Source organism: Pseudomonas sp. UBA3153 (assembly GCF_002364635.1).
Lineage (GTDB): Bacteria > Pseudomonadota > Gammaproteobacteria > Pseudomonadales > Pseudomonadaceae > Pseudomonas_O > Pseudomonas_O kuykendallii.
This window is the reverse complement of record NZ_DEYR01000032.1, coordinates 9,338-120,612: the sequence shown is the minus strand read 5'-3', so window position 1 is coordinate 120,612 and position 111,275 is coordinate 9,338. Positions and strand designations below refer to the sequence as shown.

Genomic DNA, 111,275 nt, shown 5'->3' with positions numbered 1-111,275 from the left:
CAAGGCCATCACGCTCTAGCTGCGCTCTCGTAGCTCGATTGCAATTCCCTCCGCGCTACGAGATTTCCCCGTCGGCGATTCGATAGCGCGTGCTGCGCCCGCCGCCGGGCAGGCGTTGCAGATATCCCTTCTCCAGCAGATCGCCCAGATGGCGCGTGGCGGTGGCCTTGGAGACCTTGGCGACGCTCTGGTACTGCGCGGCGCTGATGCCGTTCTCGAAGCCGCGCTCGCCGCCATCCAGCAGGCGATTGAGCACCTTGAGCTGTTCTGCGCCCAGCGCGTGCTGGCGATGGCGCTGCCAGTAGCGCGACTTCGCCAGTACCCGGTCGATACGTGCCAGCGCCTGCCGCAGGCTGGCGAGCAAAGTGCGCAGGAACCATTCGAGCCAGGCGCTGATATCCAGGTCGGCCTTCTGGCTGCTCTCCAGTGCGCGGTAGTAACCGGCGCGATCCTCGAGGATGCTGGCGGACATCGCGTGGAAGCGGATGGCCTGGTTTTCCGCCTGCGCAAGCGCCAGGTCGGTGAGGGCGCGGGTCAGGCGGCCATTGCCGTCGTCGAACGGATGCAAGGTGACGAACCACAGGTGGGCGATGCCGGCGCGCAGCAGCGGATCGAGGCCCGCATCCTGCCGGCTACTGGCGAACCAGGCGAGGAATTCGCCCAGCTGCCGTTCCAGACCGTCGCGCGGCGGCGCCTCGAAGTGCACGGTGGGGCGGTCGATACGCCCCGATACCACCTGCATCGGCTCGTCCCCGCGCAGCACCCCGACACGGATACGCGGCGAGGCGCTCTGCTCGCTGAACAGCAACCCGTGCCAGCGCAACAGGCGGGCCTCGTCGAGGGGCTGTTCGGCGTGCTGGGTGGCGTCCAGCATCAGTTCGGCGAGGCCTTCGCTACGCGGGCTGACGCGGCCGTCCTGGTCCGTCTCCAGGCCCAGTCGGCGGGCCAGCGACGAGCGAACCGAGCCCACGTTGAGCTGTTCGCCCTCGATCGCCGAGGAGGTGACGATGTTCTGCAGCAGCACATCCAGTTCGTTCTCGGCACCGAGGGAACTGGCCGTCGCGCCCGCCATGCCGAGCAGCCGGCCCTGAGCCTGGGCGCATTCGCGCAGCAGCGGCGCCAATCGCTCCGCCTGCCAGCGAAAATGCGGCCAATCGGGCTGTTGCCAGATCCAGCGTGGGAAGTTCATGGCTGTTCCGCCTGATTCGCTGAGCCGAATGGGAGGGGTTAATCGGCTCATATGGCGAGCCGATTGTCGTCGCTATTCGGCTCATCGTCCAGCGCAGCGGGCGGGCTAGTGAGTGGCGATCCAGATCAGCAGGCCGGCCTGGAAGACCACGAACACTGCCAGGCAGGAAACGGTGAACCGCAGGGTGCCGTCCTCGCGCTTCATCGCATTGATGTTCTCTTCCTGCTTGCGCAGCTTCACATCCTGCTCGCGAAGGTTCTGGTCGGCCTGCTGCAGCATCGCCGCGGCGTCGAGCAGCTCGATGATCTGGACCTTTTCCTGATTCCAGTCACCGAGCAGATCGCCAACCTGGGCGGCGGCGTAGCCTGCCTTGAGCTGCAGCGCGTCCGGATACTGCACGTCGACACCCTGGCTGCGCAGGAAATGGTCGCGGCGCTGGCGCAGCTCGTCGTTGAGCACGTCCTTGAGCGGCAGCGTGCCGGCGGCGATCTGATAGTGGCCCCAGCGCTGCTTTGCCCAACCGATCGCCTGGGCGAGCAGGAAACGACCGAGGCCGCGATTCTGCGGTTTGACCTGCAGGTCGTCGCTGCCCAGGTAAACCACCTTGCGCTGATGGTCGGCCCAGACTTCCAGCACGTTCTGATCGCTGTGCACGATCTGGTTCGGCAACTGCAGCGTCAGCCGCAGCAGGCTCTGTTCGCGGCTATGGCGTTCCAGTCGGCCGAGCTGGACGAAGCGCAGCGGGCGCGGGCCGCTGAGGCGGTCGGTCGGCAAGGGCGCCAGGCGCAGCAGACGGAACTGGTCAGCCGCAAGGCCCGCCCAGGGCAGCGCCCTGGTGGTTTCGTTCTCTGGCGGCTGGGAGGGGGTGTCGTTCATCGCGGCGTCCGTGGCTGCTGTCAGCGATTCTGGCCTGCGAGGGTTATCGGCCGCTCTGCGCGTTGCTTAAGGCGAGCGTGCGCTTGATGAACTCGACGATGCCATTGCCCAGGGCATTCGCCAGCGGCAGCTGCGGGTCGTTGTACGAGCCCAGTTGCTGCTCGCGAGCCGCCGGGACGATGCGCAGCACATGGTTCATTCCCGGCACCAGCAGCAGTTCGGCGTCCGGTTTGGCCGCGTGCAGCCGTTCGGCGTCCTCCACGGCGACCTGAATATCGTGCGTACCCTGCACGATCAGCGCCGGCACTTTCACGCTGGCGAAAGCGTTCGCCGGGTCCTGGCGGAACATCGAGATCAGGTACGGCTGCACGCTGGGGCGGAACAGTACCAGCAGCGGCTGGGGCACATCGTCGTGCTCGCGACCCTCCTTGAGTTCGGCGATCAGCCATTGGCTATAGGCGAGCAACGGGGGCGGCAGCTTGCCTTGCAGCTGTTCGAGCAGCAGCGCATCCAGCGGTCGGCCGCTGCCCGAGATCGACACCAGCGCATCGGCGCCAGCGTTCTGCGCGGCGAGGCTGGCGATCAGCGCGCCTTCGCTGTGGCCGATCAGGATCAGCGCGCCGAAACGCGGGTCGGCCTTCAACTGCCGGCTCCAGGCGACGGCGTCCTCGGCGTAGCGCTCGACGCTCAGGCTGCGCTCGTCCGGCCCCGCGGGCTGGCTGGCGGCGATCCCGCGCTTGTCGTAGCGCAGGCTGGCAATGCCGTTCCTGGCCAGCACCTGCGCCAGGCGTTTGAGGCTGTCGTTGCGCATCTGCGGATTGTTGCCGTTGCGGTCGGTCGGCCCGGAACCGGCGATCAGCAGCGCAACGGGCAGGCGCTGGTCGCTCTTGGGCAGCATCAGGCTGCCGTGCAGCGTGCCGCTCGGGGTGTCCAGTTCGACGCTGTGGTTGAGGATGGTCTGGGCGAAGGCGAGAGGCGTGAGCATGGTCAGCAACAGGCAGAGGAATGAGCGCATCGGGGTCCGTTCCGCGAGAGTGGTCAGGGCGTGGCGGGGCAGTATGCGCGAGCCGGGTGGGCGGCGAAACCGCCGCAGGCTCGGTTATACTGCCGGCCCTTTTTCGTTTCAGGCCATCGCGGAGCCCTGCATGTCCGGCAATACCTTCGGCAAGCTGTTCACCGTCACCACCGCCGGCGAAAGCCACGGCCCGGCGCTGGTCGCCATCGTCGACGGCTGCCCGCCGGGGCTGGAACTGAGGCTGGAAGACCTGCAGCGCGACCTCGACCGGCGCAAGCCCGGCACCAGCCGGCACACGACCCAGCGCCAGGAAGCCGACGAGGTGGAAATCCTTTCCGGCGTGTTCGAGGGCAAGACCACCGGGCACTCCATCGGCCTGCTGATCCGCAATACCGACCAGAAGTCCAAGGACTACTCGGCGATCAAGGACCTGTTCCGCCCGGCCCACGCCGACTACACCTACCACCACAAGTACGGCATCCGCGACTACCGGGGCGGCGGTCGCAGCTCGGCGCGCGAGACGGCGATGCGCGTCGCCGCGGGCGCCATCGCCAAGAAGTACCTGGCGACGATGGGCATCTCGGTGCGCGGCTACATGAGCCAGCTCGGTCCCATCGAGATTCCCTTCAAGGGCTGGGAAAGCGTCGAGCAGAACGCCTTCTTCAGTCCGGATCCGGACAAGGTGCCGGAGCTGGAGGCCTACATGGACCAACTGCGCCGCGACCAGGATTCCGTCGGCGCGAAGATCACCGTGGTCGCCGAAGGCGTGCCGCCGGGGCTCGGCGAGCCGATTTTCGATCGCCTCGACGCGGAGCTGGCGCATGCGCTGATGAGTATCAACGCGGTGAAGGGCGTGGAAATCGGCGCCGGTTTCGCCTGCGTCGCCCAGCGCGGCACCGAGCACCGCGACGGGCTGACGCCGGAGGGCTTCCTCTCCAACAACGCCGGCGGCGTGCTCGGCGGCGTGTCCTCGGGGCAACCCATAGTCGCGCACCTGGCGCTCAAGCCGACCTCCAGCATCACCACGCCGGGCCGTTCGATCGATGTCGACGGCAATCCGGTCGAGGTCATCACCAAGGGCCGCCACGACCCCTGCGTCGGCATTCGCGCCACGCCGATCGCCGAGGCGATGATGGCCATCGTGCTGCTCGATCACCTGCTCCGTCATCGTGGGCAGAACGCCGACGTCCGGGTAGCCACGCCGGTACTCGGCCAGCTGTGACCGCCGCCGTATTGCCTTACTGGCGGCTGTCGGGCTTCTACTTCTTCTATTTCTGCCTGCTCGGCGGTACGGCGCCGTTCCTCGGCCTGTACTTCGCCCATCTCGGCTTTTCACCGGCGAGGATCGGCGAGCTGGTGGCGATTCCCATGCTGATGCGCTGCATCGCCCCGAACCTGTGGGGCTGGCTGGGCGACGTGACCGGTCGGCGCCTGGCCATCGTGCGGTTCGGCGCAGTGTGCACGCTGGCTGGCTTCGCGCTGATCCTGTTCGACAAGCGCTACGCCTGGCTGGCGCTGGTGATGGCGCTGCATGCGTTCTTCTGGCATGCGGTGCTGCCGCAGTTCGAGGTGATCACCCTGGCGCACCTGCGCGAGCAGGCGGCGCGCTACAGCCAGATCCGCCTGTGGGGCAGCATCGGCTTCATCTGCACGGTGGTCGGGTTGGGCGAGCTGTTCGACCGCTTCAGTCTGGACGCTTATCCCTGGGCGCTGATCGTGATCATGCTCGGCATTCTCGCCAGCAGCCTCTGGGTGCCGGACGCGCGCCCCGAGTTTCGCGGGCCAGGTCTGGCCGAGGGTGGCTTCATCGCCCAGCTGCGGCGTCCCGGCGTGGCGGCGTTCTACCTCTGCGTCGGGCTGATGCAACTGTCCCACGGCCCTTACTACACCTTCCTCAGCATCCACCTGGAAACGCTCGGCTACAGCCGCGCCACCATTGGCCAGCTGTGGGCGCTGGGCGTGGTGGCGGAGGTCATCCTGTTCATCGGCATGGCGCGGATACTCGGGCGTTTCTCGCTGCGCCAGGTGCTGCTCGCCTGCTTCCTGCTGGCTGCGCTGCGCTGGCTGCTCCTGGGCGGGCTGGCCGGACACCTGTGGGTGCTGTTGCTGGCGCAGCTGATGCACGCGGCGACCTTCGGCGCCTTCCACGCCGCGGCGATCCACTTCGTCCAGCGCAGCTTCGGGCCGCGTCAGCAGGGCCAGGGCCAGGCGCTGTACGCCGCCCTTGCCGGCATCGGCGGCGCGCTTGGCGCGGTGTATTCCGGCTACACCTGGAGCACGCTGGGCGCGTTCTGGACCTTCGCCATCGCCAGCCTGGCGGCGCTGGGCGCGGCGGCGATCATCGCGCTGCCGGCCAGATCGACGCCGGCTGAGGCCGGCCCTCCGTCTACCTGATCCGCCGCTCCGGCCGTTACACTGGCCGCCCCGCGCGCTGCCGCGCCGAGCCGCTCCCCGATGCTGGAGAACCGCATGAGCCGCCTGTCCGTCTACCACCTGTCGAACCCCCAGTCGCCGAACAAGGTGCTCAGCCACTTCGAGGACATCGCCTCGACCCTCGATGCGGTCGGCGTGCGCTTCGAGCGCTGGGAGGCCGCGCAGCCGGTTCGCCCCGGCGCCGAAACGGACGCGGTGATCGCCGCCTACCGGGCGCAGATCGACCGCTTGATGAGCGAGCGCGGTTACCTCGCTGTGGACGTGGTCAGCGTCAACCGTGACCACCCGCAGAAGGCCGAGCTGCGTGCCCGGTTTCTCGAGGAACACCGGCATGCCGAGGACGAGGTGCGCTTCTTCGTTGCCGGTCGCGGTCTGTTCAACCTGCATATCGACGACTACGTCTATGCCGTGCTCTGCGAGAAGAACGACCTGATCTCGGTGCCGGCCGGCTCCCGACACTGGTTCGACATGGGCGAGGAGCCGGATTTCATCGCCATTCGCCTGTTCAACGACCCGCAGGGCTGGCAGGCGTCCTTCACCGGCGACTCGATCGCCAGCCAGTTCCCGCTGCTGGAGTACTGACGGTGGGCGGCCACTGCCGGTGGGTGAGGGCGTCTGCTTCGTGGATTGCGCTGAACCTCTGACCGCCTGTCGCGATCCTAATGAGACCGATCATTAGGAGAAATCTCATGGATGCGTTTGGTGGTGTGCTTGGCCTGATCATCTTTGCCCTGGATATCTGGGCGATCATCAACGTGCTGCGTAGCGGTACGGATACCGGCAAGAAGATCCTCTGGATTCTGCTGATCGTGATCCTGCCGGTGCTGGGGCTGATCATCTGGGCCGTCGCCGGCCCGCGCGGCAGCGGTGCCGCGCGACTCTGAGGGACCCGACATGGGAATGACCTACGGCGCCCTCGGTGCGCTGCTCCTGGCGCTGCACCTGTGGGCCATCTACCAGGTGCTGAGCAGCGACTCCGCGCGACGGGTCAAGGTGATATGGGTCGCGCTGATCGCCCTGTTTCCCGTCCTGGGGTTGTTCAACTGGTTCGTGATGGGGCCGCGGGCGCGCCGCCTCGCGCGCTGACCTCAGAACGCCAGTCTGGCCTGCGCCGGCAGGCTGGCGCCTTCCAGCTCCAGCAACAGCGCCTTGCGCGCCAGCCCGCCGGCGTACCCGGTGAGGCTTCCGTCGCTGCCTATCACCCGATGACAGGGAACGATCACGGCGAGCGGATTGGCTCCGTTGGCGGTGCCGACCGCGCGAACGGCGGTGGGCCGGCCGATGCGTTCGGCCTGCTGGCGATAATTGCGGGTTTCGCCGAAGGGAATTTCCAGCAGCGCCTGCCACACCGTCCGCTGAAACGCAGTGCCCTGCGGCGCCAGCGGCAGGTCGAAACGGCGCCGCCGGCTGCCGAAATACTCGTCCAGTTGCCGACACGCCTCATCCAGCTGACGTTCCGCCCGCGTCCAGCTCGTCTGCGGCGGCAGATGCGTCTGCTCGTCCATGTGCACCAGGTTCAGGCCGGCGTCGCTGCCGACCAGCAGCAGGCGACCGAGTAGGCTGTCCAGATAGCGGTAGTGCATGGTCAGGCTCCCGAATAGTTGTGCCAGAGGTGCAGCGCTGCATAGGCGCGCCAGGGGCGCCAGGCCTCGGCGCGGGCCTGGAGTTGGCGGGCGCTGATGCCGGACTCGCCCCACAGCGGTGCCTTCAGCAGGCCGAGATCGGCCGCGGGGAAGGCGTCCGCCGCGCCGAAGCCGCGCATGGCGATGTACTCGGCGGTCCAGGGGCCGATGCCGGGCAATTCGCGCAGGCGCCTCACCAGGTCCTCCGGGCCGTCTTCCACATGCAGTCGCAGCGCACCCTCGGCAACCTCGGCGGCGAAGCGTTGCAGCGTCTGCACCCGTTTGCCGGGCATGCCGATGAGCGCGAGGTCGGCACCGGCGATCGCGGCGGGCGTAGGAAAGAGTCGCTGTGGCTGATCAGCCGGCGCGTCGGGCAGCGTTTCGCCGAGACGTTCCACCAGTCGCCGGGTGATGGTCACTGCCGCCTTGACGGTGACCTGCTGGCCGACGATGGCACGCACCGCCTGCTCGAACGGATCGAACGCGGCGGGCAGGCGCAGCGGCGGGTGACGCGCCAGCAGCGGGCCGAGCAGCGCATCGCTGCTCAGGTGCGCAGCGATCCTGTCGAGGTCGGCGTCCAGGTCGAACATCCGGCGCACCTTGAGCACCAGTGCCTGGGTCAGCTCGCGGGCTTCGGCGCCGACGGTCAGCGCCAGGGCGTGCTCGTCGGGCAGCGGGCTGACGGCGAACCAGCTGCGCACCTCGCCTATGCGAAAGCTGCGGGCGTAGCGTTGCTCGTCCAGTAGCTCGACGCCCGGCAGCAGGCGCTGGGCGAAGAAACGCTGGAAATGCTGCCAGTCCCATGGGGGCAGATAGGGCAGGCGCAGCGTTTGGTGGTTGTTGGAGAGGTCATTCATGGGCCGACTGTAGCAGCGTGGCGCGGCGGGTCTGCAGCGAAACGCGCTTTCATACTCGAGCCTCGGTGGCGTGTCCGACAAAAGGCGAGGACGCCGGCGTCGCCGCAAGGTCCATTGAAATGAAGGGAGCGACAGGGTTCGCAGGATGACGCTAACCTGCAGGAACGAGCCTCGGCATTCGCCCCACGGAATGCCACCCGGGGACCGGTCGCTCCGCGCTTCATCCCCGCTTGATCCCGTACGGCATCGCCGCGTGCCGAGAGGCGTTCGCCTTACGACGAGAGGGTCAATCGAGCCATCGCCTGAGAGGAGTTCATTGCATGAGCACAACCTTCCAAGATGATGTCAGCACCTCCGTACTGCGCCGCATGAAAGAAGGCGGTTTCGACTTTGCCCGCGTCCATCCGATCGAGTTCTACGCCTTGTTTCCCGACGAGGACGGCGCCCGTTCGGCCGCCACGAATTTTCGTGGCGAATCCCTGAATACGCAGATTTCCCCGCTGGATGACGGTATCTGGCACTTGCAGGTCAGCAAGGTGATGTACGCCACCCACGAGGGCATCGACGACTTCGAGCAGGGGCTCGAATCTGTCGTCGAGCCTCTGGGGGGCGTACTCGATGGCTGGGGCGTGACTCAGGAGCTTTCCGCGCCCGGCGTCTGATGCACGCACGCGGGCGCCGGCCTCGGTCGGCGCCCGCGCTCGACCTGTCGCGACCCTTCCGCCAGACTGGCGACAAACTGGAGGGGCCATGAGCGATATCCTGATTCTTACCCACGCCGATTTCTGTTCACCCGGCCACCTGGCCGAAACGCTCAATGCCCAGGGCCTGGCGTTCGACGTATTGCGCGTCGACCAGGGCGATCTGGACGGCTACGACCTTGACCGTCCACGCGCTGTCGCGGTGATGGGCGGCCCGATGAGCGTCAACGACCCCTTGCCCTGGCTGGCCACCGAAGACGCCGCGTTGCGGCATTTCATCGCGCGCGACGTCCCGCTGATCGGCCATTGCCTGGGCGGGCAGCTGCTGGCGAAAACCCTCGGGGCGCGCGTCACGCGGATGCCCTACAGCGAAATCGGCTGGCAGACCCTGCGCCGCTGCGACGGCGAGCATGCCAGCCCATGGCTCGACGGGCTGGCCGACTCCGTGGAGGTATTTCAGTGGCATGGCGACACCTTCGAGTTGCCGGCCGGTGCGCAACGCCTGTTCGCCAGCGACTGGTGTGGCAACCAGGGGTTCGCCTGGGGTGACAAGGTGTTGGGCCTGCAGGGACACCCGGAGATGACCGAGGACCTGGTGCGCCTGTGGGTGAACGACTGGGGTCACCTGCTCGACAGCCGTCAACCCAGCCAGCAAAGCGGCGCGCAGATGCTGGAAGACCTTTCGGCCCGCGTGGGCGCCCTCAATCGAGTGGCCGACGTTTTCTATCGTCACTGGTTGAAACTGGCTCTGCGGGAAACCGTCTGATGGGGAGGAAATAGGTCGGCAAGGTGGGGGTGAACAGGGCTGCCCCGTCCGCCGCAGACGCTTTTAAATGGGGCGTCGTGCTGATCAGGTATTGCCGTGCGTGCGCAGGTTTGGTGCAAGGATATTTGGGTTGTTCTTCAACTCATTGAATTGATTGGTTTTTACCGCTGGCATGAGGCTTGCGATGCTCTTGCTGACCGGACAAGGAGTACGGCATGTCCCGCAATTTTTTTGACGAGATGCACGATGCGAACGGCGACTGCCGGGCGCACTACCGGGAGTTCGCCCGCTGGCTGGCGGAAACGCCTGAAGAGCAACTGGCGCAGCGCCGCCGCGAAGCCGATCTGCTGTTCCACCGTGCCGGTATCACCTTCACCCTTTACGGTGACGAGCAGGGTACCGAGCGACTGATTCCCTTCGACATCATTCCCCGCAGCATTCCCGCGAGCGAATGGCGCATCGTCGAGAAGGGCTGCATCCAGCGCGTCCAGGCGCTGAACATGTTCCTCGCCGACCTCTACCACGAGCAGCGCATCATCAAGGCCGGGATCATTCCCGCCGAGCAGGTGCTGGCGAACGAGGGCTACCAGCTGGCGATGCGGGGGCTGAACCTGCACCGCGACATCTACGCGCACATCGCCGGGGTCGACCTGGTGCGCGACGGCGACGGCAGCTACTACGTGCTGGAGGACAACCTGCGCACGCCGAGTGGCGTCAGCTACATGCTCGAAGACCGCAAGATGATGATGCGGCTGTTCCCCGAGCTGTTCTCGGCGCAGCGCATCGCACCGATCGGCCATTACCCCAACCTGCTGCTGGACACCCTCAAGTGCTCCAGCCCGCTGGACAACCCGAGCGTCGTGGTGCTGACGCCGGGGCGCTTCAACAGCGCCTACTTCGAGCACGCGTTCCTCGCCCGCGAGATGGGCGTGGAGCTGGTGGAAGGCGCGGACCTGTTCGTCCGTGACGAGAAGGTGTTCATGCGCACCACCGCCGGCGCGCGCCCGGTGGACGTGATCTACCGCCGCCTCGACGATGCCTTCCTCGACCCGCTGGCATTCAACCCGGACTCCATGCTCGGCGTCCCCGGGCTGCTGTCGGCCTATCGCTCGGGCAACGTGGTGCTGGCCAACGCGATCGGCACTGGCGTGGCGGACGACAAGTCGGTCTACCCGTTCGTCACCGACATGATCCGCTTCTACCTCAGCGAGGAGCCGATCCTGAAGAACGTGCCGACCTGGCAATGCCGCAAGCCGGCCGAGTTGTCCCACGTACTGGCCAACCTGCCTGAGCTGGTGGTCAAGGAAACCCAGGGTTCCGGCGGTTACGGCATGCTCGTCGGCCCGGCCGCGACCAGCGCGGAGATCGAGGATTTCCGCCAGCGCATCATCGCCCGGCCAGAGGCTTACATCGCGCAGCCGACGCTGAGCCTGTCGACCTGCCCGACCTTCGTCGAGAAGGGCATCGCGCCGCGCCACATCGACCTGCGCCCCTTTGTCCTGACCGGCCGCGAAACGCAGCTGGTTCCCGGCGGTCTTACCCGAGTGGCCTTGCGCGAGGGATCGCTGGTGGTCAACTCGTCGCAGGGCGGCGGAACCAAGGACACCTGGGTAGTGGAGGATTAAGGGAATGCTTTCGAGAACGGCCTCTGACCTGTACTGGATGTCACGTTACCTGGAGCGCGCCGAGAACCTCGCGCGCATGCTCGACGTCAGCTACTCGCTGTCGCTGATGCCGCACGACGGACGCGGCGACGGCCTCGACGAACTGGCGATGCCGCTGCTGATCACCGGCACCTTCGACGATTACCTCGAGCTGCATGGCCAGCTCAACGCCGAGCGCATGCTGCACTTCTTCGCCTTCGACGCGAACAACCCGGCGAGCATCTACAGCTGCCTGGGCGCCGCTCGCACCAACGCGCATGCCGTACGCGGGCGCATCACCGCGGACATGTGGGAAAACATCAACGCCACCTGGCTGGAAATGCGCGGCATCGCCCAGCAGGGCCTTGGCGGCTACGGCATCAGCCGGTTCTGTGAATGGGTCAAGGAGCGTTCGCACCTGTTCCGTGGCGCCACCTTCGGCACCATCATGCGCAGCGATTCCTACCGCTTCATCCGCCTGGGAACCTTCATCGAGCGCGCCGACAACACCCTGCGCCTGCTCGATGCGCGCTATGAGCTGCTCGGCGAGGAAGACGATATCGACGACCGCTCGGCGCGCGCCTACTACCAGTGGAGCGCCTTGCTGCGCGCGCTGTCCTCGTTCGAGGCCTTCGCCGAGATCTACCGCGGCTCGCCGCACGCGCGGAAGGTAGCCGAGCTGCTCCTGCTGCGTCCGGACGTGCCACGCTCGCTACGTGCCTGTCTGGAGGAACTGAATCTGATTCTTTCCAGCCTGCCCGGCGACAACGGCCGGCCCGCACAACGACTGGCCGCGGAAATGGACGCCCGCCTGCGTTACAGCAGCATCGAAGAAGTGCTCAACGGCGAGGAAGGCCTGCACGGCTGGATCACCGAGTTCATCCAACTGGTGGGCCAGCTCGGAAGCGCCATCCACATTTCCTACCTGGAGGCGGCATGAGACTGTCCATCAGCCACGACACCACCTATCACTACGATGATCAGGTGCGCACCAGCATCCAGTACCTGCGCCTGACGCCGCACGACAGCGAGCGCCAGCACGTACTCAACTGGCAGCTCAGCCTGCCGCGCCCGGTGCGCGCGCAGCTCGACCCCTTCGGCAACATCCTGCACGTGCTGACCATGGACGAACCGCACGACGACCTGATCATCAGCGCCAGCGGTGAAGTCGACATCGACGAGCACTGCGAAGCAGAGCACGACGACCAGTCGGCGTATCCGTACCTGCGCTTCACCCGACTGACCCAGCCGGACGAGGCGCTGCGCGAGTTCGCCCACCAGCAGTGCAACAGCCACCGCGATCGCGATGCGCTGATCCGCCTGATGAATGCACTGAGCGAACGGATCGTCTACACCCCCGGCTCCACCAAGGTCGACAGCAGCGCCGCCGAAGCCTTTGCCGGCAAGAGCGGCGTCTGCCAGGACCACACCCACGCGTTCCTCGCCTGCGCGCGCAGCCTGGGCATCCCGGCGCGCTACGTCTCCGGCTACATCTACACCGAGGACGCCGGCCACCTGGCCAGTCATGCCTGGGCGGAAGCCTGGCTGAACGACGCCTGGTACAGCTTCGACGTGACCAACGGCCTGTCGCGCCCGGAGCGCCACCTGAAACTCGCCGTAGGGCTGGATTACCTCGATGCCTGCCCGGTCCGTGGCATGCGCCGTGGCGGCGGCGTCGAGCAGATGCACGCCAAGGTGCTGGTGTCGCCGACCCTGTCGCAATCGCAATCCCAGGGTCAGACCCAGCAGTGAGGGCCCGCCGCGCGCAATCGGCGACGATGCGCGCTGCTCAAGTTGTAAAATGAGTGCTCCAGGCTGTCGGTGCAAAACCGACAACCCGGCGCTCAATCAACTCGAGATCACTCATTCATGACTTACTGCGTCGCCATGAACCTCGCCGATGGCCTGGTTTTCGTCTCCGACTCGCGCACCAATGCCGGCGTCGACCACATCGCCACCTTCCGCAAGCTCTACGTGTTCGGCGTGCCGGGCGAGCGGTTGATCGTGCTGCAGACCGCCGGCAACCTGGCGACCTCGCAATCGGTGATCAACCTGCTGCGTCAGCGGCTCAATGGCGATTGCCCGCACCTGTACAACGTGACGACGCTGTTCGACGCCGCGCGGCTGGTCGGCCAGACGATTCGCGAGATGAGCGAACATGATTCGCGCCAGGATGGCGGCGTCGACATGAGCTGTTCGTTCCTTCTCGGCGGGCAGATCAAAGGCCAGGAGCCGGGCCTTTTCAACCTCTATCCACAGGGCAATTTCATTGCCGCAACGCCTGATACCCCGTATTTCCAGATCGGTGAGAGCAAGTACGGCAAGCCAATCCTCGACCGCGCGCTGACGTTCCACTCACCGCTGGACGAAGCCCTGCGCTGCGCACTGATCTCCTTCGACTCGACCATCCGCAGTAACCTTTCGGTGGGCATGCCGCTGGACCTGCTGGTGTACCGGACGGATAGCCTGGTGGTGCCGAAGGGATATCGCGTGGAGGAGGGCGATGCCTATTTCGAGGGCGTGCGCGGACAGTGGGGCGAGGGCCTGCGCGAGTTGCTCGGGCAGTTGCCGGAAACCCCGGACGACTACCGCGAGTGAATGAAAAAGGGCCGCGCCGCGGCCCTTTTCGTGGGTGAGCACCGCCGCGGCGGCCTCACTCGTCGCGACCTTCCATCATCGTGCGCTTGAGCAGCAGGTAGATCGCGCCCGTTCCTCCATGCCGCGGCGTGCACGAGGCGAAGCCGAGCACCTGCGGATGCTGGCGCAGCCAGGTATTGACGTGGCTCTTGATCATCGGCCGCTTGCCATCGACGCGCGCCGCCTTGCCGTGAGTGACGCGGGCGCAACGTACTTCGTGCTTGGCGGCTTCGGCGAGGAATTCCCAAAGGATTTCCCGTGCCTGTTCCACGCGCATGCCGTGCAGGTCCAGGCTGCCCTCGAACTCGATCTGTCCGGCCTTGAGCTTGCGCATCTGGCTTTCCTGGACGCCGTCGCGCGCCCAGTAGAGTTCGTCCTCGGCGCCCACATCGATGACGAACTGGTCGGACAGCCCGTCCACCTTGACCCGGTCGTTGGGCTGGATCGCGTTGTGCCGCCGGCTGGCCACTTGCAGGCGATCGGCCCGCGGTTTGCCGGTATCGGCGATGTCCACCTGAATGCGCCTGACGCCGCGCATCTGCGCGGCGAACAGGTCGGTTTCGTCGTCTTGCATGTCGTCCTCCTCGGGACGGCGCAGTCTATCAGCGGCCCTTCGCCCAGTCGCTCGTCGCGCGGGCGAACGGGCGCCAGGGTTGGAAACGCTTGCGGAGATCGGAAGGCGCCCGCGATCTCACGCCTGGCGTGACCGACGTCAGCCGCGCTTCTTCAGGAGGTGCGGGGCGATGCTCAGGTCGTTGCCGGCCTGCAGACTGCGACGGCACTTGCGCCAGAGCAGGATCGCCAGCAACAGGAGAAAAAGACCGCCGCCGAGCAGCACGCCGGCTTCGCTCGCGGTGTCGTTGAATTCGCCCAGTACCATGGGATGGCCGAGCAGGGTGGCCGCGCCGGTGAACCCCATCAGCAGGCCAACGATGCCGAACAGCAACGCGAGCAAGGCCGCGAAGCGCCACAGCCAGCGGCTGGGCTTGCGTGGCCGCAGAGTGCGGGCGTAGCTATCGGTTAACTTCATTCAGAACCCTTTCCTTTCGAATATCGGCCTATGACTCGCCTGGGGCGGTCGGGTTCCTCGGCGCGCCGCAGCGCGTCCGATTCAGACCAGGGCCTTGGCGTCGGCAACCACTGTGGCGAAGTTGTCGGCGAGGGCGGCGACTTCGACCTTGTGCAGGTCGGCGGCGGAGAGGCAGGACGCGCCCATGGGCACGTCGCGGGTTGCGCAGGCGGCGTCCACCAGGGTGCAGCGGTAACCGTAATCCTTGGCGGCACGCACCGTGGTGCTGACGCTGGAATGGGTCATGAACCCGCAGACGATCAGGTCCAGATGACCGATGGCGAGCAGGCGGTCATGCAGGTCGGTGCCGGCGAATGCGTTAGGCAGGCGTTTCTCGACCACGGTTTCACCGGCCTGCGGGGCCAGCCCGGGCAGGAAGTCGCCGCGCGGCCCCTGCGGGTCGAACAGGCCGCCGGGAATGCCTAGGTGGCGCACGTGGACGACCGGACGACCGAGCTGGCGCGCGGCGGCGAGCAGGCTGGCGATCTCCTCGACCGCCGGTTGCAGGCCGGGCAGCACCATCGCACCGCTGCGATACTCTTCCTGCGCATCGATGATCAACAGCGTGGCGTTACTCAGGGTGGCCGGTGCATAACCACGGCCGCTGAGCTGGAACAGGGTTTGCGGCATGGACATGGCGGGAATCCTCTTAATGCAACATCTGCCAATTGTCACCTGCTGGCCCGCGGAAGTGAATCGTTAAAACCCGGGTCCCCGGCCCGCGCCGTTTCAGGGCTTTTCCGCACGGTGTGTCGGCGCCGACCTTGGGCTAAACTTGCGCTCTTTTGCCTTGGAGCTCCCCGTGACCGCTTCGTCTTCCCGCCTGCGCAGCCTGCGCGATCACATCCGCTGGGCCGTCAGCCGCTTCCATGCCGAGGAGCTGTTCTTCGGCCACGGCACCGACAACGCCTGGGACGAGGCGCGCGAACTGGTCCTCGGTGCGTTGCACCTGCCCTACGAAATCGCCGACAGCTACCTCGATTGCCGGCTGGAGGATGACGAGCGCGACGCCCTGCAGGAATTGCTGCGGCGGCGCATCGAGGAGCGCGTACCGACCGCCTACCTGCTTGGCGAAGCGTGGTTCTGCGGGTTGCCGTTCCTGGTCGACGAACGTGTCCTGGTGCCGCGCTCGCCCATCGCCGAACTGATCGACGGGCATTTCACGCCCTGGCTGGCGGATGAGCCGAAACGCATCCTCGACCTCTGTACCGGTTCCGGCTGCATCGGCATCGCCTGCGCCTATGCCTTTCCAGAGGCGGAAGTGCTGCTGGCGGACCTGTCCTTCGATGCCCTGGAAGTCGCCAACCAGAACATCGAGCGGCATGACCTCGAGGCGCGCGTGCATACGGTGCAGGGCGATGGCTTCGACGGCCTGCCGGGTCAGCGTTTCGACCTGATCGTCTCCAATCCGCCCTATGTCGATGCCGAGGATTTCGCCGACATGCCGGCCGAGTACCACCACGAGCCGGCGATGGGGCTGGCCTGCGGTGATGACGGCCTGGATCTGGTGCGGCGAATGCTCGCCGAGGCGGCGGATCATCTGACCGAGCGCGGTCTGCTGATCGTCGAGGTCGGCAACAGCCAGGTGCATGTCGAGGCGCTGTATCCGGAAGTGCGCTTCACCTGGCTGGAATTCGCCCGGGGCGGCCACGGCGTATTCCTTCTCGGCGCCGCCCAGTGCCGCGAACACCAGGCCCTGTTTCGCTCGCGGGTTTCTCGCTGACGGCGCAAATGCCATCGCCGGTGGCACAACTGGCTGATTGAAAACCAAGCAAGCGCTAGGTAAGGTCGTCGCTGATCCTATTGGAGCGATGCCATGTCTGCCTGCCAGGAATACTTCGAGCCGTCCCACCAACTGGTGCGCGATTCGGTGCGGCGCTTCGTCGAAAGGGAAATCCTCCCTCAGGTCGACGCCTGGGAAGAGCAGGGCAGCTTTCCCCTGGCGCTTTATCGCCAGGCGGGTGCGGCGGGAATCCTCGGCATCGGGTATCCGGAGGCATTCGGCGGCAGCCATGAAGGCGACCTGTTCGCCAAGGTCGTCGCCAGCGAGGAGCTGATGCGCTGCGGCTCTGGCGGCCTGGTGGCCGGTCTGGGCTCGCTCGACATCGGCTTGCCGCCGGTATTGCGCTGGGCGCTTCCGGCGCTGCGCGAGCGCGTGGTTCCGACCGTTCTGGCGGGAGAAAAGGTCATCGCCCTGGCGGTCACCGAGCCTTCTGGCGGCTCCGACGTGGCCAATCTGAAGACCCGCGCTGTGCGCGAGGGCGATTTCTATCGGGTCAGCGGCAGCAAGACCTTCATCACCAGCGGCGCGCGCGCGGACTACTACACCGTGGCGGTGCGTACCGGTGACGTGGGATTTGGCGGGATAAGCCTGCTGCTGATCGAGAAGGGCACACCCGGATTCCGGGTCGGGCAGCCGCTGAAGAAGATGGGCTGGTGGGCGTCGGATACCGCCGAGTTGTTCTTCGAGGATTGCCGGGTGCCCCGGGAAAACCTCATCGGCGTGGAAAATGCCGGCTTCGCCTGCATCATGGCGAATTTCCAGTCGGAACGACTGGCGTTGGCCATCATGGCCAACATGACGTCGCAGATGGCCCTGGAGGAGGCGATGCGCTGGGCGCGCGAGCGCAGTGCCTTCGGCAAGCCGATTGGCAAGTTCCAGGTACTCAAGCACCGCCTCGCGGAAATGGCCACGCAGCTGGAGGCCTCGCGCGAGTTCACCTATCGCCAGGCGGCGAAGATGGCCGCGGGCAAGTCGGTGATCAAGGAAATCTCCATGGCCAAGAACATCGCCACCGACGCCGCCGAGCGCATCACCCATGACGCGGTGCAGATTCTGGGCGGCATGGGCTACATGCGCGAGAGCCTGGTGGAGCGGCTGTACCGGGACGTGCGGATTCTTTCGATTGGCGGCGGCTCGCGGGAGATCATGAACGAGATCATCGCCAAGCAGATGGGGCTGTAGTCGGCAGGCGGGCAAATTGCAACCCCGTCCTGGGGCATTCATGCAGTTTGAAACTCGACAATGCCGGCAGCTCGATGCAAGTCATTGTTTCGTAAGGGGGCCTCGGGTTTTATAAGGTGGCCCGGGGCTTGCTGTTGTCATGCAATTCCAGCGATCCGGATAGCCATGATGTTCAGCGCCAGCCCGCACTCCCAGGATCGGACGGCCTTCGTGCCGAACGACTCGACGATGATCCGCGACAGACTTGCGGAGATGGTTCAGGCCGAGTTGCCGAATTTCCCCGCGCCGGTGATTTCCGCCTGTATTCCCTTCGCCGCCGGCGATAACAGCTGGCCTCCGTTACCGGGCAGTGAAATGGCCACGGTGGTTGCCCGGCTGGAAGGGGTGTTCAATGCGCCAGTGGCGCAGTGGAACCGTATCCAATGGCGGAGCGAGGCCCTGCGGCCATCGGCTTTCGTGTTCTCCGAGGAAACCGTCAACGGCCTGCTCGATCTGGTGAGGACCCACGCCGGAAACGAGGAGACCTTCCTCAGTCGCTTCATTGGCGAGGACAGCCGCCAACGCTTCTGGCGCGAGGTCCGCTGCTTGCTTTCGACGGGCGATTTTTCCGGTCCCCCGGTCGTGGTCGGCGATCAGCGCAACGCCTATCTGGTGGACGGCAGCCATCGTCTGGCCGCCTATGCCTTCGTCCACGAATGCGCGGGCGTGCGGCAGGTCTTCGAGAGCGAGCACAAGGCCAGCGCGCCGTTGCTGGAGCGTCCGCTGTTCTGGATCGCCGCGCCGCTCTGAGCGACCGGCAAGGTCGGATAAATCCGTGACGCTGCCGATCTTGTCGCTCGTCCTGCTCGACCTGCGCGCGCCGATACGTGTCGCCGCCGTGACCAGACGCTGGTAGAGCGCCGGCAGCAGCCGCTGCATCCAATCCGCGGCACGGGCATCCGAACCGATGAGAATACGCCGGCGATCGCGCAGCACGCCGTCGAGGATCACCGCGGCGGCCTGCTCGGGTGTGGTTCGCAGCAACTGGTCGTGGAACTGCTGGCGCGCCTTCTCGCTGTCCTGGCCGGTGATCGCCGTCAGGCTGTCATTCATCCGCGCGGTTTTCGCGATGTTGGTGCGTATCCCGCCGGGGTGCACGCAACTGGCGGATACCCCGCAGGCCGCGAGGTCCAGCTCCTGGCGCAGGGATTCGGTGAAGCCGCGCACCGCGTACTTGCTGGCGTTGTAGGCGCTCATGCCTGGCTGGGCGAAGAGGCCGAAGACGCTGGAGACGTTGATGACATGTCCGTCCCCGGAGGCGCGCAGGTGAGGCAGGAACGCCTTGCTGCCGTGCACCACTCCCCAGAAGTTGATGCCCATGATCCATTCGTAATCGGACAGTTCGCTGCCTTCGACCGTGCCGCCGTGGGCGACCCCGGCGTTGTTGAAGATGAGGTTGATCCTGCCGTGTTCGGCCGCTACCTGGCCCGCCCAGCGCTGCATGGCGACGGCATCGCTGACGTCCACGCGGGATTCGCTCACCTGCACGCCAAGCGTGCGGGCCTGTTCGGCGGTGTGTCGCAACGAGTCCTCGTTCACGTCGCTGAGTGCCAGGTGGCAACCGCGACGTGCGAGGTCCAGGGCCAATGCCCGGCCGATGCCGGAGCCGGCGCCGGTGATGGCGGCGACCTTGTTGGCGAACGTCTTCATGCTTCGAGCTCCTATGGTTGAACGGCAGGCCGAGGCGTAAGGGCCGGCTGCGGTGTTGCGAAGCGGTAGGCGTCGGCGTCGAAGTGCCTGGTCAGTTGGCGGAAACGCCAGGTGAATCCGGGCCACACCGTGCAATTGCGACCGCTGATGGGGTGCAGATACCAGCTCTTGCAACCGCCGGCATTCCATACCGTATTGCCGAGGTTGCTCTGCAACGTTCCGTTGAATTGGCGCTGTGCCTCGGCCTTGACCTCCAGGCTCGACAGTCCGTCGCGCTGCAGGTGTTCCAGCGCGCCGAGCACGTAGCTGATCTGCGATTCGATCATGTAGACCATCGAGTTGTGGCCGAGCCCGGTGTTGGGGCCCATCAGGAAGAACAGGTTGGGAAAGCCCTCGGTGAGTGTGCCCTTGTAGGCCTCCGGGCCGAGCGGCCAGGTGTCGAGCAGGTCGACGCCGTCGCGACCGAAGATCACCCCGCGCGGCAGCGGATCGCTGGGCGTGAAACCGGTGCCGAAGATGATCGCGTCGACGGGCCGCTCCGTTCCGTCCAGGTCGACGATGCTGTTGGCGCGAATCTCGCGGATCCCGCTGGTGATCACGGCGACGTTGGGCCGGGTCAGCGCGGGGTAGTAGTCGTTGGAAATGAGCACGCGCTTGCAGCCCATCACGTAGTCCGGCGTGAGCGTGGCCCGCAGCGCCGGGTCCCGGACGTGCTTGTGAAGGTGTCGCTTGGCGATCTCCGCGGCGAACTTCATCAGCCGAGGGCTGAGGGAGAAGCCGATCACGCGGCTTTCCAGCATGCCGTAGAGCGCCCCGCGCCAGGCCTTCTGCAGCAGGGGAAAGCGTCTGAAACGCCACTGCTCGCGCGCACTGATCGCCCGATCCGGCTTGGGCATGATCCACGGCGGCGTGCGTTGGTAGAGGTCCAGGTGCGCGACCCGCGGCTGGATGTGCGGCACGAACTGGATCGCCGAGGCGCCAGTGCCGATCACCGCCACGCGCTTGCCGGCGAGATCGAAGTCGTGGTCCCACTGCTGCGAATGAAACCGGGCGCCGGAGAAGTTCTCCAGCCCGTTCAACGCCGGAATAGCGGGCGTCGACAAGCCGCCCATGCCGGAAACGACGAATTGCGCGCTGTATTGCCGGCCATGGCGATCTTCGATCCGCCAGCGCTGTTCGGGCTCGTCCCAGCTCAGGCGCGTGATTTCACACCCCAGCCGGGTTTTCTCCTGCAGGTCGTACTTCATCCAGCAGGCTTCCAGGTAGCTTCTGATTTCCGGCTGGCGGGCGAACATCCGCGTCCAGTTCGGATTCGGCTCGAAGGAAAACGAGTAGAGGTGGGATTGCACGTCGCAGGCGCAACCGGGGTAGTTGTTGACTCGCCAGGTCCCGCCGACGCCCTGGTCCTTTTCGAACAGCAGGAAGTCCTCTTCGCCGCGTTGTTTCAGGCGCATCGCCATGCCAAGGCCGGAAAACCCGGTGCCGATGATGGCGATCTTGCAGCGCGTGACGGGAGTTGTAGCCGAGGGGAGTGTCATGGCGAAAATCCTCTTGTAGTTCGCCGCGATTGAAAGCGACTCCCACGAAAGGTAGACAACTGTATACCTATCGCGCAACCTAACCTCCGTTGAGTGTGCGGCGCGAGGTAAACGATGGTTCGGCTTCAGCAGGAAAGGGCAGCGGGGAAGCAACAGTTGATGCAGGCGGCGTTACGCCTAGTGGCGGGGTCGCGCAGCCTGGGCAGCCTGAGTTTGCGGGAACTCGCGCGCGAAGCGGGGCTCAATCCAAATACCTTCTATCGGCATTTCGACAGTCTCGATGCACTGGGACTGGCGCTGGTCCAGGACCTCTCCGAGCAGTTGCGCCAGCCGCTGCGCGAATTGCGTCGGGAGGCGGCGCAGCGCGCGCAAGCGAACGGACCAATAGGGCCGATGGTGCTGGGAGTCGACCTGGGGCGCAGTCGCCTGGTATGCCGCGAAACGGTTCGCCTGTACTTCCGTTTCGTCGAGCAGAATCCCAGCGGTTTCATCGTGGGTGTCCGCGAGTTGCACGGTGCTTCCCCGGTCTTGCGCGCCGCGTTGCGCGAGGTGATGGAGGCGTTCGCCCGTGACATGGCCGAGGATATGCTGGAGCTCGGACTTCTCGGTGGGCTCGAGGGGGAAACGCTGCTGCGACTGTCCTCGCTGGTCAGTCGCCACCTGTTCCAGTCGTCACTGGACTATCTGGAGCAGGTGGATCGGCGCGCCTCGCTGAGTGCCCAGGCGGAAGAGATGATCATCGATCTGTTCATCGGCGCGAGCCTGCTCGATAGCCTGGAGCGGCGCGGCTGAACCGCGACTCAGCGTTCGTCGAGGGCGAAGGCGGTGAGGGTGAAGGTGGAAATACCGGTGTCGCTCAGCTTGGTCGAGCCGCCCAGTTCCGGAAGGTCGATGATCGCGGCGGCTTCGTAGACGCTGGCGCCCATGCGCTTGACCAGGTTGGCGGCGGCGATCAGCGTCCCGCCGGTGGCGATCAAGTCATCCATCAGCAACACGGAGTCGCCCTCGCACAGGCTGTCGCGCTGCACTTCGATGACCGAATCGCCGTACTCGGTGGAATAGGTTTCCACCAGCAGATCGGCCGGCAACTTGCCCTTCTTGCGGAACAGGATCAGCGGCTTGTTCAGCTCGTAGGCGATGATGGGACCGAGCAGGAAGCCGCGGGCATCGAGGGCGCCGACGTGACTGAATTCTGCTTCCACATAGCGCTGGATGAAGCTGTCCACAACCATCCGCAATGCGCGCGGCGACTGGAACAGCGGCGTGATATCACGAAACACCACGCCCGGCTTGGGGAAGTCCACGACCGGACGGATAACGGATTTGATGGCGAATTCGTCGAAGATCATCGAGGAACCTGTGGCTTGAGTGGGAACTGGCGCCATGGCGCGCCAAGATAAACGCGCCTGGGCAAGGAGCCGCAGGCGCGTCGTTTGAATCAGATCGGAGGGGAGAATCAGCCCTCCAGATTGCCTCCGGCCAGGGCACACAGCTCGATCGGGTCGAGGATGTGAACTTCCTTGCCCTCAGCCGCCAGCAGACCGTTCTGCTGGAAGCGGGTGAACACGCGGGAGACGGTTTCGACCGCGAGGCCAAGGTAGTTGCCGATCTCGTTGCGCGACATCGACAGACGGAACTGGCTGGCGGAAAAGCCGCGGGCGCGGAAGCGCGCGGACAGGTTGACCAGGAAGGTGGCGATGCGCTCGTCGGCCGTCTTCTTCGACAGCAACAGCATCATCTGCTGGTCGTCGCGGATCTCGCGGCTCATCACGCGCATCAACTGGCGACGCAACTGCGGCAGCTGTACCGCCAGCTCGTCAAGGCGCTCGAAGGGGATCTCGCAGACCGAGGTGGTTTCCAGCGCCTGCGCGGAGACCGGATAGAGCTCCGTATCCATGCCGGAAAGGCCGACCAGCTCGCTGGGCAGGTGGAAGCCGGTAATCTGTTCTTCGCCGTCGTCGGTCACGCTGAAGGTTTTCAACGCCCCGGAGCGCACCGCGAACACGGAGCCGAAGACATCTCCCTGGCGGAACAGGAATTCCCCCTTCTTGAGCGGACGGCCACGCTTGACGATTTCGTCGAGCGCGTCCATGTCTTCCATATTCAGCGATAGCGGCAAGCACAGCGGAGCCAGGCTGCAATCCTTGCAGTGAGCCTGATGTTGTCCACGAACCTTGATCGACTCGGACATGAGGGGGTACCTGGTCTGACGAATTCAGCGGCAAGGTTACTCCAGCCGGGGAACAAGGGCCAGTCGACAGATGTCCGCCCCGGTTACAAGGGCGGCGGAGCAAGGGGAGCAGTGAGGTGTGGCGTGCCGAACGAGCCTCTGCGATGCCGCAGAGGCATGCGCCTTCAGATGACCCGCGAGTAGCGCTGGGTGTTCTGCTGTGCGAGGTAATGATCGAACAGCATACAGACGGAACGTACCAGCAGGCGGCCCGAGGGACGAACCTCGATGCGTTCCTCCGTCAGGTCGATCAGCCCGTCGCGTGCCATCTGCTGCAGCTGCGGCCAGACTTCGGAAAAGTAGTTGCGGAAATCGATCGAGTAGGCCCGTTCGATGTCGGCGAAATCCAGCTGGAACTCGCAGATCAGTTGCTGGATGACCGCCCGGCGGACCCGGTCATCCTCGTTGCACTGCAGCCCGCGTAGTGTCGCCAGCTGGTTGCTGTCCAGGCTCTGCTGGTAGTTGTTCAGATCGCTGCTGTTTTGGCTGTAAAGATCGCCGATCTGGCTGATGGCCGAGACGCCAAGGCCGATCAGATCGCAGTGACCATGAGTGGTGTAGCCCTGGAAGTTGCGCTGCAGAGTGCCATCTTCCTGGGCGATGGCCAGCTCGTCGTCCGGCAGGGCGAAGTGGTCCATGCCGATGTAGCGATAACCTGCCGCGGTCAACTGGTCGATGCTGGTCTGCAGCATTTCCAGTTTTTTCGCCGGGCTCGGCAGCTCGGCAGCGTTGATCCGCCGCTGCGGCATGAAGCGTTCCGGCAGGTGTGCGTAGTTGAACACCGACAGGCGATCCGGCTGCAGGGCGATGACTTCCTCGACTGTACGGGCGAAGCGTTCCGGGTCCTGCTTGGGCAGGCCGTAGATCAGGTCGATGTTTACCGAGCGGAACTGCAGGGTATGTGCGGCATCGACGATGGCGCGCGTTTCTTCGAGGCTCTGCAGACGGTTCACCGCGCGCTGTACGTCGGGATCGAGATCCTGAACACCCAGGCTCACGCGGTTGAAGCCGAGCTCGCGGAGCAGACCCATGGTCGACCAGTCGGCTTCGCGCGGGTCGATCTCGATACCGTAGTCGCCTGAGTCGTCATCCAGCAGATTGAAGTGTTTGCGCAGATGGCCCATGAGCCGACGCAGTTCGTCGTGGCTAAGGAACGTCGGGGTACCACCGCCGAAGTGCAGTTGCTCCACGGTCTGGTGCGGGTCGAGATGGCAGGCGATCAGTTCGATCTCTTTTTCCAGCCGCTCGAGATAAGGCAGGGCGCGACCGCGGTCTTTGGTGACCACCTTGTTGCAGGCGCAGTAGTAGCAAATGTTGGCGCAGAACGGCACGTGGATGTAAAGCGACAGCGGGCGCATGGCTTTGCGGCTGTCGCGAAGCGCATGAAGCAGATCGAACGAACCGACGCCGTTGTTGAACTGCACTGCCGTTGGGTAGGAGGTGTAGCGTGGTCCGGCCATATCGTAGCGGCGGATCAGATTGGTGTCCCAGCAGATGGAGTTGTGCATTGCGGCGGTACCGTAGCATTCAGGTCGGGCAAGTCTAGGAGGCGCGGCCGTGGGCCTCCTTGACCTGCATCAACCAGCTCTGGCAGAGGGCTTTTCGTACGTCCCGAGCGGTCGGTGACGAGGTCTTTCGGTCCGGATTCGCTATCGATACAGGGATGAGCTGCCTCGCATTCAGGGCGCGCGGTGGTGCCGCTGCCACGGCTGACACATGGTGCCCAAAGCTGCGTCAATGCTGGCTTGAAGTGTGCCCAGCGTGCCCCATCAGCAGGGCCTGGTGTGGGCCGGGCAGAGTCCAGATACCGAAGAGGATGACCAAGAGCCCTCCGGCGATGCGCACGCCGCGCTTTCGCAGCAGGGCGGTCAGGCGCTCGGCTGCGAGGCCGGTGGCGAGCAGCACGGGCCAGGTGCCAAGTCCGAAGACCAGCATCAACAGCGCGCTATGCAGCGCGTTGCCCTGGCTGGCCGACCACAGCAGTGTGCTATAGACGAGCCCGCAGGGCAGCCAGCCCCACAACGCGCCGAACAGTAGCGCGCGTGGCAGGCTGTTGACGGGCAAAAGGCGTTTGCTCAGCGGCTGGAGGTAGCGCCAGAGCCGGCCGCCAAGCCCCTCGATGCGGACGAGGCCGCTCCACCAGCCGGCCAGATACAGCCCCATGACGATCAGCAACAGGCCCGCCGCGATGCGCATGCCCAGGGCCACCGGACTTTTCGCGACTGCCCAGCCGGCGCTGCCGATCAGCAGTCCGGCGCTGGCGTAGCTGAGTATCCGTCCGAGGTTGTAGCCAATCAGCAGCTGTAGCCGGCGTCCACGCTGCTCGGGTGGGGTGGCCATGGTCAGCGCTCCCATGAGTCCGCCGCACATGCCCAGGCAGTGACCGCCCCCCAGCAGGCCGAGGATGAACGCGGAGACCATCAGTGGCAGCAACTCAGTCAAGCGGGCGTTCCTTGGCAGGACGTCCTTCGGCTTCGTCGATGCCCGCCTGGTGGCGTGGGTCTTCGTCGTCAAAAAGAATGCTGTGGGCCGGGCTTTCCATATCGTCGTACTGGCCCGAATCGACGGCCCAGAAGAACAGCCAGATGGCGAGGCCGACGACTATCACGGCGATTGGGATCATTACATACAGCGCGGTCATGGATGCTCCATTTGGACGGTCTCAGGCCGGGCGGGCAGGGGCGCCATGGGTCGGACGTCGTCGCTCGCCAGGGACAGGCGCAACGCATTCAGTACCACCAGCAGCGAACTAAGCGACATGCCCAACGCCGCCCACAGCGGAGTCACCCAGCCAACCGCCGCGAAGGGCAGGACGCAGCCATTGTACAAGCACGCCCAACCGAGGTTTTCGATGATGATGCGTCGAGTGCGCCGGGCGATACGGAACGCCTGAACCAGGCTGTCGAGGCGATTGGAGAGAAGCACGGCGTCGGCGCTGGTCTTTGCCAGGTCAGTCGCCGAGCCCATGGCGACGCTGATGTCCGCGGCGGCGAGCACCGGTACGTCGTTGATCCCGTCACCGAGCATCAGTACATGCCTTCCGCTGTCGCGCAGCTCGCGAAGAACGGTCAACTTGGCTTCGGGGGTAAGTCCTCCGCGGGCGTCATCTATGCCGAGTTGTGCGGCGATCTCGCCCACCATCGGCGAGCTGTCGCCGGAAAGCAGCAGTACCTTCCAGTTGCGCGCGCGGCAGGCGTCGACGAGCGCGGGAGCATCCGCGCGCAGACGGTCGTTCAACACCAGCCAGGCGAGCGGCCCCAGGTTGTCACCCAACAACAACCATTGGCCCTGATCACCCGGTATCTCGGGAGCCGGCCCGGCCGCGAGCGAGGCGACGAAGGCGGGCTGACCGATGCGTAGCTGGCGGCCCTCGACCCAGCCTTCGAGCCCAAGCCCCGGGGCGCTTTCGACCCGTTCGGCGACCTGGGGGGTGCGGCCGAACGCCTTGGCGATCGGGTGTTCGGAGCGGTTCTCCAGCGCGGCGGCGAGGGCCAGGCAGGTGTCGGCATCGAGATCACGCAGCGGGTGAATCCCGCCGAGGGTCAGCCGACCTTCGGTGAGCGTTCCCGTCTTGTCGAAGATGACCGTATCGATGCGGTTCAGGCCTTCGAGGAAGTGCCCACGGGTTAGCAGCAGGCCGAGCTTGTGAAGGCTTCCGGTGGCCGTGGTCAGCGCAGTAGGCGTTGCCAGCGACAGAGCACAGGGGCAGGTGGCGACCAGCAGTGCGAGGACGATCCAGAAGGCACGTTGGTGATCGATCTGCCACCAGTAGAGGCCGACTGCGGCCGTGATGGCCAGCACTATCAGGAGGAACCACTGAGCCACACGATCGGCCAGTTCCGCGAGCCGTGGTTTATCCGCCTGGGCACGCTCCAGCAGGCGGACGATCGCCGAAAGACGGGTATCGTCGCCCAAGGCCTGAACCTCGACCTTCAGGGGGCCTTCGACGTTGAGCGTGCCTGCGGTAACGCTGTCGCCCTGGGCGCGTGCAAGGGGAAGGTACTCGCCTGTCAGCAGCGATTCGTCGATGCTCGACTGACCCTCGAGAATGCGCCCGTCGGCAGGCAGCAGCGAGCCGGGCGGCACCAGCACCCGATCGCCGATCATCAACTCGCTGAGCAGAATGCGCTCGCTCTGGCCCACCGAATCCAGTCGCAGGCAGGAGGCCGGCAGCAAGTTGACCAGTTGCGCGGTGGCGGCGGCGGTGCGTTCGCGGGCGCGGCGTTCGAGATAGCGGCCGGAGAGAAGGAACAGGGCGAACATGCCGACGGCATCGAAGTACAGCTCACCAACGCCTGTCACCGTCGACCAGATGCCGGCGAGGTAGGCGCCACCGATCGCCAGCGACACCGAGACGTCCATCGTCAGGTGACGGGTGCGCAGGTCGCGTAGTGCGCCGCGGAAAAACGAGCCGCAGCAGTAGAAGACGATCGGTGTGGTGAGGAACAGGCTGACCCAGCGCAGGATCGTGTCCAGCTCCGGCGATAGATCGAGGTTGAACTCGGGCCATGTAGCCATGGCCGCCATCATCACCTGCATCCACAGCAGCCCGGCCAGTCCCAGCTGCCGCAGCGCACGGCGGTTTTCCTGATTGAGCCGCTCGGCGGCTGCGTCGGCCTGATACGGGTAGCCGGCATAGCCAATCCGACGCAACTCGTGAAGCAACTGGCTCAGTGGAGTTCGGGCATCGTCCCAGCTCACTTGTAGCCGCTGGTTGGACAGATTGAGATGCACCTCGGCGATGCCATCGACACCGCGCAGATGCTTTTCGATCAGCCAGCCGCAGGCCGCGCAACTTATCCCTTCGATCATCAGGCTGGTGCTGGCGAGATCATTCTCGTGGCGCACGAACGGCTGCTGTATGTCGCTGCGGTCGTACAGCGCGAGTTCATCGGTGAGGGCGCGGGGCAGGGCTTCCGGGTTCGCCGAGGTTTCGCTTCGGTGCTTGTAGTAGCTCTCCAGTCCGCCAGCGATGATCGCTTCGGCGACCGCCTGGCAACCTGGACAGCACAAGGCCCGCGTCTCGCCCAGCACGCGGGCCTGGAAGCGGTCGCCGGTGGTGACCGGCAGGCCGCAGTGATAGCAGGATACGGGCGTACTGCTCATGCGGCGGCTCAGTCGCCGAGCAGGATTTGCCGACCGGGAGCGACTTCCTCTTCTTCGAACAGGCGCCAGTCCTTGCCGCCCTCCGTGCCAAGCAGCTCAACGAAGCGACGGCCTTCGATCGGCTCCTGGGTTTGCCCCTGATAGACACCGTCGCCCTGCGGTTGCAGCACTATTCGCCGATCTTTTTCCGGCTGGGTGGGCGAGATCAGGTTGAGCACGATCTGCTGCGGCTGGCTGATGCCGTTAAGATGGATTTCAGCGACGCCGGTGTTTTCGTCCATCACCAGCTCTGCACTCATCTTCAACTGGCGCGCGAGCACCTCACGGTCCAGCGATGTATTGATGCCTTTGCCTGCGTCGTAATAGTTGTCCACCACGAGACTGTCGGAGTTGCGGATTGCGATCGTCAGCAGGGACAGCCCAAGAACCACGGAAAATGCCAGCAACGCGATGACGAACCACGCCCAAGGTTGCTTGTACCAACTGCTTACTACTTCGGCTTGCATAAGAATCCTTGGTTAGCGAATGCTTGGGCCGATGAATCGGCTGTCGGCTTCGTTTTCGAGGGTGGAGTCATCGGCGGATCTGATGCGGAACATGACCTTGTTGGTGCTCGATGGCAGTTTCTCTGGGTCGACGGAAAGTTCGACGGGGATCGAGAGGACCTCGCCTGCCGCGACTCGGACCTCCGCCTTGCCCTGATACTGCAGGCCTTCGATACCGTCCGCTTCGATCACCAGGGTCACGTCATGCTGGGCCTTGTTCATCAGTTTCAGCGTGTAGACGTTCTCGATCCTGCCTTCCTCGTTCTCGCGGTACAACACACGATCCTTGAGCACATCGATCTGAACCAGCGGGCGCGCCGAGATCGCATAGGCGAACAAAACGATCATCGCCACCAGCGCGACCGCATAGCCGACAAGGCGAGGGCGCAGCAGGTTGGTCTTCTGTCCGGAAAGGTTGTGCTCGGTGGTATAGCTGATCAGCCCGCGCGGGTAGTTCATCTTGTCCATGATGGTGTCGCAGGCATCGATGCAGGCGGCGCAGCCGATGCATTCGATCTGCAAACCGTCACGGATGTCGATGCCGGTGGGGCACACCTGGACGCACATGGTGCAGTCGATGCAATCGCCCAGGCCCTGGGCCTTGTAGTCGACGCTTTTCTTGCGCGGCCCACGTGTTTCGCCGCGGCGTGGGTCGTAGGACACGATCAGGGTGTCCTTGTCGAACATCACGCTCTGGAAGCGCGCATAGGGGCACATGTAGACGCAGACCTGCTCACGCAGATAGCCGGCATTCCCATAAGTCGCCAGGGTAAAGAAGCCAACCCAGAACAGCGCCCAGCCATCTATGTTGAATGCGAGCAGGTCAGGCACGAGGTCGCGTATCGGTGTGAAGTAACCGACGAAGGTGATGGCGGTGATCAGCGAGACACCAATCCAAATGCTGTGCTTGGCCAGCTTGCGGAAGAACTTGTTGGCACTCATCGGCGCCTTATCCAGTTTCATGCGCTGGTTGCGGTCGCCTTCACTGACCTTTTCCGCCCACATGAATATCCAGGTCCAAACGCTCTGTGGGCAGGTGTACCCGCACCATACGCGCCCGGCGAACACCGTGATAAAGAACAGGCCGAAGGCGCAGATGATCAGCAGCCAGGAGAGTAGAACGAAGTCCTGTGGCCAGAAAGTGGCGCCGAAGATGTAGAACTTGCGCTCCGGCAGGTTCCACCAGACCGCCTGATGGCCGCCCCAGTTGATCCACGCAGTACCGAAGTAGAGAAGGAAGAGCAGTGCGCCGCCTACACGGCGAAGGTTGCGAAACAACCCGGTGAAGGCTCGGGTGTAGATTTTTTCACGCTTGGCGTAAAGGTCGACGTTGTCGACGGCTTTGACCGGTGGGGTGACATCTCGAACGGGGATCTGCTCAGTCATACTCATACCACGGCTTTAAGGATGCCCAGACCGGTACATGCCGGTCTGGGTCAGTTTTCCTGCCGCGTATGTCATGCGTGGCCCTGTCGATGTCCGGCAGGATCGCGCCTGAGCGTTACTTCTCCGCGCCAGCAGGTTGTTGCGAAAGGCTGTAAACGTAGGCGGCCAGAAGGTGCACTTTGTCGTTGCCGAGGTGCTCTTCCTGAGCGGGCATGCGGCCGTTACGGCCATAGCGCAGAGTCTGTTGAACCTGATTGAAGCTTGAGCCGTACAGCCAAATCTTGTCACTGAGATTCGGGGCGCCCAAGGCTTGGGTGCCTTTCCCTTCAGGTCCATGACAGGCTACACAGTTGGCTTTGAATATCTCTTGACCTGCGGCAAGGTCGATTCCGTCCGGATTTTTTAACCCGGAAAGACTACGCACGTAACCCGCCACGTTCTTGATTCCGTCCTCACCGATGACTGCCAGCCACGCCGGCATGGCGCCCTGGCGACCCTTGAGAATGGTGGTCTTGATCGTGGCCGCTTCGCCGCCATATAGCCAGTCGTTATCGGTCAGATTCGGGAAGCCATAAGCTCCCTTCGCATCAGAACCATGGCAGACCGAGCAGTTGGAGGCAAACAGGCGCCCGCCCATTTTCAATGCCTGAGGGTCCTTGGCGACTTCCTCTACCGGCATCGCCGCGTACTTCGCATACAACGGGCCGTACTGTTGATCGGCGCGGTCCATCTCCTTTTCCCACTGATGCACGCCCGTCCAACCGGCTTGGCCATTTTCAAACGGCTTGCCTTCCTTTACCTCGCTATAACCCGGCAGAAGGCCTTTCCAGTTGCCCATCCCGGGATAAAGCACCAGGTAGCCGATGGCGAAAATGATCGTGCCGAGGAACAGCATGAACCACCATTTGGGCAGCGGGTTGTCATATTCCTCGATTCCATCGAACGCGTGGCCCACGGTGTCTTCTGTCGCCTCGGGGCGTTGGCCCTTGCGCGTCGCGAAGATCAGCCACAGCAGGGCCAGTATCGTCCCACTGGTCAGCAGAGTGATGTACCAACTCCAGAAAGTGGTCATTCGCTTTTACTCCTAGAAGCTTGCTCGTCGCGCTCTGCGGACGGGATCTGTTCATCGGCGAAAGGCAGGTTGGCAGCTTCGTCGAAGCTTCTTTTGCGTTTGCTGCTGTAGGCCCAGATCACCAGACCGACAAAGGCGACGAACACCAGCAGGGTGCCCAGCCCACGAATAGTCCCTATGTCCATCATGCGTTACCGTTTGTTCTTGATTGAGGTGCCCAAGGACTGCAGGAACGCGACGAGCGCGTCCATTTCAGTCTTGCCTTTAACGGCATCCCTGGCTCCAGCGATATCTTCGTTGGTGTAGGGTACGCCCAGGGTGCGCATGGCCTCCAGCTTGCGGGCAGTGTCCTTTCCATCCAGGCGATTTTCGACCAGCCACGGATAAGCCGGCATCTTCGACTCGGGAACGACGTTGCGGGGGTTGTAGAGGTGCGCACGTTGCCAGTCGTCCGAGTATCGTCCGCCTACCCGCGCGAGATCCGGGCCAGTACGCTTGGAGCCCCAGAGGAAGGGGTGATCCCATACGCTTTCGCCTGCTACCGAATAGTGACCGTAGCGCTCCGTTTCGGCGCGGAATGGGCGAACCATCTGCGAGTGGCAGCCCACGCAGCCTTCGCGTATGTAGATATCGCGGCCTTCAAGCTGGAGGGCGGTACGTGGCTGCATGCCCTCGACGGGCGTGTTGGTCTCGGCCTGGAAAAACAGCGGAACGATCTGAACGAGACCGCCGATACTCACCGCCAAGACCATGAACAGCGCCAGCAAACCGACGTTCTTCTCGACTATTTCGTGTTGCTTCATTTTACGTCGGCTCCTTAGGCGATCTGAGCGGCAGCTTCATATTCGGCCGGCTTGGCTGAGCGCACAGTGCGCCATGTGTTGTATGCCATCAGCAACATGCCGCTGAGGAAGAACGCGCCACCAATCATGCGAACCAGATAACCTGGATGGCTGGCTTCCAGTGCCTCGACGAAGGAGTAGGTGAGAGTGCCGTCTTCGTTGATTGCACGCCACATCAAGCCTTGGGTGATGCCGTTAACCCACATCGATGCGATATAGAGCACTGTGCCGATCGTAGCGAGCCAGAAGTGCGCATTGATCAATCCCACGCTGTGCATTTGCTGACGAGCAAAGACCTTAGGGATCAGGTGGTACAGCGAGCCGATTGAGATCATCGCCACCCAGCCGAGCGCGCCGGCGTGCACGTGGCCAATTGTCCAATCGGTGTAGTGGGAGAGAGCGTTGACGGTCTTGATCGCCATCATCGGGCCTTCGAAGGTCGACATGCCGTAGAAGGCAAGCGATACGACCAGGAAGCGCAGGATCGGGTCGGTACGCAGTTTGTGCCAGGCACCAGACAGCGTCATCATTCCGTTGATCATGCCGCCCCAGCTCGGCGCCAGGAGAATGATCGACATCGCCATGCCCAGGCTCTGTGCCCAGTCCGGCAGCGCGGTGTAGTGCAAGTGGTGAGGACCTGCCCAAATATAGACAGAGATCAATGCCCAGAAGTGCACGATTGAGAGACGATAGGAATAGATAGGGCGCTCGGCTTGTTTGGGAACAAAGTAATACATCATTCCCAAAAAGCCCGCAGTCAGAAAGAAACCGACCGCGTTATGGCCATACCACCATTGGATCATTGCATCGGTGGCACCCGAGTAAAGGGAGTAAGACTTGAAGGCACCTACAGGCAGTTCCATGTTGTTCACGACGTGGAGCAGCGCGACCGTTAAAATGAATCCGCCGTAAAACCAGTTTCCAACATAAATATGTTTGGTCTTACGTTTGACTATCGTGCCGAAAAAAGTAATCGCGTAACTGACCCATACAATGGTGATCAGTATGTCGATGGGCCATTCAAGCTCGGCGTACTCCTTCGAAGAAGTGTAACCCAGCGGCAGGGTTATCACTGCTAGTACTATTACCGCCTGCCATCCCCAAAATGTGAACGCAGCCAGGCCGTCAGAGATAAGGCGCGTTTGCGATGTCCGCTGCACGACATAATATGACGTAGCAAAGAGCGCACATCCTCCGAAAGCGAAAATTACCGCGTTCGTATGAAGCGGTCGCAGGCGGCCAAAACTGGCCCATGGCGTGTCGAAATTAAGCTCCGGCCACACTAGCTGCGCAGCAATCAAGACACCAAGTCCCATTCCAACGACCCCCCAGATCACCGTCATAATGGCGAACTGGCGGACCACCTTGTAGTTATAAGCAGTTTGATGGATTGCTGTGCTCATGCTAAGGGTTCCACGGTTAATGGAGGAATCAAAGGGGCAAAAAAGCGGCGGCAGTATGTAGAAAGCCCCTAGCCAATGCAATGATGTTGCCGGCAACCTGATCTATCGCTAGGCGTTGTGTTAGCCGACTATCTGCTCTTTAGTAAGGGTAGGCTCGTGGGTATAGCCCATGAGTTCCGGGCGCAGCCGGCGCCGCAAGAGCCTTAGCTTAGCGGATGGCTTTGGGGGAGGAGGGGCGAGAGTAGATGGGTAGTGCGACGCTTGGTCGCATATTGGTTTTGTGAAAGAAAAATGGCGGCGCTTCCGCGCCGCCATCAGCCCGGGCTTATTTACCTGCTACGTGTTCAGGCTGCTGTTGCGAAAGGCTGTACACGTAAGCGGCAAGCAGATGAACCTTATCGTTACCAAGGTGATCTGATTGGGCCGGCATTTGGCCGTTACGGCCGTAGCGCACTGTCTGCTGTATTTGAGCGAGGCTGGAGCCATAGATCCAACCAGCAGGGTGTGTCAGGTCAGGTGCGCCCATCATAGGTGTCCCCTGGCCCATTGCCCCGTGGCAAGCTGCACAGTTCCCATTGAAAACCTGCTGGCCTGCCGCTATGTCAACCTGGACGCCTTCCGGCAGCTTTTGTCCGGCAAGCTCTTGCCGAACGTAGGCCGCCACGTTCTTCACGCCATCTTCGCCGAGGATCTCGCCCCATGCTGGCATGGCGGCGATGCGACCTTGCAGGATGCTGGTCTTGATGGTGTCGGGATCTCCGCCCCAGCGCCAGTTGCTATCGGTGAGATTGGGAAAGCCAACCGCGCCTTTGGCATCCGATCCGTGGCAAACCGAACAGTAGGTTGCAAAGAGACGTCCACCCATTTTCAGAGCATGCTCATCCTTAGCAACATCGGCGATGCTCATCGATGCGTACTTGGCAAAGATTGGGCCGTACTCGGCATTCGCTCTGTCAACTTCACGCTGCCATTGCTTGTCTTGAGTCCAGCCGCCTTCATAACCCGGGAGTACACCTTTCCAGTTGCCAAGGCCCGGATAAAGTGCCAAGTAAACAATTGCAAAGACGATGGTCCCAACGAAAAGCAGGAACCACCATTTCGGCAGCGGATTGTCATACTCCTCGATGCCATCGAAGGAGTGCCCCAGCGTCTGATCGGTACTGCCTTTTTGTTCGCCCTTGCGAGTGGCGAAAACCAACCAGAGCAGCGCCACTAACGTGCCGATGGTCAGGAGGGTTATGTACCAACTCCAGAAAGAAGTCATTCGTTGTTACTCCTAGAATCTTGCTGGTCGTACGCTTTGGTTTTGGGCTCATCAGCGAAAGGCAAATTGGCGGCTTCATCGAAGCTTTGCTTACGCCGACTGCTGTAGGCCCAAAGCACGACGCCGACGATAGCTACAAACACCAACACCGTGCCCAGCCCGCGTAGAGTCCCGATATCCATAGCGTTACCGTTTATTCTTCAGTGAGGTTCCCAGAACCTGCAGATAGGCGACCAACGCGTCCATCTCGGTTTTTCCTTTGACGGAATCGGCAGCGGCGCCGATGTCGTCATCGGTGTAAGGAACACCCAGGGTTTTCATGGCCTTTAGTTTCGCTGCGGTATCTTTGCCGTCGAGACGGTTTTCGACCAGCCAGGGATATGCAGGCATCTTCGATTCGGGGACGACGTTGCGCGGGTTGTACAGGTGCGCACGGTGCCAATCGTCAGAGTAGCGAGCGCCGACACGAGCCAGGTCCGGGCCGGTACGCTTGGAGCCCCAGAGGAAGGGGTGATCCCATACGCTTTCACCGGCGACCGAGTAGTGGCCGTAGCGCTCAGTTTCGGCGCGGAACGGACGGACCATCTGCGAATGGCAACCTACGCAGCCTTCACGAATATAGATGTCGCGGCCTTCCAGCTGCAGTGCGGTATATGGCTTGAGGCCCTCGACCGGCTGCGTAGTTTCCTGCTGAAAGAACAGTGGCACGATCTGAACCAGGCCGCCGATGCTTACTGCCAGAACCATGAACAGGGCGAGCAAGCCGACGTTTTTCTCAAGAATTTCATGCTTTTTCATCGCGAGCTCTCCTTAGGCCATCTTCGCCGAAGCTTCGATCTGCGCCGGCTCGGCGTCACGCACGGTGCGCCAGGTGTTGTAGGCCATCAGCAGCATGCCGCTGAAGAAGATCGCGCCACCGATAACGCGGACTACGAAGCCTGGGTGGCTCGCTACCAGCGTTTCAGCAAAGGAGTAGGTCAGAGTTCCGTCTTCGTTTACTGCGCGCCACATCAGGCCCTGGGCGATACCGTTTACCCACATGGAGGCGATGTAGAGTACGGTGCCGATGGTTGCGAGCCAGAAGTGACCGTTGATCAAGCCGACGCTGTGCATCTGCTCGCGGCCAAAGATCTTCGGAATCATGTGGTAGAGCGAACCGATGGAGACCATCGCTACCCAGCCAAGAGCGCCAGCGTGTACGTGACCGATCGTCCAGTCGGTGTAGTGAGAGAGCGCGTTGACGGTCTTGATTGCCATCATCGGGCCTTCGAAGGTCGACATGCCGTAGAAGGCAAGCGATACGACCAGGAAGCGCAGGATCGGGTCGGTACGCAGTTTGTGCCAGGCACCAGAGAGCGTCATCATCCCGTTGATCATGCCGCCCCAGCTCGGAGCCAGAAGAATCAGCGACATAACCATGCCCAGGCTTTGGGCCCAGTCCGGAAGCGCGGTGTAGTGCAGGTGGTGAGGACCTGCCCAGATGTAAACGGCGATCAGTGCCCAGAAGTGCACGATCGAGAGGCGGTAGGAGTAAACCGGGCGACCGGCTTGCTTCGGTACGAAGTAGTACATCATCCCGAGGAAGCCTGCAGTGAGGAAGAAGCCTACTGCGTTGTGGCCATACCACCACTGGATCATTGCATCGGTCGCACCCGAGTAAAGCGAGTAGGACTTGGTGAAGGTAACCGGGATTTCCAGGTTGTTCACCACATGCAGCAGGGCGACGGTCAGGATGAACGCCCCAAAGAACCAGTTACCCACGTAGATGTGGGTGGTTTTTCGGGTGATCAGGGTGCCAAAGAAGACGATTGCGTAGCTTACCCACACCACCGTAATCAACAGGTCGATGGGCCATTCCAGCTCGGCGTATTCTTTTGAGGTCGTGTAACCCAGCGGCAGAGTTACCGCTGCGAGCACGATCACCAATTGCCAGCCCCAGAATGTGAAAGCCGCCAGCTTCGGTGCGAAGAGGCGCGTCTGGCAGGTGCGTTGCACTGCGTAGTAGGTGGTGGAAAACAATGCGCAACCGCCGAAAGCGAAGATCACCGCATTGGTATGCAGTGGTCGCAAACGACCGAAGCTGGTCCAGGGAAGATTAAGGTTAAGTTCCGGCCAGGCCAATTGGGCGGCGATGAATACGCCGAGCCCCATCCCGACGATTCCCCAAACCACCGTCATAATGGCGAATTGGCGGACCACCTTGTAGTTGTAGGCGGTACTGGTTGCTGTGTTCATGTATGGGCTTCCATCCACGGTTTTGGGCAGATTTCTAGTAAAGCGGGGCAAGGATGGTGAAAGGGGGCGGGAGGGGTATTGATACGGATCAACGTCTTCAGGACGGTGCTTCTGAGCCTTGGATTTGGACGCTTCCGAGCGCCTCGTCGCATGCGACGTTGCTGCTCGCCCATGGGGCGGGAGCGCCGATGGACAGCCCGTTCATGGAGTCGATGGCGCAGCACTTAGCGGTGCGGGGTGTGGCGGTTGTGCGGTTCGAGTTTCCGTACATGGCTGCACGACGCCAGGACGGGATCAGGCGTCCCCCCAATCCACAGGCACAGCTGCTTGATTCGTGGCGCCAGGTCTATGCCAGTGTGCGACGCCAGGTCACAGGTGTGTTGGCAATAGGTGGCAAGTCCATGGGGGGACGCATGGCGAGCATGCTGGCGGACGAGCTGGGCGCGGACGCGCTGATCTGTCTGGGCTATCCATTCCATGCGCCAGGCAAGCAGGACAAACCGCGTGTTGCGCATCTGGAGGAGCTTCGAACGCCGGCCCTGATCGTGCAGGGGACGCGCGATCGCATGGGCGCGGTGGCGGAGGTCGAAGGCTATGCGTTGGCGCCGGGTGTCGAGGTGCTCTGGCTGGAGTCCGGTGATCACGATCTCAAGCCAATGAAGGTGTCGGGGTTCACCCACGCTGACTATCTGGAGAGGACGGCTGTCGCAGTTGCCGCTTTTCTGGAGCGCGTCGCTGCGACAACCGCTGATTGACGGCTGCCCAACCGCCGGCCACTCGATGCTGCCGGCGGGCGTTGGGCCCTACTTGGCGATCAGCTCGCGCAGAACGTAGTGCAGGATTCCGCCGGCCTTGAAGTACTTCACCTCGTTGAGCGTATCGATGCGGCACAGCACGTCGAACTCGAACGAGGTGCCATCGCTTCGGGTAACTCCCACGGACAGCATCTGATGCGGCTTGATGTCGGCCGACAGGCCGTTGATGGACAACACCTCCGAACCGGTCAGCCCCAGGCTCGTGCGGGTCTGGCCGTTGACGAACTGCAACGCGAGCACGCCCATGCCGATGAGGTTGGAGCGGTGGATGCGTTCGAAGCTTTCGGCGATCACGGCCTTGATCCCCAACAGGGTGGTGCCTTTCGCCGCCCAGTCACGGCTCGAGCCCGTACCGTATTCCTTGCCCGCCAGGACCACCAGGGGCGTGCCCTGGGCCTGGTAGCGCATGGCTGCGTCATAGATCGACATCTTGCTGCCTTCGGGCTGGAACAGCGTGTTGCCGCCTTCCTCGCCGCCGAGCATTTCGTTGCGGATGCGGATATTGGCGAAGGTGCCGCGCATCATCACCTCGTGGTTGCCGCGTCGGGCGCCGTAGGAATTGAAGTTCTCCGGCGCCACGCCAAGGCCCTGCAGGTAGAGTCCGGCCGGCGAGCTGGCCTTGATGTTCCCCGCGGGCGAGATGTGGTCGGTGGTGATCGAGTCCCCGAACAACGCCAGTATTCGCGCTCCGGCGATGTCCTCGGGGGCTTTCGGCGGCTGGCCGATGCCCTCGAAGAACGGCGGGTTCTGCACGTAGCTCGAGCTGGAGTCCCACTCGTAGGTGTCGCCGGCGCTGGTTTCGATCGCCTGCCAGTTCGCGTCGCCGCTGAACACGTCGGCGTATTGCTTGCGGAACATGGCGCCATCCACCGCGCTGACGGCTGCCGCCACTTCAGCATTGCTGGGCCAAACGTCCTTCAGGTAGATCGGCTTGCCTTCGCCGTTCACGCCCAACGGGTCCTTGCCCATGTCGATCCGCGTGGTGCCGGCGAGTGCGAACGCAACCACCAGCGGCGGCGAGGCCAGCCAGTTCGCTTTCACCATGGGGTGAACGCGACCCTCGAAGTTGCGGTTGCCCGAAAGCACCGACGAGACGATCAGGTCGTTGTCGACGATGGCTTCGCCAATCGCCTCGGGTAGCGGCCCCGAGTTGCCGATGCAGGTGGTGCACCCATAGCCGACCAGGTTGAAGCCGAGTTCGTCCAGGTATCGGGTGAGCCCGGCGTTCGCCAGGTAGTCGGTCACCACCTTGGAGCCAGGAGCGAGCGAGGTCTTCACCCACGGCTGGCAACGCAGGCCAAGCTCGACGGCCTTCTTCGCCACCAGGCCGGCAGCCATCAGCACGCTGGGGTTGGAGGTATTGGTACAGGACGTGATCGCGGCGATCACTACGGCGCCATGCCTGAGGCTGAATGACTCGCCCTGCACGGGCACGGCGATATCGGCTTGCTGCAGGCGGCCGCTTGTTTCCAGCAGCAGATCGAAGCTGGCACCGATGTCCGGCAGGTCGACGCGATCCTGCGGACGTTTCGGTCCGGCCAGGGACGGCCGCACGCTGTCCAGTTCGAGCTCCAGGCTGGCGGTGAACACAGGCTCAGGGCTGTTCGCATCGCGCCACAGGCCCTGTGCCTTGCTGTACGCCTCCACCAGCGCGATGCGTTGCTCGTCGCGGCCCGAGAGGCGCAGGTAGTCGATGGTGACCTGGTCCACGGGGAAGAAGCCGCAGGTGGCGCCGTATTCGGGCGCCATGTTGCCGATGGTGGCGCGATCGGCGAGGGGCAGGCTGTCCAGGCCGGGACCGTAGAACTCGACGAATTTGCCGACCACGCCCTGCTTGCGCAGCATCTGCGTGACTGTGAGCACCAGGTCGGTGGCGGTAACGCCCTCGCGCATCTTACCGACCAGGCGGAAGCCGACGACTTCCGGGATCAGCATCGACACCGGCTGTCCCAACATGGCCGCTTCGGCCTCGATCCCGCCTACGCCCCAGCCCAGCACGCCCAGGCCATTGACCATGGTGGTGTGCGAGTCGGTGCCCACTAGGGTGTCCGGGTACGCGTAGGTGTCGCCGTTCTCCTCGCGGGTCCAGACCACCTGGGCCAGGTATTCCAGATTGACCTGATGGCAAATGCCGGTACCCGGCGGCACCACGCGGAAATTGTCGAAGGCCTGCTGTCCCCAGCGCAGGAAGGCATAGCGCTCGCCGTTGCGCTGCATCTCGATCTTTACGTTGTCGCCGAAGGCCTGGTCGTCGCCGAAACGGTCGACCATCACCGAGTGGTCGATCACCAGATCGACCGGCGACAGCGGGTTGATCTTCTGCGGGTCGGCGCCGGCCTTGGACACCGCGTCGCGCATCGCCGCAAGGTCGACCACGCCCGGCACACCGGTGAAATCCTGCATCAGCACGCGCGCCGGGCGGTACTGGATTTCGCGGTCGGAGCTGCGTGTCTTCAGCCAGTCGACCAGGGCGTGGAGGTCTTCGCCACGTACGGTCTGGTTGTCTTCCCAGCGCAGCAGGTTTTCCAGCAGGACCTTGAGCGACGCCGGCAGGCGGCTGATGTCGCCGAGACGCTTGGCTGCCTCCGGGAGGCTGAAGTAATGGTAGGTACGGCCGCCCACATCGAGGCTGCGGCGGCAGTTGAGGCTATCCAGGGAGGGCATTTGCGTATCTCCTTGCGGCCCATGGTCGAGGGCGTTGCGGTGGTGCCGGATCGAGCCGGCGCCTTGAGTACGGTAGCGGGTGCGGCGAATACTGGCCTGTCGATGCCGCGTGCGGCCGACTGTGGAAGGCGGGCCGGCTTTACTCGCGCCGCCATTCACTGGACAGACCGATACGCCCCCGGTTCCCGCGTCGGCTATCATGCGCGCCCCGCCCGGGGGCCGCATCACGCGGTTGCCCGCTTCTGGAGAGTGTCACGTGGATACCCTGTTGCTGCATTGCCGCCCCGGTTTCGAGAACGAAGTCTGCGCCGAGATCGCCGAACATGCGGCGCGTCTGCAGATGGCGGGCTATTCGAAGGCGAAACCGAACAGCGCCTATGCCGAGTTCGTTTGCAGCGAGGCCGGCGGCAACGCCAGGCTGATGCACAAGCTGGCGTTTTCCGAGCTGATCTTTCCTCGCCAGTGGGCGCGCGGTGAGTACCTGCAACTGCCCGAGGCCAAGCGTATCGAGGTGCTGCTCGAGAAACTGCAAGGCTACCCGGTGTGCGGCAGCCTGTGGCTGGAAGTGTTCGATACCAACGAAGGCAAGGAGCTGTCGACTTTCTGCAGGAAGTTCGAGGCACCGCTGCGCAAGGCGCTGCTGCAGGCCGGTCGGCTGGTCGAGGATGCGAGCAAGCCGCGCCTGCTGCTGACGTTCCGGAGCGGACGGGAGGTGTTTCTCGGGATCGCCGACGCTGGCAACAGCGCGCTCTGGCCGATGGGCATCCCGCGGCTGAAGTTCCCCCGCGAGGCGCCGAGTCGCTCGACACTGAAGCTGGAGGAGGCCTGGCACACCTTCATTCCGCGCGAGCAGTGGGATGAGCGGCTGGCGGACGACATGACCGGCGTCGACCTCGGTGCCGCGCCCGGTGGCTGGACCTACCAACTGGTGCGTCGCGGCATGCTGGTGACCGCCATCGACAACGGTCCGATGGCGCAGAGTTTGATGGATACCGGGCTGGTCCAGCACCTGATGGTCGACGGCTTCACCTGGAAACCCAAGCGGCCGGTCGACTGGATGGTCTGCGACATCGTCGAGAAGCCGGCACGCAATGCGGCGCTACTGGAAACCTGGATCGGCGAGGGCTTGTGCCGCGAGGCGGTGGTCAACCTCAAACTGCCGATGAAGCAGCGCTACGCCGAGGTCAAGCGCCTGCTGCTACGCCTGGAAGAGGCTTTCGCCGCCCGGCGGATCAAGGTCTCGATCGCCTGCAAACAGCTCTATCACGACCGCGAGGAAGTGACCTGCCATCTGCGCCGCCTGTCCTGAGCACGGCGCATCGGCGACAATGACCGCCAGCCTATCTGGAGTACCTCGATGTCTCTGCAACACGATGCCGTTCTGGACGCCACCGGTCTCAACTGCCCCGAGCCGGTGATGATGCTGCACAACCAGGTGCGTGACCTGCCCGCTGGCGGGCTGCTGAAGGTGATCGCCACCGATCCGTCGACGCGGCGCGACATCCCCAAGTTCTGCGTCTTTCTCGGCCACGATCTGGTCGAACAGCAGGAGGAGGGCGGCACCTACCTCTACTGGATACGCAAGAAGGCCGACTAGGCCCTCGCGCGTCGCGCCGCCTTGTGGATCCTCTTGCGAGAGCTGCGTGCCAGGCGTGTGGCCAGCAATACCGCCGCACAACTCAGGCCGACCACCAGGCCCTGCCAGAGCCCGCGTGGCCCGGACGGCTCGCCCAGCCAGTCGGTCAGGCCGAGCGCGTAACCCACCGGCAGCCCGACGCCCCAGTAGGCCAGCAGCGTGAAGATCATCGTCGCACGGGTGTCCTGGTAGCCGCGCAGCGCGCCGGCGGCGGTGACCTGGATGGCGTCGGAGAACTGGAACAGCGCGACGTAGAACAGCAGGCTGCCGGCCACCGCGATCACCGCCAAATCCTCGGTGTAGATATGTGCGATGTGCTCGCTGAGCAGCATCACCAGCGTCGCCGAGCAACAGGCATAGCAGAGCGCCGAGAACATCCCGACACCGGCGCAGAAGCGCGCCTCGCGGGGCTCGCCGCGGCCCAGCGCCTGGCCGACCCGGACGGTGACGGCGATCCCCAGCGACAGCGGCAGCATGAAGATCATCGAAGAGAAATTGAGCGCGATCTGGTGGCCGGCCATCACCGTCGCACCCAGCCCGCCGATCAGCAGCGCGATCACGGCGAAGATGCTCGACTCGGCGAAGATCGCGATGCCGATGGGCAGGCCGATCGTCAGCAGCCCCCGTATCGGCGGCCACGACGGGGGCTCGAAGTGGGCGAACAGCTGGCTGGGGCGATAGCGCGGCGCCAGCTTGATCCAGCCCAGCAGGCCGAGCAGCATGCAGTTCATCACCAGCGCCGTGCCCCAGCCGCAGCCCACGCCGCCCATCGCCGGCAGGCCCAGCTTGCCGAAGACGAACACATAGGTTGCCGGGATGTTGATCAGCAGCCCGAAGATGCCGAGGAACATGCTCGGCCGGGAATAGCCGATACCGTCGCTGAAGCAGCGCAGCGCCTGGTACATCGCCACAGCCGGAAAACCGAATGCCATGGCGCGCAGGTAGCCCATGCTGGGCTCCATCAGGCTGGTCTCGACCCGCATGCTGCGCAGGACCACGTCCGCATGCCATAGAAGCGTGGCGGCGCTGCATCCGAGGAACAGCGCGAGCCACAACGCCTGGCGTACCAGCGGGCCGATCTCCTGCGGCTGGCCTGCACCGAAACGCTGGGCCACCTTGGGCGTGGTCGCCAGGATCACGCCGGTCATGAACAGGTACAGCGGCACCCAGATCGAGTTGCCCAGCGCCACCGCGGCGAGGTCGCGTGGGCTCACCCGTCCGGCCATCAGCGCATCGGTGAAGCCCATGGCGGTATGGGTGAACTGGGCGATGATGATCGGCGTGGCGAGGCGGAACAGCGCGCCAAGCTCCTGGCGCACCCGGCCCCAGCGGGATTTCAACGACATGGTGATCCTGAGCGGGTGCGGAAAAGGCCGCGTAGTGTACGCAGCGACGAAGGGGCGGAAAACCCGGATGTCGTCGCATGGCTTAGAATGGCCGCCTCGAACTGGAGCCCGTGCATGCAAATCCTCGCCGACGAAAACATTCCCCTGGTCGATGCCTTCTTCGGCGCCTTCGGCCCTATTCGCCGTCAGCCCGGCCGCGGCATCGATCGCGCGGCGCTGGGCGACAGCGAGGTTCTGCTGGTGCGCTCGGTGACCGACGTCAACCGCGAGTTGTTGCAGGGTAGCGCCGTGCGTTTCGTCGGCACCTGCACCATCGGCACCGACCATCTCGATCTCGACTACTTCAATGAAGCCGGCATCGCCTGGGCCAGTGCGCCGGGGTGCAACGCACGCGGCGTGGTGGACTACGTGCTCGGCAGCCTGCTCGCCCTGGCGGAGCACCACGGCGTCTCGCTGCGCGAGCGTTGCTACGGGGTGGTCGGTGCCGGCCAAGTCGGTGGGCGCCTGCTCGACGTGCTGCGCGGGCTGGGATGGCGCGTGCTGGTGTGCGATCCGCCCAGGCAGGCGCTGGAAGGCGGCGATTACGTCGACCTGCCGACCATCCTGCGCGAGTGCGATGCGATCAGCCTCCACACGCCGCTGACCCGCGAGGGCGCCTGGCCAACCCATCATTTGATGGGGCGCGAGCAGCTTGCGGCGCTCAGGTCGGGGACGTGGCTGATCAACGCGGCGCGGGGCGCGGTGGTCGACAACGCTGCATTGAGCGACATCCTGCGGCGGCGAGCGGATCTCGATGCGGTGCTCGACGTCTGGGAAGGCGAGCCGCTGGCCGACCCGCAGCTGGCGGCGCTGTGCCGCCTCGCTACGCCGCACATCGCCGGCTACAGCCTGGACGGTAAGCTGCGTGGCACGGCGCAGATCCATGGCGCCTTTTGCGAGTGGCTGGGTGTTGCCGCCGAAGTGAGCCTGGATGCCCTGCTACCCACGCCCTGGCTGACGCAACTCGCGTTGCAGGCCGACGCCGATCCCGAATGGGCACTGGCTACGCTTTGTCGCGCCGTGTACGACCCTCGGCGGGACGACGCGGATTTCCGCCGCAGCCTGCACGGGGATCCCTCGTTGCGTCGTGGCGCCTTCGATGCGCTGCGCAAGCATTACCCGCTGCGCCGCGAGATCGATGGCCTGCGGGTTACCCTGGGCGGGGAGGCCGACGAGCTGGCGCGCTGGGTTCGGGCCTTGGGTTGCACGCTGGATTGATCCGGCATCAATGAAAAAGCCCGGCTCGTGCCGGGCTTTTTCATCGCGTGCGGAGGCTCAGTTCTTCGCGGGCGCCAAGAACCATTCGTCATCCAGCTCTTCGCAGGCGTGCTGGATCATCTTCTCGGTGATCGGTACTTCCTGGCCGTGCGCATCGATGATGGCGCCGCTGACCGGCTGTTGCGGGTCGACATGGACCACGCGGGGTTCATTGTCGTCATGGGGTTGATTCATCGCTGTCTCCTCATCGGTTCGCGCGCAGTCTAGGCAACCCAGATGAACGCACCGTGACATTGGGCACCTGTCGAGGCGCCAGAAAACGAAGGCCGGCCTGTCCGCAACCGCGTCCGCCCGGCTCTCGTGGTTGACCTTGCTTGTCGGCGCAGAGTTCGCGAAATGAAGCGCGCACCGGAGGTTCTCGACCTGTGGTCGCCGCGCCAGGCCGGCACTCACGCCTGAGCACGGTGCTTTTCGTCGACCATGTTGCCGATTTGCCGGATCACCTCACGGCTGGCGCCTTCGGCGTTGTTGAAGGCACTGACGATGCCATCATGCACCTGCTCGTCGCTCTCCCAGTCCTGAGCGGACAGGTCCATGGCCCTGGCCACGGCCTGATGCAGGTCCGACTGCGGGCGCTCCAGATCGCGATAGGCCCTGGTCTGGCCGAACAGGGCCTGGCCGGTGCCGTTGCGATACCAGTCCTGCGGGCTGCCCTCATCGATGCCGTGCTGGCCGTCGGTGCCTTCGACGCGCGCGTAGGCGTTCTGCATGAACATGATGTGGTCCATCTTCACCAGCGAGGCGAAGGAAAGGTCCTTGGCGCGGCTGAGCTGCTCGATGGTGGATTGCGAGCTGCTGGCGAATTCGCTGAAGCGACCGCGGAAGGCGTCCACCTGTGCGCTGACCTGAGCGCTCTGCTGGCCGGTGCTCCGCGTCTGTTCGACCATCACTCCCACGCGCTCGCGGAACCCGCCGATGATTCCGGAAATCTCGCCCGTGGCCTGCTTGGTGCGGTGTGCCAGGGCGCGCACCTCGTCGGCGACCACGGCGAAGCCGCGGCCGATGTCGCCCGCGCGGGCCGCTTCGATCGCCGCGTTGAGGGCCAGCAGGTTGGTCTGCTCGGCGATCTCCGCGATGATCCGCAGCGCCTGCCCGATGCTGCCGCTGGCGTTGCCCAGCGCATCGGCGGACTCCGCCATCGATTGCATGCGGTCGTTGATGTGGGCCAGCGAGTCGTTGAGCTGATCGACTTCCTGGCGGCTGTCATGGGCGTTGTCACGGTTGCGCTCCGCGATCGCCGCAACCGATTCGATCTCCGCGGCGACGACGTTCAGGTCGTTCTGGTTGCCGCGCAGGTTGGTCAGCAGGTTGGACGTGTTCAGCGCATGCAGGCTGGAGGACAACCGGTTGCGCATCACGTAGCGGGTGTTTTCCTCCATCGCTGTGATTGCCTGGTTGATATGGCTGAGCGAGGTGGCGAACTCGCCGGGAAGCCCGGCCGACAGGGCGCGGCGATAGAATTTGCGCTCGGCGACCATGCCGAAGCAGGTGTTGATTTCCTTGAAGTAGGTTTCCACCAGATCGAGGAACTCGTTGAGCTCCCAGGCGACCTTGCCGATCTCGCCGAGGCCGGCGGTGTGGGTGATGCGCTGGTGCAGATCGCCCTCGCGGCAGGAGAGGATTACCCGCGCCATCTGGTTGAGCGTCGCTATCGGCCGCTTGCTGTGGGCGACGGCGTACAGGCTGAAGGCGATCGAGATGCAGGGCACCAGGACCTGCGGCCAGCTGAAACCCAGGGTCAGCATCTGCCAGCCGGCCAGCAGCAGGTTGAGCGTGACGAAGACCGTGCAGCAGATGATGAATTTCTGATTGAGGAAGGGGCTGTGTCGGCTGGTCTGACTGCGCATGGCCTGGCTCATTGCCGTTCCCCTTGCTGGTAGAGGTTGAGGATGAACTGGTCGTAGCTGAGGCCTTCTTGCGCCGGCAGCTCCATCAGATAGGCAAGGGAGGCGAGGGGCGCCTCGTTCTTCGGTTCGCTGCGTTCGATCTCCAGCATCCGGCGGTACACCGGCTCAATGATGCGCACCGCCGAGGCCGGCGCCGGGCGCCTGACGGAGTAGTAGCCGGTGATGTTGCCCTTGAGGTCGCGATCCGGGGTGATGTTGGCGAAAACCCAGTAGAAGTCGCCGTCCGAGTTCATGTTCTTCACCAGGCCGAAGAACTCGCGGTTCTGCTGCAGGGTGTCCCAGAGCAGCCTAAACACGCCGCGCGGCATGTCCGGGTGGCGGATAAGGCTGTGCTGCTGACCGAGCACCTGGGTCTCGGAATAGTTGGCGACACGCATGAAGCAGCGGTTGGCGTACGTCACTCGCCCGCTGAGATCGCTCTTGGAGATGATCATCTCCCGATCATTGAAACGGACTTCTTTTCCCGTCGGCTTGATGCTGTTCTTCATCCGCGCACTCCCCTGGTGAGTGCTGTATTTTGCCGCACCCCAATACGCCGCCTAATGCTCGGGATCAATTCGGCATCGTAGAGACGGGCTCAGGGATAGGGGATAGAGCTGTTTTTTAAGCGCGGAGCCACAGGGCGGCGTTTCAGGATTCGATGAGCGCGGTGACGCGGGGAGGGAGGCGACCCCGCCGGTTACGGGGTCGAGGGCGGGTCAGTGGTATTCGCAGAGGTACGCGGTGTCCACGGACACCTTGAGCTGGAACTTGCTGTTCGCCGGTACGGTGAAGCGGGCGCCGGCGTCGAAGGTTTCCCAGGCATCGCTGCCTGGCAGTTTGACTGTCAGCGCACCGGCGATCACGTGCATGACTTCAAGTTGGCTGGTGCCGAACTCGTACTCGCCGGGCGCCATGACGCCGACGGTGGCCGGGGCCTGGTTCAGCTCGAAGGAAAGGGATTTTACGGTACCGTCGAAGTACTCGTTTACCTTGAACATGCGGGCTCCTCGAAGGGGGATTCAAATTGGGCGGCCAGTATGCCCAAGCCGCTGCGGTGCGTCATCCCGTTCGGCCGTCGAACGCCAGCGGCAGCAGGCGCGCGGTATTGCGGGCGTCGTCGAGGGCCCGATGCTGTTGGCCCTGGAAGCTCATGCCGGCGAGCGCCAGCGCGGCATGCAGGCCTACCGGACGTTTCAGTTGGCGGACCTTGGCGAAGTGGCGCTTGAGATCGGTATGGGCAAGGCTGGAGAGATGACTGCCCAGTCGCTGACGTTGCCACTCCAGGTGCAGCTGCTGGCGATCGTAATCGCCCCAGCTCGCCCAACCCTGCAGTCGTGGGTGGTGCGGCTCCAGCCAGCGCTCGAAGGCGGGCCAGACCTGGCTCAGTGGACGCGCGGCATCTATGTCGTTTTGCGTGACCTGGGTAAGTTCGCGGCAGAACGTGGTCAGCAATGGGCGGCGGAGCGGACGCACGAAGCGCTGGAAGTGGTCGATTTCACGTCCCTTCGCGTCCACCAGGCAGGCGCCGATTTCGATGATTTCCATTTCTTCGACCGGCCAGCCACCTTCTTCCGTGGTGGCTTCCAGGTCGAGTACCAGCCAATGTCCCATAGGCTTTCTCCAGTGATCGGGTGGGCGTGCTCATCGGGCGTTCAGAACGGCAGGGGTGCCGTGCTAGGCTTCGACACCGCAAATCCAGAGGTGTGTCATGGCGAAAGTTGCTTTTATCGGCCTGGGCGTCATGGGTTATCCCATGGCCGGGCATCTGGCAAGCAAGGGGCACGAGGTGCGTGTGTACAACCGCACGGCGGCCAAGGCAGAACAGTGGGTTGCCGAACATGGCGGCAGCAGCGGCGCCACCCCCCGTGAAGCGGCGGAAGGCGCTGAGCTGGTGATGGTGTGCGTCGGTAACGATGATGATCTGCGCGGCGTGGTCCTCGGTGACGAGGGGGCCTTCGCCGGAATGGCCGCGGGCAGCGTGCTGGTAGACCACACCACCGCGTCGGCAACGGTCGCGCGTGAACTGGCAGCCGCCGCCAACGAGCGCGGCCTGGGCTTTCTCGATGCGCCGGTTTCCGGCGGTCAGGCGGGCGCGGTCAACGGCGTACTGACGGTAATGGTCGGTGGCGCGGCAGAGACCTACGCGCGCGCCGAGCCGGTGATCCAGAGCTACGCAAGGATGTCGCGACTGATGGGCGAGGTGGGTAGCGGCCAGCTGACCAAGATGGTCAACCAGATCTGCATCGCGGGTGTCGTACAGGGGCTGGCGGAAGCCGTGCACTTCTCGCAGCAGGCCGGGTTGGACGGCCTGGCGGTGATGGAGGTGATCGGCAAGGGGGCCGCGCAGTCCTGGCAGATGGAAAACCGCCACAAGACCATGCTGTCCGGCGAGTTCGACTTCGGTTTCGCCGTCGACTGGATGCGCAAGGACCTTTCGATCCTGCTGGAAGAGGCCCGTCGCAATGGCGCGCAGCTGCCGATGACGGCACTGGTCGACCAGTTCTATGGCGAAGTCCAAGCCATGGGCGGCAACCGCTGGGATACCTCGAGCCTGCTGGCGCGGCTCAAACCGACCAAGTGATGGCGATGCGGGCGGCCGCCCGGCCGTCCGCCGACGTCACTGAGTCCTAGGCGCGGAAGATGAAGTACACCGCGCCCAGCAGGCAAAGGCCCGCCCACAGGTAGTCCAGTCTGAGCGGCTGCTGCATGTAGAACACGCTGAATGGCACGAAGATCGACAGCGTGATCACTTCCTGCATGATCTTCAGTTGGCCCACTGACATCGTCGTGTAACCGATCCGGTTAGCCGGCACCATGATCATGTACTCGAACAGCGCGATTCCCCAGCTGATCAGCGCGGCGATAAACCATGGTTTGCTGTGCAGCGTCTTCAGGTGGCCGTACCAGGCGAAGGTCATGAAGATGTTGGAAAGGCTCAACAAGGCAGCAGTCTGCAACCAGATCGGCATCGGCGAAGCTCCGGAATGTGCGGCCGCTGAGCCTACTGCCTGCCCGTCGCGCCGCCAAGTCTTGCCACCATCAATTGGATGGCTGCCATCCGTGTGGCGTACAGGTAATATCGCCGCCCGTAGAACCCTTGGTCCCGTTTTACGAGGTCGCCTGTCTCCATGCAATGCCGTCCCGGTTGCGGTGCCTGCTGCATCGCCCCTTCGATAAGTTCGTCCATTCCAGGCATGCCCCAGGGCAAGCCCGCGGGCGAACGTTGCATCCATCTTTCGGTCGACTACCTGTGCGCGCTGTTCGGCGCTCCGGGTAGGCCGCCCGTGTGCTCGCAGTTCCAGGCCGAACCCTCGGTTTGCGGGAGCAACCGTGAAGAGGCGATCAGCTTGCTCGGCTGGCTGGAGCAGGCGACCGCTTAGCGTGCGCTCGACGGATGAGCCGTCGAGTCGCTCGAGTCTTTGATAAGGAGAAAAATAAATGAGGCTTTTGCATCAACTGGCGCTGGTCTGCGGATTCACAGCCGTATTGCCTACGATCGTTCATGCCGATGACTGGAAGCTGGAGAAGGAAGAGGCGGGCATCAGTATCTACCTCAGCCCGGTAGCCGGCTCCAAGTACAAGGCTTATCGCGGCGTCACCACGGTCAAGGCGGACATCGCCACCATCCGTGCGCTGCAGGAGGATGTCAGCGGTTCCTGCGCGTGGATCTTCGAGTGCAAGGAGCAGAAGCTGCTCAAGCAGGAGGGCGACCAGGCCTGGACCCACACCTACTTCACGCCTCCGTGGCCGGTCACGGCGCGTGATTCGATCCTGCACATCACGACTACACAGGAAGCCGACGGTAGCCTGACTCGTACCTTGGAGGGCGTGGCCGATTACCTGCCCGAGGAAAAGGGCTATGTACGCGTAGCCAAGGTTGAAGGCCTGTGGAAGCTGACGCCCAAAGGCCCGGGCCAGACGGAAGTGACCTATCAGGTACAGACCGAGCCGGGTGGCAGCGTGCCATCGTGGCTGGCCAATAGCTTCGTGGTCGATGCGCCGTTCAATACCCTGAAAGGGCTACGCGAGCGCGCCGAGAAGAAGTAGGCCTTTCTTCCGGGCAAAGAAAAAGGCTGCCTCGGCAGCCTTTTTCGTGTTCGCCAGATGTCAGTCGCGCTTGTCCAGTCCGGTGAAGTCGCGCTGCGGATAGCCGGTATACAGCTGACGGGGACGACCGATCTTGTACGGGCTGGAAAGCATTTCCTTCCAGTGGGAAATCCAGCCCACGGTGCGTGCCAGGGCGAAGATCACCGTGAACATGCTGGTCGGAATGCCGATCGCCTTGAGGATGATCCCCGAGTAGAAGTCGACGTTCGGGTACAGATTGCGCTCCTTGAAGTAAGGGTCGTTGCGCGCGATCTCGTCCAGCTTCATCGCCAGTTCCAGCTGCGGATCGTGGATGCCCAGCTCAGCGAGGACCTCGTCGCAAGTCTTCTTCATGACATTGGCGCGCGGATCGAAGTTCTTGTAGACGCGGTGGCCGAAGCCCATCAGCTTGAACGGATCGTCCTTGTCCTTCGCCTTGGCGATGAACTTGTCGATGTTCGATACGTCACCGATTTCGTCCAGCATGGCCAGTACGGCTTCGTTGGCGCCGCCGTGTGCCGGGCCCCAGAGGGCGGCGATACCGGCAGCGATACAGGCGAACGGGTTGGCACCCGAAGAACCGGCCAGGCGAACGGTGGAGGTGGAAGCGTTCTGTTCGTGGTCGGCGTGGAGGATGAAAATCCGATCCATCGCGCGGGCCAGCACCGGGCTGATCGGTTTGATCTCGCACGGGGTGTTGAACATCATGTGCAGGAAGTTTTCCGCGTAGTTCAGATCGTTGCGCGGATACATCATCGGCTGGCCCATGGAGTACTTGTAAACCATGGCGGCGATGGTGGGCATCTTGGCAACCAAACGGATCGCGGAGATTTCACGATGCTTGGGATTATTGATGTCCAGAGAGTCGTGATAGAAGGCCGAAAGCGCGCCGACCACGCCGCACATGATCGCCATTGGGTGAGCGTCACGACGGAAACCGTTGAAGAACGATTTCAACTGCTCGTGAACCATCGTGTGGTTCTTCACGGTGCCGACGAACTGGGCCTTCTGCTCGGCATTCGGCAGTTCGCCGTTTAGCAGCAGGTAGCAGGTTTCCAGATAGTCGGACTTCTCGGCGAGCTGCTCGATCGGGTAGCCGCGATGAAGAAGGATGCCTTTGTCGCCGTCGATGTAGGTGATCTTCGACTCGCAAGAGGCGGTGGACATAAAGCCAGGATCAAAGGTGAAACGACCCGTGGCGGTGAGGCCCCGTACGTCAACTACATCGGGACCAACAGTGCCGGTCAGAACGGGCAGTTCTACAGGGTCAGAGCCTGCGATGATCAACTGCGCTTTTTTGTCAGCCATGAGGCCTCCTATTTTATGCTTGGTATCATCCTGCCCCATGCAGGGCCCGCATCACTATAGAGTGATAAATCCGAAAGTCAATTTGCGTGGAGGCTAGGCGGTAGACGGCTTTGAGGGTGATTAAGGGTCTTGAAAATCGGCTATTTACGCCTTTTGTGAGGTCAGCGCAATCCGCTCTTTGGGGCAGGTGATTGCGTTGTCATTAGTGTCCTAACTGTCTATACTCGATGCCCGACCGCCAGGGCTTTAAGGCCTGTATTCTGGGGTTGTCACTCCCTGGGTAGTGGGACCTGACCAGCGCACTTCCCTACAACTTGCCCTGATTGTTGGGGCCTCAGCGTGAAAAAAACAGCCGTGAATAGCCAACGACCTGTAAACCTAGATCTTAGGACCATAAAACTCCCTATCACCGCTTATACGTCCATTCTTCACCGCATCTCCGGTGTCATCCTTTTCGTAGGCCTTGCCGTCATGCTTTTCGTGCTCGACAAGTCGCTTTCGTCCGAGGAAGGCTTCGCCGACGTGAAGATGTACCTGACCAGTCCGCTGGCTAAGTTCGTGATTTGGGGCCTGCTGTCAGCCTTGTTGTATCACCTGGTGGCCGGCGTGCGCCACTTGGTCATGGATACCGGTGTTGGTGAGACACTGGAAGGCGGCAAGGCGGGCTCGAAGATTGTCATCGCCGTCTCGGTGGTGCTCATCGTTCTGGCGGGGGTGTGGATATGGTAACTAACGTTACGAACTTTTCGCGTTCGGGTCTCTATGACTGGATGGCGCAGCGCGTTTCTGCCGTTGTTCTGGCGGCGTATTTTCTTTTTCTGCTTGGTTACCTGCTTTTCCATTCCAATCTGAGCTATGCGGATTGGCACGGTCTGTTCTCCCATAACTGGATGCGCATTTTCAGCCTGCTGGCTCTGGTTGCGCTCGGGGTTCATGCGTGGGTTGGTATGTGGACGATTTCCACCGACTACCTGACCGCCATGGCCATCGGCAAATGGGCCACCAGCGTGCGTTTCCTGTTCCAGGCGGTTTGCGGCATTGCCATGTTCGCGTACTTCGTCTGGGGTGTGCAGATTCTTTGGGGTATCTGATTCATGGCTAACATTCGTACGCTTTCGTTCGACGCCATTATCGTGGGCGGCGGCGGTGCCGGCATGCGCGCTGCGCTGCAGCTCGCTCAGTCCGGTTTCAAGACAGCAGTAGTCACCAAGGTTTTTCCGACTCGCTCGCACACCGTTTCCGCCCAGGGCGGCATTACCTGTGCCATCGCCTCGGCCGACCCGAACGATGATTGGCGCTGGCACATGTACGACACCGTCAAGGGCTCCGACTACATCGGTGACCAGGACGCCATCGAGTACATGTGTTCCGTAGGGCCGGAAGCCGTGTTCGAGCTTGAGCACATGGGGCTGCCATTCTCCCGTACCGAGCAGGGCCGCATCTATCAGCGCCCGTTCGGTGGCCAGTCCAAGGACTTCGGCAAGGGCGGCCAGGCTGCTCGTACCTGCGCGGCTGCCGACCGTACCGGTCACGCGCTGCTCCACACGCTGTATCAAGCCAACCTGAAGAACAACACCACCTTCCTCAACGAGTGGTATGCCGTGGACCTGGTGAAAAACCAGGACGGCGTGATCGTCGGTGTGATCGCCATATGCATCGAAACCGGTGAAACCGCCTACATCCGCTCGAAGGCCACCGTGCTTGCCACCGGTGGCGCTGGACGTATCTATGCCTCCACCACCAACGCCCTGATCAATACCGGCGACGGTGTGGGTATGGCGCTGCGTGCTGGCGTGCCGGTGCAGGACATCGAGATGTGGCAGTTCCACCCAACCGGTATCGCCGGGGCCGGTGTACTGGTCACCGAGGGTTGCCGCGGTGAAGGCGGTTACCTGATCAACAAGCACGGCGAGCGCTTCATGGAGCGCTATGCGCCCAACGCCAAGGACCTCGCCGGTCGCGACGTCGTAGCGCGCTCGATGGTCAAGGAAATCATTGCCGGCAACGGCTGTGGTCCGGATGGCGATCACGTCATGCTCAAGCTCGATCACCTCGGCGAGGAAGTGCTGCACAGCCGCCTGCCTGGTATCTGCGAACTGTCCAAGACCTTCGCGCATGTCGATCCGGTCGTCGCTCCGGTTCCGGTCGTTCCGACCTGCCACTATATGATGGGCGGCGTTGCCACCAACATTCATGGTCAGGCGATCACTCAGGACGCCAATGGCGTCGATACGGTTATTCCGGGTCTGTTCGCCGTGGGCGAGGTCGCTTGCGTGTCGGTGCACGGTGCCAACCGTCTGGGTGGCAACTCGCTGCTCGACCTGGTCGTCTTCGGCCGCGCCGCGGGTCTGCACCTGGAGAAAGCGCTCAAGGAAGGCATCGATTATCGCAACGCCAGCGAAACCGATCTCGAATCCTCGCTTTCCCGCCTCAACAGCCTCAACGAACGCACCTCGGGTGAAGACGTTGCGCCGTTGCGCAAGGAACTGCAGAACTGCATGCAGAACTACTTCGGTGTGTTCCGCACCGGCGAGTACATGCAGAAGGGCATTACCCAGCTGGCCGACCTGCGTGAGCGTATCTCCACCGTGAAGATCGCCGACAAGAGCCAGGCGTTCAACACCGCGCGTATCGAGGCGCTGGAGCTACAGAACCTGCTGGAAGTGGCTGAAGCTACCGCCATCGCCGCCGAAGAGCGCAAAGAATCCCGCGGTGCTCATGCCCGCGAGGACTTCGAAGATCGTGACGATCAGAACTGGCTGTGCCACTCGCTGTATTTCCCGGGTGACAAGCGTGTCACCAAGCGCGCGGTGAACTTCGCGCCGAAGACCGTTCCGCCATTCGAACCCAAGGTTCGGACTTACTAAGGGTGGCTGCCATGTTGAAAGTCAGTGTGTATCGCTACAACCCCGAGCAGGACGCCTCTCCGCACATGCAGGAGTTCCAGGTCGACACCGACGGCAAGGACATCATGGTCCTCGACGTTCTGGCGCTGATCAAGGAACAGGACGTGACCTTTTCCTATCGCCGCTCCTGCCGTGAAGGCGTTTGCGGCTCCGACGGGATGAACATCAACGGCAAGAACGGCCTGGCGTGCATCACCCCGCTGTCCGCGGTCGTGAAAGGCGACACCCTGGTGGTGCGTCCGCTGCCGGGGCTGCCGGTCATTCGTGATCTGGTCGTCGACATGAGCATCTTCTACAAGCAGTACGAAAAGGTGAAACCGTACCTGCAGAACGACACACCGGCTCCGGCCATCGAGCGTCTGCAGTCGCCGGAAGAGCGCGAGAAGCTGGATGGCCTTTACGAGTGCATCCTGTGCGCTTGCTGCTCGACGTCCTGCCCTTCGTTCTGGTGGAACCCGGACAAGTTCCTCGGTCCCGCTGCGCTGCTGCAGGCTTACCGCTTCCTGGCCGACAGCCGCGATACCCAGACCGAAGAGCGTCTGGCTGCGATGGACGATCCGTTCAGCGTGTTCCGCTGCCGTGGGATCATGAACTGCGTGAACGTTTGCCCGAAAGGTCTCAACCCGACCAAGGCAATTGGCCACGTTCGCAACATGCTTCTGCAAAGCGGGACCTGATTCACGATTTGCTATACCTGCAACGCCAGTTGTGCCTGCAGCGCCGGTTTTCAGCCGGCACTGCAATTTTAGTCAGGACCTCAGCCCAAAAAGTCGTGGTCCCTATTCGAAAAATATGAAGACCAGCAGGGGCATCCGGGCTGGTACCCGGGCTATCTGTGAGGTCCGTTTGGATCTGTCTGAGCTGTAGTCCAGACCGGTCTTGAGCGGTGACCGCGCTGATGGTGTCCCCTTACCGAGGGTGACCAAGCATGCAAGAAAGCGTAATGCAGCGCATGTGGGACAGTGCCCACCTTTCCGGTGGTAACGCTGCCTATGTGGAAGAGCTCTACGAGCTCTACCTGCACGATCCCAACGCTGTGCCAGAAGAGTGGCGCACCTATTTCCAGAAGCTGCCGACCGATGGCAGCGCTGCCACCGATGTCTCGCACTCTACGGTCCGCGATCACTTCGTTCTGCTCGCCAAGAATCAGCGTCGCGCTCAGCCGGTATCTGCCGGGAGCGTAAGCAGCGAGCATGAGAAGAAGCAGGTTGAAGTCCTGCGTCTGATCCAGGCCTACCGCATGCGTGGCCACCAGGCTGCCAAGCTCGACCCGCTGGGTTTGGCTCAGCGCGCGACTCCTGCCGATCTGGCGATCAATCACTACGGCTTGACCGATTCCGATCTGGATACCACCTTCCGTACCGGTGAGCTCTACATCGGCAAGGAAGAAGCCACCCTGCGTGAAATCCAGGAGGCCCTGCAGCAGACCTACTGCCGCACCATCGGCGCCGAGTTCACCCACATCGTCGATTCCGAGCAGCGCAAGTGGTTCCAGCAGCGTCTGGAAAGCGTGCGCGGCCGCCCGGCGTTTTCCGCCGAAGTGCGTAGCCATCTGCTCGAGCGCCTCACCGCCGCCGAAGGCCTGGAAAAATACCTGGGTACCAAGTATCCGGGTACCAAGCGTTTTGGCCTGGAAGGTGGCGAGAGCCTGATTCCGCTGCTGGATGAAATCATTCAGCGCTCGGGTTCCTACGGCAACAAGGAAATCGTCATCGGCATGGCCCACCGTGGCCGCCTGAACGTGCTGGTGAATACCTTCGGCAAGAACCCGCGCGACCTGTTCGACGAGTTCGAGGGCAAGAAGGTCGAGGGCCTGAGCTCCGGCGACGTCAAGTATCACCAGGGCTTCTCGTCCAACGTGATGACCGCCGGCGGTGAGGTTCATCTCGCACTGGCGTTCAACCCGTCGCACCTGGAAATCGTCTCTCCAGTGGTCGAGGGTTCGGTGCGTGCCCGTCAGGATCGTCGCAACGATCTTTCCGGTGACAAGGTGCTTCCGGTAACCATCCACGGTGATGCCGCTGTCGCGGGGCAGGGCGTGGTCATGGAAACCTTCCAGATGTCGCAGACCCGCGGCTTCAGAACTGGTGGCACGATTCGCATCGTGATCAACAACCAGGTTGGCTTCACCATCAGCCGTCAGGAGGACGCGCGTTCCACCGAGTACGCGACCGACGTGGCGAAGATGGTGCAGGCGCCGATCCTGCACGTGAATGGCGACGATCCGGAAGCGGTGCTGTTCGTCACCCAACTGGCGATCGATTATCGCATGCAGTTCAAGCGTGACGTGGTCATCGATCTGGTCTGCTACCGCCGTCGTGGCCACAACGAGGCCGACGAGCCGAGTGGCACCCAGCCCCTGATGTATCAGCAGATCGCCAAGCAGCGCACTACGCGCGAGTTGTACGCCGAGACTCTGACCCAGGCTGGCGTGCTTGATGCCGAGCGCGTCCAGGAGAAGATCGACGAGTACCGTACCGCCCTGGATAACGGCCTGCACGTGGTGAAAAGCCTGGTCAAGGAGCCGAACAAGGAACTGTTCGTCGACTGGCGTCCGTATCTGGGCCATGCCTGGACCGCGCGTCACGACACCCGCTTCGACCTCAAAACGCTGCAGGAACTGTCGAACAAGCTGCTCGAAGTACCGGAAGGGTTCGTCGTCCAGCGTCAGGTTTCGAAGATCCTCGAAGACCGTCAGAAAATGACTGCCGGCGGGCTGCCGATCAACTGGGGCTTCGCCGAAACCATGGCGTACGCGACCCTGTTGTTCGAAGGCCACCCGGTTCGCATGACCGGCCAGGACATCGGCCGTGGCACCTTCTCGCACCGTCACGCGGTACTGCACAACCAGAAGGACGCCGGGACCTATATCCCGCTGCAGCATCTGGTCAAGGACCAGCCGCGTTTCGACCTGTACGACTCGTTCCTTTCGGAAGAGGCCGTCCTGGCGTTCGAATACGGCTACTCGACCACCACGCCGAGCGCGCTGGTGATCTGGGAAGCCCAGTTCGGCGATTTCGCCAACGGCGCGCAGGTGGTGATCGACCAGTTCATCACCAGTGGCGAGCACAAGTGGGGCCGTCTGTGCGGGCTGACCATGCTGTTGCCGCACGGCTATGAAGGGCAGGGTCCGGAGCACTCCTCCGCGCGTCTCGAGCGCTACCTGCAACTGAGTGCCGAGCACAACATCCAGGTTTGCGTACCGACCACTCCGGCGCAGGTCTACCACATGCTGCGTCGCCAGGTTATCCGTCCGCTGCGCAAGCCTCTGATTGCCCTGACGCCGAAGTCGCTGTTGCGCCACAAGCTGGCCATCTCGACCCTGGAAGATCTCGCCAACGGTTCCTTCCAGACCGTCATCCCGGAGATCGATCAACTCGACGCGCAGAAGGTCGAACGCGTGATCCTCTGCAGCGGCAAGGTCTACTACGACCTGCTCGAGAAGCGTCGTGCGGAAGGCCGCACCGATACGGCAATCGTCCGTATCGAGCAGCTTTATCCGTTCCCCGAGGACGATCTGGCGGAAGTGCTGTCGCAGTACGGCAACCTCAAGCACATCGTTTGGTGTCAGGAAGAGCCGATGAACCAGGGCGCCTGGTATTGCAGCCAGCACCACATGCGTCGGGTCGCCGTTGCGCAGAAACCGGAGTTGTTCCTGGAATATGCCGGTCGTGACGCTTCCGCTGCGCCTGCCTGTGGCTACGCTTCCCTGCACGCTGAACAGCAGGAGAAGCTTCTCCAGGACGCTTTCAACGTTTAACGCCTTCGTGCCGAGGCGGCCATAGCCGCCTCCAGAAGAAACCGAATCAATAGGAACCCTGATAATGGCTATCGAGATCAAAGCCCCCTCTTTCCCGGAATCGGTCGCCGACGGCACCGTCGCTACCTGGCACAAGAAGCCGGGTGACGCCGTCAAACGTGACGAGCTGATCGTTGATATCGAAACCGACAAGGTGGTGATGGAAGTCCTCGCCGAAGCGGATGGCGTGGTTGCTGAAATCGTCAAGAACGAAGGCGATACCGTGCTCAGCGGTGAACTGCTCGGCCGTCTGACCGAAGGTGGTGCTGGTGCGGCTGCTCCGGCTCCTGCCGCCGCAGCCCCAGCCGCCGCTCCGGCGCAAACTGCTGCGCCTGCCGCCGCCGCTGGCGAGGAGCCGATGCTGGCGCCTGCTGCGCGCAAGCTGGCTGAAGAAAACGGCATCGATCCGAACAGTGTCAAAGGCTCCGGCAAGGGCGGCCGTGTGACCAAGGAAGACGTCGTCGCCGCCATCGAAGCCAAGAAGAGCGCGCCTGCTGCAGCCGCCAAACCGTCGGCTCCGGCCGCCGAGGCGCCGATCTTCGCTGCTGGCGAGCGCGTCGAGAAGCGTGTTCCGATGACTCGCCTGCGCGCCAAGGTCGCCGAGCGCCTGGTCGAGGCACAGTCCTCGATGGCCATGCTGACCACCTTCAACGAAGTCGACATGACCGAAGTGATGGCGCTGCGCTCCAAGTACAAGGACCTCTTCGAGAAGACCCACAACGGCGTGCGCCTGGGCTTCATGTCGTTCTTCGTCAAGGCTTCTGTCGAGGCGCTGAAGCGCTTCCCGGCGGTCAACGCCTCGATCGATGGCACAGATATCGTCTACCACGGCTATCAGGATATCGGCGTCGCCGTCTCCAGCGACCGCGGTCTGGTGGTTCCGGTGCTGCGTAACGCCGAGCTGATGAACCTGGCCGAAGTCGAGAGCGGCATCGCCACCTTCGGCAAGAAGGCCCGTGACGGCAAGCTGTCGATCGACGAGATGACCGGGGGCACCTTCACCATCACCAACGGCGGCACCTTCGGTTCGATGATGTCGACTCCGATCGTCAACCCGCCGCAGGCCGCGATCCTCGGTATGCACAACATTCTTCAGCGTCCGATGGCCGTCAACGGTCAGGTCGTCATCCGTCCGATGATGTACCTGGCGCTGTCCTACGATCACCGCCTGATCGACGGCAAGGAAGCGGTCAGCTTCCTGGTGACCATCAAGAACCTGCTGGAAGATCCTGCGCGCCTGCTGCTGGACATCTAACCCACGGCCGCTGTCCGCCAGCCGAGCCTTAACAGGCTCCGCTGGCGGTTCGCCGCTTGAAGCTCAAAGTTGATGGAGATTGTTATGAGCCAGAAATTCGACGTGGTAGTGATCGGTGCCGGCCCGGGCGGCTACGTGGCTGCCATTCGCGCCGCGCAACTCGGTCTGAAGACCGCCTGCATCGAGAAGTATGTCGGCAAGGAAGGCAAGATCGCCCTCGGCGGTACTTGCCTGAACGTCGGCTGCATCCCATCCAAGGCGCTGCTGGACAGCACCTGGAAGTACCACGAAGCCCACGAAGGCTTCAAAGTCCACGGTATCGAGGCCAGCGGCGTCACTATCGACGTGCCGACCATGATCGCCCGCAAGGACCAGATCGTCCGCAACCTCACCGGCGGCGTCGCTGCACTGTTCAAAGCCAATGGCGTGACCTCCTTCGAAGGCCACGGCAAGCTGTTGGCGAACAAGCAGGTCGAAGTCACCGGCCGTGACGGCAGCACCGAGATCCTCGAAGCGACCAACGTGATCATCGCGTCGGGTTCGCGCCCGGTGGAAATCCCGCCGGCACCGATCGATCAGAACGTCATCGTCGATTCCACCGGCGCGCTGGACTTCCAGTCCGTGCCCAAGCGCCTGGGCGTGATCGGCGCTGGCGTCATTGGTCTCGAGCTGGGTTCGGTCTGGGGCCGTCTGGGCGCCGAAGTGACCGTCCTCGAGGCGCTGGACAAGTTCCTGCCGGCCGCCGATGACCAGGTCGCCAAGGAAGCGCTGAAGATCCTCACCAAGCAGGGTCTGAAGATTCGTCTGGGCGCGCGCGTGACCGCCACCGAGATCAACGGCAGCGAAGTCACCGTGACCTTCACCGACGCCAACGGCGAGCAGAAGGAAACCTACGACAAGCTGATCGTCGCGGTCGGCCGTCGTCCGGTCACCACCGACCTGCTGGCCGCGGACAGCGGCGTGGACCTCGACGAGCGTGGCTACATCTTCGTCGACGACTTCTGTGCCACCAGCGTTCCTGGCGTCTACGCCGTGGGCGACGTGGTCCGTGGCCTGATGCTCGCGCACAAGGCAATGGAAGAGGGCGTGGTAGTGGCCGAGCGTATCGCCGGGCACAAGGCGCAGATGAATTACGACCTGATTCCGGGCGTGATCTACACCCACCCGGAAATCGCATGGGTCGGCAAGAGCGAGCAGTCGCTCAAGGCCGAAGGTGTCGAAGTCAACGTCGGTGTCGCGCCGTTCGCTGCCAGCGGCCGTGCCATGGCCGCCAACGATACCGCCGGTTTCGTCAAGATCATCGCCGACGCCAAGACCGACCGCGTGCTGGGCGTTCACGTGATCGGCCCTAGCGCCGCCGAGCTGGTACAGCAGGGCGCCATCGCCATGGAGTTCGGCACCAGTGCCGAAGACCTGGGCATGATGGTGTTCTCGCACCCGACCCTGTCCGAGCAGCTGCATGAAGCCGCTCTGGCAGTGAATGGCCATGCCATTCATATCGCCAACCGCAAAAAGCGCTAAGCGATCAGAACCACGATGGGTTGCCCGTATCCTGCCACCAGGCTTGCCGCGGAATGCCCATCGGACTGTTTCCTTAAAGGGCAGTCACAGGTGGCGCGGCAGCACTAACGCAGCGCCGAATGCGCAATACCTAACGAAGACGGTAGATAAGCATGAATCTTCACGAATATCAGGGTAAGCAGCTGTTCGCTGAGTACGGCCTGCCCGTATCCAAAGGCTTCGCCGTGGACACCCCGGAAGAAGCCGCAGAAGCCTGCGACAAAATCGGTGGTACCGAGTGGGTCGTCAAGGCTCAGGTTCACGCTGGCGGCCGCGGTAAAGCGGGCGGCGTAAAACTGGTCAAGAGCAAGGAAGACGCCAAGGCGTTCGCCGCCAACTGGCTGGGCAAACGTCTGGTGACTTACCAGACCGACGCCAACGGCCAACCGGTCACCAAGATCCTGGTCGAGTCCTGCACCGACATCGACAAGGAGCTGTACCTCGGCGCCGTCGTCGACCGTTCCAGCCGTCGTATCGTGTTCATGGCGTCCACCGAAGGCGGCGTGGACATCGAGAAGGTCGCTCACGACACTCCCGAGAAGATCCTCAAGGCCACCATCGATCCGCTGGTCGGCGCTCAGCCGTTCCAGGGCCGTGAACTGGCCTTCCAGCTGGGCCTCAAGGGTGACCAGATCAAGCAGTTCACCCACATCTTCGTCGGCCTGGCCAAGCTGTTCCAGGACTACGACCTGGCTCTGCTGGAAGTGAACCCGCTGGTGATCAAGAAGGACGGCAACCTGCACTGCCTGGATGCCAAGATCAACATCGACAGCAACGCCATGTACCGCCAGCCGAAGCTGCGTGCGATGCATGACCCGTCGCAGGACGATCCGCGCGAAGCCCACGCTGCCAAGTTCGAACTGAACTACGTTGCCCTGGAAGGCAACATTGGCTGCATGGTCAACGGCGCTGGCCTGGCCATGGGCACCATGGACATCGTCAACCTGCACGGCGGCAAGCCGGCCAACTTCCTCGACGTTGGCGGTGGTGCTACCAAGGAACGCGTTACCGAAGCGTTCAAGATCATTCTCTCCGACAGCAACGTCGCGGCCGTTCTGGTGAACATCTTCGGCGGTATCGTTCGTTGCGACATGATTGCCGAAGGCATCATCGGCGCCGTCAAAGAAGTCGGCGTGAAGATTCCGGTGGTCGTCCGTCTGGAAGGCAACAACGCCGAGCTGGGCGCCAAGGTCCTGGCTGAAAGCGGCCTGAACATCATCGCGGCAACCAGCCTGACCGACGCTGCAGAGCAAGTGGTCAAAGCTGCGGAGGGCAAGTAATGAGCGTCCTGATCAATAAAGACACCAAAGTCATCTGCCAGGGCTTCACCGGTTCGCAGGGGACTTTCCACTCCGAACAGGCGATCGCCTACGGTACCCAGATGGTTGGCGGCGTGACTCCGGGCAAGGGCGGCACCACGCACCTGGGCCTGCCGGTGTTCAACACCGTCAAGGAAGCCGTCGAGACCACCGGCGCTACCGCTTCGGTGATCTACGTTCCGGCTCCGTTCTGCAAGGACTCGATCCTGGAAGCGGCATTCGGCGGCATCAAGCTGATCGTCTGCATCACCGAAGGCATCGCGACCATCGACATGCTGGAAGCCAAGGTCAAGTGCGACGAGCTGGGCGTGACCCTGATCGGGCCGAACTGCCCGGGCGTCATCACTCCTGGCGAGTGCAAGATCGGCATCATGCCGGGTCACATCCACCTGCCGGGAAAAGTGGGCATCGTGTCGCGTTCCGGCACCCTGACCTACGAAGCCGTCAAGCAGACCACCGACGCCGGCTTCGGCCAGTCGACCTGCGTGGGCATCGGTGGCGACCCGATTCCGGGCTCGAACTTCATCGACATCCTCAAGCTGTTCCAGGCTGACCCGAAGACCGAGGCGATCGTCATGATCGGCGAGATCGGTGGTTCCGCCGAGGAAGAAGCTGCTGCCTTCATCAAGGCCAACGTGACCAAGCCGGTGGTGTCCTACATCGCTGGCGTGACTGCTCCGGCAGGCAAGCGTATGGGCCACGCCGGTGCCATCATCTCCGGCGGTAAAGGCACTGCGGACGAGAAGTTCGCTGCGCTGCAGGACGCCGGTGTGAAAACCGTTCGTTCGCTGGCCGACATCGGCAAGGCCCTGGCCGAGCTGACCGGTTGGGAAGTCAAGAAAGCCTGAGGCTGACTTGATGTGAAAAAGGCCACCTTCGGGTGGCCTTTTTCTTTTCCGCCGTACGAAATCCAGCGCTCAAGCCTGGGGCAGAACGGTCGATAAGTCGTTATCGCCCGCACGCTGTCCGCGCGGGCTCATGTAATCGAGGAAACCGTTCCATGCAGTGGTTCGCCAACCTGCGTATAGCACTGAAAATGGCTGTGGTTCCCGCGATGCTCTGTCTGTTGCTCATTGCGCTCGGCATCGTTTCGTCGTTGTCGCTGCGCAGCATCGCCAGCCGCGTAGAGGTGGTCACCCAGAACCTCGGGCCGGGAATGGACCGGGTCGCCAAGGTCGCTGACAGCATGGCGCGGCTGCAGTTGAGCGTGCGCCACTACGCCCGCACCGGCGATCAGGCGACCGAGCAGGAGTTTCTCGAACTGGACCGCGATCTCGGCGCTGCGTTGGAGCAGACCAGTGCGCACCTGCGGGATTCACAGCGCAGGCAACTGCTGGCCTCCATGGAGAGCCTGCATGCGCAGTACAGCCAGTTGTTCCGCGAATCACTGGTGCCGCTGAGCCAGGAACACCAGAAGCTCATCAGCGGCGAACTCGGCCGGCAAGGCCCGGCGATCGAGAAGGTTCTCAGCTCGATCCTGGAAAACGCCCAGCAGGACTTCAACCTCGACGCGGTGTTCTACTCCAGCGCGGCGATGCGCCATCTGCTGCTGGGAAGCCAGTACCTCTACCAGTTCCTGCAGGAGAACCAGCCCGATCAGGTCAAGTCGTTTCAGACCGAACTGGGCAACGCGCAGAGCACCATGAGCGTTCTGCGCGACCGAACCAGCAGTCAGAGCACCCAGGACAAACTGAACGGCGCGTTGCAGAGCCTGGAGCAGTACAAGGCCGCGGCGGACAAGGCCGTGCAACTGGTGGGCGCACGCAACGCGACACTGCAGAAGATGGATGCCATCGACCCGCAGATCGCCGACCTCGCCAGCCAGTTGCAGCAAAGCATCATGCAGTCGATGGATGCCGCCGCGGCAGACGCCGACAGCACCGTGGCGCGCGCCAACCTGTTGTTCTGGGGGCTGGTGCTGGCGGCGCTGCTGGTGGCTGGGCTCACGGCTTACGCCGTCGGCGCGGCGCTGGTACGGCCGCTGGCGCGGATCAACGTGATGCTCGAGGACATGGCGGCCGGGCAGGGCGATCTGACCCGGCGCCTGCCGGTCCAGGGGCAGGACGACATTGGCCAGCTGGCGCAGAACTTCAACCGTTTCGTGGAGAAGATCAGGCGCACCGTGGCCGAGGTTTCCAGCGCCTCGCACACCCTGCAGAAGTCCGCCGAAGACCTGCAGGAATCCGCCGAGCGCGCGCATCGCGACGTACAGCAGCAGCGCGAGGAAAGCGACCAGATCGCCTCGGCGATGGTGGAGATGGCGGCGAGCGCGCAGGAGATGTCCAGCAATGCGCGCGCCGGCCAGGCGCTTTCGCAGGATGCACGCACGGCCGCGGGTGTCGGCCTGGCACGGGTCCGGGCGAATCAGGAGGCCATGCTGGTTCTGTCCGGCAAGGTCGACAGTCTGGCGACGGTGATCGAGTCGCTGCGTGAGGACAGCGGGCGTATCGGTTCGGTGCTGGGGGTGATCGGCGGGATCGCCGAGCAGACCAATCTGCTGGCGCTGAACGCCGCCATCGAGGCGGCGCGGGCGGGCGAGATGGGCCGGGGCTTCGCCGTGGTGGCGGACGAGGTGCGCTCGCTGGCCCAGCGCACGCAACAGTCCACCGAGGAGATTCAGGAGATCATCCAGACCCTGCAGCGACGCACGGCGTCCTCCATCGAGATGATGAGCGACAGCCAGCAGGCGGTAGGTCATGCCCGCGAGCGTGCCGAGCAGACCAGCGAATCGCTCGGCGGGATCACCGTCGCGGTGGATGCAATCGACGAGAACATCCAGGCGATGGCGACCGCGGCCCATGAGCAGGCGAGCGTCGCCGACATGGTGGGCAACAGCGTGCTGCGGGCCAACCAGATAACCGCCCAGACCTCGGATACCGTCGAGCGCACGCGGCGTTCGGCGCAGGAGATCCACCTGCTGGAAGGCCAGCTGGTTCAGTTGATCGAGCAGTTCCAGGTCTGAAGCGGCGGATGGGAGGCGTCGGGGTGGGCGCTTTATGTCGGGCGCTCGCAGCGGCTGGCTGGCTATAATCGCGCCGGCTCACAAGGAGGTCCCATGTTCGTGCCCACCGCTTATCTGCCCGATCTGCTGGCCCTGTGCTGGTTCATTTTCTGCTGGATCGGCTACACGCTCTACGCCAGCTGGAAAGGGCGCGACACCGCCTGCCTCGCCAGCGTGCTGCACCTGTACCGGGAAGACTGGATGCGCCGCATGCTGCTGCGCGAGAACCGGATCGCCGATGCCAACGTGATCGGCAACCTGGAGCGCAACGCCTCCTTCTTCGCCTCCAGCACGCTGATCATTCTCGCGGGTGTGCTTACCGTGCTGGGTTCGAGCGACCGTGCGGTGTCGCTGCTGGCCGACCTGCCGTTCGTCAAGGACGCCACCCGCCCGCTGTCCGAGCTGAAGCTGCTTGGGCTGGCGGTGGTCTTCGTCTACGCCTTCTTCACGTTCAGCTGGTGCATGCGCCAGTACAACTTCGCCTCGACGCTGGTCGGCTCCGCGCCGATGGTGGGGGAGCGCCACGTCAACGAACTGGAGCGCAAATCCTTCGCCGAGCGCGCGGCGCGGGTGATCTCCATGGCGGCCAACCAGTTCAACTTCGGCCTGCGGGCCTATTATTTCGGTATGGCGATGCTCGGCTGGTTCATCCATCCGTGGTTGTTCATGCTGGTCACTGCGGGGGTTGTGCTCGTCCTCTACCGCCGCGAATTCCACTCCGATGTGCTGAAGGTCATGGTCTACACCCCCACTCACGCAGCAGAGCCGCCCAAGGAGAAAAACGAATGAGCGTACCTTTCTGGTGTGTATTCATCGCCGCTTTGCTGATCTACCTCGCCAAGCTGCCGGTGGCCAAGGCGATGAACGCCGAAGCCGGCGGCTACGATAACCGCCATCCGCGCGCGCAGCAGGCTAACCTGACGGGTGCCGGCGCGCGGGCCCTTGCCGCCCACCTCAACAGCATCGAGATCTTCCCGCTGTTCCTCGCCGGCGTGCTGATGGCGCATACCACGCAGACCCACGGCTGGCTGGTCGACGCACTGGCGGTCATCTTCGTGATCAGCCGCCTCGTTTATCTCTGGTTCTACTACATCGGGCTGACCTGGCAGCGCAGCCTGGTGTGGTTCGTCGGCCTGGCCTGCTGTCTGTTGCTGATGCTCACGCCGACGCTCTGAGCGTCGTTCGCCGGACAAAAGAAAAGGCCCGCTTTTGGCGGGCCTTTTTCATGCCTACGGTAAGGTCGCGATACGAACTTACTTGTTGGCTTCCGGTGCCGGAGTGGTGGCAGGTGGCGGCGGAGTTTGACCGTCGTCCTTCGCTTCCTCGGCGGCTTCCTGGTTCGCTTCGTTGGTGTCCTCGACCGCCTTGCTCTGCTCTTCGGCTGCCTTGTTGGCATGCTCCTGAGCTTCGTTGGCGTGTTCCTGAGCATCTTGCTTCTTGTTCTCGGAACCGCTGTCGCAGGCTGCAAGGCCCATGCTGGCCGCCAGAATCAAGGCGAGGGACAGGGATTTGTTCATTTTGTATTTCTCCTCAGAGTGACCTTCCAAATCTCACCCCGTTTGAACGGTACGTTTGCGCCTAAGTTCCTTATCTATCGAGCAAAAAATCTCGCCGAGGGTTGCCGAGCTGCCTGGCGCGCGGTGGAGCGGGTATCATCGGCGGCATAAAAATCACCCGGAAATGTCGTATGAGTGAAACCGCCATCGTCGAGAAAGCCACGCGCTTTCTCTCCGCGTTGCGCCATTGTCAGGTGCTCGGCATGCAGGTGCATGCCGGCACTGCGCAGGGCCTGACACTGCGCCTGCCGTACAGCCAGCAGATCGTCGGCAACCCCGAAACCGGCGTGATCCACGGCGGCGCGATCACCACCCTGATGGACACCACCTGCGGTATCTCGACGGTTTGCGTGCTGCCGGAGTTCGAGATCTGCCCGACGCTCGACCTGCGCATCGACTACATGCATCCGGCCGAACCGCTCAAGGATGTCTTCGGCTTCGCCGAGTGCTACCGCGTCACCGAGAACGTCATCTTCACCCGCGGCTACGCCTATCAGGACGATCCGCAGCAGCCGATCGCCCATGTCGTAGGCACCTTCATGCGAATGGGCAAGAACGCCCGCGCGGGTGCTCCGGTCACGCGCAACATCCAGGGCGGTGCCGTATGACCTCGCTCGACCTCAACCAGCAGGTGCGCGACGCCCACGAGAGGAACGACTACGACGGCCTGATCGCCCTGATCCCTTACGCGCGGTTGCTCGGCGTCGAGTGCCTGCGGATGGGCGAGGACATGGTGTTCCGTTTGCCGGCGAACAAGGACCTGATCGGTAACCCGACGCTCCCGGCGATTCACGGCGGGGTCATCGCCGGTTTCATGGAGCAGGCCGGTCTGCTGCACCTGCTGATGTTCATGGGCATTCCGCATATGCCGAAGATCATCGACTTCTCCATCGATTACCTGCGTGCCGGGCATTACCGCGATACCTATGCGCAATGCCAGGTCTGGCGCCAGGGGCGGCGCGTGGCGAATGTCGCGATCACCGCCTGGCAGAGCCGCCAGAGCGAGCCGATCGCCACCGCGCGGGCGCATTTCAAGGTCGACAAGCCTTGAACGAAGCGTCTTCCGGGTTGAGCGATATCGGTATGGCAACGCTGCTGGCGGGCAGCGGGGTTCTGCTGATCGCCATCGGGCTGCTCTGGCTGGTGCTGCTGGCCTTTCGCAGCAGCCTGCTGTGGGGCATCGGTGCGTTGCTGCCGCCGCTGACCCTGCTGTTCGTGCTGTTCCGCTGGAACCTGGCAAGCAGGGCCGTGCTGCTGTGCGCACTGGGCGTCATTCCGCTGGTGGTCGGGCTGACGATGATGGCCGGCAGCGATCCGCAGCGTCTGGAGCGGATTCTCAGCCTCGACTGGGCCAGACGCGAACCGGCGTTGCCGCCGGAACTGGACATCCGCCTCAACGGCCAGCTCAACGGCCAGCGCTTCGCACCGCAGCAGGGCGAGCTGATCGACGGCGTGCTCAGCCTGCGCGAGGAGGGTGAGGGCGCCGCCCACCGCGAGCTGCGCATCCGTCTGCACCGCCCGGTGACGGGCGCGGTGCGCCTCGACGTACTTCCCGAGGATCGCCCGGGCGTGGCGGACGTCGAGCTGAGCTGGCTGGCACCGGGAAGCCAGTTGCCGCACGTGCGAAGCCTGAGCGAGGGCTACAGTCTGCACCTCGACCTGCAACCGCTGGCGCCGAACAAGCTGGCCGGCGAATTCCACCTGTCGCTGCCGGCGCCGTACGCCACCCGCCTCAACGGCCGTGTCGAACTGTTCGCCGATCATCTGCGTTACCGCGAGGATGGGGTCGATACCCATCTCGATAACGAAGACACGCTGCGCTACGTGATCACCGATTACCTGCAACGCCGCTTCGCCACCCGCGAGGTGCGCGTGCAACCGCTCGCCGGGCTGGCGTGGCCGGCGAGTCGGGCCGACGTCGCCGTTCAGGCATCGATCGGCGGCAGGCCGCAGCGCCTGACGCTGCAGCTGAGCAAGACCCCCCAGCGAGGCTGGTTCGTGCAGGGCGATCATTATCCCCGCGTGCCGGATGAGCGGCCGGCTCCGGTGGATTCGCCACGCCGGCCGGTGGTCCAGGCAACCGACCCGCAGCCGCCGGCCAGGCCGCCTGAGCCTGTCGCCAGTGAGCCCCGGCCGCTGAGCGTCGAGCGCCTGCTCCAGCAGCCTTCCCGCTATCGCGGCAGGCTGATTCGCCTGCGCAGCGAGCGCGGCGTGAATGCCGAGGGACGCTTCGACGGGCTCGATACGGACGGGCACATCGTCATCCGTCGCGCCGTGAAGCCGCCCGGCGAGGCGTTGTTCCGCTTCTCCCCGGAGCAGGTCAGCGCCATCGAGCTGCTCGAACCCTAGGCCGCCGGTTATCCCGGCAATCCTGGCTAAACACTTGAAATCCCAGACGAAGCCCCCACCTTGGTGACATCCGCCGCTCCTGCGGCTTGTGCCATCCATGTGGAGTTCGATGACGATGAGTGTGGAAACTCGCAAAGAGACCCTGGGCTTCCAGACCGAGGTGAAGCAACTGCTGCACCTGATGATCCATTCCTTGTATTCCAACAAGGAAATCTTCCTTCGTGAGCTGATTTCCAACGCCTCCGATGCCGCCGACAAGCTGCGCTTCGAGGCGCTGGCGAAGCCCGAGCTGCTCGAGGGCGGCGCCGAGCTGAAGATTCGCGTCAGCTTCGACAAGGACGCCAAGACCGTCACCCTCGAAGACAACGGCATCGGCATGAGCCGCGAGGATGTGATCGCGCACCTGGGCACCATCGCCAAATCCGGCACCGCTGACTTCCTGAAGAACCTTTCCGGCGACCAGAAGAAGGATTCCCACCTGATCGGCCAGTTCGGCGTGGGCTTCTACTCGGCGTTCATCGTCGCCGACAAGGTCGAGGTGTTCACCCGCCGCGCCGGCCAGCCGGCCAGCGAAGGCGTGCTCTGGTCGTCGAAGGGCGAGGGCGAATTCGAGGTCGAGAACATCGACAAGGCCGAGCGCGGCACGCGCATCGTCCTGCACCTGAAAGAGGGCGAGGAAGAGTTCGCCGATGGCTGGCGCCTGCGCAACATCATCAAGAAATACTCCGACCACATCGCGTTGCCCATCGAACTGCCGAAGGAACACCACGGCGACGAAGAGAAGCCGGCCGAGACCGAGTGGGAAACCGTAAACCGCGCCAGCGCCCTGTGGACGCGTCCGCGTACCGAGGTGAAGGACGAGGAATACCAGGAGTTCTACAAGCACGTCGCCCACGACTACGAGAATCCGCTGGCCTGGAGCCACAACAAGGTCGAGGGCAAGCTCGAGTACACCTCGCTGCTCTACGTCCCGGCCCGCGCGCCGTTCGACCTGTACCAGCGCGAAGCGCCCAAGGGCCTCAAGCTATACGTGCAGCGCGTGTTCATCATGGATCAGGCGGACCAGTTCCTGCCGCTGTACCTGCGCTTCATCAAGGGCGTGATCGACTCCAACGACCTGTCGCTGAACGTCTCGCGCGAAATCCTCCAGTCCGGCCCGGTGGTCGACTCGATGAAGTCGGCGCTGACCAAGCGCGTGCTGGACATGCTGGAGAAACTGGCGAAGGGCGAACCCGAGCAGTACAAGAGTTTCTGGAAGCACTTCGGCCAGGTGCTCAAAGAAGGTCCGGCGGAAGACTTCGCCAACCGCGAGAAGATCGCCGGTCTGCTGCGCTTCGCCTCGACCTCCGACGAATCAGGCGAGCCCAGCGTGTCCCTGGCGGACTACGTCTCGCGCCTGAAGGACGGGCAGGACAAACTCTACTACCTGACCGGCGAAAGCTACGCGCAGGTGAAGAACAGCCCGCACCTGGAAGTCTTCCGCAAGAAAGGCATCGAAGTGCTGCTGCTCACCGACCGCATCGATGAGTGGCTGATGAGCTACCTCACCGAATTCGACGGCAAGCATTTCGTCGACGTCGCGCGCGGCGACCTGGACCTCGGCAAGCTGGACTCGGAAGAGGACAAGAAGGCCCAGGAAGAGGTCGCGAAGACCAAGGAAGGCTTGGTCGAACGCCTCAAGGCGGCGCTGGGCGAGCAGGTGGCGGAGGTGCGCGTGTCGCACCGCCTGACCGATTCGCCGGCGATCCTGGCGATTGGCGAGGCCGATCTCGGTCTGCAGATGCGCCAGATCCTCGAAGCCAGCGGGCAGAAGGTGCCGGATTCCAAGCCGATCTTCGAGTTCAACCCGACGCACCCGCTGATCGAGAAGCTCGATCGCGAACCCGACGAGGACCGCTTCGGCGAGCTGAGCCATATCCTCTTCGACCAGGCCGCCCTGGCCGCGGGCGACAGCCTGAAGGACCCGGCCAGCTACGTGCGTCGGCTGAACAAGCTGTTGGTCGAGCTATCCGCCTGAGCTGAGTAAGCGGTCAGCAAAAGGCCCGTCTCTTTCCGGAGGCGGGCCTTTTGTCGTTCTGGGTACAGAAAAAACCAATCGGGTCGTTATAGAGGATCAATGAGGCCCTTTCGCATGGAGGCTTTAGGCTGGGCGCGCCGCTGAGGTATTATGGTGGCATATTGATGCCACTCGGCTGCCCGACCGAATCGGGCCGTCGTCTTCAATCGATCAGAAGCGCCCCGAGGCGCTCACCCAGGCTTACCGGCCAGGGCTCGTCAGCTGTCAGCTCCTGAGTGCACGTAGAGCCGCCCCATGAATGAACTGATTTCCCTGTTCGGCGATACCCGCGACCCGGGCCTGCTCCTGCTCGCCAGCTACAACCCGTGGCTGGTGCTGCTTTCGCTGGCTATCGCGGTGTTCACCTCGAGCATGGCGCTGCAAATGGCCGGTGTGGCGCGTGCCAGCGCCAGTCTTCTCTATCGCCAGGTGGCGATCGGTACCGGTGCGCTGGCCCTTGGCGGTGGCGTCTGGTCGATGCACTTCATTGGCATGCTGGCCCTGCAACTCTGCACCGAAGTCAGCTACGAACCGGGTATCACCGTGTTGTCGGTGGTGCCGAGCCTTGGCGCGTCCTGGGTCGCCCTGCAGTTGCTCTCGCGACCGCGCCTGAGCGCCAGCGCCCTGTGGGTCGGCGGCCTGCTGGTGGGCGCCGGGATCGGCGCCATGCACTACGCCGGCATGGCGGCGATGCGCATGGGCCCGCTGCTGCGTTTCGATCCGATCTGGTTCGCCCTGTCGATCGTGGTGGCGGTCGGCCTTGCCGTGCTGGCGTTGTGGATTCGTTTCCGCCTGGCACGCGTGAAGAACCTGTCCTCGTTCCAGGCGGTGCTGATCAGCGGGAGCGTCATGGGGCTGGCGATTTCCGGCATGCACTACACCGGCATGATTGGCGCCCGTTTCGTCGGCAGCCCGACGCTGGACGTAGCCCAGAGCGCGCTGCACGCGAACTACATCGCCCTCGCCGTGACACTGATCGCGCTGACCCTCAGCGTGTTCGTGCTGGCTGCCAACAGCCTGCTGCGCTACCGGCTGATGTACCTGCAGATGCAGAGCAGCGAATCGAAGATGCGCACGCTGCTGGATACGGCGGTGGACGGCATCATCACCCTCGACCAGCGCGGCCATATCGTCAGCGCCAACCGCCTGGTCGAACGGCTGTTCGGCTGGTCCACCGAAGAGCTGATCGGCCGCCACTTCGAGATGCTGATGCCCGAGGCGGTGCGCCGTGAGTATGCCGGCTACCTGCACGCCTACGCGCACGGGGAGCCGGTGGACGTCGTTGGCCAGAGCCGCGAAACGCTCGGGCTGCGCCGCGACGGCACCTTGCTGCCGATACGCCTCGCACTGGGCATGGCGATGCTGCCTGACCAGATCCTCTTCGTCGGTTTCATTTCCGACATCAGCGAGCGCAAGGCGATGGAGCAATCGCTGCGCGAAAGTGAGCAGCAATATAGCTCGCTGATTCGCAACATCCCCGGGGTGTCCTTCCGCGTGCTGCTGGACGAGTACTGGACCGCCCTGTTCATGAGCGACGCGGTGGAGGGGCTGACCGGCTGGCCGGCAGAGGCGTTCATGGCGCAGGAAGTACGCATCGGCGAACTGATTCATCCCGACGACATGAAAGCGTTCGACGACGAGGTGAGGGCCTCCATCGCGGCCGGGCAAAGCTATGTGATCGAGTACCGTTTGATCGACCGCGAGGGTCACGAGCACTGGATCTGGGAGGGCGGCAGCGCCGTGCTCAATGACCAGGGCCAGCCGCAATGGGTCGACGGGGTGATGCTGGACATCACCGAGAGCAAGCTGCGCAACGCCGAATACGAAGGCACCGTGGAAGCCATTAGTCGCGTGATGGGCATGATCGAGTTCGATCTGGAGGGGCGCGTACTCACCGCGAACGCGAACCTGCTGGCGCTTTCCGGCTACACGCTGGAGGAAATCCAGGGTCGGCACCATAGCCTGTTCTGCTATCCCGACTACGTCGCCAGCGACGAGTACCAGGACTTCTGGCAGCGCCTGCGCGCGGGTGAATACGATGCCGGCGAATACCATCGGCGCGGCAAGAATGGGCGAAACATCTGGATTCAGGCGTCCTACAACCCGATCTTCGATAGCGATGGCAAACCTTTCAAGGTCGTCAAGTTCGCCACCGACGTCAGCGCCCGCCATGAAATCCAGAACCAGTTGCGCCTCGCCAAGGAGCGCGCCGAACAGGCCGCGGCCGCGAAAACCTCGTTCCTGGCCAACATGAGCCACGAGATCCGGACGCCGATGAACGCGGTGATCGGCTTCTCCGAGCTGTTGCTCGGCACCTCGCTGGACCCGACCCAGCGCCGCCATCTGGAAACCGTGCGGCACTCCGCGCGTTCGCTGCTGGGGCTGCTCAACGACATCCTCGACACCGCCAAATTGGAAAAGGGCGCGCTGGAGCTGGAGAGCGTGCCGTTCTCGCTGCGCGAGCTGTGCGAACAACTGGTCGCCTCGCTCAGCCTGAGCGCCGAGGCCAAGGGGCTGAGCCTGACGCTGGATTATTCGGCCGAGCTTGGCGCCTGGTTCTCCGGCGACCCGCTGCGCGTGCAACAGATACTGACCAATCTGCTCGGCAACGCGGTGAAGTTCACCGAGGCGGGCAGTGTGCGCCTGGCGGTGTTCGACGACCAGGGGCGTGTGCACCTGCGCATCGAGGACAGCGGCATCGGCATCGCCGCCGATCGTTTGCAGAAAATCTTCGATCCGTTCGCCCAGGCCGACGCCTCCATGAGCCGGCGCTTTGGTGGCACCGGTCTCGGTACCACCATCGCGCGCCAGTTGTGCGAGCTGATGAGCGGCGAGATCACCGTGGAGAGCGAGCTGGGCGTCGGCAGCGTGTTCCACGTGTTGCTGCCGCTGAAGGCAGTCGACGCCGGCCCGCTGGCCCTGGCGCCGCTGCGTCAGGAGCTGCCGCCGCTGGACATCCTGCTGGCCGACGACGTGCCGCAGAACCTCGAGCTGCTGAGCATGATCCTCGGCGAGCAGGGCCACCGTATCGTGCAGGCGCGCGACGGCGCCGAAGCCGTCGCGGCGTTCGAGTCCGGCCGCTTCGATATCCTGCTGCTCGACGTGCAGATGCCCGGCATGGATGGCCTGGAAGCGACCCGGCGGATTCGCGCCATCGAAGCGCAGCGCGGCATGCCGCGCACGCCGATCATCGCGATCACCGCCAGCGTGCTGGAAAAGGACCGCCGCAGCGCCCATGAAGCCGGAATGGACGGCTTCACCTCCAAGCCGATCGACGTCGCCGCGCTGTTCGCCGAGCTGGGCCGGGTGTTTGGTTTGCGTGCCGCGGCGAGCGTGCCGTCGGTGAGTGAGCCGGCCCACGGCGACGTGATCGACTGGGCGAGGGGCATGCGCCTCTGGAGCAGCGAACCAGCCTTGCGCGACGCCATTTCGCACTTCCTCGAGCAGAACCGGGACGCCTGTGCGCGGCTCGGCGCGGCGTTGCGTGCCGGCGATCGAAAAGCTGCCGTCGCGCAAGCCCATCGGCTGCGCGGGGTGGCGGGCAATCTGGCGCTGGTGGACCTCTGCGAGAGGGCCGCTACGCTGGAACAGGCGCTGAAGAATCCGGCGATGAGCGCTTTCGACGACCTTCAGGCTCAGTTGGCCAGCGCCTTCGCCGCGGTCACCGACAGCCTTGCTCTGCATGCGCCGCGCTCCGCTCCGAACTTCGCCGAGGCGGCGGACATGCCCTTCGATGCCGCCGCGCTGCGGGCACTGCTGCCTGGCTTCATCGACAGCCTGGAGCATGGCGAACTGAACGAGCCGCTGTGGGCGTCCGTGCGCAGCGCACTGGGCGAGGACGCCGCGGGGGCAGAACTGGCTGCGCTGGAACAGCTGCTCGAGGATTTCGAATTCGAGCGGGCGGCGCAGCAACTGCGGGGTCTGCAGGGCAGGTTGAGCACGGAGGAGGTCGCGTGATGGATCGAATGGACAATCGGCCCACGTTGCTGCTGGTCGACGATGAAGCGACCAATCTGCAGGTGCTCCGGCACATCCTGCAGGACGATTACCGGCTGCTCTTCGCCAAATCCGGCGCCAAGGCCCTCGAGCTGGCCCTCACCGAGTCGCCCGATCTGGTCTTGCTGGACGTGATGATGCCGGGCATGACCGGCCTCGAGGTCTGCAGCGCGCTCAAGGCCGAGCCGAGCACCGCGAGAATACCGGTGATCTTCGTCACCGCCCTGGCGGATACCGACGACGAGGCCAAGGGTTTCGAGGTCGGCGCCGTGGACTACATCACCAAACCGGTGAGCCCGCCGATCGTCAGGGCGCGGCTGCGCACTCATCTGTCGCTGGTGCACGTCGAAACGCTGCGCCAGACCCGCCTGGAAATCGTCCAGCGGCTCGGGCTGGCGGCGGAGTACAAGGACAACGAAACCGGCCTGCACGTGATCCGCATGAGCCATTACTCGCAAGTGCTCGCGCGTGCGGCCGGCTACAGCGAGGCGCAGGCGGAAGAGTTGCTGCACGCCGCGCCGATGCACGACGTCGGCAAGATCGGCATCCCGGACGCCATCCTGCGCAAGCGCGGCGCCCTCGACGAGGACGAATGGCGGGTCATGCGCAGCCACGTGACCATCGGCGCGCGGATCATCGGCGAGCACCCCTCCGGCCTGTTGCGCACCGCGCAACGCATCGCGCTCGGGCATCACGAGAAATGGGACGGTTCGGGTTATCCTCTCGGGCTGGCAGGCGAAGCCATCCCGCTCGAGGCGCGTATCGTCGCGATTGCCGATGTCTTCGATGCGCTCACCAGCGTGCGCCCCTACAAGGCGGCATGGACGGTGGAGGACGCCCTGGACCTGCTCCGGCGTGAAAGCGGACGGCATTTCGATCCGCGGCTGGTCGAGCTGTTCATGGGTTGTCTGCCGGACGTACTCGCAATCAAGGCCCGCTGGGCGGAGGAGTGAATCCCGCTCCGGCGGACCGACTTTTCATTCCAACGGAGAAACCTGATGACCTCGAATTCCCTGCAGGACGCCGTAGCCGAGCTGGCTGCCGCCCAGGTGCTGGCCAAACCGGTTGCCTATGAAATCGACGGCACGCCCCACGAAGGCTGGCTGGTGCATTCCGCCTCGCTGGCCGCGCCGCGGCCCGGCCTGCTGATGGTGCCGAACTGGATGGGGGTGACCGGCAATGCATTGAAGAAGGCCGCGCGTGTCGCCGCCGAGCGTTACGTGGTCTTCGTAGCGGATCTCTACGGCAGCGCCGTGCGTCCGCAGAATGCCGACGAGGCGGGCGCCGCCATCGGCCCGCTGGGCGCCGACCGCGGGCTGCTGCGTAAGCGCGCGCAGGCGGCGCTGACGACGTTCCAGGCCCAGGCCGGCGAAGCGCAACTCGACCTCGATCGTCTGGGCGCCATCGGCTTCTGCTTTGGCGGTTGCACGGTGCTGGAAATGGCCCGCGCCGGCGTGCCGCTGAAGGGCTTCGTTTCCCTGCACGGCACCCTGGATACGCCGAACCCGGAAGACGCCCGCAATATCCGCGGCTCGGTCCTCGTGCTGCACGGCGCCAATGACCCGCTGGTGCCGCAAACCCAGGTCCAGGGCTTCATCGCCGAGATGCAGGCGGCGCCCGGCGTGGACTGGCAACTGGTGCAGTACGGCGGTGCCGTGCACTCGTTCAGCAACCCGGCGGCCAACATGCCGGGGATGGCCGAATACCATCCGGTAGTGGCGGCGCGGGCGTTCCGCGCGCTGGACGACTTCTTCAGCGAAGCCTTCGCGCCGCGCGCCTGATCGGGCAGCTCTAGGCTGGCAGCTCGATGCGCCCGGTTTCGCCGGGCACCTGCGGCCAGTCGCCTGCGCTCCAGCGCTGACGGGCGCGCTCGATCAGCGCCGGGTCGCTGGCGACGAAATTCCAGTTCATCCGTCGCGGCCCGTCCAGCGGTGCACCGCCGATCAGCACCAGGTGCGAACTACCGCAGGCGCTCAGCGTCAGCGCTTCGCCGGGCAGCAATACCGTCAGCGTCTGCGCCGTCAGCGGCTGATCCTCCACCAGCGCCTCGCCATCGATCAGGTAGAGCGCGCGTTCCTCGTGTTCCGCCGGAATCAACAGCGACGCCCCTGCGCTGAGGCGTAGTTCGGCATACAGCGTTGGCGAGAGCACCGGCACCGGCGACTTCAGGCAGAAACCCTCTCCCGCGATCAGGCGGATATGCACGCCCAGGCTTTCGCTGGCTGGCAGGCTGTCGGCCGGGTGATGGCTGTAGCAGGGCTCGCCGCATTCGTCCGCGCGTGGCGACGCCAGCCAGACCTGCAGGCCGTGCAGCAGCGAGCCGCGTTCGCGCAGCGCCTCGGGCGTGCGCTCGACATGAGCCACCGCGCTGCCGGCGGTCATCCAGCTCACTTCGCCAGGGCGCACCTGCTGCGCCGAGCCGAGGCTGTCCTTGTGCAGCAGCTCGCCCTCGAACAGGTAGGTGAGGGTGGACAGGCCGATATGCGGGTGCTGCAGGATGTTCATGCCATGGCCGGGCGGGTACTGCGTCGGCAGCATGTGATCGAAGAACACGAAGGGGCCGACGCTGCGGCATTGCGCAGCCGGCAGGCTGCGCAGGATGGCCTGGCCGGCGAGTTCCTCGCGGTGGGCACGCAGAAGGCGAAGTTCGGACATGACGACGCTCCAGTTGAAGGTGCGAGGAGGATGCCCGCGTTACGCCTGGCAGAAAAGCGCTACTGGCTGAAGGCGCCTTCGCTGAGCTGGGTGTCGATGCTCACCTCGGCGGTGGTCATCAGCTTGTGCAGCGGGCATTTGTCCGCCACGCGCAGCAGGCTGGCGCGCTGCTCGGCGGTCAGCGAGCCCTTGAGCGTGAGGACCACGCTCAAGGCATAGCGGCCCTGGCGCTCCTCGCTGCCATCGTGGCTGACCTCGACGCTCACGCCGGTCAGCGGAATGCCCTTGTCGCGGGCGTAGCGGGTCACGGTGAGCGCCTTGCAGGTGCCCAGGGCGACGTCGAAGTAATCGTGCGGATCGGGCGCGCTGCCTTCGCCGCCGGCCGAGGTCGGCAGGTCGGTGTAGAGCTCGTGGCGTTCGTCCACCTCGATGCGCTGGCGGTAGTTGTCGCTGGATTCGCTGCTGACGATCACGCTCATCGTTGTTCTCTCATGCGGGAAGGCTACCCAATGGAGCGCTTATTATCGACGACGTTCCCTGCCGCTTGAAAGTCGTGGGCGGGAGGCGCCGCAGGCACGCCGATTGGATTATTCTGCGAGGCACCGACCACCATGGAGCAGACACACACGATGCAAGCGGATTTCTGGCAGGCACGCTGGTCACGCAACGAAATCGGTTTTCACCTCGACGAGGTGAACCCCTACCTTCGGCGCCACTGGCCCGCGCTGGGCGTGGAGGAGGGTGCGCAGGTGCTGGTGCCGCTGTGCGGCAAGAGCCTGGATATCGACTGGCTGGCGGCGCGCGGTCTGCGCGTGATGGGCGTGGAGTTGGCGGAACGGGCGGTGCAGGACTTCTTCGCCGAGCGGGAACTGGAAGCGCAGGTCGAGCAGCGCGGCGTGTTCAGCGTGCATCGGCATGGCGACATCGAGCTGTGGTGAGGCGATTTCTTCGCCCTGAGCGCCGAGGACGTCGGCGATTGCGCGGCCCTCTATGACCGCGCCGCGCTGATCGCCCTGCCGCCGACGATGCGCCGTGCCTACGTAGAGCACCTGGAGCGCATCCTGCCATCGCGCAGCGACGGCCTGCTGATCACCCTCGACTATGACCAGGCGCAGATGAGCGGCCCGCCGTTCGCCGTCGCGGACGCGGAGGTGCGGGAGTTGTACGCGGGCTGGCGGATCGAGCCGCTGGAGTCGCTGGACGTGCTGGGTGAGAACTGGAGATTCCTCCAGCGCGGGCTGACGCGGCTGCAGGAGAGCGTCTACAGGCTGCGTCGATAGCCAGGTCGCGGGCAGCAAAAAGGGCGGTCGAGACCGCCCTTTTTTCATGCCCGCCCGAATCAGCCGCGCTGGCGCAGCGCCTGGATGCGTTCCTCCAGCGGCGGGTGGCTCATCAGCAGCCCGGCGAGGCCGTTCTTCAGGCCGCCGTTGATGCCGAACGCGGTCAGGCTGTCGGGCATCTGCACCGGCACGCCCTGCTCGGAACGCAGGCGCTGCAGGGCGCCGATCATCGCGTTGGTGCCCGCCAGGCTGGCGCCGGCCTCGTCGGCACGGAACTCGCGACGGCGCGAGAACCACATGACGATGATCGAGGCGAGGATGCCCAGCACCAGCTCGGCGAAGATGGTCGCGACGAAGTAGCCGATACCGTGGCCGTCCTCGTTCTTGAAGATCGCCTTGTCGACGAAGTTGCCGAAGATTCGCGCGAAGAACATCACGAAGGTGTTCACCACGCCCTGGATCAGGGCCAGGGTGACCATGTCGCCATTGGCTACGTGGCCGATCTCGTGGGCCAGTACGGCTTTCACCTCGTCCGGCGAAAAGCGTTCGAGCAGGCCCTGGCTGACGGCGACAAGGGCATCGTTGCGGTTCCAGCCGGTGGCGAAGGCGTTCGCCTCGTAGGCGGGGAAAATGCCCACTTCCGGCATCTTGATGCCGGCGTCGCGGGACAGTTGCTCGACGGTTTGCAGCAGCCACTGCTCATGGCGGGTACGCGGCTGGCTGATGATCTGCGTGCCGGTGCTCATCTTCGCCATCCACTTGGAGATGAACAGCGAGATCAGCGAGCCGGCGAAACCGAAAACGGCGCAGAAGACCAGCAGGCTGCCGTAGTTCTGACCGGTGAAGCGGTCCACCCCGAGCAGCTTGAGGGTGATGCTGGCGATGACCAGTACCGCCAGGTTGGTGGCCAGGAACAACAGGATGCGCATCATGGTTAAAACGATCCTCACGGGATAACAGAGTAAGTACGTCGGCTATATAAGGGGCGCCATCGGTCAGTTCAACCAGGCTCTGGTATCAAACTGTGTCCTGGGCGCCCTGCGGCGGGTCATTCCGGCGCGCGGTCGAAGATCAGCCGGGCCAGCCGGGCGATGCGCTCGCTCTGGCCCTCGGCCAGCGCCTCGCGCAACTGGTGGGCGAGGGTGCCCTGCACGCGGCGCACGGCCGCCGGCAGTTCGGCGTCGCCGGCCACGTGCGGTACCGCCCTGGACAGGCGCAGGAAGCCCTTCTCGCTGAGTACTGCCTGATCGAGCGCTTCGTAGCGGATGCTCGACTCGTAGCGGATGTAGCCCTCGTCGGCGAGCCAGATCAGCGCGCCGAGGCAGTTCTGGTGGCGCTTGCTCGGCAGGCCGAATTCGTCGGGCTCCTCGAAACCGATGAGATCCACGACGTACAGCCCGACCTTGCGCGGGAACGCCTGATAGAGCAGCAGCATGCCGGCAGCGGCATCCTTGTAGAACTCGTCGATCTGCAGGTCCATCAGGCGCCCCGCTGGCTCACTGGCGATAGGTCTTGAGGAAGTTGCCGATGCGCCCGATGGCCTGCTCGAGGTCGTCTACGCGCGGCAGCGTGACCACCCGGAAGTGGTCCGGCCACGGCCAGTTGAACGCGGTGCCCTGGACGATCAGCAGTTTCTCCGACAGCAGCAGGTCGAGGACGAACTTCTCGTCGTTGTGGATCGGGCAGACCTTCGGATCGATCCTCGGGAACGCGTAGAGCGCGCCCATCGGCTTGACGCAGCTGACGCCGGGGATGTCGTTGAGCAGCTCCCAGGTGCGGTTGCGCTGCTCCAGCAGGCGGCCATTGGGCAGCACCAGGTCGTTGATGCTCTGGTAGCCGCCCAGCGCGGTCTGGATCGCATGCTGGCTCGGCACGTTGGCGCACAGGCGCATGTTGGCAAGGATGTCGAGGCCCTCTATGTAGCTCTGCGCGTGCTGCTTGGGCCCGGAAATCGCCACCCAGCCGGAGCGGAAACCGGCCACGCGGTAGGACTTGGACAGCCCGTTGAAGGTCAGGCAGAGCACGTCCGGGGCCAGCGACGCGGTGGAAACGTGTACCGCGTCGTCATAGAGGATCTTGTCGTAGATTTCATCGGAGAACAGCGCCAGGCCATTCTGCCGCGCCAGTTCGACGATGCCCTCGAGCACCGCTTTGGAGTACACCGCGCCGGTCGGGTTGTTCGGGTTGATCAGTACGATCGCCTTGGTGTTCGGCGTGATCTTGGCCTTCATGTCGGCGAGGTCGGGGAACCAGCCGGCCTGTTCATCGCACAGGTAGTGCACCGGCTTGCCGCCGGAAAGCGCCACCGCGGCGGTCCACAGTGGGTAGTCGGGGGCCGGGATGAGCACCTCGTCGCCGTTGTTGAGCAGCGCCTGCATCGACATCACGATCAGCTCGGAAACGCCGTTGCCCAGGTAGATGTCCTCGATCCCGACGCCTTCGACCTGCTTCTGCTGGTAGTACTGCATCACCGCCTTGCGCGCGCTGAACAGGCCTTTCGAGTCGCTGTAGCCCTGCGCGGTGGGCAGGTTGCGGATCACGTCCTGGAGGATTTCCTCGGGCGCCTCGAAACCGAACGGCGCCGGGTTGCCGATGTTCAGCTTGAGGATGCGCTGGCCTTCCTCTTCCAGGCGCTTGGCGTGCTTGAGCACCGGGCCGCGGATGTCGTAGCAGACGTTGGCGAGCTTGTTCGATTTGCTGAACTGCATGAGGCTGGATGTCCCGAATGGCGCGGCGGACGGTCGCGCTTGGAGGAGGGCGGAGAGGGGGCGGGCCGCAACCCGGACGCCAGGCCGCTGTCGAAAGTCAGGCATGATACGTCCGGCCCGATGACCGGAAAAGGTACAGCCCGGGCTTTTTTCCGCTACGAGGTAACCCCATGGACAAGCTTGAAAAAAACCTGGACGCCTGGCGCGAGGAGCTCTCCGACGAGCAGTTCCACATCTGCCGCCTGGGCGGTACGGAGCGCCCGTTCACCGGTAAGTACAACGACAGCAAGACGCCCGGCCTCTACCGCTGCGCCTGCTGCGACGCCGCATTGTTCGACTCCGAAACCAAGTACGACTCCGGCAGCGGCTGGCCGGCGTACTTCCAGCCGGTGTCGCCCGAGGCGATCCGCGAACTGGAGGACTTCAGCCACGGCATGCACCGTGTCGAAGTACGCTGCGCGCGCTGCGACGCCCACCTCGGCCACCTGTTCCCAGATGGTCCGCGCCCGACCGGTATGCGCTACTGCATCAACTCGGCGTCGCTGAAGCTGGAACCGCGCGACGCCTGATTCCACCAGAAGCACCGCCCCCGTAGGGTGGGCTTCAGCCCACCTTACCTAACGCTGTAACGTCGCTGCTTGGCGAACTGAAAAGGTCTCGTGGATCAAGATAAATTGTGTGCAATTCAATTGATTGCTATGTTTCGCCTTCTTCCATCGACAAGGACAACAATCATGGGCGACGTACTCCTCGACATACCCTGCACCACCATCAAGGGCGAACAGAAATCCCTCGCCGACTTCGGTGGCAAGGCCCTGCTGGTGGTGAACACCGCGAGCAAGTGCGGCTTCACCCCGCAATACCAGGGCCTGGAAAAGCTCTGGCAGGATTACAAGGACCGTGGCCTGGTGGTGCTTGGTTTCCCGTGCAACCAGTTCGGCAAGCAGGAGCCCGGCGACGAGAGCGCCATCTCCGAATTCTGCGAACTGAACTTCGGTGTCAGTTTCCCGCTGTTCAAGAAGGTCGACGTCAATGGCGCCGCCGCGCACCCGCTGTTCGTCCAGTTGAAGAAGCGTGCTCCCGGCTTGCTCGGCAGCCAGGGCATCAAGTGGAATTTCACCAAGTTCCTGATCGGCGCCGACGGCCAGCTGGTCAAGCGTTTCGCGCCCACCACCAAGCCCGAGGAGCTGACCGGAGAGATCGAGGCGTTGCTCAAGTGAGTGCTGCCGAGGAGGCCGGTCTGGCGCTGGATCAGCAGATCTGCTTCAAGCTGTACGCCGCTTCGCGGGCGGTCATCCGCGGCTACAAGCCGATGCTCGATGCGCTCGGCCTGACCTATCCGCAGTACCTGGCGATGATGGTGCTCTGGGAATGGCAGGCCAGCGATCCCGGGCAGCCGACGGTCAAGGCGCTGGGCCAGCGCCTGATGCTGGATTCCGGAACCCTGACGCCGTTGCTCAAGCGCCTCGAGCAACTCGGCCTGGTACGCCGGCAGCGCGCCGTTCGGGACGAGCGGGAGGTGCACCTCGGTCTCACCGAGGCTGGCCTGGCCTTGCGTGGCCAGGTTCCCCCGGTGCAGCAGCGCCTGCACTGCATGGCGGATGTGGATGCCGGTGAGCTGATCGAGCTGCGCGAACGACTGGACCGGCTGCTGCACCTGCTCGATCGCTGAAGGGCGGTTCGCTAGTGGGCGGAGGGTGAAAACCAGGTGTCGAGCATCGCCGCCAGTTCTTCGCGGCGGAACGGCTTGGCCAGGTAATCGTTCATCCCGCAGCTGCGGCAGCGCTCGCGTTCGTCCGGCAGGGCATTGGCGGTGAGCGCGATGATCGGCAGGTCGGCCCAGCGTCCGTCGCGACGAATTCGCCGGCTGGCTTCGTAGCCGTCCATCACCGGCATGTTGCAGTCCATCAGCACCAGATCGACGTCCTGCTCCTCCAGGTACGCCAGCGCCTCGGCGCCATGTCCGGTGACCGCCACCTCGCAGCCCAGCTTGCCGAGCATGCCCTTGGCCACGAGCTGGTTGACCGCGTTGTCTTCGACCAGCAGCACCCGTGCGCGGCGCAACGGCTTTTCCTCGCGCTGCTGTGGATCGACGTTGGTCGGCTCCTGGCCGAGCAGGCGTGACAGCGACTGCGCGAGCGCGGCGCGCGACAGCGGTCGTGCCAACTGCTCCAGCGGTGCCAGGTGCGCCGTTTCCTCGGTCGGCAGGAAGTTGCCGTAGGCCGTGATCAGCAGCAGCGGCGCCGAGGTTTCGGCTCGCAGGCCGAGCAGGTTTTCCGCGCGATCGCTGATCAGCAGATCGACCTTTGTCCCGGAGAGCGACTGCGAAGGGTCCTGGCGCCAGTACTTCAGGCCGAACGCCGGCAGCCAGGTGTCGAGGAGTTCATCCAGGCCGCTGTCGGCGGCGATCTGCGCGACGACCCGCCCGGTCATGCGGTGGACGGGCGCGGCCAGCTGGTGCGCCGGCAGTGGCAGGTCGACGATGAACTGGCTGCCCTGGCCTTCGCGCGAATCCAGCTCAAGCTCGCCCTGCATGGCTTCGCAGAGGCGCCGTGCCAGCGCCAGGCCGAGCCCTGTGCCGCCGTACTGGCGGGTGATGCCGGCGCCGCCCTGGGCGAACGGATGGAAGATCCGCGCCTGGGCCGCGGGCGGGATACCGATTCCGGTGTCGCGGACGATGATGCAGACACCGTTCGCGCTGGGCCGGACCTTCACATCGACGCGACCCGTGCGGGTGAACTTGAGCGCATTGGAAAGCAGATTGCTGACGATCTGCCTGACACGCGTCGGATCGCCCAGCAACTGGCTCGGCAGCCCCGGCGAGATCAGGCAGGTTAACTCCACGCCGGGGCTGGCGTTCTGCGACAGCAGGCTGGCGGTGTCCTCCACCAGGCTGCCGAGGTCGAAGGGGATCCGCTCCAGCTCCAGTTGCCCGGCCTCGAACTTGGACAGGTCGAGGATATCGTTGAGCAGCTCCACCAGGACCTTGCCCGAGTCATGGGCGATCGACAGCTGCTGGCGCTGCTCGGTGCCTAGCGGGCCGTCCATCGACAGCGAAAGCATCCCCAGCAGGCCGTTCAACGGCGTCCGGATTTCGTGGCTCATGTGAGCGAGGAAGGCGGCACGTGCCTGCGCGGTTTCCTGTGCGGTTCGCTTGGCGGCCTGCAGGTCGCGGTTGGAGGCCATGAGGCGCGCGTTGGCCGCTTCCACTTCGGCGGTGCGCGCCGAAACGATGTCTTCGAGTTCGCCGAGGTACTGCGTCAGTCGATTCTCGGCTTCGCGGCGCTGCTCGATCTCGGCACTGGTCAGCTGCAATTGCTGATTGATGGCATGCACCAGCACGCCGATTTCGTCGTGCTCGTGGCCCGCCGGTAGCTCCAGCCGCTGATGCGGATCACGCGGGTCGCGGGTGCTCAGTGCACGCGCCAGGCCGACCAGCGGCTTGGTCAGCATGGCGTAGAACATCACCAGCAGGATCAGCGAAAGCAGCAGGCTGCGGGCGAAGCCGGAAAGAAGGGTGATCAAGGAGCGGCGCAGGAAGTGGTCGCCGAAGGCATAGGTGTCGACTTGCAGACGCAGCAGGCCGAGGTTCTCGCCGGGGTCGTGGTCGACGAACAGGGTCGATTCGAAGCCGCGGTGCTCGCCAAACAGCATGTCGCTGAACAGTCGATAGCCGTCGACATGCGGTGTCCGGCTGACGCTCGCCAGGGTCACCCCGTCGTTGTCGATGATTTCCGCACGGATCACGGCGGGGGATTGCAGCAGGCCTTCGACCAGTTCCTGCGCCAGTTCCGCGTCGATGTTGTAGGCGATGCGCGCCGCGGGGTTGTGGGCGATTTCCAGCAGCGTCTGCATCTCGCGATCGATGGACGCATCTTCGCTGGCATAATCGACGCCAACCTGGATCAGGCTCAGTAGCGTGCCGAGAATGAATGCTACCAGTACCGTCAGGCTGGCCTGCTTGAATGACAAGCGGTCGGTGAACGATATATCCATGGGTAGCGGCCAACTCGAGTCCGTCGCCGTCCAAGCATAGCCCAATCAACCGCGTCGCCGGCATCGCCCGGTGCGTCATCGACGAGTCGCAGGAGTATTCGATGGAACCCCGTTTGTCCGCCTTTCTGGAACGTGCCGAAAGCCTCCTGGCCCGCCTTGATCCGCTGCTCCCGGCGGTGCGCCCTCCGCTCGACTGGGACCACTGCCTGGCCGCGCGCTGGCAGCGCGAAGGGCGCTCCGGTTTCCTGTTGCCCTTGCAGGTCAGCCTCGACCTGAACCTCGACGACCTGATCGGCGTCGACCGCCAGCGCGAGCAGCTGGCGCGCAACACCCGGCAGTTCCTCGACGGCCTGCCGGCGAACCACGCCTTGCTCTGGGGCGCTCGGGGCACCGGCAAGTCGTCACTGGTCCGGGCGCTGCTGGCTGAAAACGCTGCCGCTGGCCTGCGCCTGATCGAGATCGAGCGGGATCACCTGGCCGATCTGCCGCGGGTGGTCGAGCAACTGATGCGTCTGCCGCAGCGTTTCGTGCTGTTCTGCGATGACCTGTCGTTCGAGGCGGGCGAGGGCGACTACCGCGTGCTCAAGAGCGTGCTCGACGGCTCGCTGGAGCGCGCGCCGGAGAATGTGCTGCTCTACGCCACCTCGAACCGCCGCCACCTGGTGCCCGAGAAGCAGAGCGACAACGAGAACTGGCAGATGGTGGATGGCGAGCTGCACCCCAACGAGGCGGTGGAGGACAAGATTGCGCTGTCCGACCGCTTCGGCCTATGGCTGTCTTTCTATCCCTTCACCCAGGAGCATTTCCTCGATGTCGTGCGCCACTGGATCGGCAGCATGGCGGAACAGGCGGGCCTGAAATGGCAATGGAGCGAGGAGCTGGAGAAGCAGGCGATCCGCTGGGCTTCGGGTCGTGGCAACCGCAACGGGCGCTGCGCGTACCAGTTCGCCCGCCAGTGGGTCGGGCTGCAATTGCTGGGGACCGAGGCATGATCGCGCTCGACGAGGTCGGCGAGGGCCTCGAAGGCTACGGCCTGCTGGCGGCGCAACTGGAATCGCTGCTGGCCGGCGAGCGCGATTTCATCGCCAACGCGGCGCAGTTCTCGGCGTTCCTGTTTCATGAGCTTGGCGCGCTGAACTGGGCGGGGTTTTACCTGGCGCGTGGCGAGGAGCTGGTGCTGGGGCCGTTCCAGGGCAAGGTGGCCTGCGTGCGGATTCCCTTCGGGCGTGGCGTCTGCGGCACCGCGGCGGCAACCGGGAAAACCCAGCGGGTCGAGGATGTGCATGCATTTCCGGGTCACATCGCCTGCGACAGCGCCTCGAACAGCGAACTGGTCATTCCGTTGCTTAAGGACGGGCGACTGATCGGCGTGCTCGACCTGGACAGCCCCGACCTGGCCCGCTTCGGTGAGGCGGACCAGCAGGGCCTGGAGCGTCTGGCGGCGATCTTCCTGCGGCTGACCGACTGCTGAGCGTAGTCCTCAGTCGTAGATTTTCTTCTTCTGCCAGACGTCATCCTCCTCCAGCTGCGACAGGCCGGCATTCAGCTCGGTGTTTTCTTCCAGATGTGGCTGGTCGGAGGCGAGGATCATCGCTTCGGTCTGCGCCAACTGTTGCTCCAGCTTCTCGCGCTCTGCCTTGTACTGCGCGACGTTGGGCTGCTTGCGCAGGAACTGCACGCCACGCTCGTAAGCCAGCCGCGCCTGACGCGGCAGCTTCTGTTGCAGCGCCTGCTGACCGAGGTTGGTGAAGAACTCGATGTGGAGCAGCACCAGGATGTGCCGCACGTTGGCGATCCACTGCTTGGCATCGTTGGCCGAGAGCAGGCCTTCCTGCGCGGCGCGGGTGATCTGCCCGTGCAGCGTTTCCAGCTGGAAACGCACTTCCTTGGCCTGACCGTCATTGTTGATCGGCTGCGGCGGGTTGCCCGGGACTATGCCTTCACCCTGGGCGAACAGCGGCTGCAGGTAGGCGATGCGGGCGCGCAGCTCGGCGTTGTTCTTGTCGACCGTCAGCAGCCGTTCGCTGAGCTTGAGCTCCAGCCCGACCAGCAGCAGCTTGAGCGACGGCGTCATGTACTGCCCGGGGAAGACCTCCGACAGATCGCCGATGCGACGGGTGCGGTCCGTGAGGTCAGCGCGCAGCCGCGCTTTCTCCAGCGCGTTGTTTTCCACCATGTGGTTGATGTAGCCGATGCCCAGCAATAGCAGGATGCCGGCGGCTACCAGAACCGAAATGACGATGGGTGACATCTTCTTCACCTTAGTAGTGTGCGCGTTTTGCCCGAGTGTAGAGGCTTGGCGTGTCATCCGATAGTGGCGCGCTGACAGCAGTTGAAGTCGTTGATTTAAAAAAATATTTGAAGGGTGCTTGACGACCTTTCGAAGGCTAAATAGAATGCGCGCCACTTCCAGCGTGAAGCCAAAAGCGAAACGCCAGAAGCCGGAAAAGAAGTTGTAAGTTCCGGGCTGCGTCCCCTTCGTCTAGTGGCCTAGGACACCGCCCTTTCACGGCGGTAACAGGGGTTCGAGTCCCCTAGGGGACGCCATTGCGGGAATAGCTCAGTTGGTAGAGCACGACCTTGCCAAGGTCGGGGTCGCGAGTTCGAGTCTCGTTTCCCGCTCCAAATCTGCAGTCAGGCTCACCAAAGCCTGATAGCCAAAAAAGGCGGCCTCTGGGCCGCCTTTTTCGTTTTCGGCATTCTTCCCATGCGCGGTGCTCTCCCGCGCGGCGTCCCCAGCGAAGCTAGCCGGCCAGCAGTTCCGCTGCGTACCTCTCGAGGCGTGCTTTCACCAATGCGGCGCCATGCCGGGTGAGTACGTTCATTTCCGCTTCGGACAGCCGCCTCAGGTTGGTATCGATGGCCGAGGCGAAAGCGGCGTCGCCGGCCTGGGCCTCGCCTTCGGTGCTGTCTATGGAGAACCACATCGGTTTCGGCCCGACGCCGGCCAGGGCGCGATGCTCGAGGCGGTCGAATTCCAGGCCGCGTATCTGTTCCATCATGATATCCAGCCCGGCCTTCAGGACGATGGCGCCGGATTCCGTGGGGCGGCTGTCGAGAGCGAAGGGCTTGCCGCCGTCGCTGACGATCAGGTAGTCCAGTGCATTTCTCTTCGCCAGCAGCGGGTTGATGCCCATGTTGTCGTAGACGCCACCGTCGGTCAGGGTCACGTACTCCATGGCGAACTCGGTCTTCGGTTGGTAGCGGTCGGGGCCGAGCCGAAGCGGCGGGAAGACCGGTGGAAACGCCGAGGACGCCGCGACTGCCAGGCTCAGGGGGAAGGCCGGTGCTTCGATCACGCCGAGTTCGTACTCGCCGAGTTCGCTGGGTTTGCCGCCGCCGGAAACGAAGAAGAACAGGTTCCCGGTCGCCAGGTTGGTGGCGTTCAGATAGAGGCGTGGACCCGCGCTCAAGGCCGCCAGCGTTTTTCCGCTTACCAGATGCTTGTCGTAGGAGTCGGCGAGTTTTTCCAGGCGGGTCTCGAAGATGTCCAGGGCGCCGCCAATGAACGAGGCTACCGCGATCGACTGGGTACGCAGGTAGCTGTCGAGCGGCCCCAGCCTGTTCTGCGCCTGCCAGTTCAGCGCCACGCTGGCACCGGCGATGCTGCCTCCGCTGACGCAGCTGATCAGGTCCAGCTTGCCGAGCAGGCCGAGCGCCTCGAGCTGGCGCATCACGCCCAGATGAAACGCCGCCGAGCGAAATCCTCCGCCGGACAGCGCCAGCCCGATTCGTTTGCTTTGTCCATTCAGCTCGATCGCCATGTCGATGTCCTCTGTGGCTTTTGCGGGAGCATCTGGCCAGAAGCGCTGACATCGCTGGCTGAAGCTGCGACATAGGCTAGCAGCGCGCTGGGAAGCGCCAACGACCCGGGCGGGTGAAATCGCCCTTCGGCTAGTCGATGTGGCGATAGCGATGAGGCCGAATCGGTCTATGGACGGCTTTTGACAGGGGTCTGATTCGACTCTTGACTGCAAACACCCCGGCAGTGCTTGAGTCTTCCTGCCGTTCAGTACGTTCGGTCAACGCCGTTGGCAAGGACATCCGATGGGCAACTCCGACTACCTGCAACCGGCCATGCGCAAGCTGCGCGTGTACGCCCTCGATCCACAGGCCTCGACGCTGATCGAGACGGCACGGATCAACCACGCCACGGTGTCGATTCCCTGGGAGGAACGCTGGGAGGAGGGCATTTCGCCGGGGCCGGTGAACGAATACCTGGAGGTCATCGACGTCGATCCCGCCAGCGACCAGTTCTACCAGCCGGTGGACCTCAACCACCCGCATCTGCTGGCGCAGGATGGCCTGACGCCGTCCGAGGGCGATCCGCGTTTCCATCAGCAGATGGTATTCGCCGTGGCCATGAAGACCGTCAAGCTGTTCGAGCGGGCGCTGGGGCGCAAGATCTTCTGGTCGCCCATCTGGGATGGCGAGCAGTACCAGCCGGTGCCGAAGCTGCGCATCTATCCGCATGCGCTGCGCGAGGCCAACGCCTATTACAGCCCGAGCAAGAAAGCCCTGCTGTTCGGCTACTTCAAGGCGTCGCTGAGCGATCCGGGGGTGAACCTGCCGGGCGGTTGGGTGTTCACCGCGCTGTCCCACGACATCGTCGCCCACGAAACCACCCATGCGATCCTCGACGGGCTGCATCGGCGCTACATCGAGTCGACCAGCGTCGACAGCCTGGCTTTCCACGAGGCATTCGCCGACATCGTCGCACTAATGATGCATTTCACCCTGCCGGAAGTCGTTTCCAGCCAGTTGGCTACGCGCCGCGGTCGCCTGTCCGAACGTTCCTGGCTCACTGGGCTGGCGCGCCAGTTCGGCGAGGCGACCGGGCGTTACGCGGCGCTGCGCGAAGCCATCGACGACAAGAACGGCGACCAGTTGCCCGATCCCACTCTGCTGGCGACGCTGACCGAACCGCACGAGCGGGGCGCGATCCTGGTGGCGGCCATCTTCGATGCCTTCGTCACCATCTACGAGCAACGCACGGCGGACCTGATGCGCCTTTTCGGTGGCGACGAGCAGAATCCGCGGCCGCTGGCGCCCGAACTGATCGAGCGCTTGACCCGCGAGGCGGTGAAGTCCGCCGATCATGTGCTGCGCCTGTGCATCCGCGCGCTGGATTACCTGCCGCCGGTGGACGTGCACTTCGGCGAGTTCCTGCGCGCCATCGTCACCGCCGACACCGATCTGGTGCCGGACGATCCGATGCACTACCGCCTGGCGGTGATCCAGGCGTTTCGCCGTCGCGGCATCCTGCCCGACCGGTGCCTGTCGCTGGCGCCGGACAGCCTGCTCTGGGAGTCGCCCATCGACCCGCCGGCGGTGGACGAGTTGCTGCAGTTCAAATACTCGGCACACGGGAAAACCGCCGCCCAGTTGCGGTTGACGCCGCAGTACCGGCGCGACAAGGCCTTCGCCCAGTCCGAGGAGAACCGCCTGCTGGTCTGGCAATGGCTGATGCGCTCCCAGGCCAGCGATCCGCAGTGGGAGCGCACGCTCGGCGTCTGGTTCATGGCCCGCGAGGCGGCCGAGGGCATCGCCGGTTCGCTGTTTCCCGGCACGCGCGGGCATGCCAGGCAGCCTGCCGTCGAAGTCCATTCGGTGCGCACCAGCCGGCGCGCCGGACCGGACGGGCAGGATCTGCGGCAACTGGTGATCGAGATCACCCAGCGCCGTCGCGGCTACTTCTCCGAAGAACGACAACTGGCGCAGGACGCCCTCCCGCTGGCACCGGCGGAACCCGGCAGCTGGGATTTCACCTTTCGCGGCGGCGCCACGCTGATCATCGACTTGCGCGACGGCTCGCTGCGCTACGTGATCCGCAAGCGCATCGACGACGGTGTTCGCCTCGATGCTCAACGCCATTTCCTGCAGGCCGGGCAGGCCGGACTGGCGATGACCTACCGGGGCCGCGCAAGCAGGACAATCCGTTCGCCATGACCCACCGCGGAGTCTGACCCCATGGGCGCATCCATTCCCAACGGCTCCATGGCGGTACGCATGTACCGCGGCATCCTCGGCGACTGCTTTCTGCTGCGCTACGGCCAGGCCGAACGCGACATCCACATCCTCATCGATTGCGGCGTGCTGCAAGGCGTGAAGGGCGCGAAAGAGCAGATGAGGCGCATCGTCGACGACCTCCACGCCACCACCGGCGGGGTGCTGGATCTGGTGGTGCTGACCCACGAACACCACGATCACCTGTCCGGTTTCCTCTACGAGAAGGAGCGCTTCTTCGGCGACGCGTTCACCATCGACGAGCTCTGGCTCGCCTGGACGGAGAACCCGAGCGATCCGCAGGCGATCCGTCTGCACGCCCGATTCGACAGGGTGAAAAGCGCGCTGGCGAAAGTCACCGCGATCGCCCGTTCCAGCAGCGCCTTCAGCCAGGACCCGAGGATCGGCACGGTGGCGTCGCTGGCGGAATTCATCCCGCCTGCCGACGGCGGTGATGCAGTAGGCGCCAAGCAGTCGATCATCGAACGGCTGCGGCGCAAGGCGGGCGGGCAGGCAACGTGCTACCTGGAACCGGGCGACGTGGTCCGGCCGCGGGCGGCGCCGACCTTGAAGGTCAACGTGATGGGGCCGCCGCGCGACGAGCTGCGCCTGCGCAAGGACCTTCCATCGGCGGGCACCGGCAAGGAGGTTTACCTGAGCAGTCTCGACGAGGCGATCGCACTGGAGGACCACGCCCTGCGAGCGCTCGGTGAGCCCGTGGTGGAGCAGGGTTCGCCTTTCGCCCAGCCGCACCGGCGCAGCCGAGAAGAGGCGCGAAAGGCGGGGATGGCCCAGCCTCCCGGTCCTTTGGCGAGCGTCGAGCAGCGCTACTTCGACGCCGACCAGGCGTGGCGGAACATCGAGGACGAATGGCTCGACAGCGCCGAGTGCATTGCCCTGAAGATGGATTCCGACACCAACAACACCAGCCTGGTGCTGGCGTTCGAGTTGCCCGATGGCCAGGTACTGCTGTTCCCCGGCGATGCCCAGGTCGGCAACTGGATCTCCTGGGGCGACCAGACCTATCCGCGCGCCGCCATCGATGGCGAGCCGGCGCCACAGGTGCTGGACGACATCCTTCGGCGGGTCACGCTGTACAAGGTCGGCCACCATTGCAGCCACAACGCCACCGCCAAGGCCCTTGGCCTCGAGAAGATGACCGACTCGCGCCTCGTGGCGATGATCCCGGTGGTCGCGGCCGTCGCCGAGGGCAAGGGCTGGCAGATGCCTTACCCGGAACTGCTGACAGCGTTGCAAGCACGCACGCAACGCCGCGTGCTGGTCGGCGACAGCGATCCCGAGCGCGAGGCCGATATCTTCGCGCAGAACCCCACCAGCAGCCGCGCTCCGGCGGAGCTGAGCTATGCGCAGGATGGGTTGTGGGTCGAGCTGGGCATTCCCTGCGCGGTATGACGCGCCGATGACCGAGCCTGATTTCGGCGATGCCGGCCGGCCGCCTGAAGGCGAGCACCCCAGCAGACAAAAAAAAAGGCCCTCGCGATCGATTCGCGAGGGCCTTTTTTCGGCTTGCCCGTCAGTGCTTGGCGGTCTGCTCGGGCAGCGACAGGAGTTGACGCTCCTGGCCCCAGTCGAAGGGTTCGCCTTTCTCTTCGGCTGCGAAGCGGCGTTCCTCGAGGTCCTGGAACTGGGCGATTTCCTCCTCCGGCATGAAATGCAGGCAGTCGCCGCCGAAGAACCACAGCAGATCGCGCGGCACCAGATGGGCGATCTGCGGGTAGCGGTGGAACACCTGACAGATCATGTCCTGGCCGAGGTGGCGTTCCTCGGGGATGTTCGGCAGTGCCTTGACCAGCTCGTCGAAACGTTCGACGAACAGCGCATGGCTTTCATCCGGAACCTGCTCGGCTTCGCCGAGGGCGATGAGGATGCCGCGCAGGTGGGCCAGCAGGGTCAGGTTGTGATTGATGTATGAAGTGGCCATGGGATACCTGTGAAGTGGGGGCGCGCATCATAGCGGGGCCGCGTAGGACAGGCCATGTGGCTAGCCGATGTGGGCCGGGTTACGCCGGCCCGGCGCGCCGTTGGGAATCAGCGCACCTTGTCGGCGCTGGGCAGTAGGTCTTCCTTAGCGAAGTCGTCGACGTCGATCACCGCGCGCCGAGCGATTTCAGCCTGGTGCAGGGTGTGAGCCTCCTCGCTGCTGAGCACGCCAGCCTCGAGGGCCGCATCGATCGGGTTCTGCCCGGCCTTGGGCTGGAACTGGTCGTCCTTCAGCGCCTTGTGCAGTTTGCGCGAGGTGGCGTGACTCGATGCGAGCAGATCGAAGGCGTGTTTCAGGCCGCCCACCGCATCGTTCGGGTCCTGCGGGCGGAAGCAGCCGTCGAGCAGTTGCTCCAGCGCCGGGTCGCCTTCGGGGCGGCCGAGGATTGCAGCCACTTCGGCGTCCAACTCGTCGCTCGGGCCGGGATGACGGCGACCGAAGGGGAACACCACGAGGGTCAACAGGGCACCCAGCAGACGGTTCGGGAAGTTGGCAAGAATGCCCTCCAGCGCCAGTTCCGCCTTGCCCAGGCATTCCTCCAGCGACCAGCTCAACAACGCCTGTTGCTCCGCCGGGTAACCCAGGTCATGGAAGCGCTTGAGCGCCGCCGAGCCCAGGTACAGGTAGCTGAGCACGTCGCCGAGGCGCGCGGAGAGCCGCTCGCGACGCTTCAGCTCGCCGCCCAGCAGCATCATGCTGAGGTCGGCGAGCATCGCGAAGGCCGCGGCCAGGCGGTTCAGCGAGCGGAAATAGCTGCGCGACAAGCCGCGCCCCGGCGCCTTGCCGAGCAGGCCGAAGCTGAGCCCGAGCACCAGCGTGCTGGCGGCGTTGCTGACGGCGAAGCCGATGTGCTGCATCAGCAGGCGGTCGAACTTCACCAGCGCCGCGTCGCGGTCCGGTTCGTGGACCAGGGCCATTTCCTTGAGCACGAACGGATGGCAGCGAATCGCGCCCTGGCCGAAGATCATCAGGTTGCGCGACAGGATGTTCGCGCCTTCCACGGTGATGAAGATCGGCGCCGCCTGCCAGGATCGGCCGAGGTAGTTCTTCGGCCCCATGATGATCCCCTTGCCGCCGTGGATATCCATGGCGTGGGCGATGCACTCGCGACCGCGCTCGGTCAGGTGGTACTTGAGCACCGCGGAGAGCACCGAGGGTTTCTCGCCCAGGTCGACCGCATTGGCCGTGAGTACGCGGGCAGCATCCATCAGCCAGGCGTTGCCGCCGATACGCGCCAGCGCTTCCTGGATACCCTCGAACGCCGACAGCGGCACGTTGAACTGCTCGCGGATCTGCGCGTAGCGCCCACTGGCGTAACCGGTGGCCTTGGCCGCGCTGGTGCCCACCGCCGGCAGCGAGATCGAGCGTCCGACCGACAGGCAGTTCATCAGCATCATCCAGCCTTTGCCGATCATTTCCTCGCCACCGATGATGTAGCTCAGCGGCACGAAGACGTCCTTGCCGGAGTTCGGACCGTTCATGAACGCCGCGCCCAGCGGGACATGCCGGCGGCCGATCTCGACACCCGGCGTGGAGGTCGGAATCAGCGCCAGGGTGATGCCAAGTTCCTCCTGCTCGCCGAGCAGATGGTCCGGATCGTAGGTCTTGAACGCCAGGCCGAGGAGGGTGGCGACCGGCCCGAGGGTGATGTAGCGCTTTTCCCAGGTCAGGCGCAGGCCGAGCACTTCCTGGCCCTCCCACTCGCCCTTGCAGATGATTCCGCTGTCGGTCATCGCGCCGGCGTCGGAGCCGGCATGCGGGCCGGTGAGGGCGAAGCAGGGGATGTCCTGGCCGCTGGCGAGGCTCGGCAGGTAGTGGTTGCGCTGTTCCTCGGTGCCGTAATGCAGCAGCAGTTCGGCCGGGCCGAGGGAGTTGGGCACCATCACCGTGGATGCCAGGTCGCCGCTACGGGTCGCCAGCTTCATCACGATCTGCGAGTGCGCATAGGCGGAGAAGCCCTTGCCCCCGTACTGCTTGGGAATGATCAGGGCGAAGAAACCGTTGGCCTTGATGAAGTCCCAGGCTTCGGGCGGCAGGTCCATTCGCTGGGCGATGTCCCAGTCGCTGACCATGGCGCAGAGTTCGTTGGTCGGCCCCTCGATGAAGGCGCGTTCCTCGTCGGTCAGCCGGGGCGCGGGATAGTCGAGCAGCACATCCCAGTTGGGCCGGCCGCTGAACAGCTCGCCGTCCCACCACACGGTGCCGGCATCGATGGCTTCCTTCTCGGTGGCCGACATCGGCGGCAGCACCTTCTGGAACCAGTTGAACAGCGGCCCGCTGAACACCCGGCGGCGGAAATCGGGCAGCGCCAGCGGCACCGCGATGGCCAGCCACAGCAGCCACAGGACCAGCATGAGCAACACCGGCGCATGGCCGGAAACGCCCATGGCGACCAGGTAGACCGCGACCGCGGCGAGAGACGGCAGTGGCGATACACGCCAGTGGGCGAGCAGGGCGATGCCGACGACAAGAACCAGCAACCAAACGACCAGCATGTGAAATCCTCCGTGAAGACAGCATTCGAAGGCAGTGCTGTCTGGAACTGGCCGCCACCGTTCGTGGTGGCGGCAGGAGCGGTTCGGGCGGATCGCCATGGTGCGATCCCGGGTGGATCATCGTCCATCTCGGGCCGACCGCTTCGTGGATAGTGACCCCCGGCGGATAGGGGAGTTCGCCCATCGCCATGGCCCATGACGGTCTCGGGGAAGGTAGACTTCGACCATTGCAATGGAACGAGCCGAGGTACGTGATGCTGAAGATCTGGGGCCGCAGGAACTCCAACAACGTGCGCAAGGTGCTCTGGTGCGCCGAGGAACTTGGCCTGCCGTACGAGCAGATCGACGCCGGCGGCGCCTTCGGCGTGGTCGGCGACGCGGAGTACCGGGCGAAGAACCCCAACGGCCTGGTCCCGCTGATCGAGGACGACGGTTTCGTGCTCTGGGAGTCGAACGCCATCGTCCGCTATCTGAGCGCCAAGCATGCCGACGGCGGATTGCAGCCGGCGGAACTGCAGGCGCGCGCCAGTGCCGATCGCTGGATGGACTGGATGACCTCGTCGCTGGCCGCGCCGTACCGCACGGTGTTCTGGGGAATGCTGCGCACTGCCGAAGCCGACCGCGACCTTGCCGCCATCGAAGCGGCGCGTAGCCTCTGCGCCAACCTGCTGGCGGTTCCCGAACAGGCTCTGGCCCGGCAGCCGTGGCTGTCCGGCGAGGCGTTCGGCATGGGCGATATCCCGCTGGGGAGCTTCATCTACGCCTGGTTCGAGATGCCGATCGAACGGCCCTCGCTGCCTAATCTGGAAGCCTGGTATGCGCGTCTGCGCGAGCGTCCGGCCTTCCAGCGTGCGGTGATGACGGCGCTCACCTGAGCGCCGTGCCACGAAACACGCGGTTGCAATCGGGACCTTCCGCCCCTATCTAATCCACTCTCTTTCTCGCGCGTGCATTTATTATGAGTTCTGCACTGTCCATCCGGCAGTTGACCAAAACCTACGGCAACGGCTTCCAGGCCCTCAAGGGCATCGATCTGGAAGTGGCCGAAGGCGATTTCTTCGCCTTGCTCGGCCCCAACGGGGCCGGCAAGTCCACCACCATCGGCATTCTCTCGACCCTGGTGAACAAGAGCGGCGGCACGGTCAACGTGTTCGGCCACGACCTCGATGCGCAGCCGTCGGCGCTCAAGCGCTGCATCGGCGTGGTGCCGCAGGAGTTCAACTTCAACCAGTTCGAGAAGGTCTTCGACATCGTCACCACCCAGGCCGGCTATTACGGGATTCCGTTGCGCCAGGCCCGCGAGCGTGCCGAGGAATACCTGACCCAGCTGGGCCTGTGGGACAAGCGCAACGCCGCGTCCCGCGAGCTGTCCGGCGGGATGAAGCGGCGCCTGATGATCGCCCGCGCGCTGGTTCATCAACCGCGCCTGCTGATCCTCGACGAGCCCACCGCCGGCGTGGATATCGAGCTGCGCCGTTCGATGTGGAGCTTCCTCACCGAACTGAACAAGAAGGGCATCACCATCATCCTCACCACGCACTATCTGGAAGAGGCCGAACAGCTGTGCCGCAATATCGGCATCATCGACCACGGGCAGATCGTCGAGAACACCAGCATGCGGGCTCTGCTGGCCAAGCTGCATGCGGAAACCTTCCTCCTCGACCTGAAGGAGTCGCTGCTGATCGAACCGCAGCTGGAGGGCTACCCGGCGCGCCTGATCGACTCGCACACCCTCGAGGTGCAAGTGGAGAAGAGTCTCGGCATCACCGACCTGTTCGCCCAACTGGCGGCGCAGAACATCGAGGTGCTGAGCCTGCGCAACAAGACCAACCGGCTGGAGGAACTGTTCGTGTCCCTGGTCGAACAGAACCTGGCGAAGGTGGCGAGATGAGCGGCGAACTGCGTCCCAACCTGGTCGCCCTGCAGACCATCGTCTACCGCGAAGTACGGCGCTTCCTGCGTATCTGGCCGCAGACGCTGCTGCCCCCGGCGATCACCATGGTGCTGTACTTCGTGATCTTCGGCCGGCTGATCGGCGCGCGCATCGGCGAGATGGGCGGCTTCAGCTACATGGAGTACATCGTGCCCGGGCTGATCATGATGTCGGTGATCACCAACGCCTACGGCAACGTGGTGTCGAGCTTCTTCGGCGCCAAGTTCCAGCGCTCGGTGGAGGAGCTGCTGGTTTCGCCGGTGTCGCCGCACATCATCCTCATCGGCTACGTCACCGGCGGCGTCCTGCGCGGGCTGGCGGTGGCGGCGATCGTCACGGTGCTGTCGCTGTTCTTCACTCACCTGACACTGCATCACCTGGGCATCACGGTGCTGGTGATTTTCCTCGCGGCGACGATCTTTTCGCTGTGCGGCTTCGTCAACGCGGTCTACGCGCGCAACTTCGACGATATCTCGATCATCCCGACCTTCGTGCTGACGCCGCTGACCTACCTGGGCGGGGTGTTCTATTCGATCCATCTGCTGCCGCCGTTCTGGCAGGTGGTGTCGCTGGCCAACCCGATCCTGCACATGGTCAACGCGTTCCGCTACGGCATCCTCGGCGTATCCGACATCCATATCGGCACCGCCGTGGTGTTCATGCTGGGCGCGACCGCGGTCCTTTATCTGGTGTGCATCCGCCTGCTGGTGAGCGGTCGCGGCATGCGCCAGTGAGCGGGGGCGGTCGCTGATCCACGGCAGCGTCGGCCACGGCGCTGCTTCCTATACTCGGGCGACTCGTACCCGTCGACTTTCAGGAGTTCAGCATGCCGTCACGTTCTTCCACCCTCGTCTGCGGCGCGCTGGCGCTGTTCTGCCAGCTCGCCCAGGCCCATGCGCCCGCCCAGGCCTTCGCTTTCGGCGCGCCCGGCAAGGCTGTCGATGCCACCCGGACGGTGGAGGTGACGCTGGGCGATATCTATTTCGCGCCGAAGGTGCTGGAAGTGAAGGCCGGCGAGACGGTGCGCTTCGTGCTGAAGAACGAGGGCAAGCTGGTCCATGAATTCAACCTCGGCGATGCGCAGATGCACGCGGCGCACCAGCGCGAAATGCTCGACATGCAGAGCGCCGGTGCGCTGGCCGGGCACGCGAACATGGCGGGCATGGATCACGGCGTCGAGATGAGCCATGGCGAGGCAAACCCGGCCGCGGGCATGGCCCATGACGATCCCAACAGCGTGCTCGTCCAGCCGGGGCAGACCGGCGAGCTGGTCTGGACCTTCACCCAGGCCAGCGGGCTGCAGTTCGCCTGCAACGTGCCCGGCCATTACCAGGCCGGAATGGTGGGCGAAATCCGCATCGACTGAGGCACCTTCCGGCACCTGCGGTTTTTATCGGGGCGGCGACTGTATAGACTGCCGCGGTTTTCGCCCCGTCAGGTCCATCGCCATGCAACATCCCGCTGAACACTCGCCGCTAGGCAAATCCAGCGAGTACGTCTCCACCTACACGCCGTCGCTGCTGTTTCCGATCCCGCGCGCGCCGAAATGGGCGGAGCTGGGCCTGACCGCGCAGAGCCTGCCGTATTCGGGCGTGGATTACTGGAACTGCTACGAGCTGTCCTGGCTGACGGTGTCGGGCAAGCCGGTGGTGGCGGTGGGCGAGTTCGCGATTCCGGCGGACTCGCCGAACATCATCGAATCCAAGTCGTTCAAGCTCTACCTCAACTCGCTGAACCAGACCCGTTTCGCCTCCCGTGACGAGGTGCAGGCGCTTCTGGTCCGCGACCTGTCCGCTGCCGCCGGCGCGACGGTGGCAGTGACATTGAAGACGCTGGGGCGGGTGGCGCAGGAGGGCATCGTCGAGCCAGCCGGCGTGTGCATCGACGAGCTGGATGTGGAGATCGACGACTTCAGCCGGCCTCGGGCCGAGCTGCTGCGCTGCAACGCGGGCGGAGTGATCGAGGAAAGCTTCCACAGCCACCTGCTCAAGTCCAACTGCCCGGTCACCGGTCAGCCTGACTGGGGCACCCTGGTGGTGCAGTATCGCGGTCCGAAGCTCGACCACGCGCGCTTTCTCGCCTATCTGGTGAGCTTCCGCCAGCACTCGGATTTCCACGAGCAGTGCGTGGAGCGCATCTATCTGGATCTGCTCGATCTGCTCCAGCCGGAGCGTCTCAGCGTGCATGCGCGCTACGTGCGCCGCGGCGGCCTGGACATCAACCCGTATCGCAGCAACCACGCGACGACCTTCGACAACCGGCGACTCGCCCGGCAGTGAGGCAGGCGCCCCGGCGTTGCCGGGGCGTGGACGGCATCAGATACCGATGCTGGCGAGGGTCTGCATCACGTTTCGCAGGGTGCCGGCGAGGGTGGGATGGCTGACTTCGAAACGCTCGACCGCCAGGTTCACGCCGTCCACCAGATTCGGGCTGGGCGGCTGGGTGTTCTCGTAGGCCAGCTGGATCTCGATCTGGTTCATCACCTCGATGATCGACGCGCGTTCGTCATCGTTGAGGGGCGGTTCCTGGTCCAGCTGTTTGCGCAGGTCTTCCAGTTGCAGCTGCAGGTCGTTTGCAGACATGGCGATTCTCCCTTCTTGTATAAGCCAGAACATGGACCCTGCACCGATTCGAAAGGTCCGTGAGATTGGTTTCAGGTTATCACCGGGAACGCCGCGGCGGGCGCGTGGGTCAATGAGTCCGCCGGCGTTCGAGCGGATTCGCTGACCGCGGGCAAGCCCTGCGTCGATAGGCGCACAAAACGCCCCGCGAAACCGGCACTGACGCGCTACCGGCGGCGGAGCACGCTTCACGGGTTTTGTATCAAGCCCTATACTGCGCGCCCGGACGTGGCGGGCCGCCACAGGATTTTTCAAGGAGACACCTCATGCGCGACATCGGTACTGGCTGGATTCAGGGCGTCGCACGCTCGTTCGCCTGTGTTGCCCTGGCACTGCTTCCGCTGGTCGCCCACGCCGCTGAAGAAGATCCGTGGGAGAGCTTCAACCGCGGCATCTTCCGCTTCAACGACACCCTCGATACCTACGCGCTGAAGCCGCTCGCCCAGGGCTACCAGGCGGTCACCCCGCAGTTCCTCGAGGACGGCATTCACAACGTCTTCGGCAACATCGGCGACGTCACCAACCTGGTCAACAACCTGTTGCAGGGGAAAGTGCATGACGCCGGCGTCGATACCAGCCGCCTGATCTTCAACACCACCTTCGGCCTGCTGGGCTTCTTCGACGTGGCCAAGCACATGGGCCTGCAGAAGAGCGACGAAGACTTCGGCCAGACCCTTGGCGCCTGGGGCGTCGGCAGCGGCCCGTACGTGGTGCTGCCGCTGTTCGGTCCGAGCACCCTGCGCGATGCGCCGGCGCGCATCCCGGACAGCTTCCTCAACGTCTACCCGTACATCGACCATGTGCCGACCCGCAACGTGACCTTCGCCGTCGACACCATCGACACCCGCGCCAGCCTGCTGGACGCGGAGAAGATGATCAGCGGCGACAAGTACGTGTTCCTGCGCAACGCCTACCTGCAGAACCGCGAGTTCCGGGTCAAGGACGGCGACGTCGAAGACGACTTCTGAGTCGGATGCTGAAATGAAAAAGGCGGCCCACGGGCCGCCTTTTTTGTTCCGCAGGTTCAGTTCATCGACAGGATCGCGAGGCCGAGGGATTGCCGTCCGTCGCCCAGGTCGGCGACACGCACCACTTCGGCCTCGGCGTCGAGGCTCTTGAGCTGGGCGTGGTCGGAGCCGATGTGCACCTGGACCTTGTCGCCCATGGCCAGCGCGCACTCGGCTTCCAGCTGCATGCCGGTGCTGGAGAGGTTCAGGCACAGCGCGGGGATCTCCTGGCCGGCGTGCCTGAGAACCACGGGGGCTTCGACTCGCATGCGGATGAAATCGCGTTTCTCGCTGTAGGCGTGATCATTCTGGCTCATGGCCGTGTCCTCTCGTTATTGTGCGGCGCGTTCCGGCTCTTATAACCCCCGTCGATTTCAGGTGTAAAGGCCACTCCGGCCATGCTGGCCAGATGCTTGAATCGACTGGCGGATGGGAGTACCGTCTGCGCCTGAATCGAACCGGTGAAGCGCCCTGGCTGATCGGCCAGGAGCATAAGTCCAACCGTCCGCGGCGCCGTTTGCCTGGATACCTCATGCACAATCCCAGTGCCAAGCTGCTTATCATCGATGACGACGAGGCCGTACGTGCAAGCCTCGCGGCCTATCTGGAAGACAGCGGCTTCAGCGTTCTGCAAGCGAGCAACGGCCTTTCCGGCCTGCAGATCTTCGAACGCGAACATCCCGATCTGGTGATCTGCGACCTGCGCATGCCTCAGGTCGACGGGCTCGAGCTCATTCGTCGTATCGGCGCCCTGGAGGTCGAGACGCCGGTCATCGTCGTTTCCGGTGCCGGCGTGATGAGCGATGCCGTCGAGGCCCTGCGCCTGGGCGCCGCCGACTACCTGATCAAGCCGTTGGAAGACCTGGCCGTACTCGAGCACTCGGTGCGTCGCGCGCTGGACCGTGCCTACCTGCGGGCGGAAAACGACCGCTACCGGGTCAAGCTGGAAAATGCCAACCGCGAGTTGCAGGCCAGCCTGCACCTGCTCCAGGAAGACCAGAATGCCGGCCGCCATGTACAGATGAACATGCTGCCGGTGACGCCCTGGACCTCGGACAACCTGCACTTCGCCCACCAGATCATTCCTTCGCTGTACCTGTCGGGCGATTTCGTCGACTACTTCCGTGTCGACGACCGGCGGATCGTGTTCTACCTCGCGGACGTATCCGGGCATGGCGCCTCGTCCGCCTTCGTCACCGTGCTGCTGAAGTTCATGACCACCCGGCTGCTCTACGAATCGCGGCGCAACGGAGTGCTTCCGGACTTCAAACCGTCCGAAGTGCTCGGCCACATCAATCGCGGGCTGATCAACACCAAGTTGGGCAAGCACGTGACCATGGTCGGAGGGGTGATCGACGAGGAGCGCGGTACGCTGACCTACAGCATTGGCGGGCATCTGCCGCTGCCCGTGCTCTTCGATGGCAAGGAATCGCGTTACCTGCAGGGGAAGGGATTGCCGGTCGGCCTGTTCAACGAGGCCACCTACGAGGACAACCTCCTGGAGTTGCCGGAGGCGTTCAGCCTGACGCTGCTCTCGGATGGGATTTTGGACCTTTTGCCGGGCGATACGCTCAAAGACAAGGAAGCCGAGTTACCGCAGCTTGTGCGGTCGGCTGGCGGCACCCTAGACGGGTTGCGCCAGGTTTTCGGATTGGCCACGCTGGGCGAAATGCCGGATGACATTGCCCTCCTGGTCCTGAGCAGGAACCTTGCATGAGTAGCGGTAGAATTCAGTTTGCCGAGCAGGAAGGCACCTTCGTTCTCAAGTTCGTCGGTGAGATACGCCTGACCCTGTGTTCGGCGCTGGATGCCACGATCGAGCAGATTTTCACGGCGTTGAATTTCTCGGCGATCGTCATCGACCTCACCGAAACGCGCAGCATCGACAGCACCACCCTCGGCCTGCTGGCCAAGTTGTCGATTCTCTCGCGGCAGAAGGTCGGCCTGTTGCCGACCGTGGTCACCACCCATCCGGACATCACGCGCCTGCTGCAATCCATGGGCTTCGACCAGGTGTTCAACATCGTCGACCGCCCGCTGCCATGCCCCGAGTGCCTGACCGACCTGCCGTCGCAGGATCAGTCGGAAGAGGTCGTGCGCGCCAAGGTGCTCGAAGCGCACCGCATCCTGATGGGACTCAACGAGTCCAATCGCGAGGCGTTCCACGATCTGGTGAACGCACTCGAACGCAGCTGACCGCTCAGGCAATCCATAACGCAAAACGGGCGATCCCCGCAGGGAGATCGCCCGTTTCGTTCAGGCGACTGCGTCAGACCTTGGCGGCGAGCAACAGCTCGAGCTTCTCCTGGTCGCGGGCGAACTGGCGGATGCCCTCGGCGAGTTTCTCGGTCGCCATCGGGTCTTCGTTCATTGCCCAGCGGAAACGGCTCTGGTCCAGCACCAGGCGCGATTCGCCCTGGCCACCGGCGTTCAGCTTGCGCTCCAGGACGCCCTGGTCCTCCTCCAGTTTCTGCAGCAGTTCCGGGCTGATGGTCAGGCGATCGCAGCCGGCCAGCTCCTCGATCTGGCTGAGGTTGCGGAAGCTCGCGCCCATGACCACGGTCTGGTAGCCGTTGGCCTTGTAGTAGGCGTAGATGCGCGATACGGACTGGACGCCCGGATCTTCGGCGCCGACGTAGTCGCGGCCTTCGGCCTTCTTGTACCAGTCGTAGATGCGCCCGACGAAGGGCGAGATGAGGAATACGCCGGCATCCGCGCAGGCGGCTGCCTGGGCGAAGGAGAACAGCAGGGTCAGGTTGGTCTGCACGCCGGCCTTTTCCAGCTCCTCGGCGGCGCGGATACCTTCCCAGGTGGCGGCGATCTTGATCAGCACGCGTTCACGGCCGATACCCGCCTTGTCATACAGCTCGATCAGGCGCTCGGCGCGACGCAGCGTGGCGTCGGTGTCGAAGGACAGGCGTGCATCGACTTCGGTGGAGATTCGGCCAGGAATGACCTTGAGGATTTCCTGGCCGACCGCGACGCCGAAGCGGTCGGAGGCAAGGCCGAGGTCGCCGTCGCATCCGGTCACCGCATTACCCAGCAGCTCGGCGTAGCGGGGCAGGGAAGCGGCCTTGAGCAGCAGCGAAGGGTTGGTGGTGGCGTCCACGGGCTTCAGGCGGGTGATGGCGTCGAGGTCGCCGGTATCGGCGACGACGGTGGTGAATTGCTTGAGTTGTTCCAGCTTCGAGGTCATGGGGACTCTTTCCTGTGCGATGGCCTGACCTTACCCGAGGGGGCCAGCGCCGCTCAAGAGAGCGCGACGGGCCGGCGGGTCGGACAGGGCTTTGATCGAATCGGGCGGCGGGCGTTCCTTGGGATTTTCCTTCAGTGCCCTTCGAGCAGCCCGATGGCCTGATCCAGCAAACCGAGCGGGTCGCGGGTCTTGTGCACATCCACCGACAGCAGCTGGCGAAAGCGCCGGGCGCCGTTGAATCCCTGGCCGAGGCCCAGCACGTGCCGGGTGATGTGGTGCATTGCACCGCCATCGGCCAGGTGCCGGGCGATGTAGGGGCGCATCGCCCGCAGCGCGTCGGCGCGGCTGATCGGCGGTGTCTCGTCGCCATACAGCGCGCCATCCACGTCGGCCAGCACGTAGGGGTTGTGATAGGCCTCGCGGCCGAGCATCACGCCGTCGAAGGTCTGCAAATGCGTCCGGCATTCGGCGAGGGTCTTGATCCCGCCATTGAGGATGATCTCCAGACCAGGGAAGTCGCGCTTCAACTGGGCGGCGATGTCGTAACGCAGCGGCGGAACCTCGCGGTTCTCCTTCGGCGACAGGCCTTCGAGGATGGCGATCCGCGCATGCACGGTGAAACTGGTGCAACCGGCTTCGTGCACCTGGCCGACGAAATCGCAAAGCTCCGCGTAGCTGTCGCGGCCGTTGATGCCGATGCGGTGCTTCACCGTCACCGGGATCGTCACCGCATCGAGCATCGCCTTCACGCAGTCGGCTACCAGCGTCGGGTGCGCCATCAGGCAGGCGCCAATCATGTTGTTCTGCACCCGGTCGCTGGGGCAGCCGACGTTGAGGTTGACCTCGTCGTAGCCGGCCTGCTCGGCAAAAGCCGCGCAGGCGGCCAGTTCGGCCGGCACGCTGCCGCCCAGTTGCAGCGCCAGCGGGTGCTCGGCCTCGTCGTAGCGCAGGAAACGCTCGCGGTCGCCGTTGAGCAGCGCGCCCGTGGTGACCATCTCGGTGTACAGCAGCGCATGGCGCGAGAGGAGGCGCAGGAAGAACCGGCAATGGCGGTCAGTCCAGTCCATCATCGGCGCAACGGAGAAGCGTCTAGGCACCGTGGCTGGCGTGGTTGCTGAGTTTAGGCCTTGTGGCATGGGTGTCTCCGGCGTGCGCGTTTCTGACGTGTTTCTGGGGGTTTGCGGGCATTCTTAAAAGTTGGGTGGTACGCTGTACCACTCAAATGCTCGCATGTACCACCGGCCGACAGGATGTACCACCATGGCAACGATCAGACCGCGAAAGAGGGCTGACGGCACGATCAGTTACACCGCGCAGATTCGAATCAAAAAAGATGGAGTGCAAGTTTACACGGAGAGCCAGACCTTCGCCCGCAAGAAGGCGGCCGAGGCGTGGGTGAAGCGCCGCGAGACTGAGCTGAGTGAGCCTGGTGCAATTGAGCGCGCCAAGAAGGGCGGTGTCCTGCTCAAGGATGTGATCGATAAGTACTTGGCTGAGGTCGGGCAGGCCCAGCCGCTTGGGCGAACGAAGGAGTACACGCTGCGTGCGATTGCTGCTTCGTATTTGGGTGAAATGACGCCTGCGCAGATGACTAGCCAGGTGCTGGTTGATTATGCGCTGTGGCGAATGAGTCCGGATGGTGGTGGTGTTCAGCCGCAGACTGCCGGTAATGACCTGGCGCACCTTGGGGCGGTGCTGTCAGTTGCTCGGCCGGCGTGGGGGTATGACGTACCGGCTGGTGCCATGACCGATGCGCGGATGGTGCTCAACAAGCTGGGTTACAAGATGAAGAGCCGCGAGCGCGAGCGCCGGCCGACGCCGGCTGAGCTAGCTCAGATGCTTGAGCGGTTCTGTGATGTGTTGAAGGCCCGGCCGCAGTCGGTGCATATGCCGAAGGTCGTGCTGTTTGCCTTGTTCTCTACGCGCCGGCAGGACGAGATTGTGCGCATACGCTGGGCTGACCTGGATGAAGCGCGGCAGGCGGTGCTGGTCCGGGATATGAAAAACCCCGGCGACAAGTGGGGCAACGACGTCTGGTGTCATCTGCCGCCAGAGGCTTGGGCCATCGTGCAAAGCATGCCGAGGGTCTATGAAGAGATATTCCCATACACGGGTGATGCGATACAGGGCGCGTGGGGGCGGGCGATTGAGCGGACGCAGATTGAGGATCTTCACTTCCATGATCTACGGCATGGTGGCGTGAGCAGGCTGTTTGAGATGGACTGGGATATTCCTCGGGTGGCGAGTGTTTCTGGCCACCGGGACTGGAACTCACTGCGACGCTATACCCACCTGCACGGGCGTGGGGATTCGTTTGCGGGCTGGGAGTGGCTGCCGAAGGTCATAGCGATGCCTGTGACCTTCGGTGCGGCAGTAGCCAAACGCAAGCAGCTGTCAGGCGCATAGCTGCTTGCACTCTTTGATAGCTGCGGCGCGCTGATCGTCGAGGTAGTTCGCCAAGTCCTGAAGGTGGATGCCCTTGGCCGACTTCTGGCTGTTCTCCAGCCGGGTGATCGGAATTTTAATCTGCCCGGCCAATACCTTACGCTGGAACATGTCCGGCGTCAGGTGGGTAAAGTAGTCCTTGCACACCTGCTCGAGCGGGATGATGGCTTTGCCATCGTATTGGGTTATCAGCAGAAATGCGGTTTTCATGTTTGCCTCGTTTGGGTCTGTCTAGCCTTCAAAGCCATTCAATACGAAAGCCTCCTCCGCGTGTTCGCGTATCTGGATGGTTTGGCGACAGATTAAAGATGGTTCAGGCTCTAAAAATTGAAGCCAATCTAGGGGCAGGATCAGCCGGAAACGAAAGGAGCAAATAGGTCATGGGAGTCCCGCTCGGGACTGCTGCAACTATTTGCCGGATATTTCCGCTGAAACAGGAAAATAAATCGGAAAAAAACAAGCCTCAGTGTCCATGGTGAGTGGCCGCAATCGCCCATGGTTGCTAGCATCGATGCATTGATAAAGTGCGCAGGAAAATGCGCGAAAGCTTCACATGGGAAATTATCCGAATGCCGTTGATCACCGACCGCAGCTACCTAGATCCAGTCCTACCGGAGAGCTTGCCGGCGTCGATCATCAACTCAGCCGATGAGCTACCACGCAAGATCGAATTTCTGGCCGGACGCTTGTCACCGGAGACCTCTGCACGTGTAGCCGAGCTACTGCGGCTTACCAACAGCTACTACTCCAACCTGATTGAAGGTCAGTACACCAAGATCGCGGATCTGCAGCGTGCCCAAAACGCTCCGAAGCGTGATCGCAAGCAGCTGACTGACTTGGCAGTCCAGCACGTGGAAGAGCAGGCCGTGCTTGAGCGTGCAATGCGCCGCTATCAGGGTGATAGTTTCTCAGCGATGTTCGACCCGACTCTATTGGAGAAGATCCATCACCGGCTGTTCAAGCACGCAAGCCCAGAAGCACTGACGCTCGAAGATGGGCGGCGAATGTCGCCTGGCTGCCTGCGTGCAGAGGACAATGAGCAAGTTCGTGTCGGCCAGCACGCAGCTCCAGCGGCAGCAGCCGTGCGCCCGATGCTTCTGCACCTACAGAGCAGTTTCGGAAGAATTACCGACCCACGCCGGCGTCTGATTGCAATTCTAGCTAATCATCACCGGACCGCCTTCGTACACCCCTTCTTAGATGGGAACGGGCGGGTTACGCGCATGCAAACACACCTGCAGCTCTGCTATCTGGGTTTGAGGCCTATGCTTTGGTCGCTATCCCGAGGGCTTGCACGTAGGCATGAGGACTACTACCGTCACCTTGCTCTCGCGGACAGCCCCCGTCAGGGCGATCTGGATGGGCGTGGCCAGCTTTCCCAGCGGTACTACTTCGGGTTCATCGAGTTCATGCTCGATGTCTGCCATGACCAGGTCGATTACATGACGGAGGCGCTGAATACGGTGACCTTACGTGCTCGCCTGACGAAGGTATTTCAGTACAACGAGCAGCTGCAACACAGCGGCGTGCGACCCACCACGGCACCTGCGGTGTTGGCTCTGCTCACTCAGGGCAGCATGCCTCGCAGCGATTTCAAGATATTCACCGGCCTGAACCCCCGCCAAGCCTCCGATGAGCTGTCCGCGTTGGTGAGTCTCGGCGTGGTGCACAGCGAATCGCCTAAAGCACGCATTATTGAGCCAGGTCTGCCGGCCTGGTTTGCCGGCGAGATCTTCCCCGAGCTTCATCGGAGGTTCCAGTAGCTAAAGGACAGCACTGGCCGCTCGGTCAGTGCTCATCAGTCGTCATGGGCGTGTATCGGTTGGATACGAGCCCCTGGGCGTTTCGCATTGCGCTTAACACCCGCATAGGACCATTTGATTTCAGTGGTTAACTTGCGGATCAGCTTCTGCGTAATGCCTAGCAGGCGGGTTAGGGCAAGCCGGGTGATTCAGTACTGAGTTTTTTGATTTGGGGCCGTCGGGTCACTTGAGCTATCCGAAGCGTTATCTGCCATAGGCAATCGTGTGACTCTGGAACTTCCAACTGTGCAAATTTCTCGTATTTATATGCACCGCCACCCAGGAAAATAGAGTCAACTGCGTGCCCTTTAAAAACTCGTAGCCCTTGTTTGTTTTTCGTCATTACGGCGTGAGTGATTTGGTTGGCAGCTTTATCAAGGTCAGCGCTAGACGGTATCTTTTTACCGTAGAGAATTGCTGTTTATTTTATTGACAGAAGAATATATTCGTTTTTGTCAAAACCCTGAATGCTGTCGTAGCTTTCGGCTATTTATTTAACGCTTCAAGCAAGGAATAGATATCTGTGAGGCAGCTATTATATAAAATAGCGACTAGCTTGCGGTCGTCAGAAATATCCAGTCAACGCTAAGTAAGTAGAACCCGTAGTTGGCTGGAATATCTGTAAAGTCTTTCAGAAATTGAGCTGTATCGTGAAGCAGTGTGTGCAAAATCTGCACATACTGAGGTTGATGGAAAAGCCTATCAGTAGCGACTGTTCAAGCTTAATGTAATATTCACTGTGGCTACATGTTCAATTAATGGATGGCGCGCATTATTGCTGGCGGATGTCCATGTTTTAAGGGAGTACCTCACTCGCAGTAACAGCCTTAATCGCCAGTGCTTCGATGCTAACGCCAGCTAACTAGATGCGGCATCGCCCGGAAAGCTATTTAGCGGCGTAACTTGTGTCGGTCGAATGACCACATCATAAGCATCCACATCCGGCTTTCCGTGCGCGCTGATCACGTTGCTTTAGCCGATATCGAGGCCAACGAAGGTTCCCATAGACAATCTCCAGTCCATTTGCGTCATGCCGTCTACACCAGATGGTTGTCAGATGACGACGACAGGGGCTGCAATCAAAGAAATCAGGCGCGCTTACCGCTAAAGATCGGCAAAACGACACAAGGTGGTCACAGGATGACGACGCGGAGTGATTATTCAGGTCCAGCGGGGGGGGGGGGGGGC

Annotated in this window: 107 protein-coding genes, 2 tRNA genes and 4 pseudogenes (1 of these 113 cut by a window edge); 62 read left to right on the top strand and 51 right to left on the bottom strand. The window is 63.6% G+C overall.

Features of this window, described 5'->3' with window-relative positions:
* Window positions 1-19 carry the 3' portion of a recombination mediator RecR gene (recR, locus tag B2X67_RS07555; protein ID WP_090229400.1) on the top strand. The gene continues 581 nt to the left of window position 1, outside the view, so 19 of the gene's 600 nt are visible here — the last part of the coding sequence; its start codon lies beyond the left edge, outside the window; it ends in the stop codon at window positions 17-19.
* A 36-nt stretch (window positions 20-55) separates the two neighbouring features.
* Here recR and B2X67_RS07550 read toward each other — a convergent pair whose 3' ends face one another.
* The 3 genes from B2X67_RS07550 to B2X67_RS07540 all read right to left on the bottom strand — a co-directional run bounded on the left by B2X67_RS07550 (window position 56) and on the right by B2X67_RS07540 (window position 3,080).
* Complete coding sequence (locus tag B2X67_RS07550; protein WP_286785103.1) at window positions 56-1,189, bottom strand: Fic family protein; 1,134 nt, start codon at window positions 1,187-1,189, stop codon at window positions 56-58.
* Window positions 1,190-1,294: 105 nt separating this feature from the next.
* Window positions 1,295-2,065, bottom strand: coding sequence for a hypothetical protein (locus B2X67_RS07545; RefSeq protein ID WP_286785102.1), 771 nt, complete (start codon window positions 2,063-2,065; stop codon window positions 1,295-1,297).
* Between the two features lie 43 nt (window positions 2,066-2,108).
* The gene (locus B2X67_RS07540) at window positions 2,109-3,080 is read right to left on the bottom strand and encodes an alpha/beta hydrolase (RefSeq protein ID WP_286785101.1); all 972 of its coding nucleotides are present in this window, start codon (window positions 3,078-3,080) and stop codon (window positions 2,109-2,111) included.
* A gap of 130 nt (window positions 3,081-3,210) precedes the next feature.
* Here B2X67_RS07540 and aroC point away from each other — a divergent pair, with 130 nt between their 5' ends.
* From aroC to B2X67_RS07515, 5 genes are all read left to right on the top strand, one after another.
* Window positions 3,211-4,302 carry a chorismate synthase gene (gene aroC / locus B2X67_RS07535; protein WP_286785100.1) on the top strand — a complete coding sequence of 364 codons (1,092 nt, stop codon included), beginning with the start codon at window positions 3,211-3,213 and terminating at the stop codon, window positions 4,300-4,302.
* A complete protein-coding gene (locus B2X67_RS07530; protein WP_286785099.1) occupies window positions 4,299-5,474 on the top strand; it encodes an MFS transporter in 1,176 nt (391 codons plus the stop codon). Before aroC ends, B2X67_RS07530 begins: the two co-directional genes overlap by 4 nt.
* Before the next feature lie 75 nt (window positions 5,475-5,549).
* Window positions 5,550-6,095, top strand: a complete 546-nt coding sequence (locus B2X67_RS07525; protein WP_286785098.1) for a 1,2-dihydroxy-3-keto-5-methylthiopentene dioxygenase — start codon at window positions 5,550-5,552, stop codon at window positions 6,093-6,095.
* Between the two features lie 107 nt (window positions 6,096-6,202).
* Entirely contained in the window at window positions 6,203-6,397 is a 195-nt protein-coding gene (locus B2X67_RS07520) for a PLDc N-terminal domain-containing protein (RefSeq protein WP_090229382.1), read from the top strand.
* Window positions 6,398-6,407: 10 nt separating this feature from the next.
* A complete protein-coding gene (locus B2X67_RS07515; RefSeq protein ID WP_273229234.1) occupies window positions 6,408-6,599 on the top strand; it encodes a PLDc N-terminal domain-containing protein in 192 nt (63 codons plus the stop codon).
* Window positions 6,600-6,601: 2 nt separating this feature from the next.
* On the opposite strand, the gene B2X67_RS07510 is transcribed toward B2X67_RS07515, so the two are convergent.
* Together B2X67_RS07510 and B2X67_RS07505 are read right to left on the bottom strand one after the other, a co-directional pair.
* A complete protein-coding gene (locus B2X67_RS07510) occupies window positions 6,602-7,096 on the bottom strand; it encodes a methylated-DNA--[protein]-cysteine S-methyltransferase (RefSeq protein ID WP_286785097.1) in 495 nt (164 codons plus the stop codon).
* Between the two features lie 2 nt (window positions 7,097-7,098).
* The gene (locus tag B2X67_RS07505; protein WP_286785096.1) at window positions 7,099-7,992 is read right to left on the bottom strand and encodes a DNA-3-methyladenine glycosylase family protein; all 894 of its coding nucleotides are present in this window, start codon (window positions 7,990-7,992) and stop codon (window positions 7,099-7,101) included.
* Window positions 7,993-8,312: 320 nt separating this feature from the next.
* On the opposite strand from B2X67_RS07505, the gene B2X67_RS07500 reads away from it, so the two are divergent.
* The 6 genes from B2X67_RS07500 to B2X67_RS07475 all read left to right on the top strand — a co-directional run bounded on the left by B2X67_RS07500 (window position 8,313) and on the right by B2X67_RS07475 (window position 13,700).
* On the top strand, window positions 8,313-8,654 hold the full coding sequence (locus tag B2X67_RS07500; protein ID WP_090229370.1) for a ribonuclease E inhibitor RraB: 342 nt from the start codon (window positions 8,313-8,315) through the stop codon (window positions 8,652-8,654).
* 88 nt (window positions 8,655-8,742) lie between these two features.
* Window positions 8,743-9,459 carry a type 1 glutamine amidotransferase gene (locus tag B2X67_RS07495; protein WP_286785095.1) on the top strand — a complete coding sequence of 239 codons (717 nt, stop codon included), beginning with the start codon at window positions 8,743-8,745 and terminating at the stop codon, window positions 9,457-9,459.
* Between the two features lie 215 nt (window positions 9,460-9,674).
* Window positions 9,675-11,084 carry a circularly permuted type 2 ATP-grasp protein gene (locus B2X67_RS07490; RefSeq protein WP_273229230.1) on the top strand — a complete coding sequence of 470 codons (1,410 nt, stop codon included), beginning with the start codon at window positions 9,675-9,677 and terminating at the stop codon, window positions 11,082-11,084.
* Between the two features lie 4 nt (window positions 11,085-11,088).
* Complete coding sequence (locus B2X67_RS07485; RefSeq protein WP_090229364.1) at window positions 11,089-12,042, top strand: alpha-E domain-containing protein; 954 nt, start codon at window positions 11,089-11,091, stop codon at window positions 12,040-12,042.
* The gene (locus tag B2X67_RS07480) at window positions 12,039-12,854 is read left to right on the top strand and encodes a transglutaminase family protein (RefSeq protein WP_286785094.1); all 816 of its coding nucleotides are present in this window, start codon (window positions 12,039-12,041) and stop codon (window positions 12,852-12,854) included. Before B2X67_RS07485 ends, B2X67_RS07480 begins: the two co-directional genes overlap by 4 nt.
* Window positions 12,855-12,971: 117 nt before the next feature.
* The gene (locus B2X67_RS07475; protein ID WP_273229228.1) at window positions 12,972-13,700 is read left to right on the top strand and encodes a proteasome-type protease; all 729 of its coding nucleotides are present in this window, start codon (window positions 12,972-12,974) and stop codon (window positions 13,698-13,700) included.
* A 55-nt stretch (window positions 13,701-13,755) separates the two neighbouring features.
* On the opposite strand, the gene B2X67_RS07470 is transcribed toward B2X67_RS07475, so the two are convergent.
* From B2X67_RS07470 to B2X67_RS07460, 3 genes are all read right to left on the bottom strand, one after another.
* On the bottom strand, window positions 13,756-14,313 hold the full coding sequence (locus B2X67_RS07470; RefSeq protein WP_286785093.1) for a Smr/MutS family protein: 558 nt from the start codon (window positions 14,311-14,313) through the stop codon (window positions 13,756-13,758).
* A 138-nt stretch (window positions 14,314-14,451) separates the two neighbouring features.
* Window positions 14,452-14,769: a hypothetical protein gene (locus B2X67_RS07465; RefSeq protein ID WP_273229226.1), complete on the bottom strand. Its 318-nt coding sequence runs from the start codon at window positions 14,767-14,769 to the stop codon at window positions 14,452-14,454.
* A gap of 81 nt (window positions 14,770-14,850) precedes the next feature.
* Entirely contained in the window at window positions 14,851-15,444 is a 594-nt protein-coding gene (locus tag B2X67_RS07460) for a cysteine hydrolase family protein (RefSeq protein WP_090229355.1), read from the bottom strand.
* Between the two features lie 166 nt (window positions 15,445-15,610).
* Between B2X67_RS07460 and prmB the strand changes: the two genes are divergently transcribed.
* Both prmB and B2X67_RS07450 read left to right on the top strand, forming a co-directional pair.
* Window positions 15,611-16,531, top strand: a complete 921-nt coding sequence (gene prmB, locus B2X67_RS07455) for a 50S ribosomal protein L3 N(5)-glutamine methyltransferase (protein ID WP_090229352.1) — start codon at window positions 15,611-15,613, stop codon at window positions 16,529-16,531.
* Between the two features lie 93 nt (window positions 16,532-16,624).
* A complete protein-coding gene (locus B2X67_RS07450; protein ID WP_286785092.1) occupies window positions 16,625-17,773 on the top strand; it encodes an acyl-CoA dehydrogenase family protein in 1,149 nt (382 codons plus the stop codon).
* Window positions 17,774-18,601: 828 nt separating this feature from the next.
* Here the strand turns inward: B2X67_RS07450 and B2X67_RS07445 are convergent.
* Window positions 18,602-19,462, bottom strand: a pseudogene (locus B2X67_RS07445) (SDR family NAD(P)-dependent oxidoreductase); the annotation flags it as partial.
* Window positions 19,463-19,473: 11 nt separating this feature from the next.
* Window positions 19,474-21,000, bottom strand: coding sequence for a flavin-containing monooxygenase (locus B2X67_RS07440; protein ID WP_286785091.1), 1,527 nt, complete (start codon window positions 20,998-21,000; stop codon window positions 19,474-19,476).
* Window positions 21,001-21,114: 114 nt separating this feature from the next.
* On the opposite strand from B2X67_RS07440, the gene B2X67_RS07435 reads away from it, so the two are divergent.
* Window positions 21,115-21,792 carry a TetR family transcriptional regulator gene (locus tag B2X67_RS07435; protein ID WP_376747759.1) on the top strand — a complete coding sequence of 226 codons (678 nt, stop codon included), beginning with the start codon at window positions 21,115-21,117 and terminating at the stop codon, window positions 21,790-21,792.
* A gap of 8 nt (window positions 21,793-21,800) precedes the next feature.
* Here the strand turns inward: B2X67_RS07435 and B2X67_RS07430 are convergent, their stop codons facing one another.
* From B2X67_RS07430 to ccoN (B2X67_RS07355), 16 genes are all read right to left on the bottom strand, one after another.
* Window positions 21,801-22,349, bottom strand: coding sequence for an adenine phosphoribosyltransferase (locus tag B2X67_RS07430; RefSeq protein ID WP_273229221.1), 549 nt, complete (start codon window positions 22,347-22,349; stop codon window positions 21,801-21,803).
* A gap of 107 nt (window positions 22,350-22,456) precedes the next feature.
* A complete protein-coding gene (fnr, locus tag B2X67_RS07425) occupies window positions 22,457-23,191 on the bottom strand; it encodes a fumarate/nitrate reduction transcriptional regulator Fnr (protein WP_273229220.1) in 735 nt (244 codons plus the stop codon).
* Window positions 23,192-23,355: 164 nt separating this feature from the next.
* Entirely contained in the window at window positions 23,356-24,738 is a 1,383-nt protein-coding gene (gene hemN / locus B2X67_RS07420; protein ID WP_273229219.1) for an oxygen-independent coproporphyrinogen III oxidase, read from the bottom strand.
* A 226-nt stretch (window positions 24,739-24,964) separates the two neighbouring features.
* Complete coding sequence (locus tag B2X67_RS07415; protein WP_273229217.1) at window positions 24,965-25,672, bottom strand: sulfite exporter TauE/SafE family protein; 708 nt, start codon at window positions 25,670-25,672, stop codon at window positions 24,965-24,967.
* Window positions 25,665-25,871 (bottom strand): cbb3-type cytochrome oxidase assembly protein CcoS, encoded by a 207-nt coding sequence (gene ccoS, locus B2X67_RS07410; RefSeq protein ID WP_090229327.1) that lies wholly within the window; start codon window positions 25,869-25,871, stop codon window positions 25,665-25,667. The genes B2X67_RS07415 and ccoS overlap by 8 nt, the downstream gene beginning before the upstream one ends.
* Window positions 25,868-28,336 (bottom strand): heavy metal translocating P-type ATPase, encoded by a 2,469-nt coding sequence (locus B2X67_RS07405; protein ID WP_286785089.1) that lies wholly within the window; start codon window positions 28,334-28,336, stop codon window positions 25,868-25,870. Before B2X67_RS07405 ends, ccoS begins: the two co-directional genes overlap by 4 nt.
* 8 nt (window positions 28,337-28,344) lie before the next feature.
* Window positions 28,345-28,842: a FixH family protein gene (locus B2X67_RS07400; RefSeq protein ID WP_286785088.1), complete on the bottom strand. Its 498-nt coding sequence runs from the start codon at window positions 28,840-28,842 to the stop codon at window positions 28,345-28,347.
* A gap of 12 nt (window positions 28,843-28,854) precedes the next feature.
* Window positions 28,855-30,267, bottom strand: a complete 1,413-nt coding sequence (gene ccoG / locus B2X67_RS07395) for a cytochrome c oxidase accessory protein CcoG (protein WP_286785087.1) — start codon at window positions 30,265-30,267, stop codon at window positions 28,855-28,857.
* Between the two features lie 115 nt (window positions 30,268-30,382).
* On the bottom strand, window positions 30,383-31,339 hold the full coding sequence (ccoP, locus tag B2X67_RS07390; RefSeq protein WP_273229213.1) for a cytochrome-c oxidase, cbb3-type subunit III: 957 nt from the start codon (window positions 31,337-31,339) through the stop codon (window positions 30,383-30,385).
* Entirely contained in the window at window positions 31,336-31,524 is a 189-nt protein-coding gene (locus tag B2X67_RS07385) for a cbb3-type cytochrome oxidase subunit 3 (protein WP_273229347.1), read from the bottom strand. Before B2X67_RS07385 ends, ccoP (B2X67_RS07390) begins: the two co-directional genes overlap by 4 nt.
* A 6-nt stretch (window positions 31,525-31,530) precedes the next feature.
* Window positions 31,531-32,142: a cytochrome-c oxidase, cbb3-type subunit II gene (ccoO, locus tag B2X67_RS07380; protein WP_286785086.1), complete on the bottom strand. Its 612-nt coding sequence runs from the start codon at window positions 32,140-32,142 to the stop codon at window positions 31,531-31,533.
* A gap of 14 nt (window positions 32,143-32,156) precedes the next feature.
* Window positions 32,157-33,584 (bottom strand): cytochrome-c oxidase, cbb3-type subunit I, encoded by a 1,428-nt coding sequence (gene ccoN / locus B2X67_RS07375; RefSeq protein ID WP_273229212.1) that lies wholly within the window; start codon window positions 33,582-33,584, stop codon window positions 32,157-32,159.
* A gap of 325 nt (window positions 33,585-33,909) precedes the next feature.
* Window positions 33,910-34,848 (bottom strand): cytochrome-c oxidase, cbb3-type subunit III, encoded by a 939-nt coding sequence (gene ccoP / locus B2X67_RS07370; RefSeq protein WP_273229211.1) that lies wholly within the window; start codon window positions 34,846-34,848, stop codon window positions 33,910-33,912.
* A complete protein-coding gene (locus B2X67_RS07365; protein WP_090229305.1) occupies window positions 34,845-35,030 on the bottom strand; it encodes a cbb3-type cytochrome oxidase subunit 3 in 186 nt (61 codons plus the stop codon). Before B2X67_RS07365 ends, ccoP (B2X67_RS07370) begins: the two co-directional genes overlap by 4 nt.
* Before the next feature lie 4 nt (window positions 35,031-35,034).
* Window positions 35,035-35,646, bottom strand: a complete 612-nt coding sequence (gene ccoO, locus B2X67_RS07360; protein ID WP_273229210.1) for a cytochrome-c oxidase, cbb3-type subunit II — start codon at window positions 35,644-35,646, stop codon at window positions 35,035-35,037.
* A 12-nt stretch (window positions 35,647-35,658) separates the two neighbouring features.
* Complete coding sequence (ccoN, locus tag B2X67_RS07355) at window positions 35,659-37,083, bottom strand: cytochrome-c oxidase, cbb3-type subunit I (RefSeq protein ID WP_090229298.1); 1,425 nt, start codon at window positions 37,081-37,083, stop codon at window positions 35,659-35,661.
* 53 nt (window positions 37,084-37,136) lie between these two features.
* On the opposite strand from ccoN (B2X67_RS07355), the gene B2X67_RS07350 reads away from it, so the two are divergent.
* On the top strand, window positions 37,137-37,838 hold the full coding sequence (locus B2X67_RS07350) for an alpha/beta family hydrolase (protein WP_273229209.1): 702 nt from the start codon (window positions 37,137-37,139) through the stop codon (window positions 37,836-37,838).
* 48 nt (window positions 37,839-37,886) lie between these two features.
* Here the strand turns inward: B2X67_RS07350 and acnA are convergent, their stop codons facing one another.
* Entirely contained in the window at window positions 37,887-40,562 is a 2,676-nt protein-coding gene (acnA, locus tag B2X67_RS07345) for an aconitate hydratase AcnA (RefSeq protein ID WP_286785085.1), read from the bottom strand.
* Between the two features lie 256 nt (window positions 40,563-40,818).
* Between acnA and rlmM the strand changes: the two genes are divergently transcribed.
* Window positions 40,819-41,871 carry a 23S rRNA (cytidine(2498)-2'-O)-methyltransferase RlmM gene (gene rlmM / locus B2X67_RS07340; RefSeq protein ID WP_286785084.1) on the top strand — a complete coding sequence of 351 codons (1,053 nt, stop codon included), beginning with the start codon at window positions 40,819-40,821 and terminating at the stop codon, window positions 41,869-41,871.
* A 48-nt stretch (window positions 41,872-41,919) separates the two neighbouring features.
* On the top strand, window positions 41,920-42,159 hold the full coding sequence (gene tusA / locus B2X67_RS07335; protein ID WP_090229289.1) for a sulfurtransferase TusA: 240 nt from the start codon (window positions 41,920-41,922) through the stop codon (window positions 42,157-42,159).
* Here tusA and B2X67_RS07330 read toward each other — a convergent pair.
* Window positions 42,156-43,544, bottom strand: coding sequence for an MATE family efflux transporter (locus B2X67_RS07330; protein ID WP_286785083.1), 1,389 nt, complete (start codon window positions 43,542-43,544; stop codon window positions 42,156-42,158). The genes tusA and B2X67_RS07330 overlap by 4 nt on opposite strands.
* Window positions 43,545-43,658: 114 nt before the next feature.
* Here B2X67_RS07330 and pdxB point away from each other — a divergent pair, with 114 nt between their 5' ends.
* Complete coding sequence (pdxB, locus tag B2X67_RS07325; RefSeq protein WP_286785082.1) at window positions 43,659-44,801, top strand: 4-phosphoerythronate dehydrogenase PdxB; 1,143 nt, start codon at window positions 43,659-43,661, stop codon at window positions 44,799-44,801.
* Window positions 44,802-44,858: 57 nt separating this feature from the next.
* Here the strand turns inward: pdxB and B2X67_RS07320 are convergent, their stop codons facing one another.
* The 5 genes from B2X67_RS07320 to B2X67_RS07300 form a co-directional block, all read right to left on the bottom strand.
* The gene (locus tag B2X67_RS07320; protein WP_286785081.1) at window positions 44,859-45,035 is read right to left on the bottom strand and encodes a PA1571 family protein; all 177 of its coding nucleotides are present in this window, start codon (window positions 45,033-45,035) and stop codon (window positions 44,859-44,861) included.
* Between the two features lie 215 nt (window positions 45,036-45,250).
* The gene (locus B2X67_RS07315) at window positions 45,251-46,216 is read right to left on the bottom strand and encodes a methyl-accepting chemotaxis protein (protein WP_286785110.1); all 966 of its coding nucleotides are present in this window, start codon (window positions 46,214-46,216) and stop codon (window positions 45,251-45,253) included.
* Window positions 46,217-46,716: 500 nt separating this feature from the next.
* Window positions 46,717-47,256 carry a PAS domain-containing protein gene (locus B2X67_RS07310; RefSeq protein ID WP_286785080.1) on the bottom strand — a complete coding sequence of 180 codons (540 nt, stop codon included), beginning with the start codon at window positions 47,254-47,256 and terminating at the stop codon, window positions 46,717-46,719.
* 210 nt (window positions 47,257-47,466) lie between these two features.
* Complete coding sequence (locus B2X67_RS07305) at window positions 47,467-47,748, bottom strand: pyrimidine/purine nucleoside phosphorylase (protein WP_273229202.1); 282 nt, start codon at window positions 47,746-47,748, stop codon at window positions 47,467-47,469.
* Between the two features lie 61 nt (window positions 47,749-47,809).
* A complete protein-coding gene (locus tag B2X67_RS07300; RefSeq protein WP_273229201.1) occupies window positions 47,810-48,361 on the bottom strand; it encodes an exonuclease domain-containing protein in 552 nt (183 codons plus the stop codon).
* A 97-nt stretch (window positions 48,362-48,458) separates the two neighbouring features.
* On the opposite strand from B2X67_RS07300, the gene B2X67_RS07295 reads away from it, so the two are divergent.
* Complete coding sequence (locus B2X67_RS07295; protein WP_273229200.1) at window positions 48,459-49,331, top strand: NAD(P)-dependent oxidoreductase; 873 nt, start codon at window positions 48,459-48,461, stop codon at window positions 49,329-49,331.
* A 46-nt stretch (window positions 49,332-49,377) separates the two neighbouring features.
* Here B2X67_RS07295 and B2X67_RS07290 read toward each other — a convergent pair whose 3' ends face one another.
* On the bottom strand, window positions 49,378-49,719 hold the full coding sequence (locus B2X67_RS07290; RefSeq protein ID WP_273229199.1) for a DMT family protein: 342 nt from the start codon (window positions 49,717-49,719) through the stop codon (window positions 49,378-49,380).
* A gap of 159 nt (window positions 49,720-49,878) precedes the next feature.
* Between B2X67_RS07290 and B2X67_RS07285 the strand changes: the two genes are divergently transcribed.
* Window positions 49,879-50,130: a YkgJ family cysteine cluster protein gene (locus B2X67_RS07285; RefSeq protein WP_273229198.1), complete on the top strand. Its 252-nt coding sequence runs from the start codon at window positions 49,879-49,881 to the stop codon at window positions 50,128-50,130.
* 58 nt (window positions 50,131-50,188) lie between these two features.
* On the top strand, window positions 50,189-50,797 hold the full coding sequence (locus B2X67_RS07280) for an START domain-containing protein (RefSeq protein ID WP_273229197.1): 609 nt from the start codon (window positions 50,189-50,191) through the stop codon (window positions 50,795-50,797).
* A gap of 60 nt (window positions 50,798-50,857) precedes the next feature.
* Here the strand turns inward: B2X67_RS07280 and gltA are convergent, their stop codons facing one another.
* Window positions 50,858-52,144: a citrate synthase gene (gene gltA, locus B2X67_RS07275; protein ID WP_273229196.1), complete on the bottom strand. Its 1,287-nt coding sequence runs from the start codon at window positions 52,142-52,144 to the stop codon at window positions 50,858-50,860.
* A 354-nt stretch (window positions 52,145-52,498) separates the two neighbouring features.
* Here gltA and sdhC point away from each other — a divergent pair, with 354 nt between their 5' ends.
* From sdhC to B2X67_RS07215, 13 genes and pseudogenes are all read left to right on the top strand, one after another.
* On the top strand, window positions 52,499-52,873 hold the full coding sequence (sdhC, locus tag B2X67_RS07270) for a succinate dehydrogenase, cytochrome b556 subunit (RefSeq protein WP_273229346.1): 375 nt from the start codon (window positions 52,499-52,501) through the stop codon (window positions 52,871-52,873).
* On the top strand, window positions 52,867-53,235 hold the full coding sequence (gene sdhD / locus B2X67_RS07265; RefSeq protein WP_286785079.1) for a succinate dehydrogenase, hydrophobic membrane anchor protein: 369 nt from the start codon (window positions 52,867-52,869) through the stop codon (window positions 53,233-53,235). The genes sdhC and sdhD overlap by 7 nt, the downstream gene beginning before the upstream one ends.
* Before the next feature lie 3 nt (window positions 53,236-53,238).
* Entirely contained in the window at window positions 53,239-55,011 is a 1,773-nt protein-coding gene (gene sdhA / locus B2X67_RS07260; protein WP_273229195.1) for a succinate dehydrogenase flavoprotein subunit, read from the top strand.
* 11 nt (window positions 55,012-55,022) lie between these two features.
* The gene (locus B2X67_RS07255) at window positions 55,023-55,727 is read left to right on the top strand and encodes a succinate dehydrogenase iron-sulfur subunit (protein ID WP_090229261.1); all 705 of its coding nucleotides are present in this window, start codon (window positions 55,023-55,025) and stop codon (window positions 55,725-55,727) included.
* A gap of 251 nt (window positions 55,728-55,978) precedes the next feature.
* Window positions 55,979-58,810 carry a 2-oxoglutarate dehydrogenase E1 component gene (locus B2X67_RS07250; RefSeq protein WP_286785078.1) on the top strand — a complete coding sequence of 944 codons (2,832 nt, stop codon included), beginning with the start codon at window positions 55,979-55,981 and terminating at the stop codon, window positions 58,808-58,810.
* A 64-nt stretch (window positions 58,811-58,874) separates the two neighbouring features.
* Window positions 58,875-60,104 (top strand): 2-oxoglutarate dehydrogenase complex dihydrolipoyllysine-residue succinyltransferase, encoded by a 1,230-nt coding sequence (odhB, locus tag B2X67_RS07245; RefSeq protein WP_286785077.1) that lies wholly within the window; start codon window positions 58,875-58,877, stop codon window positions 60,102-60,104.
* A gap of 84 nt (window positions 60,105-60,188) precedes the next feature.
* Complete coding sequence (lpdA, locus tag B2X67_RS07240) at window positions 60,189-61,625, top strand: dihydrolipoyl dehydrogenase (protein ID WP_090229256.1); 1,437 nt, start codon at window positions 60,189-60,191, stop codon at window positions 61,623-61,625.
* Between the two features lie 152 nt (window positions 61,626-61,777).
* Window positions 61,778-62,944, top strand: coding sequence for an ADP-forming succinate--CoA ligase subunit beta (gene sucC / locus B2X67_RS07235; RefSeq protein ID WP_090229254.1), 1,167 nt, complete (start codon window positions 61,778-61,780; stop codon window positions 62,942-62,944).
* Window positions 62,944-63,831: a succinate--CoA ligase subunit alpha gene (gene sucD, locus B2X67_RS07230; RefSeq protein ID WP_090229252.1), complete on the top strand. Its 888-nt coding sequence runs from the start codon at window positions 62,944-62,946 to the stop codon at window positions 63,829-63,831. The genes sucC and sucD overlap by 1 nt, the downstream gene beginning before the upstream one ends.
* Before the next feature lie 152 nt (window positions 63,832-63,983).
* Window positions 63,984-65,087: pseudogene (locus tag B2X67_RS20820) on the top strand (HAMP domain-containing protein); the annotation flags it as partial.
* A gap of 342 nt (window positions 65,088-65,429) precedes the next feature.
* Window positions 65,430-65,945, top strand: a pseudogene (locus B2X67_RS20815) (methyl-accepting chemotaxis protein); the annotation flags it as partial.
* 93 nt (window positions 65,946-66,038) lie between these two features.
* Window positions 66,039-66,773 carry a DUF599 domain-containing protein gene (locus B2X67_RS07220; RefSeq protein WP_090229248.1) on the top strand — a complete coding sequence of 245 codons (735 nt, stop codon included), beginning with the start codon at window positions 66,039-66,041 and terminating at the stop codon, window positions 66,771-66,773.
* Window positions 66,770-67,159 carry an MAPEG family protein gene (locus B2X67_RS07215; RefSeq protein ID WP_273229188.1) on the top strand — a complete coding sequence of 130 codons (390 nt, stop codon included), beginning with the start codon at window positions 66,770-66,772 and terminating at the stop codon, window positions 67,157-67,159. The genes B2X67_RS07220 and B2X67_RS07215 overlap by 4 nt, the downstream gene beginning before the upstream one ends.
* 78 nt (window positions 67,160-67,237) lie before the next feature.
* Here B2X67_RS07215 and B2X67_RS07210 read toward each other — a convergent pair whose 3' ends face one another.
* The gene (locus B2X67_RS07210) at window positions 67,238-67,501 is read right to left on the bottom strand and encodes a hypothetical protein (RefSeq protein WP_273229187.1); all 264 of its coding nucleotides are present in this window, start codon (window positions 67,499-67,501) and stop codon (window positions 67,238-67,240) included.
* Between the two features lie 170 nt (window positions 67,502-67,671).
* Between B2X67_RS07210 and B2X67_RS07205 the strand changes: the two genes are divergently transcribed.
* From B2X67_RS07205 to B2X67_RS07175, 7 genes are all read left to right on the top strand, one after another.
* Window positions 67,672-68,148 (top strand): PaaI family thioesterase, encoded by a 477-nt coding sequence (locus tag B2X67_RS07205; RefSeq protein WP_286785075.1) that lies wholly within the window; start codon window positions 67,672-67,674, stop codon window positions 68,146-68,148.
* Window positions 68,145-68,591, top strand: a complete 447-nt coding sequence (locus B2X67_RS07200) for a PaaI family thioesterase (protein WP_286785074.1) — start codon at window positions 68,145-68,147, stop codon at window positions 68,589-68,591. Before B2X67_RS07205 ends, B2X67_RS07200 begins: the two co-directional genes overlap by 4 nt.
* Window positions 68,592-68,623: 32 nt before the next feature.
* On the top strand, window positions 68,624-69,889 hold the full coding sequence (locus B2X67_RS07195) for an MFS transporter (RefSeq protein WP_286785073.1): 1,266 nt from the start codon (window positions 68,624-68,626) through the stop codon (window positions 69,887-69,889).
* A gap of 115 nt (window positions 69,890-70,004) precedes the next feature.
* Window positions 70,005-71,906: a molecular chaperone HtpG gene (gene htpG, locus B2X67_RS07190; protein WP_286785072.1), complete on the top strand. Its 1,902-nt coding sequence runs from the start codon at window positions 70,005-70,007 to the stop codon at window positions 71,904-71,906.
* Between the two features lie 294 nt (window positions 71,907-72,200).
* The gene (locus tag B2X67_RS07185; RefSeq protein WP_286785071.1) at window positions 72,201-75,902 is read left to right on the top strand and encodes a PAS domain S-box protein; all 3,702 of its coding nucleotides are present in this window, start codon (window positions 72,201-72,203) and stop codon (window positions 75,900-75,902) included.
* Complete coding sequence (locus tag B2X67_RS07180) at window positions 75,902-76,894, top strand: HD-GYP domain-containing protein (protein WP_286785070.1); 993 nt, start codon at window positions 75,902-75,904, stop codon at window positions 76,892-76,894. The genes B2X67_RS07185 and B2X67_RS07180 overlap by 1 nt, the downstream gene beginning before the upstream one ends.
* Before the next feature lie 45 nt (window positions 76,895-76,939).
* Window positions 76,940-77,722, top strand: coding sequence for a dienelactone hydrolase family protein (locus B2X67_RS07175; RefSeq protein ID WP_286785069.1), 783 nt, complete (start codon window positions 76,940-76,942; stop codon window positions 77,720-77,722).
* A gap of 10 nt (window positions 77,723-77,732) precedes the next feature.
* On the opposite strand, the gene B2X67_RS07170 is transcribed toward B2X67_RS07175, so the two are convergent.
* On the bottom strand, window positions 77,733-78,596 hold the full coding sequence (locus B2X67_RS07170; protein ID WP_286785068.1) for a pirin family protein: 864 nt from the start codon (window positions 78,594-78,596) through the stop codon (window positions 77,733-77,735).
* Window positions 78,597-78,655: 59 nt separating this feature from the next.
* The gene (locus tag B2X67_RS07165; protein WP_273229179.1) at window positions 78,656-79,075 is read right to left on the bottom strand and encodes an OsmC family protein; all 420 of its coding nucleotides are present in this window, start codon (window positions 79,073-79,075) and stop codon (window positions 78,656-78,658) included.
* Between the two features lie 150 nt (window positions 79,076-79,225).
* On the opposite strand from B2X67_RS07165, the pseudogene B2X67_RS07160 reads away from it, so the two are divergent.
* Window positions 79,226-79,876 (top strand): annotated as a pseudogene (locus tag B2X67_RS07160) (thiopurine S-methyltransferase).
* 59 nt (window positions 79,877-79,935) lie between these two features.
* Here the strand turns inward: B2X67_RS07160 and htpX are convergent.
* From htpX to B2X67_RS07145, 3 genes are all read right to left on the bottom strand, one after another.
* Complete coding sequence (gene htpX, locus B2X67_RS07155) at window positions 79,936-80,808, bottom strand: protease HtpX (RefSeq protein ID WP_273229177.1); 873 nt, start codon at window positions 80,806-80,808, stop codon at window positions 79,936-79,938.
* A gap of 116 nt (window positions 80,809-80,924) precedes the next feature.
* Window positions 80,925-81,356, bottom strand: coding sequence for a hypothetical protein (locus B2X67_RS07150; RefSeq protein ID WP_286785067.1), 432 nt, complete (start codon window positions 81,354-81,356; stop codon window positions 80,925-80,927).
* Between the two features lie 16 nt (window positions 81,357-81,372).
* Window positions 81,373-82,584, bottom strand: a complete 1,212-nt coding sequence (locus B2X67_RS07145) for a pyridoxal phosphate-dependent aminotransferase (RefSeq protein ID WP_286785066.1) — start codon at window positions 82,582-82,584, stop codon at window positions 81,373-81,375.
* Between the two features lie 170 nt (window positions 82,585-82,754).
* On the opposite strand from B2X67_RS07145, the gene msrB reads away from it, so the two are divergent.
* The 3 genes from msrB to B2X67_RS07130 all read left to right on the top strand — a co-directional run bounded on the left by msrB (window position 82,755) and on the right by B2X67_RS07130 (window position 84,256).
* Window positions 82,755-83,153 (top strand): peptide-methionine (R)-S-oxide reductase MsrB, encoded by a 399-nt coding sequence (msrB, locus tag B2X67_RS07140; protein ID WP_286785065.1) that lies wholly within the window; start codon window positions 82,755-82,757, stop codon window positions 83,151-83,153.
* Window positions 83,154-83,318: 165 nt separating this feature from the next.
* Window positions 83,319-83,804 carry a glutathione peroxidase gene (locus tag B2X67_RS07135; protein WP_090229219.1) on the top strand — a complete coding sequence of 162 codons (486 nt, stop codon included), beginning with the start codon at window positions 83,319-83,321 and terminating at the stop codon, window positions 83,802-83,804.
* Window positions 83,801-84,256 (top strand): MarR family winged helix-turn-helix transcriptional regulator, encoded by a 456-nt coding sequence (locus B2X67_RS07130; protein ID WP_286785064.1) that lies wholly within the window; start codon window positions 83,801-83,803, stop codon window positions 84,254-84,256. Before B2X67_RS07135 ends, B2X67_RS07130 begins: the two co-directional genes overlap by 4 nt.
* An 11-nt stretch (window positions 84,257-84,267) precedes the next feature.
* Here the strand turns inward: B2X67_RS07130 and B2X67_RS07125 are convergent, their stop codons facing one another.
* Window positions 84,268-86,580, bottom strand: a complete 2,313-nt coding sequence (locus tag B2X67_RS07125) for a hybrid sensor histidine kinase/response regulator (RefSeq protein ID WP_286785063.1) — start codon at window positions 86,578-86,580, stop codon at window positions 84,268-84,270.
* 101 nt (window positions 86,581-86,681) lie between these two features.
* Between B2X67_RS07125 and B2X67_RS07120 the strand changes: the two genes are divergently transcribed.
* On the top strand, window positions 86,682-87,572 hold the full coding sequence (locus tag B2X67_RS07120) for an ATP-binding protein (protein ID WP_286785062.1): 891 nt from the start codon (window positions 86,682-86,684) through the stop codon (window positions 87,570-87,572).
* Window positions 87,569-88,051: a GAF domain-containing protein gene (locus B2X67_RS07115; RefSeq protein WP_273229171.1), complete on the top strand. Its 483-nt coding sequence runs from the start codon at window positions 87,569-87,571 to the stop codon at window positions 88,049-88,051. Before B2X67_RS07120 ends, B2X67_RS07115 begins: the two co-directional genes overlap by 4 nt.
* A 9-nt stretch (window positions 88,052-88,060) precedes the next feature.
* Here the strand turns inward: B2X67_RS07115 and B2X67_RS07110 are convergent, their stop codons facing one another.
* Window positions 88,061-88,831: a hypothetical protein gene (locus B2X67_RS07110; RefSeq protein ID WP_090229208.1), complete on the bottom strand. Its 771-nt coding sequence runs from the start codon at window positions 88,829-88,831 to the stop codon at window positions 88,061-88,063.
* Between the two features lie 220 nt (window positions 88,832-89,051).
* Here B2X67_RS07110 and B2X67_RS07105 point away from each other — a divergent pair.
* Window positions 89,052-89,127 (top strand) — tRNA-Glu (locus B2X67_RS07105).
* 2 nt (window positions 89,128-89,129) lie between these two features.
* A tRNA-Gly gene (locus tag B2X67_RS07100) sits at window positions 89,130-89,205 on the top strand.
* 119 nt (window positions 89,206-89,324) lie between these two features.
* Here B2X67_RS07100 and B2X67_RS07095 read toward each other — a convergent pair.
* Window positions 89,325-90,344 (bottom strand): patatin-like phospholipase family protein, encoded by a 1,020-nt coding sequence (locus B2X67_RS07095; protein ID WP_286785061.1) that lies wholly within the window; start codon window positions 90,342-90,344, stop codon window positions 89,325-89,327.
* 283 nt (window positions 90,345-90,627) lie between these two features.
* On the opposite strand from B2X67_RS07095, the gene B2X67_RS07090 reads away from it, so the two are divergent.
* Complete coding sequence (locus B2X67_RS07090) at window positions 90,628-92,529, top strand: hypothetical protein (protein WP_286785060.1); 1,902 nt, start codon at window positions 90,628-90,630, stop codon at window positions 92,527-92,529.
* 21 nt (window positions 92,530-92,550) lie between these two features.
* Window positions 92,551-93,999, top strand: a complete 1,449-nt coding sequence (locus B2X67_RS07085; RefSeq protein ID WP_286785059.1) for an MBL fold metallo-hydrolase — start codon at window positions 92,551-92,553, stop codon at window positions 93,997-93,999.
* 121 nt (window positions 94,000-94,120) lie between these two features.
* On the opposite strand, the gene B2X67_RS07080 is transcribed toward B2X67_RS07085, so the two are convergent.
* Both B2X67_RS07080 and B2X67_RS07075 read right to left on the bottom strand, forming a co-directional pair.
* Complete coding sequence (locus B2X67_RS07080) at window positions 94,121-94,528, bottom strand: PA2817 family protein (protein ID WP_286785058.1); 408 nt, start codon at window positions 94,526-94,528, stop codon at window positions 94,121-94,123.
* A 107-nt stretch (window positions 94,529-94,635) separates the two neighbouring features.
* The gene (locus tag B2X67_RS07075; protein ID WP_273229165.1) at window positions 94,636-97,083 is read right to left on the bottom strand and encodes an acyl-CoA dehydrogenase; all 2,448 of its coding nucleotides are present in this window, start codon (window positions 97,081-97,083) and stop codon (window positions 94,636-94,638) included.
* A gap of 254 nt (window positions 97,084-97,337) precedes the next feature.
* Between B2X67_RS07075 and B2X67_RS07070 the strand changes: the two genes are divergently transcribed.
* From B2X67_RS07070 to queF, 5 genes are all read left to right on the top strand, one after another.
* A complete protein-coding gene (locus B2X67_RS07070; RefSeq protein ID WP_286785057.1) occupies window positions 97,338-97,958 on the top strand; it encodes a glutathione S-transferase family protein in 621 nt (206 codons plus the stop codon).
* A gap of 83 nt (window positions 97,959-98,041) precedes the next feature.
* Complete coding sequence (locus tag B2X67_RS07065; RefSeq protein ID WP_273229163.1) at window positions 98,042-98,974, top strand: ABC transporter ATP-binding protein; 933 nt, start codon at window positions 98,042-98,044, stop codon at window positions 98,972-98,974.
* Window positions 98,971-99,750: an ABC transporter permease gene (locus B2X67_RS07060; protein WP_286785056.1), complete on the top strand. Its 780-nt coding sequence runs from the start codon at window positions 98,971-98,973 to the stop codon at window positions 99,748-99,750. The genes B2X67_RS07065 and B2X67_RS07060 overlap by 4 nt, the downstream gene beginning before the upstream one ends.
* Before the next feature lie 92 nt (window positions 99,751-99,842).
* Window positions 99,843-100,382, top strand: coding sequence for a cupredoxin domain-containing protein (locus B2X67_RS07055; RefSeq protein ID WP_286785055.1), 540 nt, complete (start codon window positions 99,843-99,845; stop codon window positions 100,380-100,382).
* Window positions 100,383-100,464: 82 nt separating this feature from the next.
* On the top strand, window positions 100,465-101,295 hold the full coding sequence (gene queF / locus B2X67_RS07050) for an NADPH-dependent 7-cyano-7-deazaguanine reductase QueF (RefSeq protein WP_286785054.1): 831 nt from the start codon (window positions 100,465-100,467) through the stop codon (window positions 101,293-101,295).
* 36 nt (window positions 101,296-101,331) lie between these two features.
* Here the strand turns inward: queF and B2X67_RS07045 are convergent, their stop codons facing one another.
* Window positions 101,332-101,598: a DUF4404 family protein gene (locus tag B2X67_RS07045; protein ID WP_286785053.1), complete on the bottom strand. Its 267-nt coding sequence runs from the start codon at window positions 101,596-101,598 to the stop codon at window positions 101,332-101,334.
* Between the two features lie 305 nt (window positions 101,599-101,903).
* Here B2X67_RS07045 and B2X67_RS07040 point away from each other — a divergent pair, with 305 nt between their 5' ends.
* On the top strand, window positions 101,904-102,605 hold the full coding sequence (locus B2X67_RS07040) for an MlaA family lipoprotein (protein WP_273229159.1): 702 nt from the start codon (window positions 101,904-101,906) through the stop codon (window positions 102,603-102,605).
* 56 nt (window positions 102,606-102,661) lie between these two features.
* On the opposite strand, the gene B2X67_RS07035 is transcribed toward B2X67_RS07040, so the two are convergent.
* Window positions 102,662-102,961 (bottom strand): PilZ domain-containing protein, encoded by a 300-nt coding sequence (locus B2X67_RS07035; protein ID WP_090229174.1) that lies wholly within the window; start codon window positions 102,959-102,961, stop codon window positions 102,662-102,664.
* Window positions 102,962-103,176: 215 nt separating this feature from the next.
* Here B2X67_RS07035 and rssB point away from each other — a divergent pair, with 215 nt between their 5' ends.
* Both rssB and rssC read left to right on the top strand, forming a co-directional pair.
* Window positions 103,177-104,361, top strand: a complete 1,185-nt coding sequence (gene rssB / locus B2X67_RS07030) for a two-component system response regulator RssB (protein WP_286785052.1) — start codon at window positions 103,177-103,179, stop codon at window positions 104,359-104,361.
* Entirely contained in the window at window positions 104,358-104,840 is a 483-nt protein-coding gene (rssC, locus tag B2X67_RS07025; RefSeq protein ID WP_273229157.1) for an anti-sigma factor antagonist RssC, read from the top strand. Before rssB ends, rssC begins: the two co-directional genes overlap by 4 nt.
* Before the next feature lie 73 nt (window positions 104,841-104,913).
* Here the strand turns inward: rssC and tal are convergent, their stop codons facing one another.
* A complete protein-coding gene (gene tal, locus B2X67_RS07020) occupies window positions 104,914-105,840 on the bottom strand; it encodes a transaldolase (protein ID WP_286785051.1) in 927 nt (308 codons plus the stop codon).
* Between the two features lie 131 nt (window positions 105,841-105,971).
* Window positions 105,972-106,976, bottom strand: coding sequence for a tRNA dihydrouridine(20/20a) synthase DusA (dusA, locus tag B2X67_RS07015; RefSeq protein WP_286785050.1), 1,005 nt, complete (start codon window positions 106,974-106,976; stop codon window positions 105,972-105,974).
* Window positions 106,977-107,100: 124 nt separating this feature from the next.
* On the opposite strand from dusA, the gene B2X67_RS07010 reads away from it, so the two are divergent.
* Window positions 107,101-108,246, top strand: a complete 1,146-nt coding sequence (locus B2X67_RS07010) for a site-specific integrase (protein WP_286785049.1) — start codon at window positions 107,101-107,103, stop codon at window positions 108,244-108,246.
* Here the strand turns inward: B2X67_RS07010 and B2X67_RS07005 are convergent.
* Window positions 108,235-108,495, bottom strand: a complete 261-nt coding sequence (locus tag B2X67_RS07005) for a pyocin activator PrtN family protein (protein ID WP_286785048.1) — start codon at window positions 108,493-108,495, stop codon at window positions 108,235-108,237. The two genes, B2X67_RS07010 and B2X67_RS07005, sit on opposite strands and share 12 nt — an antisense overlap.
* Window positions 108,496-108,821: 326 nt before the next feature.
* Here B2X67_RS07005 and B2X67_RS07000 point away from each other — a divergent pair, with 326 nt between their 5' ends.
* Window positions 108,822-110,048 (top strand): Fic family protein, encoded by a 1,227-nt coding sequence (locus tag B2X67_RS07000; protein ID WP_286785047.1) that lies wholly within the window; start codon window positions 108,822-108,824, stop codon window positions 110,046-110,048.
* Window positions 110,049-111,275: the final 1,227 nt, after the last annotated feature.

Coding starts and splice junctions, on each gene's coding strand:
- B2X67_RS07550 (WP_286785103.1), bottom strand. CDS start 1,189: ATGAACTTCCCACGCTGGATCTGGCAACAGCCCGATTGGCCGCATTTT.
- B2X67_RS07545 (WP_286785102.1), bottom strand. CDS start 2,065: ATGAACGACACCCCCTCCCAGCCGCCAGAGAACGAAACCACCAGGGCG.
- B2X67_RS07540 (WP_286785101.1), bottom strand. CDS start 3,080: ATGCGCTCATTCCTCTGCCTGTTGCTGACCATGCTCACGCCTCTCGCC.
- aroC (WP_286785100.1), top strand. CDS start 3,211: ATGTCCGGCAATACCTTCGGCAAGCTGTTCACCGTCACCACCGCCGGC.
- B2X67_RS07525 (WP_286785098.1), top strand. CDS start 5,550: ATGAGCCGCCTGTCCGTCTACCACCTGTCGAACCCCCAGTCGCCGAAC.
- B2X67_RS07520 (WP_090229382.1), top strand. CDS start 6,203: ATGGATGCGTTTGGTGGTGTGCTTGGCCTGATCATCTTTGCCCTGGAT.
- B2X67_RS07515 (WP_273229234.1), top strand. CDS start 6,408: ATGGGAATGACCTACGGCGCCCTCGGTGCGCTGCTCCTGGCGCTGCAC.
- B2X67_RS07510 (WP_286785097.1), bottom strand. CDS start 7,096: ATGCACTACCGCTATCTGGACAGCCTACTCGGTCGCCTGCTGCTGGTC.
- B2X67_RS07505 (WP_286785096.1), bottom strand. CDS start 7,992: ATGAATGACCTCTCCAACAACCACCAAACGCTGCGCCTGCCCTATCTG.
- B2X67_RS07500 (WP_090229370.1), top strand. CDS start 8,313: ATGAGCACAACCTTCCAAGATGATGTCAGCACCTCCGTACTGCGCCGC.
- B2X67_RS07495 (WP_286785095.1), top strand. CDS start 8,743: ATGAGCGATATCCTGATTCTTACCCACGCCGATTTCTGTTCACCCGGC.
- B2X67_RS07490 (WP_273229230.1), top strand. CDS start 9,675: ATGTCCCGCAATTTTTTTGACGAGATGCACGATGCGAACGGCGACTGC.
- B2X67_RS07485 (WP_090229364.1), top strand. CDS start 11,089: ATGCTTTCGAGAACGGCCTCTGACCTGTACTGGATGTCACGTTACCTG.
- B2X67_RS07480 (WP_286785094.1), top strand. CDS start 12,039: ATGAGACTGTCCATCAGCCACGACACCACCTATCACTACGATGATCAG.
- B2X67_RS07475 (WP_273229228.1), top strand. CDS start 12,972: ATGACTTACTGCGTCGCCATGAACCTCGCCGATGGCCTGGTTTTCGTC.
- B2X67_RS07470 (WP_286785093.1), bottom strand. CDS start 14,313: ATGCAAGACGACGAAACCGACCTGTTCGCCGCGCAGATGCGCGGCGTC.
- B2X67_RS07465 (WP_273229226.1), bottom strand. CDS start 14,769: ATGAAGTTAACCGATAGCTACGCCCGCACTCTGCGGCCACGCAAGCCC.
- B2X67_RS07460 (WP_090229355.1), bottom strand. CDS start 15,444: ATGTCCATGCCGCAAACCCTGTTCCAGCTCAGCGGCCGTGGTTATGCA.
- B2X67_RS07450 (WP_286785092.1), top strand. CDS start 16,625: ATGTCTGCCTGCCAGGAATACTTCGAGCCGTCCCACCAACTGGTGCGC.
- B2X67_RS07440 (WP_286785091.1), bottom strand. CDS start 21,000: ATGACACTCCCCTCGGCTACAACTCCCGTCACGCGCTGCAAGATCGCC.
- B2X67_RS07435 (WP_376747759.1), top strand. CDS start 21,115: ATGGTTCGGCTTCAGCAGGAAAGGGCAGCGGGGAAGCAACAGTTGATG.
- B2X67_RS07430 (WP_273229221.1), bottom strand. CDS start 22,349: ATGATCTTCGACGAATTCGCCATCAAATCCGTTATCCGTCCGGTCGTG.
- fnr (WP_273229220.1), bottom strand. CDS start 23,191: ATGTCCGAGTCGATCAAGGTTCGTGGACAACATCAGGCTCACTGCAAG.
- hemN (WP_273229219.1), bottom strand. CDS start 24,738: ATGCACAACTCCATCTGCTGGGACACCAATCTGATCCGCCGCTACGAT.
- ccoS (WP_090229327.1), bottom strand. CDS start 25,871: ATGACCGCGCTGTATGTAATGATCCCAATCGCCGTGATAGTCGTCGGC.
- B2X67_RS07405 (WP_286785089.1), bottom strand. CDS start 28,336: ATGAGCAGTACGCCCGTATCCTGCTATCACTGCGGCCTGCCGGTCACC.
- B2X67_RS07400 (WP_286785088.1), bottom strand. CDS start 28,842: ATGCAAGCCGAAGTAGTAAGCAGTTGGTACAAGCAACCTTGGGCGTGG.
- ccoG (WP_286785087.1), bottom strand. CDS start 30,267: ATGACTGAGCAGATCCCCGTTCGAGATGTCACCCCACCGGTCAAAGCC.
- ccoP (WP_273229213.1), bottom strand. CDS start 31,339: ATGACCACTTTCTGGAGTTGGTACATCACTCTGCTGACCAGTGGGACG.
- B2X67_RS07385 (WP_273229347.1), bottom strand. CDS start 31,524: ATGGACATAGGGACTATTCGTGGGCTGGGCACCCTGCTGGTGTTCGTC.
- ccoO (WP_286785086.1), bottom strand. CDS start 32,142: ATGAAGCAACACGAAATAGTCGAGAAGAACGTCGGTTTGCTGGCGCTG.
- ccoN (WP_273229212.1), bottom strand. CDS start 33,584: ATGAGCACAGCAATCCATCAAACTGCTTATAACTACAAGGTGGTCCGC.
- ccoP (WP_273229211.1), bottom strand. CDS start 34,848: ATGACTTCTTTCTGGAGTTGGTACATAACCCTCCTGACCATCGGCACG.
- B2X67_RS07365 (WP_090229305.1), bottom strand. CDS start 35,030: ATGGATATCGGGACTCTACGCGGGCTGGGCACGGTGTTGGTGTTTGTA.
- ccoO (WP_273229210.1), bottom strand. CDS start 35,646: ATGAAAAAGCATGAAATTCTTGAGAAAAACGTCGGCTTGCTCGCCCTG.
- ccoN (WP_090229298.1), bottom strand. CDS start 37,083: ATGAACACAGCAACCAGTACCGCCTACAACTACAAGGTGGTCCGCCAA.
- B2X67_RS07350 (WP_273229209.1), top strand. CDS start 37,137: ATGGTGAAAGGGGGCGGGAGGGGTATTGATACGGATCAACGTCTTCAG.
- acnA (WP_286785085.1), bottom strand. CDS start 40,562: ATGCCCTCCCTGGATAGCCTCAACTGCCGCCGCAGCCTCGATGTGGGC.
- tusA (WP_090229289.1), top strand. CDS start 41,920: ATGTCTCTGCAACACGATGCCGTTCTGGACGCCACCGGTCTCAACTGC.
- B2X67_RS07330 (WP_286785083.1), bottom strand. CDS start 43,544: ATGTCGTTGAAATCCCGCTGGGGCCGGGTGCGCCAGGAGCTTGGCGCG.
- pdxB (WP_286785082.1), top strand. CDS start 43,659: ATGCAAATCCTCGCCGACGAAAACATTCCCCTGGTCGATGCCTTCTTC.
- B2X67_RS07320 (WP_286785081.1), bottom strand. CDS start 45,035: ATGAATCAACCCCATGACGACAATGAACCCCGCGTGGTCCATGTCGAC.
- B2X67_RS07315 (WP_286785110.1), bottom strand. CDS start 46,216: ATGCGCAACCGGTTGTCCTCCAGCCTGCATGCGCTGAACACGTCCAAC.
- B2X67_RS07310 (WP_286785080.1), bottom strand. CDS start 47,256: ATGAAGAACAGCATCAAGCCGACGGGAAAAGAAGTCCGTTTCAATGAT.
- B2X67_RS07305 (WP_273229202.1), bottom strand. CDS start 47,748: ATGTTCAAGGTAAACGAGTACTTCGACGGTACCGTAAAATCCCTTTCC.
- B2X67_RS07300 (WP_273229201.1), bottom strand. CDS start 48,361: ATGGGACATTGGCTGGTACTCGACCTGGAAGCCACCACGGAAGAAGGT.
- B2X67_RS07295 (WP_273229200.1), top strand. CDS start 48,459: ATGGCGAAAGTTGCTTTTATCGGCCTGGGCGTCATGGGTTATCCCATG.
- B2X67_RS07290 (WP_273229199.1), bottom strand. CDS start 49,719: ATGCCGATCTGGTTGCAGACTGCTGCCTTGTTGAGCCTTTCCAACATC.
- B2X67_RS07285 (WP_273229198.1), top strand. CDS start 49,879: ATGCAATGCCGTCCCGGTTGCGGTGCCTGCTGCATCGCCCCTTCGATA.
- B2X67_RS07280 (WP_273229197.1), top strand. CDS start 50,189: ATGAGGCTTTTGCATCAACTGGCGCTGGTCTGCGGATTCACAGCCGTA.
- gltA (WP_273229196.1), bottom strand. CDS start 52,144: ATGGCTGACAAAAAAGCGCAGTTGATCATCGCAGGCTCTGACCCTGTA.
- sdhD (WP_286785079.1), top strand. CDS start 52,867: ATGGTAACTAACGTTACGAACTTTTCGCGTTCGGGTCTCTATGACTGG.
- sdhA (WP_273229195.1), top strand. CDS start 53,239: ATGGCTAACATTCGTACGCTTTCGTTCGACGCCATTATCGTGGGCGGC.
- B2X67_RS07255 (WP_090229261.1), top strand. CDS start 55,023: ATGTTGAAAGTCAGTGTGTATCGCTACAACCCCGAGCAGGACGCCTCT.
- B2X67_RS07250 (WP_286785078.1), top strand. CDS start 55,979: ATGCAAGAAAGCGTAATGCAGCGCATGTGGGACAGTGCCCACCTTTCC.
- odhB (WP_286785077.1), top strand. CDS start 58,875: ATGGCTATCGAGATCAAAGCCCCCTCTTTCCCGGAATCGGTCGCCGAC.
- lpdA (WP_090229256.1), top strand. CDS start 60,189: ATGAGCCAGAAATTCGACGTGGTAGTGATCGGTGCCGGCCCGGGCGGC.
- sucC (WP_090229254.1), top strand. CDS start 61,778: ATGAATCTTCACGAATATCAGGGTAAGCAGCTGTTCGCTGAGTACGGC.
- sucD (WP_090229252.1), top strand. CDS start 62,944: ATGAGCGTCCTGATCAATAAAGACACCAAAGTCATCTGCCAGGGCTTC.
- B2X67_RS07220 (WP_090229248.1), top strand. CDS start 66,039: ATGTTCGTGCCCACCGCTTATCTGCCCGATCTGCTGGCCCTGTGCTGG.
- B2X67_RS07215 (WP_273229188.1), top strand. CDS start 66,770: ATGAGCGTACCTTTCTGGTGTGTATTCATCGCCGCTTTGCTGATCTAC.
- B2X67_RS07210 (WP_273229187.1), bottom strand. CDS start 67,501: ATGAACAAATCCCTGTCCCTCGCCTTGATTCTGGCGGCCAGCATGGGC.
- B2X67_RS07205 (WP_286785075.1), top strand. CDS start 67,672: ATGAGTGAAACCGCCATCGTCGAGAAAGCCACGCGCTTTCTCTCCGCG.
- B2X67_RS07200 (WP_286785074.1), top strand. CDS start 68,145: ATGACCTCGCTCGACCTCAACCAGCAGGTGCGCGACGCCCACGAGAGG.
- B2X67_RS07195 (WP_286785073.1), top strand. CDS start 68,624: ATGGCAACGCTGCTGGCGGGCAGCGGGGTTCTGCTGATCGCCATCGGG.
- htpG (WP_286785072.1), top strand. CDS start 70,005: ATGAGTGTGGAAACTCGCAAAGAGACCCTGGGCTTCCAGACCGAGGTG.
- B2X67_RS07185 (WP_286785071.1), top strand. CDS start 72,201: ATGAATGAACTGATTTCCCTGTTCGGCGATACCCGCGACCCGGGCCTG.
- B2X67_RS07180 (WP_286785070.1), top strand. CDS start 75,902: ATGGATCGAATGGACAATCGGCCCACGTTGCTGCTGGTCGACGATGAA.
- B2X67_RS07175 (WP_286785069.1), top strand. CDS start 76,940: ATGACCTCGAATTCCCTGCAGGACGCCGTAGCCGAGCTGGCTGCCGCC.
- B2X67_RS07170 (WP_286785068.1), bottom strand. CDS start 78,596: ATGTCCGAACTTCGCCTTCTGCGTGCCCACCGCGAGGAACTCGCCGGC.
- B2X67_RS07165 (WP_273229179.1), bottom strand. CDS start 79,075: ATGAGCGTGATCGTCAGCAGCGAATCCAGCGACAACTACCGCCAGCGC.
- htpX (WP_273229177.1), bottom strand. CDS start 80,808: ATGATGCGCATCCTGTTGTTCCTGGCCACCAACCTGGCGGTACTGGTC.
- B2X67_RS07150 (WP_286785067.1), bottom strand. CDS start 81,356: ATGGACCTGCAGATCGACGAGTTCTACAAGGATGCCGCTGCCGGCATG.
- B2X67_RS07145 (WP_286785066.1), bottom strand. CDS start 82,584: ATGCAGTTCAGCAAATCGAACAAGCTCGCCAACGTCTGCTACGACATC.
- msrB (WP_286785065.1), top strand. CDS start 82,755: ATGGACAAGCTTGAAAAAAACCTGGACGCCTGGCGCGAGGAGCTCTCC.
- B2X67_RS07135 (WP_090229219.1), top strand. CDS start 83,319: ATGGGCGACGTACTCCTCGACATACCCTGCACCACCATCAAGGGCGAA.
- B2X67_RS07125 (WP_286785063.1), bottom strand. CDS start 86,580: ATGGATATATCGTTCACCGACCGCTTGTCATTCAAGCAGGCCAGCCTG.
- B2X67_RS07120 (WP_286785062.1), top strand. CDS start 86,682: ATGGAACCCCGTTTGTCCGCCTTTCTGGAACGTGCCGAAAGCCTCCTG.
- B2X67_RS07115 (WP_273229171.1), top strand. CDS start 87,569: ATGATCGCGCTCGACGAGGTCGGCGAGGGCCTCGAAGGCTACGGCCTG.
- B2X67_RS07110 (WP_090229208.1), bottom strand. CDS start 88,831: ATGTCACCCATCGTCATTTCGGTTCTGGTAGCCGCCGGCATCCTGCTA.
- B2X67_RS07095 (WP_286785061.1), bottom strand. CDS start 90,344: ATGGCGATCGAGCTGAATGGACAAAGCAAACGAATCGGGCTGGCGCTG.
- B2X67_RS07090 (WP_286785060.1), top strand. CDS start 90,628: ATGGGCAACTCCGACTACCTGCAACCGGCCATGCGCAAGCTGCGCGTG.
- B2X67_RS07085 (WP_286785059.1), top strand. CDS start 92,551: ATGGGCGCATCCATTCCCAACGGCTCCATGGCGGTACGCATGTACCGC.
- B2X67_RS07080 (WP_286785058.1), bottom strand. CDS start 94,528: ATGGCCACTTCATACATCAATCACAACCTGACCCTGCTGGCCCACCTG.
- B2X67_RS07075 (WP_273229165.1), bottom strand. CDS start 97,083: ATGCTGGTCGTTTGGTTGCTGGTTCTTGTCGTCGGCATCGCCCTGCTC.
- B2X67_RS07070 (WP_286785057.1), top strand. CDS start 97,338: ATGCTGAAGATCTGGGGCCGCAGGAACTCCAACAACGTGCGCAAGGTG.
- B2X67_RS07065 (WP_273229163.1), top strand. CDS start 98,042: ATGAGTTCTGCACTGTCCATCCGGCAGTTGACCAAAACCTACGGCAAC.
- B2X67_RS07060 (WP_286785056.1), top strand. CDS start 98,971: ATGAGCGGCGAACTGCGTCCCAACCTGGTCGCCCTGCAGACCATCGTC.
- B2X67_RS07055 (WP_286785055.1), top strand. CDS start 99,843: ATGCCGTCACGTTCTTCCACCCTCGTCTGCGGCGCGCTGGCGCTGTTC.
- queF (WP_286785054.1), top strand. CDS start 100,465: ATGCAACATCCCGCTGAACACTCGCCGCTAGGCAAATCCAGCGAGTAC.
- B2X67_RS07045 (WP_286785053.1), bottom strand. CDS start 101,598: ATGTCTGCAAACGACCTGCAGCTGCAACTGGAAGACCTGCGCAAACAG.
- B2X67_RS07040 (WP_273229159.1), top strand. CDS start 101,904: ATGCGCGACATCGGTACTGGCTGGATTCAGGGCGTCGCACGCTCGTTC.
- B2X67_RS07035 (WP_090229174.1), bottom strand. CDS start 102,961: ATGAGCCAGAATGATCACGCCTACAGCGAGAAACGCGATTTCATCCGC.
- rssB (WP_286785052.1), top strand. CDS start 103,177: ATGCACAATCCCAGTGCCAAGCTGCTTATCATCGATGACGACGAGGCC.
- rssC (WP_273229157.1), top strand. CDS start 104,358: ATGAGTAGCGGTAGAATTCAGTTTGCCGAGCAGGAAGGCACCTTCGTT.
- tal (WP_286785051.1), bottom strand. CDS start 105,840: ATGACCTCGAAGCTGGAACAACTCAAGCAATTCACCACCGTCGTCGCC.
- dusA (WP_286785050.1), bottom strand. CDS start 106,976: ATGCCACAAGGCCTAAACTCAGCAACCACGCCAGCCACGGTGCCTAGA.
- B2X67_RS07010 (WP_286785049.1), top strand. CDS start 107,101: ATGGCAACGATCAGACCGCGAAAGAGGGCTGACGGCACGATCAGTTAC.
- B2X67_RS07005 (WP_286785048.1), bottom strand. CDS start 108,495: ATGAAAACCGCATTTCTGCTGATAACCCAATACGATGGCAAAGCCATC.
- B2X67_RS07000 (WP_286785047.1), top strand. CDS start 108,822: ATGCGCGAAAGCTTCACATGGGAAATTATCCGAATGCCGTTGATCACC.